Below are 115,343 nucleotides of genomic sequence, written 5' to 3'. Positions count from 1 at the left end.
CGGAGGAGAACACCGACAGGTCGAAACCGCCGCTGAACACCCGCCCGTTGCCCGCGATCACCACCGCCTTGGCGGAGTCCTTCTCGGCCCGGTCCAACGCCTCGTTGATCGCGGTCTGCATCGCCGGACCCAGCACGTTGACCTTGCCGTCGTCCAGCGTGATCGTCGCGACGGAATCGGTGAGTTCGTAGCCAACGGTCATCGCTTCTCCCTTGAATGCGGTGTCGAATCGGATCAATGTTACGAAACATCGCCAGGGCCGCTCCGGCCGGAGTGACATAGCCGACCACGCACGACGCGCCCGTCGGGGATTCCCAGCGTGGACAGTGGCCCGGCAGCGCGGGGGTGCCGGGGCCCCGAACCGCTCAGGCCAGCCGGTGGCGGGCGCCGCTGTTGATGATCTGGGTGTGGGCTTCCTCGAACTGCGCGTCGATGTCGCTGTAGGACGCGCCGTTCGGGATGCCATGGGCCGGCTGTTGCTGCTGCTGCGGGCGGGGTGCCTCGGCGGCCTCTCTGCGGTAGCGGTCGCGCAACTCGTCGGCGGCCGCCCGCACCTGGTTGATCTCCTTGCGCAGCACGTCCTCGCGGCTCTCGGCGGCGGCGTAGTGGTAGTAGGTCAGCAGGTGACGCAGCAGTTCGAGCTTCTGCTTCTCCTGGCGAGCCAGGTCGTGGGTGGTCAGCAGCTCCAGCCGCTCCACCGGGTGCAGCGTCGACCAGTCCAGCACCGCCGAGGTCTTGAACCGGCGACCGCCCCGCTTGTCCTTGTCGGCGCCGGGTTTGTCGTAGTAGGTGACCGCGCCGTCGAAGCGCGACGCGATCGTCTCGCCCAGTTCCCGGCGGTCCAGCGCCGAGTCCCACACGATGCGCCACTCCTGCCCGGGCGCCAGATAGGGGATCTCGGCGGGCAGGTTCAGCGGCACGATGTCGACGTAGCGGTCGTCGTAGACGTTCTCGTACTTGGCCACCGTGGGCGGGTTCGCGAAGTCGAAACGGATGCCGTAGGCCGGCGAGCGACCGAAATTCTTGACGACGAGCTCGACGAGATGCCAGTCGCTGGCGGCCGGTTCCATGAACATGGCCACGTTGGGCTGCATCAGCTCTTCGGTCTGCTGTTTGGCCCGCCGGTACTGCCGCCACGCGTAGATCAGCGCGATGATGCCGACGAGGACGGCGAGCCACGCCGCCAGGGCCGTCCACATGCCGGCCGATAATCCGAACAGGGTGCTGTCCGCGTCCACGCCCCGCTGTATATCACGCCGGGGCCGATCGCACATCATTTGCCCACGGCGGACGCATTGAGTTTGCTGAGGCGCGGCTGGTCACGGCTTGTCCGACCGTTAGCCTGCTGCAACTGGGCCAGAACCGATTGCCAAGGTCGGTTGCGACAGGTTGCTAGGCGATCGCGCGGTTCAGGTCGGGCACCGAAACGTCGGCGATCCTGTCCACCGCCGGCGCTGGTACCGGCCGCTCGTTTCGGCCCGCCCGGCCCAGGTCGTGCCAGCAGACCTCGTCGGGCAGCCGCTTCCAGTACTGCCGGTGCCGGCGCAGATACACCTCGACGCTCGAGTGCACCTTGGCGTCGGCGGGCAGCCTGCGCACCCCGACGGTGTGTGCGGTCTCGGCGAGCGCGTCGACCCGCCCGGGCGCAGAGGTGACGTCCCGTTCGGCGGACAACCCGGCCTCGAGAGCGCCGTCGAGGACCCAGTCGAACGTGATGTCGGCCAGTGGCCCGCACGCGGCAGGCCCGCCCGCGACGTCGCGGTGCGCGCCGCGGAACCAGACTTCCTCGATGCGGTCGGACGCCGACGACACCAGACGCTCGCCGAACGGCCCGTCGATCGCCACGGCGTGCCTGCCGTGTTCGACGTTGGGCATCGGATCGGGCATCGTGCGGCGGGTGAAGCCGGGGATCTTCAGCGTGTCCCACAGGCCCAGATACCAAACGGGAAGGCCGATTTGGCGTTGCTGCAGCAGCCGCGACGCGACATCGGTCACCCGGGCCCAGTCGTGCGCGTTGCGCTCGGTGCGCGGCAACGCATATGCCGACAGGACGTAGTCCATCAGGTCGGGCAGTACGCCGACGATCGCCAGCAGCCGGGTCAGGGTCTGCGCGCAGTACGCGCCGCGGCCGACACCGAACATGTAGATGCGGTCGCCGGGTTCCCACCGGTCGACCAGGAACTGGTAGGCCTCGGCGATGGTCGCCCGCGCGTCGTCGGCGGGCGTCTCGCGCCAGCACAACGGATTCCACCGGGTCCACGCATCGGCCATGCTGACACCCGGGTGATACCAGGCGACCTGTTCGTCACTGTCATCGAGGAGATCGAAAAGGCGGTGCGCGTTGGTCGCGCTGTGCGGCTCGGGATTTCGGCGAGCGCGGTCGAAACACAACACCAGCTTCTTCACACGCCCCCCTTCCCACCCATATTGACGCCTGCGTTACATACTGCCGGGCAGATTAGCCCGTGTCTATTCGAATCGGTGCGTATTGCTCCGAATTCAGTGATGTTTTCCTGTCTTCAAGACGCGGGTTTCTGCGGATTCAGCTACGTGAATTCCGCACGCGCGCGCGAACTCGACAGGCCTCAACCCATCCGCGGAGTTCATATCGCAATTTCCGAAGGGCGGTGCACCCTCCGGCAGGGCCCCGCCATACCCCGAACCGTCGGTGTACTGGTGCGCAAGTTTGCCAGGATATGGCGGGTTGTGGCCGTAGGCGGCGACCACGAGTCGCAGCCCCGGCGGCTTGCGCGGCCAGAGGTTGTCGAGGTCGCCGACATTGCCGTAGCCGATCACCCTGGCCGTGGACCCGACGAATTCGGCGACGGCGTGATACGCGGCGTTGACTCCTGTCGGCTGATCGCCGCGGATCTGCCCGCCCCAGGATTCGACGTCGAGCATCACCGTCATCTTCGGATGCGGTGTGCCCACTTGGTCTTTGAAGGTGTCGAGCGTTTGCTGCCAATTGGGCCGCCAAACGAAATACACGATAAAGAAGGTGAGCCGCCCGTTATCTACGTTGCGGAGACACCAGTCGTAATTGTCGGCCCACCGGTGGTCCCGATACGTTCCGTCATTCGAGCGGATGCACAGAACGGGATACGGATAGCTGTCGTCCACGGCGACCTGCCATTCGGACACGTCGGCGTACAGCGTGTCGGCCACCGGCGAGGCTCAGCCGCCCATCAGCATGCGCCACTGGTCGAGGGTGCTCGCCCGGTAGACGTAGTTGGTCCGGCGGACCTCGGACAGCGACGCGCTTGGCTCGGCCGAATACCAGTGCCCGGGAAACACTGTCGGATCGCCGGACAGTTTCCCGAGCGCCTGCAGGCTGCGGAACATGTCGTCGACGTTGCCGCCGGGGAAGTCGGTGCGCCCGCAGCCCTCCAAGAACAGCGTGTCGCCCGCGACGAGCCGGCCGTCGAGCAGGAAGCACTGGCTGCCCGGTGTGTGGCCGGGGGTGTGCAGCAACTCGACGTCGATGTCGCCGACCTTGACCACGTCGCCGTGCTGGTGTTCGGTGAGCTCGCTGCGCGCGATGCCGGTGACCCGCGAAACCCAGTCCGCCTCAAGGCTGTTCACGTGCACCGGCACGCTCGTCCGCTCGAGCAGCTCGGCCAGGCCCTTGAGTTCGAAACCCATCATCGAGCCGCCGACGTGGTCGGGGTGGTGGTGGGAGACCAGCACGCCCGACAGGCGCATGCCGTCGGCTTCCAGAGTGTCGACCAGATCGCCTGCGGCGTATGCCGGGTCGACGACGACGGTGTCGCCGGTCTGCCGGTCGCCGATCAGGTAGGCGAAGTTGCGCATCTGCGCCGCGATCATGTCGCCCGTCGCGAAGTCGCGGCCCGACAACAGCTGCCGGAAGTAGAGGCGGTCGGAGTCAGCCATGGCCGCCAGCGTATCGACGGCTCGGTCGGCCTGTTCTACGGCGCCTCGTCCAAGCGCAGCCGCACCATCCGGATGGTGCTGCTCTCGTCGAGTTCGACGAGGTCGGTGCGCGAGCGCAGGAAGTCGCTGAACGAGCGGAACCCCAGCGACTTCTCGGTGAACGACGGGTCCATCCGCTTCATCTGCGCCTTGACCGCCGAGTTGTGCAGCCAGTCGGAGTCGTCGTCCTTGCCCTGGCTGATCCGCAGCGCCCGCTCCAGCAGCGCGGTCGCGGCAGCCTGCGGGTCCGGTGCCGGCTCCTGGTCTTCGTCGACCTTGGTGCGGCGCCGCTTCGGGGCCTCCGATTTCACCTCGGGCACGCCGGGCAGCGCGTCGTAGGAGACGTACTCGTCGCACGCCGCGGTGAGCGAGCGGCTGATCGACCCGGTGATGCCGATCCCGACGACGTAGCGGCCGAGGCGCTTGCACCGCTGTGCGAGCGGGATGTAGTCGGAGTCGCCGGCCACGATCACCACGTGGGTGAGGTCGGGCAGCCGGAACATGTCCTCGACGGCGTCGACGGCCAGTCGGATGTCGGCGCCGTTCTTGCCGTAGGCGGCGGCGGGGAACAGCTGCACGAGGTCGACGGCGCGGCCGACCAACTGGTCGCGGTAGTCGGCGTTGACGTCGGCCGACCAGTCGGCGTACGCCTTCGTCAGCACCAACGTGCCGAACGACGAAGCGAAGTCGATGATCGCGCCGACGTCGACCGTCGCCTGCGTCAGCCGCCCCGGTTGCTTGTGGAAGCCGGCGGCCTTGTCGCGCTGGAACGAGTTGCGTCCGTGCACCTGGTCGTAGCGGGAGATCACGATGTTGTCGAAGTCGAGGTACACCGCGACACGGGTCGCGCCGGGTTCGGTCACCGTTACGTCCTATCACCTGCCGCCGAGCCTGGCCGCACTCTCGGCAAACGCGTCGGCGCGCAGTAATGTCAGCAGCCGTGACCTCGCCCGCGGGCTGGTACCCCGATCCTGACGGCTCCGGCGGTCAGCGCTACTTCAACGGCGAAGCCTGGACCGAGCATCGCCAGGCGCCCGCCGGCCCGGTCGAGCTCGGGGTCACCACGCCGCCGCCGCGGTCCGCGGGCCCGGACCCCAAGGTGATCGCCGGGCTGGTGGCCGCGGCGGTGGTCCTGGTCGCGGTGCTGGGGGTGAGCGTGTTCCTGACGCTGCGCACCGGCGGCACGGAATCGGCCGTCACGCGGGTCCCGGCGGACGCGGGCGAGACCTCGGCACCGCTGGGCGAGACCGCCGCCGCCGTCGACGAGCACACCCCGACCGTCGGGCAGGAGGTGCGCGACGGCGACTTCGCGTTCGTCATCAGCGGCGTGGAGCGGGTGGACGCGGTCGCCGACCCGGCGGCGCCCGAACTGCAGAAGGCCGCCGCGGGCGAGTACATCATCGTCAAGATGACGGTGACGAACGTCGGCACCGAACCGCAGACCTTCTTCGCGTCGTTCAACACGCTCTCCGACGGCACCACGACGTACGAGTCCGACGACGAGGCGTGGATCTATCTGGGCAACACCCTGGCCGACCTGAATCCCGGCGATTCGATCGACACCGCGGTGGTGTTCGACGTACCCGACGGCACCCAGCCGGTGTCGGTCGAACTGCACGACGGTCCGTACTCCGACGGGGTTACGGTGGAGTTGGAGTGACCTGCGGTTTGGCGCGTGAAACCGCGAGACTGTACCCTCTTTAAGGCTCGCGCCGTGGTGCGCGGGACTCGAAGAAGGCAGGCCCCCTTAGCTCAGTCGGCAGAGCGTTTCCATGGTAAGGAAAAGGTCAACGGTTCGATTCCGTTAGGGGGCTCGGTGGACGGGCGGCTTGAACTTCTGGCTTGCCGGCTCGTACCCATCGGGGCGGTGTAGCTCAGCTGGTTAGAGCGCACGACTCATAATCGTGAGGTCGGGGGATCGAGCCCCCCCACCGCTACAAGACGAACAGAACGCGCAGACGTAAGGACGACAGACGTGGCCTCCAGTACCGACGTACGGCCGAAGATCACTTTGGCCTGCGAGGTGTGCAAGCACCGCAACTACATCACGAAGAAGAACCGCCGCAACGACCCCGACCGGCTCGAGATCAAGAAGTTCTGCCCGAACTGCGGCAAGCACCAGGCGCACAAAGAGTCGCGCTGACGTGCCAACCCCTGGCGTGCGCCGCGGGGTTGAGTAGATAGGTTCATCAAAAGTGTCGTTGTCAGAACGGATCGTCGGGATGCATTACCGCTATCCCGACCACTACGTCGTGGGTCGCGAGAAGCTTCGCGAGTACGCCGTGGCCGTCAAGAACGACGACCCCGCGTTCAACGACGAGACGGCCGCCGCCGAGCTCGGCCACGAGGCGCTGCCCGCGCCGCTGACCTTCATCTCCGTCTTCGGCTATCAGGCGCAGACGGCGTTCTTCGCCCACGCCAACATCGGCCTCACCGACATGAAGATCGTCCAGGTCGACCAGGTGCTGAAGTTTCTCAAGCCGATCCACGCGGGCGACAAGCTCTACTGCGACGTGTACGTGGACTCCGTCAAGCAGGCCCACGGCACCGACATCATCGTGACCAAGAACATCGTCACCAACGAGGCCGGTGACGTTGTGCAGGAGTCCTACACGACCTTGGCGGGTCGGACGGGTGAGGGAGAAGAGGGTTTTTCAGATGCCACTGCGTGAGTTCGATTCGGTGAAGAAGGGCGACGTACTTCCCGAGAGGGTGATCACGTTGACGCGGGCGGACCTGGTCAACTACGCCGGGGTGTCCGGTGACCTCAACCCGATCCACTGGGACGACGACATCGCCAAGCAGGTCGGTCTGGACACCGCGATCGCGCACGGCATGCTGACCATGGGACTGGGTGGCGGCTATGTCACCGAATGGATTGGCGACCCCGCCGCGGTCACCGAGTACAACGTGCGCTTCACCGCCGTCGTGCCGGTGCCCAACGACGGTGTGGGCGCCGAGATCGTCTTCAACGGACGCGTGAAATCCGTTGAGCCGGAGACGAAATCGGTGACGATCGCGCTGACGGCCACCGCAGGCGGCAAGAAGATCTTCGGCCGCGCCGTCGCAGTCGCGAAGTTGGCGTGACCATGGCGCTCAAAATCGACATCCAGGGAATGGTCTGGAAGTATCCCGAGCCCTACGTGGTGGGTCACGAGCAGATCCGCCAGTACGCGAACGCCGTGAAGGCCCACGACGAGACGAGCCACAGCCTGGAGGCGGCCAAGGCCGCGGGCCACGAGGCGCTCATCGCCCCGCCGACGTTCATGTCGATCTTCGCGGTGATGATCCAGCGGCACTTCTTCCAGCACAACGACATCGGCTTCGAGACCATGCAGATCATCCAGGTGGACCAGAAGTTCAAGTTCCACCGGCCGATCAAGGCCGGGGATGCGCTGACGGGCACGCTGTACGTCCTGACTGTCGACGAACGCTTCGGCGCCGACATCGTGACCACCCGCAACACGCTGGTCGACCAGCACGGCGAGCTGGTCATGGAGTCGTTCACAACGCTGATGGGCCACGAGGGCGACAACTCGATCTCGGCCGGGTGGGACCCCGAGACCGGGCAGGTGACCCGCAAGCCCGTCGTGCACGATGAGGACGCCGACGGCGAGGCGCCGGTGCAGGTCAACGGGCACGAGAGCGTCCGGGCGGCGGATTAGTAACTACCACGGGTGGCGCGCTACACTCGGGCCTCGGGGTTTTCCCAGTCCAGCGCGCTTCCGTCGGGTCTCGATCGACCGATCGGGGAGCGCGCGAATTGTGTGAGCCCCGGATGAAGGGGCGTAGCTCAACTGGCAGAGCAGCGGTCTCCAAAACCGCAGGTTGCAGGTTCAAGTCCTGTCGCCCCTGCTGAAGGCGAATACTCGACAAGTGTGGACACTGGAAGGTGACCCCACAACGACCAGACGACGACCAGACAAAGAGGAGCATGCGGTGAGCGACGAGCGCGATGGTGCCGGCTCCGCAGGCGACACCGAGACCGACACGGGCCGCAGCGCGGTCGTGACCCGGCCGACGCGACCCTCCGGGAAGCGGTCCCGGCGCGCCGCGGACGGCGAGGACGGCAGCGGCGCGGTCGACCTGGCGACGGGCACCGAGGCCACCCCCACCAAGAACGGCGCGGGCACCGCGAAGAAGACCGCCAGGAAGCGTGGCGAAGGACCGTCTCGCAACCCGTTCCTCTTCGTCTGGAACTTCCTGCAGCAGGTCGTCGCCGAACTGCGCAAAGTCATCTGGCCGAACCGCAAGCAGATGGCGACCTACACCAGCGTGGTGCTGCTGTTCCTGGCGTTCATGCTGGCGCTGATCGGCGGGGTCGACTTCGGCCTGGCCAAGCTCGTGACGCTGATCTTCGGCTGACGAGCGCTCGCGCGAGGAACATGAGCACTGACGAGCGGGATTCGAGAGGACTGACACGTGACTAGCTTCGAGGGCGATACGCCTTCGGCCGAGAGCGTCGACCTGGTCGACAGCGAGACGACTGAGATGACTGAGATGACTGAGACGACTGAGGCGACGACCACCCCGGCGAACGAGGACACCGACGTCGCCGGTGACGCCGCGAGCGACGAGGCGGCCACCGTCGAGGACGCGGCCGGCGAGGCGCCTGCCGCCGACGCGGCTGCGGAGGCCGAGGACGAGGATCCGGCGGTCGCGCTGAAGAAGGAACTGCGCCTGCGGCCCGGCGACTGGTACGTCATCCACAGCTACGCCGGTTACGAGAACAAGGTGAAGGCCAACCTCGAGACCCGCGTGCAGAACCTCGACGTCGGCGACTACATCTTCCAGGTCGAGGTGCCCACCGAAGAGGTCACCGAGATCAAGAACGGACAGCGCAAGCAGGTCAACCGCAAGGTGCTGCCCGGCTACATCCTGGTGCGCATGGAACTCAACGACGAGTCGTGGGGTGCGGTGCGCAACACGCCCGGCGTGACGGGATTCGTCGGTGCGACGTCGCGGCCGTCGCCGCTGTCGCTCGACGACGTGGTGAAGTTCCTGCTGCCGCCGGCCGCCGCCAAGAAGCCCGGCAAGGCCACCGCGGCGTCGACGGCTGCCGCCGAGGTCGGCGCGACCGAGCGGGCGCCGATCGAGGTCGACTTCGAGGTCGGCGAGTCGGTCACCGTGATGGACGGGCCGTTCGCGACGCTGCCGGCGTCGATCAGCGAGGTCAATGCCGAACAGCAGAAGCTCAAGGTGCTGGTGTCCATCTTCGGCCGCGAGACACCCGTCGAACTGACCTTCAACCAGGTCGCCAAGATCTAATCGCGGGCGTATAGCCCACTACGAGAGAAGAAGGAACGGAACACACCCATGGCCCCGAAGAAGAAGGTCGTCGGGCTGATCAAGCTGCAGATCCAGGCCGGGCAGGCCAACCCCGCCCCGCCCGTGGGTCCGGCGCTCGGCCAGCACGGCGTCAACATCATGGAGTTCTGCAAGGCGTACAACGCCGCGACCGAGTCGCAGCGCGGCAACGTCATCCCCGTGGAGATCACCGTCTACGAGGACCGCAGCTTCACGTTCGCGCTCAAGACGCCGCCGGCAGCGAAGCTGCTGCTCAAGGCTGCCGGGGTGCAGAAGGGCTCGGGCGAGCCGCACAAGACCAAGGTCGCCAAGGTGAGCTGGGATCAGGTGCGCGAGATCGCCGAGACCAAGAAAGAGGACCTGAACGCCAACGACATCGATCAGGCCGCCAAGATCATCGCCGGCACCGCCCGGTCGATGGGGATCACGGTCGAGTAGTTTCCGTTGACTCTGCGGTGAGGGTGCAGAAGTTCGAGAGAGCGCCGACCTGAGCGCAGAGTCACCACAAGGAAAGCAGTGGGAGGGCCAGCTTCGGCCCGCACCGATCGAACGCTCTTCGCGCGAGCGCTCATCGCACCACAACTCAGCAACTAGGAGAAACCAATGAGCAAGACGAGCAAGGCATACCGCGAAGCCGCCGAGAAGGTGGACCGCTCCCGGCTCTATACGCCGCTGGAGGCGGCGAAGCTGGCCAAGGAGACGGCGTCGAAGAAGCAGGACGCGACCGTCGAGGTGGCGGTCCGGCTGGGCGTCGACCCGCGCAAGGCCGATCAGATGGTGCGCGGCACCGTGAACCTGCCCAACGGCACCGGTAAGACCGCCCGCGTCGTGGTGTTCGCGGTCGGCGACAAGGCCGAGGCGGCCGAGGCTGCGGGTGCGGACGCCGTCGGCAGCGACGACCTGATCGAGCGGATCCAGGGCGGCTGGCTGGACTTCGACGCCGCGATCGCGACGCCGGACCAGATGGCCAAAGTAGGCCGCATCGCGCGCATCCTGGGCCCGCGTGGTCTGATGCCGAACCCGAAGACCGGCACGGTGACGCCGGATGTGTCCAAGGCCGTGGCCGACATCAAGGGCGGCAAGATCAACTTCCGCGTCGACAAGCAGGCCAACCTGCACTTCGTGATCGGCAAGGCGTCGTTCGACGAGAAGAAGCTGGCCGAGAACTACGGCGCCGCGATCGACGAGATCCTGCGGGCCAAGCCGTCGTCGTCGAAGGGCCGCTACCTGAAGAAGATCGTCGTCTCGACGACCACCGGCCCGGGCATCCCGGTTGACCCCGGGGTGACGCGCAACTTCACCGAGGCTTAGGGGACCCGACAGATCGACAGAATCCCAGGTCTAAGCGGGCGGGGGGATGGTTGGTTTTGGCTGGGTGCTGTTCGGCACCGTGCACAGAGGCTCTTAGTTCGGCGAAGCATCGTCTCGTTGCTGCCACCGCAGGTCGGTGTCACGCACAGTGACTACCAGCGGAATACTGGATGAGGTCGACGGATGTGCGCGGCGAATCGACGACAGACTGTGGGCCGAGGAGTGCCGCCGCACGTCGGTTGATCGAGGGTCAACTCGCCGTCCAAACCGCTCAAGCCGAGGCCCGGTGCGCTTCGACCCCAAAGGGGTAGCCGTCGCCGGTGATCTGGCGACGGTCGGGCGGACAGGCGCGCGCCGGTAGCGCCGGCTCGTGGCCACTAGGTTGTCGACTTGAGAGTTGTCGGCCGATGCCGAACTTAGCAACGTGTCGAAACTTCCCTAACAACACAGTTGCGGGCGTCAATAGCTGCTATCTATCCGGTTCAGACCCAACAATCCCTCGAAACATAGGGAAACACCCTATTCCCCTCAGAGGTCTTCGGCTAATACGCTTTGGTCTGCGTGAGGCGTTCGGCGAGTCGCGTCGGAGCGGCTCGAGGGTGTAGCAGTCGTTCGCATTCGGGGGATTTGCGGCGACTCCCAGAGCGTCTCCGGGCGGCAAAGCCGCGCCAGGCAACCGGGGGGTTAGTGATGAAGATGGCGAGGCCCGTGCGCAGACGTGTCAAGGAATCAGGTCCGGTCGGCGCACTTCACATCGGCGGCATAGAGGTGCGCACCCATGCGGTGGGCATGAAGGCTTACTCGACACCGATCGCCGCGGGGGCGGCAACACAGGTTCGCTACCCTTCAAGTTTGCCAAGGCGCTGCGACGCAACAAATGTCCTCACCGCGGGCGTTCGGTCATGACTAAACCGAAAGTCGTCGAGACCGCCACTGCAGCCGCGTGGGAGTCGTTGCTCGACCTCCAGCCGGTCGCGAAGAACTCATTCGACAACGTTCGACTCTTGGACAACCATCGGCGCGGACTCACTTTGCCGTCCGCGGGCGGTCACGTCTCGCGGCACGAGTCTTTGGACGCGAGGGTGCCCACCGCGATCGCGCCGAACGTGACCGTGGACCTCGGTTTTCTCAGCCGTATCCGAGCATGGATGCTGGTGCCGCCGGTCGACTTCGCGCTTCTGCTGGCACCGGTCGTCTGGCGGCCGCACCAAGTGGTGGCCGTCTTGGCGATGGCCGTGGTGGGGACCGCGCTGCTCACTGGTGGCGCTCGTTATCAGGCTCGTCTGCATCTGAGTGTCTTAGACGAGTTGCCTGCCATCCTCACCCGGCTTCTCACGGCTGCGGCGATCGTTGCTTCGGTGATGATGTTGATTAGCCAGGAGCCCGGGGTGATCGCCTTCCTTGAATCTGCGTGCCAAGCGGCGGCGCTGGTGATTTTCGGCCGCCTCATCACCACCCGGCTCATCGCCTTTGCGCGGCGGCGAGGTATCACCTCGTATGACACTGTGCTGATCGGAGGCGGCTCGATTGCAGCCGAGCTGGCCAGGATTCTCCGGGACTATCCCGCTTATGGACTGCGTGTGAAGGGATTCGTCGACGATACCGACGACACTCCAACACGGGACATTGTGCCTCGCCTCGGCCGTCTAGCTGATCTCGACAGCATCGTGGCGACCACCGACGCGCACTTTCTCCTCATCGCCGATGGGGCTTTCGAGGAACGTGCGCTGACTAATGCGGTTCGAACCGAGCGATGCCAGGCGGTGAATCTACTTGTTGTTCCACGCCTGCCACACTTCCACACCCTCAGCGGAGAAGCTGACCACATCGGCTCGATACCGATCATGCGTATCCGCAATCCGAATCTTCACTGGCCTGCACGGCTCGTCAAGCGAGGGTTTGACATCGTTGTCGCCATCGGGTCGTTGACGGCGTTATCACCGTTGCTGCTGATCGCGGCACTGGCCGTCCGGTTTGAGGGCGGGCCCGGCGTCATCTTTCGGCAGATGAGGGTGGGCCGCGATGCGAAACATTTCGAGTTGCTCAAGTTCCGCACTATGCGGCCCGCGAACGAATTCGAAGCGCAGACGCTTTGGTGCGTGGCTTCAGACAACCGGGTCGGGCCGGTGGGGCGGCTCCTACGCTGCACGTCGATCGACGAGCTTCCCCAGCTGTGGAACATCCTTCGTGGCGACATGACCCTCGTGGGACCGCGACCCGAACGGCCACACTTCGTCGAGCAGTTCTCGACGCAATTCGACCGGTATGCCGATCGCCATCGCGTGCAAGCCGGACTTACCGGCTTCGCTCAGGTGAGTGGTCTTCGAGGGGACACTTCCATCGCGGACCGGGCGCGATTCGACAATTTCTACATCGAGAACTGGTCCCTCTGGCTGGACATCAAGATAATTTTGAGGACGTTCCGTGAGGTTCTTCTCCATCGCGGCTCCTGAATGGGAGCGCGACTCGTTCCGAGCGATCGCCCGAGTATTGGGTTGGCAGTAATGCGAGATCGTTCGTGCCGACCTGCAACGCCGACTCCGGAACGTTAGGGGCGGGAAAGTGGGCTGTCGTATTGCGGTTTTCGGAACTGGGTATCTTGGTGCAACCCATGCCGCGTGTATGGCGGAACTGGGGCACGATGTGCTCGGTGTCGACATTGACCCGGCGAAAATCTCGCGGCTCTCCGCCGGCCGGGCTCCGTTCTTCGAGCCTGGTCTAGATGAGGTACTCAAGGCCAATGTCGATGCCGGACGGCTCCAGTTCACCTCCTCCTACGCTGAGGCCGCGGATTTCGCGGATGTTCACTTCGTCGCCGCAGCGACGCCGCCGAAGCGGGGAGAGCTCGCTGCCGACGTGACATTTGTAGATTCAGTCATCACGACGTTGGCGCCACTGCTGACCACGCCGGCTGTGATCTTCGGGAAGTCGACCGTGCCTGTGGGCACGGCTGCGCGGTTGAGCGAATTGGCTCAACGTCTTTCGCCGATCGGCGATGCCGTAGAGATCGCGTGGAATCCCGAGTTCCTCCGGGAGGGGTACGCGGTGCGGGACACTTTGCATCCGGACCGGATCGTACTCGGTGTCGACCTTGACCGCGCCGGACGGGCCGAAGAAGTCGCGCGACAGGTATACAGCGACGCGATTGGAAAGGGTGTTCCGTTCCTGGTCACTGATCGGGAAACCTCAGAGCTGGTGAAAACGGCCGCGAATGCTTTCCTCGCCACCAAGATATCGTTCATCAATGCGATGGCAGAGTTGTGCGAAGCGGCCGGTGCCGATGTGACGGAATTGGCCGATGCCATCGGTTTCGACTCCCGAATCGGCCGCCGATTCCTAGATGCCGGAATCGGATTCGGCGGAGGTTGCTTACCGAAGGACATCCGCGGATTCATGGCGCGCGCCGGGGAGCTGGGCGCCAACCAAGCGTTGACGTTCTTACGCGAGGTCGACAGTATCAATATGAGACGCCGAACGAAGATGGTCGACGCGACGAGGGAAGTGGTGGGAGGCTCCCTCATAGGCGCGAGGGTCGCGGTCCTCGGTGCGGCGTTCAAACCCGATTCTGATGACATAAGGGACTCACCGGCTCTGAACATCGCCGGACAGATCCAACTACAAGGTGCTTCGGTGACGGTGTATGACCCACGGGCGATGGATAATTCGCGGGCTGTGTTTCCGACCTTGGACTACGCCGACGACGTGCGCGAAGCCTGCACTGGGGCGGACGTGACACTCGTGCTCACCGAGTGGGAGGAGTTCCGGCGGCTCGAACCGGCATCCCTCGATTCAATCGTCAGGTGCAGGCGAATAATCGATGGACGAAATTGCCTCGATCCGGCGAAGTGGCGCGGCTCGGGCTGGACGTACCGCGGCGTGGGTAGGCGTTGATCAGTATCTGCCATGGTCCCTCGGCCGACCGCACGCGTTGCCCTGGACCACGACGGGCGCCGACGGCCATCGCTCCCCTTAGCACGAAGGGCATGCCCTCCCAGTCCGCGGAATGCAGAAATACGAACTGTTTGGGTATTCACGCGAGTGACTCGGGTCGCCCGTAGAGGGGTAATCTAGCTGCGGGATTCCGAATTCTTGACCGACTCGTACGGGGAGCTTTACTCTGCACATTCTGTTCGTCTGCACTGGAAATGTTTGCCGTTCCCCGACAGCGGAACGTCTCGCGATGGAATATGTTGCGCGATCACATATTCAGAGCGTCCTCACAGCATCGAGCGCCGGCACCCGCGCCATGGTCGGCCACCCGATTCAGCCGTTCGCCGCTCGGGTCCTAACGAAGCTGGGTGGTGATCCATACAACTTTGCCGCACGACAGATCACGCCGCGGACGGCCGCTAGTGCCGACCTTGTCATCACCATGACGAGGTCACATCGTGATGACGTCCTGGAGCTTGTCCCTCGGAGACTAGATCGAGTTTTCTCACTGCTCGAGACCGCACGACTCGTATCGGATTGCAGCGCCCGGACTATCGAGGACCTCGCAGCGTTTCGGCCGCTGTTACCCACGCACACTCAGTTCGACATTCCTGACCCGATGGGTCGCGATGAGACGTATTTCGAGTTGGTGGGGTCGCAGATCGCCGACCACCTACCGCCGATACTCGAGCTCTGCGCGAGGGATCAATCCTCCTCAACTGCCTAGATTTTCGCCGGACGAACCTGGACAGCGGCAAAGTGGGCGCCAGCTGGGGGTAGGCCGCGTCGTTGTTGTGTAATGCCCCTCAGGGGACTCGAGCGGCCCACTGGTGGTTCGCGGAACTGGCGTAGAAAACCTTCAAGCGCCCTGATGCCTCGAATTCGCGAACAGCCTTACACACGCCGTGGTGACGGTTGCTCGGGTCGGGCTGCCAATCATCGCCGGCGATCACGCCGTTGCGCTTCACCTTCCGTACCAACAGTTCGAGTTCCTTGGTCGTGTGCTCGTATGCATGAGATGAGTCGAGGTACACCCAATCCAGAGCGCCGTCTGCGAGGCTGGCTAGAAAGCACAGGTCGTCATCTACCACCACGCGCGCCCGCCCAGTCTCGAGCGCCGGCCGTATCCGGCGGATGGTACGCGCAAGCGCATTCACAGTGGACTTGTCGCCCGCCGCCCAATCCCACTCTGGTCCAAGCAGATACCACGGATCAACGACATATAAAGTGTCAGGTTCGAGCCATTCGATGAGACCCGGGGTGAGATGGCCCTTGTGGACACCAAGCTCAGCGCCTACTCCGCCAGCCGGAATAAGCGATGTCAGAACGCCTCGGCGACGCACGTTCTTGTATCGCTCGTATATATCTTGGATCGTTTCGGAGCGGCGAGCGAGTTGGCGAATCGCCCGTCTGGGCTGCGACATATGTACCGTATCCCCTCTACCTCTTGATCATTTGGTCGGCACCCCGGCGGGACCCGCCGACTTGCCGTCCACGTATCGCCGCACTCATGCGAAAGTAGCTGGAGCGTGCACGTTTGACGGTCCGGAGTAACGATGGATGGCTGGTCACTGCTTGACGCGCCGTTGCCGAAGATGCACGCCTAATCGAATACAGTGCAGCACCAGGGGATCGCCGCGCCACCCGGCCCTGGGACAGAGTTAGCTCGCCGGTGCGGAACCATCGCTTGTACTCCTCTGGCCCAGCCCCCAGATCTACGTGCCCGATCCCGCTGCCGGCAGCCGCTTCTGCCACAAAGAGGTTGAGGATCAGTCCCGGCGAGTACGGCCCGTACCGCCGATCAAACGCGGGAAACCAATAGGCCATTACACGATCCGACCGCAACCCAAAGTGGCCTGCCACCGGCTCATCGCCGGCGTAGAGCATTGATAAGACGCCCGAGAAGCTTTCGGAAGTAGTCGCGAAGAGTTGGTCGAAGAGATCAACGAACCAACGTCGAGCGAATTTATCTGCTGTGCCCGTCCGGAGATATTGGGCCGACTTCCACGCCATCACCGTCCGCAATGCGGCATGATCTTGCGACTGATATACGAACCGCAGCGGCCCTACTTCCCGCTCGAGCTTTCGGTGTAGGCGAAGGACATCCTTGAATTTCGAGTTACTGTTCTTGCGCAGCGTCGCCAATAGTGGCTGGAATCCAGCGGACAGGTCCATGATCGGTGACGCAGCATTTGTGATCTTGTACGGCTCGAAGTGCGTCTGGCCTTCAACCAGGTGATTGAATTCCCACACGGCAAGGCCACATGCTCGCAATAGCTGTCGCGCGTCGAACTCCAGACCTGCCGAATGAACTATGCCCTGGCAATCCGAATACCAAGCACCTATCGGCACGCCGTATCCCAGGCTGCGTCGTTCGAACGGGAAGAAACCAACGACCTCCGCCCCGTCTCGAAGCACTGCGACTCTCGAGCGCGGCTGAATTGCGCCGACTGCAAGGGTGAACTCAGGCGATAGAAATGGGCTCCCGAGCATCGGCGCGTCACGCTGAATTTCGCGCCATCTTCTCAACTCGGATTCACTTAGTTCGGCAGGATGCACAACTGTGTACTCGATCAAAGCTGCCATCTCAAATTAGTAGGGCGTGTGCGGTTCTGCCGTACAGTTAACACGAGGCGTGTTTGCTTCGCGCAAGTCTAGCGAACGTTGTACGGCTGTCCACACTTGCGGTCTGGTCGTTGCTAGGTGTCTTCGGCGCAGCAAATGAAGCGATCAGCGGCGTGGGTGCGGCGTGCTGAAGGCGCGGCGTTGAGCATGTCGGATTGCGTAGAGGTGGTGGGGTGGACTGAAGCTGCGAACATACGGTGATGTCGCCCGCTCTGGTCGGCAGCACACCAGCGTGAGTGTGCGAGAATCGCACCACACTCAACAACGCCGGTTCGGCGGCAGGAGTAGTCTCAGACGCGACGGTTTCCGGGATCCAAGGGGGGTGCGTGATCGCTCACCGCAAAATCACTGAAGACGATAATTTGTTTCGGTACCGAAACCCGAGCGTCGTGAAGTATTACGCCGAAGCAACGCAACTAGAGCCGGTAGAACGTAAGCTTTTCGACAAGCACCTTAAACCAAACATTTCGGTTCTCGATATCGGCGTGGGCGGAGGTCGGACAACGGCTTACCTTGCCGAGTTGTCCCGGGACTACGTGGGCATCGACTACTCGGAGGAGATGGTTCGTGCCTGTCGCGCTAGGTATCCGAGTGAACGCTTCGAGCTGTGCGATGCATCCAAGCTGTCGGTGTTCGCCGACGGCTCCTTCGACGCGGTGATCTTCTCGTTCAACGGTGTCGACATGCTGGGTTCCGAGGGGCGGTCACGCTGCTTCTCGGAGGTCGCTCGGGTACTCGCCGATGAAGGCAAGTTCATCTTCTCGTCGCACAATGCACGCCGACTAGCCGTCCTGCCTATGCTTCGTGGCGTCAGTCCGCTTCGTGGCGTCCTGCGGTTGGGTCGTGCCGGGCTGCGGACGCTGCAAACTGCTACGAGAACAATTCGCACGGGCGCGTACGGGGCGGGCGAGGGCTACGTTCGGGACCCTGTTCACGGCGGTTTGTGGACATATACATCAACCCCGCGGACGCTGGAGCCGCAATTGTCGGCTGCGGGATTCAAAGTCGTGGACGTGCTCAGCGCTGGGACGCCGGATCCGAAACCGGTGTGGTTGACGCCTTGGTTCTATTACGCATGCGATCGGCTTGCCCGGCCTGCGCGTGTCTAGGACCCGATGCCCTAACGACCTGATGCCCAGCTCGGACCGCTCCGCAGACTTCGGTTTCCTGCGACCGCCGCCAAAGGTGTGGATTCCGACCGAATAGGTAGCCGGTCACGATCACAAGGATTGGGACGTGGCCGGCAAGGAACGAATCGGAAATCGTGAATATCGCCGAGAAAAGCGCTAATGCCGACCATCCTCGCAGTGACGGGTCAGTCACCCGCGGCCAAATTACTTGTACCAGAAGAATCGCGAGGAGCGCAGACCCGATCAGGCCGACTTGCAGAAAGACATCTACGAACCCGTTATGCGCGCTTGTGCCCTCGAAGCCACCCATATCGCGGGAGATATCCCCCGTAACTCCCCTCGAGTAGTTCCAGGTCCCCTGCCAGCCCCAGCCAAGCAATGGACGCTCGTAAGCGTAACTCAATGCGACATTCCACAGTTGGAATCGCCGGTCAATGCTGTTGCCTTTACCGAAGTCGACAGCCAAGCGATATACCCACTGGAACCCGACGTATATCAGGACAGCGGCCGAAACGGTTGCGATCACTTCGATAATCCGCTGGCGAACCGGGGGGAGGCGGCGCAGCCAAGCCCTAGCGCTGAGGACAACCAGCGTGATTGCTATCGCGAGATAGGCGCCCGTCGACTTTGCAAAGATCAAAATGAGGATTGCGGCAGCCATAATTGCCCAGCGAACAAGCGCGCGTCGCGCTGCTAGATACATCGCGGCCAAAAGCATGTAGCCCATCGCCAGGGCCAGCCAGTTCTTGTGGGTGAAGATACCCCGGAAGGCGCCGGGGTTGTCGATCTGGATCCGGACGAGATCGGGAGCTACGACGGCCGTCAGGATGCTGGCAAGCGCGGTCACCGCCGCCGCAGCAGCCAATAGGGCGAGTGCGCTCGAGGGCGTTTCCCACACCACAAGCCAGAGTGCAATCACCAGGAACGCGCAGAAGGTCAGAACCGCGCGGTACGAATAGCCCGGGTCGTCATTCCAGGCGAGGGAGACCGGCACGAGTAGGCAGAAAAGGGCCAGTGGCGTGGCGACATGAACGCTGCCAAGCCTGTGCCCGGCCATGACGAGACTAGGTACGAGTGCGGCGGCGAAGAACCACAACACCGGCTGGACTGCTGCCCATCGCTCGAGCAGCGCAGCTGTCAACGCAGCTAACGCAACGAGGCGGTTTAGGTTGAGCACCCGTGCAAATCTACCTCGATATTTGCCAATTCTCTGCCTGCTTATCGTCGCCTTGTTTCGCTAGCATCGGGGCTCATGGGGGGTAAGGTTCAACTGGCTGCGATCCTCTTGGCGATTTTGGCGTTGGCTGGTGTTGTCGCGTCGCGGCACAGTATCGCTGAGGCGTGGCGTGAGGGTCGACGGCTGCAGGCCGCGTCCGCGCAAGGACTCGTGACCGGTGGAATGCTCACCGAGGCCACATTCGTGGAGAATCGGGCACTGTTGCAGATGGGGGTCGTTGCGGCCTTCGTGGCTATTCTGCTGTTCGCAGAATTATCGGACGCGCGGTTACGTAGTAATCGCGCTCACGGTGTACGTGTGCCCATAACCCGCAACCGGACCCCAGCCGGTTTCATTCTCTTGTTGTGGGCCTGGTTGTATGCAGTCGATCTTTGGAACATGGCCGACGAGCCATCAAATCAAGCCCTGTATCGAGCTGCGTCGGGAGTGGCCCTGTTTCTTTTCCTGACTACTCAGCGTTACCGCCCAATCGCACCCCTGCAGTTCTATTCAGCAGCTCTTATCACGATAGCAGCGATTATCGTCGTGCTGCCATTCTCTCCGGATGGCTTTGTCGCATGTGGGAAGTTCAAGTGCAATGATATGGGCGCGCTGTTGCATGGTCCATTTCCATCGGAAAATTCGCTCGGCTTTGCAGCCGCAATGTGCGCAGTTCTTTACGTGATGAGGGTACCCTTCTCCGGACGCACAGCAATAATAATGGCCTTCTTGATAGCGACAATCTATGCGACATACTCCCGCACCTCATTCTTGGCGTTAGCAGCTGCCTTAGGCCTCGTCGCAGTCGAGTGGTTGGTGCGCCCGAGAAGCGTATCGAGATCCGTTGCCAATGTCGCTGCGGTCTGCTGCGCTGTGTTCCCGATGATCATCGGGATGCTGCTCGTTTTCCGCTCCGAAGACAGAGCTTTTAGCGACCGTGGACGAATTTGGGCGCTTGGCCGTGCGGCAGCGTCTGACTATCCGTTGACGGGCCGCGGCTTGGATTCATGGAATATCCTTGCACGTTCTGGATATTTCGGAAAGGATTTTACTCTCTATCCCCATAGCGAATACCTTTTACTATACTTTTCGGGCGGAGTGATCGGACTTGTATTGTTGGCGCTTGCCATTTACCGGATAACTCTTGTCGCAATCATCGAGCAGAACTCACTGGCGAGTGGGGCCGTGGTATCCGTCTGCTTCGCGACGGCTGCCATGACGGAGGCCGTATGGAACCCCCTGAGCATCGATGCCGGAACTTGGATCTTCTTTGCTTTGATTTCAGCTTGTGTATCGCTCGAACCCAAGGCCGTTGGTCCTACAACCTGCCACTCGTTGTCGTCACCTCCCCGCGTCAACCCGGTCGCCTCGCGTTCCGGGGTTTGCTGCTCGAGGAGATGGCGAACTCCCCGGAATATGGGCCGCTCGGCTTCAGAGTTGTAAGGTATGACGAGGCTGCAAAAGGTCTCTTCCAGCATCATCGAGGCGGATCGACGTTACGGTGGGTCCGCTGAGTGTCCCGGATATCAAGACGAAGCAGCTGAATCCGAGCTTGCTGAAACACTGGGGAGGAGCAGTCGGGTGTTTGGGGGAGAAGTGCCTGGCACAGATCCGGCGTGAGGTCCGTCGCCGGTAGGCTCGCTGGCTTCGGCCTCTCGACGGCTCTCTTAGCGGTTGCTTCGCTTGCGGCGACCCCGGCGATGGTTGCCGCGAGCGGTCCGGCCGCCTGGGGCGCAATCGCCTTAGGCCAGGCGGTTGGCTCGATCACCTGTGTCGTTGTCGGTTACGGCTGGCCGCTTTCTGGGCCGGCGATAATTGCGCGAGGCGACGTGAGTGTCCAGCGCAGGGAATATTCCGATTCCGTTCGGGTAAGGCTCGTCTTGTTGATTCCCGGCGCGACAAGTGCCGCAATCGCTGCGGCTGCGCTTGCTCGTCACCAAGCAGCTTTCGCTGTCGCGGGGGCGATTTCGGCTACGATAGTCGCGCTCACGAGTAGCTGGTACTTCGCCGGTTTGGCCAAACCCTATATGTGGTTGCTATTGGAAACGTTACCGAGGGTGGGCGCTACTGCGACCGGCATTGTCCTGATGCATTTGGGGTACAGCGCAATCGTCGGGCTCGCGTGCACCTCCTGCGGAATGGTACTGGCGTTCCTTCTCGCGACAGCGTGGGTGTACCACTCAACGGCTAGGGCAGGCGCCGAGCGATTGCGGGGCGGCAAGCTGCTCGAAGTTCTGAACTCACACCGACACGGTGTCGCATCGATGGTCGGAACTTTTGTCTTTCTAGGCACCCCCATGGCGATCGTTTCCGTCATCGCGCCGACGGCGCAACCTGTGTACGCGCTGGCGGATAAGGTCCGGCAATTGATTTGTGCCGGCCTCAACCCAGTGGTGCTTGTGTTGCAGGGCTGGGTGCCTCGGGGGGGCGAAGACAGAATCGCCAAACGTGGTCGCGCCGCACTCGGCGCTACTTGCTTATTCGGGATCTTCTTCTGCGCGCTGTTTCTGCCGGCAGCCCCTCATCTGATGCGCTGGCTGAGCGATGGCCAGATCGCTGTCCCTGAAGCCCTGGTGGTCCTCACAGCACTGGTGATTGCTTTAGATTTGTTTTGGGGGGTGCTAGAGAACGCGGTTATTGCGGCTTTCGGCCGACTTGACATCGTCACCAGGTCCACGGCTGCAAGCTTCGTATTGATGCTGCCCGGCGTCACGCTCGGGACGGTTTACTTTGGTGTGGTTGGGGCAATTGTGGGGACCGTTGTGGGTCAAATAGTCCGCATAACAGTTGACCTGGCGGGTGCGCATCGATTATCTCCAGGCCGCAGCTACACCAATACCTTTTAAATGAGGAGTGTCAGTCAATGGGGGCAGACGAGAAAGACGAGGCGGTTCGGGACGCGAACGTTTGCTGTCCGCGGATTCGCCTAAGCATTGTTGTGTCGAGACTCTGCCCGGTCACGGGTCTGGAGTCAGTCACTCTTTCGCTGATTGAAGAAGTCGCGTCAACGTACGATGTTAAGGTCATTGTTCTCGCCGATGAAACCTCCACCATTATTCAGAATCCCTCGGTGGTAGTCGAATCGTGGGGAAGCAAAGTCGTCAGGTGGAAACGAATACTTACAATATGGCGTGCGATCAGGCATCGGAATGACCTGTACGGCAGCGTTATCATACTGAGCGGCGCTTGGGCCGCAATACCTATGTTATTCGCTTTACCGAAGCGGTCACGGAAGAATACTATCGTGTGGGAGCATTCACTAGACAGGCATCAAGTCACAATCAATAAGCGCCTCGCACTTCTGCGTGCCATTGCTCGACCGCTCTACGGCCGTGCCCGCGCAACGGTCGCCGTGAGCGAGTCGCTACGCAGGGACATGTATGACGCTGGCTTCAGAGGTACGATCGAAGTGATACCGAACATCGTTCGGAAGTTCGAATCGGATCAATCTCTCGAAGTAATCCCTGGGACACTTTTGGCGGTGGGTTCGTTATCGAAAGTGAAAAATCAATCCCTCGCACTCCGAACACTTGCGCTTCTCCCCGAAAACTATTCGCTAGATATTGTCGGCGACGGCCCGGAACGCAACAACTTGATCCAGCTTGCGCTCGAACTCGGAATCGCCGATCGTGTGCGCTTCCACGGCTATGTCCAGAATCCTGCCGAACACTTTGCTCGAGCACAAATCCTGGTACATACGTCGCACAGCGAGACTTACGGGTTGGTGATGTATGAGGCCGCGGATTTCAAGAAGCCGGTCATCGCGGCAAACCAAGGGGTGATGGCGGAGGTGGTACCGCGACTTGTTCCTGGTGTGCTGGCCCGACCGGAGCCACACTCGTTCGCCAGCGCCATCCTGTCGCTCGAGGTCAACCCGATAACAGAGGAGGACTTCGTCGAAGCTGCCGGCCGACGGGAATTGTTGTCGCAGCACGTCGTTCGCGACTGGAAACGGCTGATAAGCAGTGCCGCTGGCGAGTAGCGGTTGAATGCTGGCTCGAACTCTATCGGACGCCTCCGGTTGTCACGATCACCTGTTCGATGGTGCGCCGAGGCAGGACCCCGGCAAGGCCGATGATGACTGGCCCGGCAGACGGCAGACATTTCGCGTTCCGCAACGCGGCGAGCACGGTTCTAACCCCAATCAACGAACGGGCTGCGAACGCGTAGCGCAATGACTGCGCCACAACGAAGTCGGCGTAGACCGCCGGATCGCTACGGAGCTCCCGATTTGCCCAATCCAGTGAGGTCTGCCAGTCGGCGTTTGCAGATATCGACGATGCCGAGCCAACATGAATCCGCACAATGGGTTCAGGTGTTTGGACGAAGGTCGTCCCACGCCGTCCCAATCGGACCAGCCAATCCCAATCCTGGTGTCGAGCAAGTGATTCATCCCATGGAACGGTGGTCGCCAGCTCACGCGGGCAGAGTATCGCAGACGTATAGATGCTCGGGCGTCCTCCGTTGGGGGGGCGGCGTCGGAACAGATAATTCTCCACGGACTCACCGTCGGCGATCAGTCGGTCAGGGCCGGGCCGGGAAACCGTGCCACGGGGACTGACATAAAGCTGTCGACCCGCGACCACAGTGCGTTCCGGGGCCGGCGATCGTTGAAGTAGCGCAAGTTGCGACTCGCACTTGTGCGGCAACCATTCGTCATCGTCGTCGAGGAGCGCTACCAGATCGCCGGATGCCGCCGAGATGCCGAGATTCCGCGCACGCGAGCCGCCGACGCGGCCTGCGGTACGAATGACACGATCTGCCAGGCCGGCGGCCACGGCAGGCAAGGCGGTTCGGAACTCACCGTCATTCACCACGATCAGTTCGACACGCGCTGCGGTGCGCTGAGCACGAACACTTCGCAATGCCCTGAGGAGCTCAGGACGGCCGATCGTGGGTACGACGACGCTGATCGAGGGTGCGGGCACCCCGGCGGCGCTGGGCTTCGCGTCCTCACTCAATCTCGTTCCTCACTTCCCGTACGCAGTGTATGAGCCATGAAAATCTGACGCTGGCAAACCGGACGCCGGTGCGTTCGGGGGCGGAATTTCTCCCGGTTCTCGAAAAAATATGAGCTCGGGGTACGTCGTCAGAGGGTACGATCCGTTCTGGACAACCCGGCGGCTATCGCAGACTCCGCCTTTCGACGTGAGCTGGTGATCGATTTGGAGGGCTGCCGCCGACCTGCTGGGCATGCACGAACGCCGGCCTCTGACGCCTTGCGATTCTCGAATGGCAAGTGTCGCGGCGTCCCGATGGTGTGGATGTATCACTCGATCGCGCCCTGCCGGGAGGATCCCTTCAAGGCGACGGTGAGCCCGCACCGGTTCGAGCGGCAGATGCGCTGGTTGCGCGGAAACAGACTGCGCGGTGTGTCTATGGGAGAGTTGTTGGACGCTCGGGTCGAGCGAAGAGGGCACGGGCTAGTCGGGCTGACATTCGACGACGGTTACCAAGACTTCGTCGGCTACGCGATGCCAGTGCTCCAGCGATACGGGTTCACCGCGACCGTCTTCGCGTTACCGGGCCGGTTGGGTGGCCACAATGAGTGGGACCCGTCCCGCCCCCGTAAAGAGCTCCTGACGGCCAACGAACTGCGCGAGATGACCCAAGTCGGAATGGAAATCGGATCTCACGGGCTGAGGCATGTGTCCCTACCCGAAGTCGACGACGCGGTGCTTAACGCAGAGGTCGTGCAGAGTCGGATGTTCCTGCAAGAACTGATAGGACAACACCAGATTCGTGGTTTCTGCTATCCCTATGGAAACTTGGACACTCGTGTGGTGGCGGCGGTGCAGGCGGCCGGTTACGACTACTCCTGTGCGATTGCGCCATCACCTGCCATCGGGCGGTACGCGATTCCGCGGACCCCCATCCACGACGGTGACAGCTCATGGCGGCTGTACGCCAAGTGGATTCGGTCTGGTCTGCGGGTCGGTAACCGCCTCGCCGTGCGTTGGCATGAACGTGGTACTTGACTCTGCGAGAAGGGGTCCGTGTCGGCAAGCCGGTCTAGGATAGAGCTCGACCGCTGCGGTAACCACCACGTGTGTGAACTGCCCGATGGCACGGCAGCCGGCGGCGGCGAGGCCGACAACCTCGAGTCCGGAAACCACAGCCTCATTGATGCCGAGCTTTCGCGTTCTGCCGGTTCGTCGGGTGCACAACGTCCGTGCTCAGGCGGTGTTGGCCTCTGGAGTACCCGACGCCGCAGTGCGATCGCCGTAGTAGCTGTAGCTGTACGAGTCATTTCCACGTGAGGGCGTCATAGTGAATATCGCCCCGAGTAGCGGAGCGCCCACATCTTCGAGATTTCTCACCGCGTGTGCAACTTGCTCACGTTTCGTCTGACCGAATCGTGCCACGAGGAGCACGCCGTCAGCATCGGCCGCCAGGATCGCGGCATCTGTGACTGCGAGCAGTGGGCACGAATCCACGACTACATAGTCGAACCGGGAACGCAGTTCGCCCATCACTTTCTGGGCTGCCATCGACCCGAGCAGCTCGCTCGGGTTCGGCGGGACTGCTCCCGAGGTGAGGACGGTGAGTCTCGGAAACCGGGTTGTCTGTAGCACGTCGTCAAGCGACGCCCGACCAGCCAGCACTGTGCTGAATCCAACTCTTCCTACCAAACCGAGGTAGTGGTCAAGCCTTGGTCGCCGCAAATCGCTATCAACCAGTACCACGTTGTGTTCGCCTTCAGCCAACGCCAGCGCAATGTTGATCGCAGTGGTGGATTTGCCTTCGCCCGGCACCGAACTGGTTACGACGATTACGCGTGGAGGATTATCGACCGCGAGGAACTGCAAGTTGGTCCGAAGCTTGCGAAATGCTTCAGAAATTGCCGAGTGGTCGCTGTCGAAGGATATCGCCGGTGATTTCCGGCGTTCCTTATCGAGCGGGATGCTGCCGACCAGACCGACACCTGTGATCTCGCAAAGTGTCTCGCGGTCTTTGACGGTGTTATCGAGCCGGTCACGGAGAAACGCAAGACCGAGTCCCACCACCACGCCGAAGGCAAGGCCTATGAGAAGGTTTCGAGTCGTGTTCGGAACTACCGGCCCATCGGGAATCGACGCGCGTTGCTCCACGACTACCCGAGCATTCGGAGCGGTGCCGTCCTCCGCGGTTTCCAACTCACGCACCATGACGACGAACTCGTCGGATAATGCGTCGGCAATGTCCCGCGCCCGGACAGGTGACTCGTCACGGACCGCGACATTTATCAGGACCGTATCGGTTTTCGCGCTCGCCTTGACGTTTTTCTGCAGATCTCCAATGCTCATATCGAGGCCGAGCTTATCGATGGTGCGTCGAGCCACAGTCTCGCCCATTAGTAGCTCGGTATATGAGGCCACGCGCTGCTGGGAGAAGAGATTGCCCTGATAAACGTCGGATACCGACGTGGTGGACATCGTGGATACGAACAGCCTTGTCGACGCCTCGTAGAGCGGAGTCGTGAGGAAGGAATAAACGGCGGCCCCTGCAACAGCGACGACTATCGTCGAGCAGACGATGATCCACCGCGTGCGCAGCATTCGCACGTACTCCTGAATAGTCAACGCCGATCCTTCATCGCTGATATCCCCCTGGTGACCGTCGTCGCACAACGTCGCGATTCTGCGAGAGTTTACCGTCGTGATTCCGGCACCGCTTCGGAACCGAGAGCCATCGCGAATGTACGATGCCGAAGGTCGGCCCGATCATTCCGCGCCGCCACTATGGGGTTGACATCCTCTGGTCTCGGTTGATTCAGAACGCGCCCTCCCAGCGGGCTCGGCTTCGGGAGTGTGTCGGTCGCGATCTCGGCTCCGCTCATTCTGTCGGCGTGAGAAATACTCGCGTGGCAGATTGCTTGCGCAGCGAGGCGGCTTGCTTATCGCGAACAAGAACGCAGTGTCATCATTGCTAGTCGTGTCCTCGCGGCGCAGACTCACTCTGTGCATTCAGGAACCGATAGCTCGGGAGCGGCGGCATCGACCAATGGCTGAACTGGAACGCGCGGTACGCCTGCGGAAGTTGGTTCGGACAGGTGAAAACTCACCTCGCCCGATTCGCCCGGCGGTACCGCAACCTGTATTTCAAAGCTTGGGTGACCGCGTTCTGTGCCGGGGAAGACTGGCACCCGTTGACCGTCGGCGAGTGCGCTCACCAACGTCGCACCTCTCGTCGCGAGAAGGCGAATTGAGGACACCATGGCGCCGTTCGGCACCGTGCTCTTGATCGCTGGGGGTAGGCCGCTTGGAGCCGCAACGTAATCCGGTAAAGACGCCGCATCCTTCAGTGTGTTGGTCAACCGGAGAGTGACGGTCGACATCCTCTTTTCACCATCGCAGCCGTCGGCTGCGTACTCGATTGCTGACTTGAGGTAATAATCGAGCTTGTTCCCGCCGAGATTGTTGATAACGACCGCTGCATACGGTGCAGCATCATCAGGAACCACATGGGCGAGCGGCGTCTCCTCAAGAACAATCTGGTCGCTCGGCGACGAACTCCAGATCGCGATTCGGCGTTCGCTGACCGCCTTGCCCAGGGCGTCGAGCAGCTTTCGTGGTGATTCCACCGGTCCGGTAATCTTTCTGACGACTTCCTTGGCGATGTCCTGTAGATAATTCTTGCGCGCGGTTTGGTCCGTCGGATACCGGACATAGGCCGTCGACTCAGTCAACTCCACTACGTTGTCCTGTGTAACGGCCTCACCATCGGGCATTGTCACGGATCCGACCGCACCGAGGATATAGCTGAGAGCGACCGGGTCGATGGCGATGACTCCGTCGACCTGCAGTCCCGTTCGCTGCGCCCACATCGACTTCCAGATTTGCGCCGCATACGGAAAGTGGGGACTCAAGTTGCTGTTACGAACGTCAGTGGTGGGGTTGGCCTGTCCGTACAGTTCATTGAATTCTGACCCGAGATCAATGGGACTGAAGTCTTGACCAAAGAATTCTGTGTTCGGCGCCAAGGTATCGACGGTCGGAGTTCCGTTGTCGAATTTTAGGATTCCAAATCCGCCGAGCAGTCCCCCGGTGCCCCGCGCTTCAGCGTTGGTTTGGAATCCCATGAAGTATGTGCGCGGGCCATCGGCACCCATCATCGTGGGGGCAAGACGTGCGGCAAGAGCCGAATTCTCCAGCACCTCTGCAATCTCGGAAGTCTGCTCCTGAAGTTGCGAGCGAGCTTCGCCGAGCAGGGAAACATACCGGGGATCCGAAATTGCCTCGGCATCGGCGTCAAGTCGGGCGGCATCGAGGGAAATCTTGCTCAGTTCAGGTTCCTCGCGGCGGAGCAGTTGCACGTCCACGCGGCCGTCGACGAGTAGCTGGTCCGGTGACATCGCCACGCTGACTTCCGCCGCCGGCTGCAAGACATCGGCTGTCAAGCCTAGAACGACGTCGGAGATCTGCTGACCGGTTTTGAAGGGGCTGCCCAGCCAAGGGAGAACCGCCGCGATGTTCCATGGCAGCGAGTGAGTCGCATCACGTGCCTTCTGCGCATGAGACTGCGCTTCGGCGGCCCACTTGGAGGCTTTCCCGGTATCTCCCTGCAGCAGTGCGTCTTTCGCCCGCAGAGCACTGCTGCGGGCCTGCTCGAGGCCTGACTTGGCTTCAAGGGCGCGAATGCCCAGCCAGCATCCGAGCCCTAGGACGAACAACAGCAAAAAGATGCCAACAAGCTTTCCCTCGCGCCGGCTCAGGAAATGCCGTAGCCGACGCAGCAAACCTCCGTCGTCATCGGCTGTTGCCGACTGGTCATCGCCTGGCGTCCTTCGGAACGGGCGTCGCGAAAAATTAGGCACTCAGTGGGTTTTCCGTCCTGGGGTCTGCACCAAGCGCGAGCCTGACGACAAGACGAGCTCGAGGATTACACCAGCCAACCGATCAGGGGTTGTCGCCTGAAACTAGCAGCCCGCGCCGAGACCAATGAATCCGCCGCTGTACGGCGAGAGATGAATCGCGCCGCCCAGAAGGCAAAGTTCGAAGTTGAGCCCGAAGATGTTGGGGAAGACGATGCCGATGAGCGGCTGGAAATTTGGGTTGGCTGGGCCGAACCAGAAGAAGGGACTCTGGAAAACGGTGGCGCTCGAGTCACCGACTCCGGCGGCGCAGACCTGAACGTTCGGGTCACATGGCGTGACATCGACCACGCCGAGAGCGGAACCAAACCCGGCCTCAGCCAGGGGTGCCGCCGGACTCGCGTGCGCGACCGCTGCAGGAGCAATGGTTGCCGCGGCGGCGATTGCAGAGGCGGCAGTGGCAATGCGGATCTTTGTGCCAACGGCGGAAGCAGTAGTCATTTTTCCCCCAGGAATGTGGACGTCAGGTAGTGAGCATCTCAAATGCACGGCGCCGAGGGAATCAGGTGTTTCCCTATGATTTGCAGTCTCCAGCGCCCGCGCGCTCGAAAGCTGCGTTCATGAGCCTGCCGCCATGCGCCGTGCAACTAGCCGTCCGGCAACTGAAGCGACTCGATGAAATTGGGTGTGAAGTGCTCAAATAACAATGTGCGTCTCAGTTTAGCAAAGTAGAAGGGCTACGCAGAATCTGTCCCGAGTTGGTACCTGCGGCTGTGCCAGTCCTGGCCCCGGCGTTCTTAGCTCCGCAACGTGCGTCGATCTGTCGAAGGGATTGGGCGCCGCGTCCTCGGCCACGGCGTCACAATTCAAAGGGTGATCTTCGCCTGACTGGCGATGACACCTGTCGCAACCGCAAGCGCTTGCACCTGATCCTGCGTTCCGGGGCTCTCGGCGTTGAGCTGCAGGACGTACAGGCCGTCCTGGCCGGGGATCACCGCGGTCATCTGACCGATGGCCCGCTTGACACCGTTCTTGGTGTAAGCGCCGCCGATCTGGGTCGCATCGAACCCACCCAGCTTGGTCGGGCCGCCGACCACCGGGCCTTCGTATCCGGGCAGCTTCTGGATCTCGGCCGGGGCGTACTCGAGGATCTTGGCTCCGTCGACGTTTCCGGACAGCTTGGAGACATACACGATGATCGTCGCTGAGTCGGCCTTCGTGGGTGGGTCCGCGTAATCCATTGCAGTGTAGGCGCCCTCAGGCGCGCGGTTGCTCGCGTCACGCCAGCCGGCCGGGACGGGTAAGTCGATCGCGGGTGAGCCGGGATCGCCGCGACGAACGGGTGTTTCAACGATGTTGTTGTCTTCGATATATTCGGCGATCGTCTTGTCGGGTGCGGCCTGGGTGGTCGTGGCGGTCGGTGCGATTGTGGTCTCCGGTGACGATGTCGCCGTCTCCGTCCCCGTCTCCGATCCGCAGCCGGCCAAGCCGATGCCGAGCGCAACGGCCGCGGTGGCTACTACGCCCGCCCTCAGTGACAATCCCATCAAGGCCCCCGTCGATTGAGAATTCCGGCCATATCCTACGGTCGGCCAACAACCGGTGCAGCCGAAATCGGTTCGGGGGTGGGCGCGCAGCAGGCAAGGACGTGGCGGTTGTGGTCATAAAGCCCCAGAGGACGCTGCTATGGGCGACAGGCAATCCGATGGATTCGGACAGCCGGCAGTGGTCGGTTGGGCCGCTTCAACCGGTGATGAGAGCGATGTGGACGTTGCGTAGTTACGAGCCCTCGGCCGGGGCGCTATGATGCCCTCCTGGAGGCGTGACCGATTAGTCGGCCGAGCTCCGCTCGAGACTTGATGCCGAGCTTTCGGTAGATGCGCGCGAAGTTGGTCTCGACGGTCTTCGGGCTGATGAATAATTCGTCCGCGATTTCGCGAGTCGTCAAACCGGAAGCCGCAAGCGATGCGACCCGATGTTCAGACGGCGTCAATCCCAGCTGTTTGTTGGGCGACGCATTGATGCGGTCTAGTTCAGCACGCCCTCGCTCCGCCCACAGCGAAGCACCTAACACGTCGAATACAGTGATTGCCTCGGTCAATGCCGCCCGCGCGGATTCCTTCTGACGGTTCCGACGCCGCAACCGGCCGAGCACCAGTAATGTGCGGGCTCGTTCGAACGGCATCGGCAGCCGGTCATGGTGAACCAGCGCCTGTTCGGCACTCTGTACGGCTGCTGTGACGTCGCCGCGGGCGGCCAACAGAAGGCTGCGGCACCGCGCTCCGACCGCCAACATCCACGGCCGATCCACCATCCGGCCGTTCGTTTCCAGCGCCTCGATCATCGGCTCGGCGTCGGCGGCACGGCCGAGCGCGATCATTGCCTCGACGGCATCGGGAATGTAACCGGCGGTCATGATTTCCGTACCCGGCACCAAGTCCGATCGCGCGATGAGCGGCTGCAAGATCTGCAAGGCCTGCTCGTGGCGACCGAGCGAAACCTCTAGGAAGCCGAGGCTGATCATCGCCCACTCCGCCAGGCGTGGTGATCCAGACCGATGCGAAACCCCAATTGCCGCGGCTGCACTGTCGCGGGTCTCGGCTTCCCGGCCCCGATAAGCGGCGACCGCCGACTGTACGGTCAGGGCCAGCACACGCATGTGGTCGCCCCCGAGTTGGTCTGCCCGCTCCATCGTTTCGTCAGCGACGCGTGCCGCCTCCTGGTAATTCCCCCGCCAGATTTCAATGAGCGCAGTGAGCACATCGACGAAGATGATGGCGATTTCCGAGCCACGCTCCACGCATCGGTGATGGACCTGCGCCATCTGCTCGGAGGCCTCGTCGACATGTCCTCCCCAAGCCAGCAGCATTGCTTTGATCGTGCTGGCGCGAAACGCTATCGGCGCGTAACTGTTCGGATCTTCCAACGCCAACGCGTGGCGCAGGCTCGCCTCGTCGATACCGTGGCCGCATATACATGCAACGGCCGCGCGAAAGGACAAGGCTTGGCTCTCGAGATCGGGATTGCCAACGTCCTCGGCATATACGACCGCACGCTCGGCCTCCTGTAATGCCGCTCCGAAGTCGCAGGTGTTCAGCCGTGCGTATGCCAGCTGAAGTAGTGTGCCGACGCGAACTTCGCGGTTCCCTTGTGCGTTCTCGAGCGCCTGCTCCAGCAATTTCACCGCTTGCCCAAAGTCGTTGTTGTGAATCCGGATGATCGCCAATAGGTTCTGCGCCATCGCGCATTCCAAACCCGGTGGTATACGTTGCGTCATACCGTCAAGCAGCGCGTGTGCATGTCCGAGGTCACCTGCGTGCAGATGGTGCCCCGCGGCGCGGAGCCGTCTTGCTGGAGTGTCACCGCCGAGGCCGATCGCCAGTTCGAGCAAGTCGGCGGCCGCAGCCGGCGCGCCGCGGTCACGCGCGGCTTGAGAGGCGCTATCCAGCGCCGCGAGTGTGGTCGGGTCGGAGCTCGACGCGGCCAACGCCATGTGCCTGGCTCGCGACTCCGGGAATTCCACCGCCTCTGCGAGTTTTCGGTGCATCGCCCGTCGCTCTCTCGGCGTTGCGTCGGCGTAGACGCTGCGCGCCAGAAGCGGGTGTGTGAACCGCACGTCGTCGCCGTCGATGGCAGCAATGCCCTTGCGCTTCGCTTCATCGAGTAGCTCGCAAATGCGCTCGGGACTGCTGCCGGTGACGCGGGCGAGCAGGTCGATGGTCGGCGCGGCCGCGCATGCCGCCGCGAGCAGCAGGACTCTTGTCTCTCTTTCCAGTCGGCCGATCCGCTGGCGCATCAACTCGGCAAGCGTGGCAGGTAGCATCGAATCCGAACCACCGGCCTCGATCGCGTGAGCGAGTTCGAGTGCGTAAAAGGGATTACCGCCGGAGATTTCGCCGATACGGACCAACGTCGGCCGAGGCAATGACCGGCTGAGTCGCGCGGAGATCAGCGCGTGTAGGGCTCCCAGGCTCAATGGGCCGAGGCCTATCCGCCCAACTTCCTCGGGCGAGGCAAGCTGCAACCGCTCCGCCGCACTGACTTTCTCGTGTTCGCGGCGTTCGGTGACCAATATCCCAACACGACCTGTGATTTGCCGAGCCGCGGACGCCACGACGGCATGACTCGACGGGTCCAGCCACTGCACGTCATCGATAGCGACCAGCACGGGTGACCGAGCCGCGAGCAGGTTGACGACCGAGCCGAGCGCCGCCGCCGCGACACCCTGATCCGTAGGGGGGCCATCGCCGTCGGCGCGTAGCAGTACCCGGTCGACGGCCAGGCGCTGCAACTCGGGAAGATCGGCCAGGACGGAGGGTTCTACATCGGAGAGAAGGTCGGCCACAGCGGCGTACGCGAACGCGGCTTCTGCCTGCGCTCCCCGCGCCGAGAGCACCCGGAATCCCTGTTTCAAAGCCTCCGCCACGCATGTGAGCCACAGCGTCGTCTTGCCGACACCGGCCTCGCCCTCGATGACGACCCCGGCCGGTCGCGAACTCGCGGACCGCAGGAAGTCGAAGATCGCCCGGAACTCGGTCGGACGTTCGATAACGCCGCGAGCCATGATCCCCCCTTGCATTCATAGCAAACTAACCATACATTGCTGCTCCGAGGATCGACAGACGCAAGCGGATCTAATCCAGCAGGGTGGGCAATCCTTGTCTCGAAAGCGGTTCCCGGCACGACTCCGCAGCAACGTTAGGGGCGCAACTCCCGTATTCGAGTGCCGATTAGGGCGGACAACCGTTGATGAGGTGCGCCCGCCGCCGAGCAGGTCGTGGAGACGATCTCCTGGGAGTCGGCGCCGAACACACCGTAGAGCACCTCGTCCGTCGGAATGGACAAGGTGGCCAACAGTCGAACGGGTGTGCCCGCCTCGGTGGCGATGGCCGCGGCAGCATCAACACGTGCGACGACGTCGTCGACGTGCTGCTCGGTGAGTTCCGGCAGGTACCACTCCGCGAGGTAGCAGGCCGGTCCGCCAACCGCCTCCATATCTGGAACGGTAGCGATTCGTGAAACGGTGCGAATCAGGTGTTTCCCTATGTATTCGGGACTGGGCCGCGCCCTCGACGACAAGCCCCGCGTCGACCCGAACCGCCAGGCGGCCGGTTGAGATCGCCTATGACTCGTGCGTACCCGAGACGGGTCGCACTGAAAGGATCGGCTCGTCAGCCGCCACATTCGGCGACGCGGCGCAGCAGGAATCGCCGGGCGGGTTCGGAGGCATTGCGCTGCAGGGCTATTCGATACCAGTCCGCAGCCTCGTCGAGACGGCCCGCCCGGCGCAGCAAGTCCGCCCGAATACTGGCGACCGTGTTCGACCGCGCCAACCGCGGGTCTGAGGCCACCCACTCCACCTCCGCTAGGCCGGCGTCGAAGCCGTCGCGAAACCCGACCGCCAGTGCGCGGTTCGCCCGTGCCACCGGTGAAGCCGTCAGCGCGATCAACCGGTCGTAGGCGAGACAGATCGTGGCCCAGTCGGTGTCCTCCCATCGGGGCGCCGACGCGTGCACCGCCGCGATGACCGCCTGCGGCAGATACGGCCCCGTCGCCCCGGCGGTCTGCCGCAATCGGTCCAGTCCGCGCGTGATTCGGACCCGGTCCCACCGGCTCCGGTCCTGCTCGTCGAGCGGCACCAGCGCACCCTCGTCGTCGACGCGGGTTCGCCGACGCGAATCGTGCAGCTGCACCAGCGCAGCCAACGCATGCGCGTCGCGCTCGTCGGGCATCAGCAAGCACAGTTCACCGGCCAGGCGTATGCCTTCGTCGCACAACTCGTCGCGGATCGCCGACGGCCCCGCCGTCGACCAGTAGCCCTCGGTGAACACCGAGTAGATGCAGGCCAGCACGTGCGGGGTGCGGTCGGGCAGTAGCTCGGTCGGCGGCACCCGCAGCGGGATGTTCGCGCGCCGAATCTTGTTCTTGGCGCGGGTGATCCGCTGGCCGACGGCGCTGTCGGACTGCAGCAGCGCGCGGGCGATCTCGGCGACGGTGAGCCCGGAGATCAATCGCAGTGTCAACGCGAGTTGCGACATTCGGTCCAGCGCGGGGTGGGCGCAGGTGAACATCATCCGCAGCTCGTCGTCGCGGACCGGGTGCGGTGGCTCGCCGTGTCCCGCGGGGTTGTTCAGCACGGCCGCCTCTTCCTTCCCGGTGCGCACCGACTCGCGGCGCATCCGGTCCAGGGCCCGGTTGCGCGCCACGGCGAGGATCCAGCCGCCCGCGTTGTCCGGCACGCCGTCGCGCGGCCAGGCACGCAGTGCCTCGGCGAAGGCCTCCTGAACGGCGTCCTCGGCGACGGTGAGATCACCGGACCACCGCGCGAGTGCGGCAACGGCGGGTCCCCACTCCCGCCGAAAGACGCCGTCCAGGTTGACCATTTGACGGCTCTACAGGCCCGATACGCCCGCCAGCCGGTGCACCTCGACCGTCGTCGCCGGGATCATGGAGGCGATCTTCACCACCTCGTCGCGGTCCTGGGCCCGCAGCAGATAGAAGCCGCTGGCCACCTCGGCACCCTCGGCGAACGGCCCGTCGGTCAGCATCGTCTCCCCGCCGCGCATCTGCACTGTGGTGGCGGTGCTCGGCGGGTACAGCGGCGCGCCGGCGAGGATGTGATCACCGGCGGTGCGGCCGAACTCCGCGTGGGCGCACTCACCGCTCTCCCATTCGGCGGTGTCGGGGGTGCACTCATGGCCGGGCGGTTCCAGCAGCAGCGCGAACCAGTCGCTGCCGACGGTCTGCGTCGGGGCCTCCCAGCCGACCATCGGCCACAGTTCGACGGCGCCGTCGCGGCAAGCGGGGATGGCCGCCGCGACGGTCAGCGCCGCGTCGAGGTCCTCGGCCTCGATCACGTAGTAGCCGCCGGCCACCTCGGCCGCCTCGGCGAACGGGCCGTCGGTGACGGAGGGCGCGTCGGGCCCGCCGGTGATCCGTGCCTCGGCGCCGGCCAGCGCGTCACCGGCGCGGATCGCCGAGCCGAACTTGGCGTGAAAGTCCATGTAGGCAGCCATGATCTCGGCCTGGGTTGCGGCATCGGGTTCATCGGTCGACGCCGGTCCGAGCAACAGCGCGAAGTAGTGCATGAGGTGACCTTTCCGGTAGTGAGCGGAACCCTACGTCCCACTCTCTAACCGATCGACGGACAGGGTCGCCGGAATCCGACAGTTCCACCGATTCGATCTTGCTTATATGTGAAGGTTGACGAATGCGTAAGGCCGCCCGCGTCGTCGTTCTGTTCGCCCTCAGCGCGCTGAGCACCGCCGTCCTCGCCGCGATCACCGCGATCTTCTCGGCCATCAGCCTGGCCGCGACCGCGTTGATCGTGCCGGGCACCGGAACCCCCGACGCGAACGTCGTGGTGGACTACCGGGAGAACTTCGTCGACCGCTACAGCTTCCCGTTCAATCCGTCGTGCACCTCGACTAACCTCTGCGATCTGGTGGGCATCGACTACCCGGCGTCCTTCTTCCCGCTGGTCATTTTCGAGGGATGGTGCGAGCCCGGCAGATGCGAGACGTGGAACACCTCAGTGGGCGAGGGCGTCGACGGACTCTACGACGCGGTGGACGGCGCGGTGGATCCCGACCTTCTCGTACTCGGCTACTCCCAGGGCGGCGCCGTAGTCTCCAACACGCTGCGCAGGATCGCCGACGAGAACCCGGCGCTGCTTGACAAGATCGACACGGTCGTCATGATCGGCAACGCCTACAACCCCGACGGCGGCATTTTCACCCGGTTGGGCTTCCTGCCGACGATCCCGTTCCTCGACATCACGTTCGGCCCCGCCACGCCCGTCGACCTCGGTGTCGACATGGTCGGCATCGGTTTCGAGTACGACCCCGTGATGTACGCGCCGCTTTATTGGGGCAACCCGCTGGCAATGCTCAACGCGTTCGCCGCGTTCGACAACGTGCACGGCTACTACCTGACGCCGAACGGCAACGGCCCGACCGACTCGATCGCCTACGGGTACACCGAGGAGGAGCTGGCCGAGATCCTCGCGACCGGCTGTCCCGGCGACTACTGCCGGCTCGGAAGCGAGGGCAACAAGTACTACATGATCCCGGCGAAGAGCCTGCCGATCATGAACCTGATCACCTCGCTGGTCCCAGAACCGCTCCGGCCCTTGGTCCAGCCGATCGTCGACCTGGTGTCACCGGTGCTCAGGGTGCTGATCGATCTTGGCTACGACTGGAGTGGTGATCCCGACCAGACCAGGTACCTGTCGATCCTGCCGTTCAACCCGTTCCAGAACTGGCTCCAGGTCGGCGTCGACCTGGTCGAAGCGGTCGTGGAAGGCATCGAGAACGCGTTCGGCGGCGGGACCATGATGATCGCGCCGGCGGACGAGAACGTGTCTACGCTGTCGGATTCCATGCCGGCCTCACAGCGGTCACTGAGCGGCGAAACCAGCGATTCATGGCAGCAGCCGGTGCTGACGCTCGTCCACGAGGACTCGACGCAGGACGTCCAGAAACCTGACGGACAAAACGAAGAAGGGGTGACCGGACATACCGGCGGTCAACTGACCGGCATCGTCACGACCGGAGGCGACGTCACCGGTGGGGTCAAGGCCGGAGACGACGGCACCGAGGGCGTCATGACGGGAGGCGGTGTCACGTCGGGAGGCGGTGTCACGACGGGCGTCGACGCCGAAGACGACGGCACGGAGGACGTCAATACCGTCACCAGCGGCGGCACCACGGTGTCGGTCGGCGGCAACAGCACGGTCACCAGCGGCGGTAACGGCAACACGGTGACGACGGGTGCCGGCGTAGCCAACGGCACCGAAACGACCGGCGGTAACAGCATCACCACGAGCGGCACCGGAACGGTGACGGACGAGGCTGAGGACCAGACCGGTGCCCCCAACGACCCCGACGCGGACAGCGGCGCCCCGGCCGCCGCCTGACCGAGACGGTATGGAGGCAGCCTGAGGCCTTCGGCCTCAAGTCGCCTCCATACCGTCTAGGCGGCGACGGCGGGCTTGAGGTACGTGACGAGGCTGACGTCGATGCCCTCGTCGATGAAGTACCACTGGCAGCCCTTGAGGTAGCGCATGTACCGGTCGTAGTTCTCTTCGCCGGCTGCCGCGATCGCGGTGTCCTTGTTGCGCTCGAGGCGGTCGGCCCAGATGCCGAGCGTCTTGATGTAGTGGTTGCGCAGCGACATGGCCTCGGGCACCTGGAAGCCGGCCTTCTCGCCGTGCTCGATCATCATCTGGGTCGTCGGCAGGCGTCCGCCCGGGAAGATCTCGGTGATCATGAACTTGATGAAGCGGGCCATCTCGAAGGTCAGCTTCTTGCCGCGGGCGGCCAGGTCGTACGGGTGGTACCCCACGCTGCTCTGGATCGTCATCCGGCCGTCCTCGGGCAGCACCTCGAAGCACATCTTGAAGAAGTCGTCGTAGCGCTCGAAACCGAAGTGCTCGAAGGCCTCGATCGACACGATGCGGTCGACGGGGGAGTGGAACTGCTCCCAGCCCTCCAGCCGGACGTCGAAGGTGCGCTCGCTGTCGACGTTGCTCAGCAGCTGATCGCAGTACGCCTTCTGGTTCTTCGACAGCGTCAGGCCGATGACGTTGACGTCGTACTTCTCCATCGCGCGCTGCAGGGTCAGACCCCAGCCGCAGCCGACCTCGAGCAGCGTCATGCCGGGCTTGAGGTCCAGCTTGTCGAGGTGCTGGTCGACGTTGGCGATCTGGGCCTCGGACAGGGTGACGTTGGGGCCCGTGAAGTACGCGCAGCTGTACTTGCGCGTCGGGTCCTGGAACACGCCGAAGAAGTCGTCCGACAGGTCGTAGTGCGCCTGGATGTCCTCGAAGTGAGGAGTCATATCCTTCGTGCCGGTGGAATTGTCAGACATGGTGTTCTGCTTGGCCTTTCTTCACACGCTGCGAGAGCACGTCGGGCAGCGCCTCGGGACGTGCGCAACTAGCCCTATACCCTAGCGTTTCCGGGGTATCGGACCCTAATCAGCCGGTGGTCAGCGTGAATTGGTTGACGTCGATGTAGCCGCGGCGGAACATGTCGGCGCAGCCGGTCAGGTACTTCATGTACCGGTCGTAGACCTCCTCGGACTGGACGGCGATCGCCTCGTCCCTGCGTCGTTGCAGGGCGTCGGCCCAGATGTCCAGCGTCTTCGCGTAGTGCAGCTGCAGCGACTGCGTTCGCTGCACGGTGAACCCGGCCGCGCCCGCCAGGGTGTGCACCGCCTCGATCGTCGGCAGCTGACCGCCAGGGAAGATCTCCTTGGCGATGAAGCTGGCGAAACGCGCGGCGTCCATCGACAGCGGGATGTTGCGTTCTTCGAGCTCCGCCAGCGGCAACCGGGTGATGGTGTGCAGGAGCATCACCCCGTCGTCGGGGAGGACGCGGTGGGCCATGGCGAAGAAGTCTTCGTAACGGTCGGCGCCGAAGTGCTCGAACGCGCCGATCGAGACGATGCGGTCGACGCGCTCGTCGAACTGCTCCCAGCCCTGCAGAAGCACCCGCTTGGACCGCGAGCCGTCCACCGCTGCGAAGGCCTTCTGCACGTGCTCGTGCTGGTTCTCGCTCAGGGTCAGGCCGACGACGTTGACGTCGTAGTTCTGCACCGCCCGGACCATCGTCGCGCCCCAGCCGCAGCCGATGTCGAGCAGCGTCATGCCGGGCTGCAGGCCCAGCTTGCCCAGTGACAGGTCGATCTTGGCGAGCTGGGCCTCCTCGAGCGTCATGTCGTGGCGCTCGAAATAGGCGCAGCTGTAGGTCTGGGTGGGGTCCAGGAACAGGCGGTAGAAGTCGTCCGAGAGGTCGTAATGCGACTGGACGTCGTCGAAATGCGGCGTCAGTTCGGTCATCGATTCGGCCTTTCTGGGCGGATCAGTAGCTTTGCGGGCAGTCGGCCCTGACAGCAGTCAAGCCCCGAAGCACTCGACAGCGGACTCTACGCGTCCGTTGCCACGGCGAACGAATCGAAAATGTGACTAAACCGTGGCGGCGAAGTTCGACTTGAGCTCGCCGACGATGTCGTCCCACAGCGGTTCGGGCAGCTCGTGGCCCATGCCGTCGAACAACACGAGCCGTGCATTCGGGATGGCCTTGGCGATCGCCTTGCCGCCGGACGGCCGCATCAGCTTGTCGGCCTTGCCGTGGATGACGACCGTCGGGGCGGTGGTCTGCCGGTTGTACTCGAGCAGGCTGCCGCTGCCGGTGATCGCGTTGAACTGCCGCGCGATGCCGTGGGGGTTGTACGCCCGCTCGTAATAGGCGATCGCGTCGGCGCGCAGCCGCTCCTCGGGCGCCGGATAGGCCGGGCTGCCGATGATCCTGCTGACGCGGACCGAGTTCTCGATGATCACGTCGCGCGGCGAGTTCGGCGACGGACCGGTGATGACGGCCAGCAGTTGCTGCGGGCCGGGCGGCGGCAGCAGGGGCCGGTTGTTGCTCGAGAAGATCACGGCCAGCGTCTGGGTGCGCTGCGCGTGGCGCGCGGCGAAGATCTGCGCGATCATGCCGCCCATCGAGCCTCCGACGACGTGCGCGCGGTCGATGTTCAGGTGATCGAGCAGGGCGGCGGCGTCGTCGGCCATGTCCTCGAGGGTGTACACCGCGGGGCTTCTGCGGCCGAGCAGCGAGCGAGCCATGTTGCCGACCCGCGAGCCCTGCGTGCGGTGGCCGTCGAAGTGACTGGACAGCCCGACGTCGCGGTTGTCGAACCGGATCACCCGCAGGCCCTGGTCGACGAGCCTGCGACAGAAGTCCTCGCGCCAGAACAGCAGTTGCGCGCCGAGTCCCATGATGAGCAGGACGGCCGGATGGTCCGCCTCGCCCATGTCCTCGAAGTGGATCTGCAGGTCTCCCGACGGCGCCTTGCCTTCCCGGACCTGCAAGTCAGACCTCCACTCCATTAGTCGGCTCCTCGCGCAAGCGCTCGTCGGCATCGCTGTGTTCCCGGCTGACCTCCACCATGAAGTTGGCGAAGTACCCGGTCAGCTGCGGGTCGGACATCATCTGCCACTTCGGTGCGAGCAGCTTCATGTAGCGCTCGACGTAGAGGAACTGCTTGCCGATCAGCACCAGCTCGCGCGGCAGCTTGACGTCGTAGGCCTCGGCCAGCGTCGAGAGCTGCTTGCCGATCTCGGCGTAGCTCATGTCGCCCAGCGTCGACATGGTCAACGGGGTGGCGAACTTCTCCAGGTCCTTGGCGGCCTCGGCCTCGGGCTTCATGGTGCCGACGGCGCCCATCAGCACGACGATCTTGCCCGCGGCGGCGTGGTCCTTCTTGACCAGCAGCGCGTACACCAGCTCCCTCAAGAGCCATCGCGTGCGGGGGTCGATGCGGCCCATGATCCCGAAGTCGAAGAACACGATCTTGCCGTCGTCGTCGACGTACAGGTTGCCCGCGTGCAGGTCGCCGTGGAACAGGCCGTGGCGCAGCCCGCCCTCGAACACGCTGAACAGCAACGCCTTGACGAGCTCGGTGCCGTCGAAGCCCTTCTTGCGGATCGCCTTCACGTCGTCGATGCGGGTGCCCTGGATGCGTTCCATCGTCAGGACGCGCTCGCTGGTGAGGTCCCAGTAGACCTGCGGCACCCGGATGTTGCGGCCCAGCGGCGAGGCGTGCATGTGCGCCACCCACGCGTCCATCGACTGCGCCTCGAGCCGGAAGTCGAGTTCCTCGGCGAGGTTGTCGGCGAAATCGGCGACGACGTCCTGGGCGGAGAGGCGCTGGCCCAGCTTGGCGAACTCGACGAGGCGGGCGCCGCGCTTGAGGATCTGCAGGTCGGCGGCGACGCGCCTTCTGATGCCGGGGCGTTGGATCTTGACGACGACCTCCTCGCCGGTGTGCAGCGTCGCGTAGTGCACCTGCGCGATCGAGGCCGATGCGAACGGCCTGTCGTCGAAGGACTTGAACAGGTTGGCCGGTTCGTCGCCGAGATCCTCGACGAACAGCTTGTGGACCTCTTTGGGGTCGGCCGGCGGCACCCGATCGAGCAGGCTTCGGAACTCCTTGGACAGCGGCTCACCGAACGCGCCGGGGCTCGACGCGATGATCTGGCCGAACTTGACGTACGTCGGCCCCAGGTCGGCGAAGGCCTGCGGGATCTGCCTGACGATCTTCTGCTGCAACGAGCCCTTGGACGTGAGCTTGCTGACGACCCGAGCGCCGGTGCGGGTGATCTGCCAACCCGTCGCTCCGACGCGGGCAGCCTCGATCGGCAGCGGAACCCGGTCCAACCTGGCCACCTCGCGGTGCTGTGTCTTTGACGTGGCACTCATAGCGGCCAGTGTCTCAAAACGACGCTCGGGCTGCTAAAACGTGTGGACCGGCTCACAGTGCGGCGAGGTCAGGCCTCGGCGAAACTGCGCTCGACCTCGGCGCGGCTGCGAACCGGGTCGTCGCCGAGACGGTACTTCGGCAGGGTGTGCGGCACGCTCGTGCCGGCCTTGACCCGCTGCTGGGCCTGGCGGAACTCGGGCGCCCGCCCGGCAGCGATATGCAGGCCGTTGATGATGCTCCACACCGCAGTGCGCCGGGCGATGCGCTCGACGGCGGAGGGGTCCCTGTGCTGGATGAGCTGCTTGGCCCAGCGCGGCATGGTGTCGCGGATGGCCCAGTCGATCGCGGCGTGCGGCATTCCCAGGTTGGGGCCGGTGGACATCGCGGTGCCGTGCGTGACGGCCAGCCGCGGCAGATACGACTCGAGGCACTCGAGCGTCTCGGCCTTGGTGGTGGGCAGGTCGGTGCCGCCCAGGGCGTGGCCGACCCGCACGAACTCACCGTAGTAGCGGTCGATCTTGTTGCCGCGCAACGGGTTCGGGTGGTACAGCTCGTGTGCGGTGGCCAGGCCCCACACCACCGTGGCGTAGTTCCAGCGCAGCCAGTCGGGGTCGTCGGCGTCGTAGCGGGCGCCGTCGGGGCGGGTGCCCTTGATCGTGTGGTGCATGGCGCGCACGGATTGCGCGAGTCGCTCGGCGGTTTCCGTCGACCCGTACGCCGTCCCGATGAAGAACGCCACCGAGTGCCCGAGGCGCACGGAGGCCCCCTTCGGGTCGATCACCGGGATCGCGGTCCCCGTTTTCGGGTCGCGCTTGACCAGTCGCGAGTGATGCATGCCCATCCAGTAGATCGACGGGTCGAGGCGCTCCATGTACGCCGCGCACTGCAGACCGAAGATCAGCGCGTGCATGTGCGAGTGCACGTGCCAGACGGCGCTGCCCGGCCCGAACCAGCCCGGGTCGCCCACCGGCGCCGCGAACTCCATGCCCTTGAAGAAGTGGCTGCGGACGTCCTGGTCGAAGCGCTGGTTGACGAACTGCCCGACGAACTGGTGCGGAAGGAACACGTCGACCCTTTCGGTTCTGGTTACGGCTGTGGCCAGAATACCGTTTGGTTACACCCGTGACCAGCTTTAGGCTGTGACGATGTCGAGCCCCACCCGCTGGGCCGGCGTCCCGCTGACGGACCGCCGCGCCGAACGTCGCTCGCAGTTGATCGACGCGGCGTTCGAGTTGTTCGGCGAGGGCGGCGAGGCGGCGGTGTCGGTGCGGTCGGTGTGCCGGTCGTGCGGGCTGAACACCCGCTACTTCTACGAGAGCTTCGGTGACACCGACGCGTTGTTGGGCGCGGTGTACGACCGGGTCAGCGCCGGGCTCGCGGAGGCGGTCGAGGCGGCGATGGCGTCGGCCGGGGAGTCGTTGCGGGCGCGGACACGGGCGGGCATCGCCGCGGTGCTGGGCTTCAGTTCCGCCGATCCGCGTCGCGGCCGCGTGCTGTTCACCGACGCGCGGTCCAATCCGGTGCTCGCGGCCCGGCGGGCGGCGACGCAGGACCTGCTGCGCGAGGGCGTGCTGACCGAGGGCTGGCGGCTGCATCCCGACTCGGATCCCGTTGCCGCGCAAGTGGGTGCGGCGATGTACACGGGCGCGATGGCCGAGCTCGCGCAGCAGTGGCTGGCCGGCCGGCTGGGGGAGGATCTCGACGCCGTCGTCGAGCACGCGGTGCGCCAGGTGTTGCGCTAGACCGCAGACGCTGCGAAGTTCTCCGTCAGCGTCTCGACGACCGGACGCCAGACCGGCTCGGGCAGGTCGTGGCCCATGCCGTCGACGACGACGAAGCGGGCGCCGTCGACCGCCCGCGCGACGGTGCGCCCGTTGCGGGGCCGCACCATCGGGTCCTCCGACCCGTGCACGACGACCGTCGGCGCGCAGATGCGGCGGGTGTAGGACAGCAGGCTCCCGGTGCCCAGGATCGCGTCGAACTGGCGCAGCATGCCCTGCGGATAGTCGCTGCGGGCCCGCAGCTCCCGCACCCGACGCCGCAACTGGTCAACGGGCGGAACGAAATTCGGCCCGTTGATGATCGCGATGTTGCGCACCTCGTGTGCCAGTCGCTCCTCGAGCGGGGCGTCCTTCGCGGGCGCCCCGAATGCGAGCCGGATCACCTTCAGCCGAGGCACCGACGCGAACGGGGTGCCCGCGCTCGTCATCACCAGGCCCAGCGACGCCACCCGGTCGGGATGGCGGCCCGCCAGCACCTGCGCGATCATTCCGCCCATCGACGCACCGACGACATGCGCGCGCTCCACACCGAGGTGGTCGAGCAGGCCGCGCGCGTCGTCGGCCATGTCGACCAGCGTGTACGGCACCGGGCTGCCGCGCCCCAGCAGGTAGCGCAACACCCGCGGATAGACCGAACCCCGCGCGCGCGTGCCGTCCATCTTCGTCGACAGCCCGGTGTCGCGGTGGTCGAAGCGGATCACGCGATAGCCGCGCTCGACCAACTGCGCGCAGAACCCGTCGGGCCACATCGGCAGCTGCGCACCGACGCCCATGATCAGCAGCACGGCCGGGGCTTCGGGGTCGCCGGGGTCGCCGAGGTCCTCGTAGAACAACTCGACGTCCCCGCAGGCCGCGGTGCCGCTGCGAACACGCATGACCGCGACGGTACCCCGCTATGAGGCCGCGGCCGGCTTCCAGCGCTTGATGAAATCCGTTTCGGGCCATTCCTCGTTGGTGGCCATCAGCTCGTACATCGTTGCGCCGTCGACAGATTCGCGGATGATGTCGGCATGCCCGGCGTGACGGGACAGCTCCTCGATGAGGTGCAGCACGACCCAGCGCACGTTCCAGTGGTCGAGGTCCTGCGGGAACCACGGCACGTCGCGCGGCACCGGCACCGGCGTGTCGAGGTCCTTGTCGGCGAACACCCGCAGGGCTTCGGCGTTCTGCTGCTCGAGTTGAGCGAGCAGTTGCTCCAGCGTCTCGTCGTCGCGCATCACGTACTGGTCGGCGTACTCGGCCATCACCTCCGCCATCGGGCGGTCGTCCGCCGGGGGGAAGTCCGGCGCACACGCCGCCCGCTGCACCCAACCCTTCTGCACTCCGGCGGCGTGTTTGACCAGCCCGCCGATCGACAGCGAACTGACCGAGGGCGTGGAACGGGCCTGCTCGTCGGTCAGGCCGTAGGCCGCCGCGAAGAACGCGTTCTGCTGGAAGGCCAGGAATTCCAGGAGGCTTTGGCGGTCGTCGGCGGCTGGCGGTGGCATTCCCGGCATTGCTACTTCCCCTTCGTATCGGTGGTGTGGGCGTAAAGGTCGCGGATGCAGGCGATTTCGGCGCCGTGGTGGATCATCTCGCGGTTGATGTGCAGAACGAGGGCGGCCATCGGGTAGTCAGCGTACGGCCCTTCGGCCGGCCCGCACGGCCGGTCGAGGTCCTCGTCGGACATTCCGCGCACGCCGTCGATCCAGGTGCGGTACTGCTCGTCGAGTTGGCCAAGCGCGGTCGCGGCGTCGGTGGCGTAGCGCCACGTCTCGTAGCCGGCTTCCGGTGCGCCGAAGTGGTGGTGGTTGCGCACGGCGAGCACGCCGACGATGACGTGCGCGAGCCGCCAGGCGATCGTCGTGAACGGCGGCGGGTCGGGTTCGGGATAGACGAAGTCGACGGCACCGTCGGGGTGCACCGTCCAGCAGTTCGGCACGGGTTGCCAGAAGTACTCGTCGTCGGTGAGCCCGTCGAGGCGTGGGCGCAGGAAGTTCGTCCAGTGGTAGTCCAGCTGTTCGGCCAGCAGATCCGTGGTGGTCATACCGCTACCCTGACAGCCATATAGGACAGTTTCGGTCCTATAAGTGCGACAGGGTGGAGGCATGGCCGAGACGACCAGCCGGGTGTTGCAGCTGCTCGGGTTGCTGCAGTCGCGCCGGGTGTGGACGGGTGAGGGGCTCGCCGACCGGCTCGGGGTGACCACCCGCAGCGTGCGCCGCGACGTCGAACGGCTGCGCGACCTCGGCTATCCCGTGCACGCCAGCAAGGGTCAGGGTGGGGGCTACCAGCTGGGCGCCGGGGCGGCGCTGCCGCCGCTGCTGCTCGATCCCGACGAGGCCGTGGCGATGGCCGTGTGCCTGCGACTGGCCGCCGGGGGATCGGTGGCCGGCGTCGGCGAGTCGGCACTGCGGGCGTTGAGCAAGCTCGACCAGGTGATGCCGTCGCGGCTGCGCTCGCAGGTGTCGGCGGTGCACGATTCGACCGTCACGCTGACCTCGCCCGCCGACGAGCCCGTCGCGCCCGATGTGCTGATGACGCTGGCGCGCGCCTGTCGTGACCGCGAGCACGTCTCGGCCGGCTACGTCGACATCCGCGGCAACGCCACGCAGCGGCGGCTCGAGCCCTACCAACTGGTCACCACCGGACGGCGCTGGTATCTGCTGGCCTATGACCGCGACAAGCAGGACTGGCGCAGCCTGCGACTGGACCGGATGTCCGACGTGCGCGCGATGGGCAGCACGTTCGTCGCCCGCGAAGCGCCCGACGCCGCGACGTACGTCCGGCGGTCGATCAGCAGCTCACCCTACCGCTACGTCGCACGCGTCCGCTTCCATGCGCCGGAAAGCGTTCTCGAGCAACACTTCTCGCCGGCATCGGTGAGCATCGAGCCGGACGGGCCCGACGCCTGCATCGTCACCGCGGGTGCCGACGACCCGGAACGCATGGTGGTCTACTTCGCCACCGTCGGCTGCGACTTCGAGGTGCTCTCGCCGCCGGAGATGGTTTCTGCCGTGGCGGTGGTGTCCGCGCGGTTGCGGCGCTCGGTCAAGACGTGAGCTCCAGACGGTCCGCGAGCACCAGGAACGCCGCCGCGTACGGATTGTCAGCGGTGTCCTCGCGGATTCGTTTCCAGTCAAATTGTTCGCGGGTTGCGCGAACGGCGGGCAGCAGACTGGCGAAGTCGCAGTGATGTTCGTTGAGCGAGTTCAGCTTTTCCCGCATCACCTCGGTGGGGGACAGCACGCGCATCCTGATCGCGAGCACGTCGTACTCCTCGGCGGACAGAATGGTCTCCTTGTCGACCGGGATGCCGTTGAGGCGGTGCAGCACGTCGATCACGAAATCGTCGCCGACACACGCCTTGAACAGCCAGTCCTCGGGGGTGCGCTCGACTACGAAGCCGGCTTCCTCCAAGGTGGCGGCGGCCTTCTCCGTATCGGGTTCGGCGACGACGAAGTCCACGTCGTGCACGGGCTCGGGGCCGCCGAACACCCACAGCGCGTAGCTGCCTGCCAGTGCGAAGTCCGGCCCCTGCGCACGCAGCGCCGACGCCGCGCGTTTGAGCGCGTCGCGCAGATCATCGTTCCTCGGGGGCACGTCACTCCTGATGGGCAGGCGGCGATTGTGGGTAGCTAGTACCCATGCGGATGGCTACTTTCAACATCTTGCACGGACGAAGTCTTCACGACGGCGTCGTTCATCCGGATCGACTCGTCGAATCGGTCAAGCAACTCGACGCCGACATCCTCGCCCTGCAGGAGGTCGACTGCGATCAACCGCGCTCCGGAATGGCCGATCTGACCGCCGTCGCGGCCGAGGCGATGGGCGCGGTGAGTCACCGGTTCGTGGCCGCGATCAACGGAACGCCGGGTGCGACGTGGATGGCCGCGACGGGTGGCGAGCAGCCGGGCACCGCCGCCTACGGCATCGCGCTGCTGTCGCGGTATCCCGCAGAGTCGTGGCAGGTGCTGCGGCTGCCGCGGATCCCGACGAGGTTCCCGATGTACCTGCCCGGGCCCAGCCGCGTGCAGATCGTCCACGAGGAGCCCCGGGCCGCGATGGTCGGCCGGCTGAACACGCCGCTGGGTCCGCTGACGGTCGCGAACACCCATCTGTCGTTCGTGCCGGGGTGGAATCGCGTGCAACTGCGGCGGCTGATCCGCGATATGCGGGGGTTCCCGTCGTCGCGGGTGCTGATGGGTGACCTGAACATGGTTCCGCCGACGGTCCTGCGCTGGTCGCGGCTGCGGCCGCTGGCGACGGCGCTGACCTTTCCGGCCCACGAACCCGACCGCCAGCTCGACCACATCGTCACCGACGACCCGGGACTGCGCGTCGAGCGCAGCTGCGCGCCGACCCTGTCGATCTCGGACCACCGCGCGCTGGTCGTCGACGTCTACCGGGCGTAGGGCCGTGGAGAACCGCCGCCGCAACGGTTCCCAACTTCGTGTGACGATCGGTCGGACGCCGTAGGGTTTCGGGCGTGCAGGTCATCTCGGCGGAGTCGACGGATCTGTTCGTCGGGCCCCCGGATGCGCCGCGTCAGATCGTCCGCGTCGCCTGCTCCGGCGCGGGCGAGGTGCGAATCGAGGGCGACGGACTGTCGGGGCACGCGCGGGCCGCTTCGGAGGGTGTCCTCGAGGTGCCCGTGACGGTGCGCGATCCGGTCGTCGGCGAGCAGCGCCGGGCCCGCGTCGCGGCGGGTGACGCCATCGTAGCGTTCGTGTTCACCGTCGCCGAGCCCGGCTGGACGATGTACATGATCAGCCACTTCCACTACGACCCGGTCTGGTGGAACACGCAGGGCGCCTATACGAGCGTGTGGACCGAGGACCCGCCGGGGCGGTGCAGGCAGAGCAACTCGTTCGACCTGGTGCGCGCCCACCTCGAAATGGCCCGCCGCGAACCCGAATACAAGTTCGTGCTCGCCGAGGTCGACTACCTCAAGCCGTTCTGGGACACCCATCCCGAGGAACGCGCCGACCTGCGTCGCCTCCTCGCCGAGGGGCGCGTCGAGGTGATGGGCGGCGCCTACAACGAGCCGAACACCAACCTCACCAGCCCCGAGACGACGATCCGGAACTTCGTGTACGGCAGTGGTTTTCAGCGCTCCGTTCTGGGCGCCTCACCGGCGACGGCGTGGCAGCTCGACGCGTTCGGCCACGACCCACAGTTTCCCGGTCTGGCCGCCGACGCCGGGTTGACGTCGAGCTCGTGGGCGCGCGGGCCGCACCACCAATGGGGCCCGATGGCCGGCGGCGGCGATCCGGAGCGGATGCAGTTCAGCAGCGAGTTCGAGTGGATCGCACCATCCGGTCGTGGACTCTTGACGCACTACATGCCCGCCCACTATGCGGCCGGCTGGTGGATGGACTCGGCGGCCACGCTTTCCGACGCCGAAGCCGAGACCTACCAGCTGTTCACGTCGCTGAAGAAGGTGGCGCTCACGCGCAACGTGCTGCTGCCCGTCGGGACGGACTACACGCCGCCGAACAAGTGGGTCACCGAGATCCACCGCTCCTGGAACTCGCGGTATACGTGGCCGCGGTTCGTGTGCGCACTGCCGAAGGAGTTCTTCGCGGCGGTGCGTGCGGAGCTCGCCGAGCGGGGTGTCGACGCGTCGCCGCAGACCCGCGACATGAACCCGATCTACACAGGCAAGGACGTCTCCTACATCGACACCAAGCAGGCGAACCGGGCCGCGGAAGCCGCGGTGCTCGATGCGGAGAAGTTCTCGGTGTTCGCCGGTCTGCTCTGCGGTGCGACGTATCCGCAAGCGGCACTGGCCAAAGCGTGGGTGCAGCTGGTCTACGGCGCGCACCACGACGCGATCACCGGCTCTGAATCCGACCAGGTGTACCTGGATCTGCTGACCGGGTGGCGCGAGGCGTGGGAACTGGGCACGGCGGCGCGGGACAACGCGTTGGCACTGCTGTCGGGGGCGGTCGACGATTCCGTCGTGGTGTGGAACACATTGGCGCACAATCGGTCTGACGTCGTCACGGTTCATCTTGACGAGCCGCTTGGCCCGGGGGTGCGCGTCCTGGACCCGGACGGTGACCCGCAGCCGGTTCACGTCAGCGACGGCGGACGCACGGTCACGTGGCTGGCGCGTGACGTGCCCTCGCTGGGGTGGAAGTCCTACCGGTTGCTTCCCGCCGACAGTGCCGAGAGCTGGGTCGCGGTCGACGGCGCCGAGATCTCCAACGAGTTCTACGCGGTGACGGTCGACGCCGCGCGTGGCGGCGCGGTGACATCGGTGCGTGAGGTGGACGGCGGCTGGTCCGGTGGCCTCGGCAACGAGCTGGCCGTCTACGACGAGTATGCGGTGCACCCGCAAGCCGGTGAGGGGCCGTGGCATCTGCTGCCGAAGGGGCCGGTGGTGTCGTCGGCGTCTGCAGAGGCGTCCGTGCAGGCGTACCGGGGGCCGCTGGGGGAGCGGCTGGTCGTCGACGGCCGCATCGACGGTGTGCTGCGGTACACGCAGACCCTGACGCTGTGGCGGGGGGTGGACCGCGTCGAATGCCGTACTGTCATCGACGAATTCGATGGCGCCGACCGGCTGGTGCGGCTGCGCTGGTCGTGTCCGGTGCCTGGCGCGTTGCCGGTAAGCGAGGTCGGTGACGCGGTGATCGGCCGCGGCTTCGGGCTGCTGCACTCGCGCGGATCCTCCGAGGCCGTCGACTCGGCGAAACAGCCGTGGACGCTGGACAACCCGGCGTTCGGATGGTTCGGGTTGTCGCAGACGGCGCGGGTGTGCGTCAACGGCAGGGACCGCGGTGTGTCGGTCGCCGAGGTGGTGGCACCGGCCGAAGCGCAGTCGCCGCTCGCGCGGCCGCTGATGGTCGCGCTGGTGCGCGCCGGCGTGACGGCGACGTGCAGCGGTGCGGACAGGCCCCGCTACGGCGACCTCGCCGTGGACTCGAACCTGCCCGACCTGCGGATCGCCTTGGGCGGGCCGGATGAGAACCCGTTCACCGCAGCGGTTCTCGCGGCCGCAAACCCGGTGTATGCCGACGAGCTCAAGCGGCAGTTGTACGCCACCGGGCGGGCCAGGGTGTGGGTGCCGCCGGCTGCGCCGCTGGCCGAGGCATGGGTGCCCGGTGCCGATCTGCGCGACGTGCGGACGCTGCCGGTGTTGATCGTGGCGGGTGACGTGGCGAGCCAGATGGCGGACGTGGTCGAGGACCTCGCCGACTTCCGCATCCTCGTCGACCAGGAGGCGCCGGCCGACCTGGCAGACAGTGACGGGCACACGGTCGCCCTGCTCAACCGCGGGATACCGGGGTTCGCCGTCGAAAGCGACGGCACACTGCACATGTCGCTGATGCGGTCGTGCACCGGATGGCCGTCGGGCACGTGGATCGACCCGCCGCGGCGCACCGCCCCCGACGGGTCGAACTTCCAGTTGCAGCACTGGACCCACGTGTTCGACTACGCGCTGGTCTCCGGTCGCGGTGACTGGCGCGACTCCCGTGTCCCGGCGCGCAGCGCGGAGTTCTCCCATCCCTTGCTCGCCGTGCCGAACGGGGATGCGCCCGTGGGCGGATTGCCTTCGTGGGGGTCGTTTCTCGAGATCGAGCCGGCCGGGTCGGTGGCGCTGGGTGCGCTGAAGGCCGCGGGCAACCCGCTGGCCCGCGGCAGCGGCCAGCCGGTCGATCCGGCCGACGGTGTGGCGATCCGTCTCGTCGAATGTGTCGGCGCGACAACGGATGTCGCGGTCACCTGCGGGTTGCGGCGAGTATCGGAAGCTGCTCGGGTCGACCTGCTCGAGCAGCCCCGTGTGCAGGAGCTGGCCCCGGGCGGGCTGTCGCTGCACGGCTACGAGGTCGCCACGGTGCTGACCCGGCTGAACCTGCCGCAGGTGCTGCAGGCCGACAATGCGGTGCTGGCGCCCGAAGCCGAGGCGGCGGGGCCGCTGTACGCGCGATACTGGCTGCACAACCGCGGCCCCGCTCCGCTCGGCGGGCTGCCTGCCGTCGCGCACCTGCACCCGCAGCACATCTCGCCGACACCGGATTCGCCTGTGCTCGTGCGGCTTACCGTGGCCAGTGACTGCAGCGACGCCGTGCTGCACGGCGGCGTGCGGCTGCTGTGTCCCGACGGGTGGACCGCCGACCCGGACGAGCTGTCGTTCATGCTGCCGCCCGGCGAGTATGTGGACACCGATGTGAGGCTCTCGATGCCGGATGGCGTCGCCCCGGGGCTGTATCCGGTGCGCGCCGAGCTGGCGTTGACCGGCAACCACGTGCCTGCGGCGTGGCGTCAGGTCGTCGAGGACGTCTGCGTCGTCGCCGTGGACGCATCTGCGGACGATCGCGTGCTGCGACTGGTCAGCGGACCAGACCCGGTCGAGGTCCAGGTCGGCGAGACGGCGCGGCTGGCGGTGACCGTGGGCACCGACGCGTGCGCCGACCTCGCCGTGGAGGCACACCTCATCAGCCCGTGGGGCACCTGGGAGTGGATGGGGCCCGCGGCGACGGGCGTGGAACTGAGTGCGCGCGGCACCGCTCAGATCGGCTTCGACGTGGCGCCGCCTCGGTGGGCGCAGCGCGGCGAATGGTGGGCCCTGATCCGGCTGGCCGCCGCAGGACATCTGGTGTATTCCCCCGCGGTGAAGGTGACGGTGCGATGAGCGTCGCGGCGTCGGTGGACGGCGTGCCGGTGACGGTCGAGGAGGTCGACGCCCGCGAGGCGGCGTTGCGCGCGTCGCGGATCGCGTCCTCGCTGCCGCGGCCCGGGACCAGCGAGGGGCGCCAGTTGCGCCGTTGGCTCACCCAGCTTCTCGTCGCCGAGCGGGTGGCGGCCGCGGAGGCATCGTTGCGGGGTCTGACCGCGGACGGCGCGCCCTCGGAGGCGTCACTGTTGCCGGACAACACAGTTCGGTTGGAGATCGGCAGCGTGGCGTCGTCGGTGCTGGCCGATCCGCTGGCTCGGGCGCTGTTCGCCGACGTGACCGCGGACATCGACGTGACGGAGGCCCAGGTCGCGTCGTACCGCGAGCGAAACCCGTTGCGCTACACGGCCGACGCGGACGTTGCGGTTCATCTGCGCGCGGCGGCGCGACGGCGGGCCTTCCGGCTGTGGCTGGACGCGCGGTGTGCCGCCGTCGTCCAGCTTGCGCCGGGGTACGAGCATCCCGGCGACCCCCGTCAACCCGACAACACGCACCGTCACTGATGGCTGACCCGACGCTCGCGATCGACATCGGCGGGACGAAGATCGCCGCGGGACTCGTCGACGACGACGGCACGCTGGTGCACCACGCCAAGCTGCCGACGCCCGACGGGGACGCCGAATCGGTTTGGGCGGTGGTCGATTCGTTGGTCACCGAGGCGCTGGCGACCGCCGGGGGTCGTGTGCGCGGCGTCGGTATTGCGTCGGCAGGGCCGATTGACCTGCCCGCCGGTACCGTCAGCCCGATCAACATCGCCGAGTGGCAGCACTTTCCGATCGTCGAACGCGTGTCGTTCGCCGTCGGTGCCCCGGTGCGGCTGGCCGGTGACGGGTTGTGCATGGCGCTGGGAGAGCGCTGGCGGGGTGCGGGCCGCGGCGCGCAGTTCCTGCTCGGCATGGTGGTGTCCACCGGGGTCGGCGGCGGGTTGGTGCTCGACGGCGCGCCGTACGACGGTCGGACCGGTAACGCCGGACACGTCGGCCACGTCGTCGTCGACCCGGACGGCTCGTTGTGCACCTGCGGCGGACATGGCTGCGTCGAGACCATCGCGTCCGGCCCGCGCATGACGCAGTGGGCACGCACTCAAGGGTGGTCCGGGGCGGATGCCAGGGAACTGGCCGACGCGGCCGCCGCCGGCGACGCGATCGCGCTGCGGGCGTTTGAGCGCGGCGCCACCGCGGTGGCGGCGATGATCGCCTCGGTGGCGGCGGTTTGCGATCTGGACCGCGTCGTCATCGGCGGAGGCGTGGCAAAGGCCGGCGCACTGCTGTTCGACCCGGTTCGCGAGAAGCTGGCGTCGTATGCCGGGCTCGACTTCATCCGCGGTGTGCAGGTGTTGCCTGCCGAACTCGGCGGCGATGCGGGACTCGTCGGCGCGGCAGCGTTGCTGCGCGAGCAGACGTAAGCCTGCTGTTGCGTCTGCTCGCGGAGAAGAGCTGGTGCGTTTTGGCTGATCGCGGGGCGGTCGGCTATTCTTGGCGGCGTTCCACCGAAGACCGTCGGTCACCGAGCAATCGGTTGAAGGTCCCGGACCACCCGGGCGGCCCACGCAGGAGGACGAGGCTAACGCTGAACTGTGCGCCCCGACCTGTCTGCGTCGGGGCGTTCGTCGTTTTCCGGGCACCCCATCCCTTTCTCGGTCCGATGGTCCCATCCACGAGGAGGCATGCATGGCCAAGGCTGACAAGGCCACCGCGGTTGCCGACATCGCCGAGCAGTTCAAGGAGGCTTCGGCGACGCTGGTCACCGAGTACCGCGGGCTGACGGTGGCCAACCTCAAGGACCTGCGCCGCTCGCTCGGTGATTCCGCCACCTACACAGTCGCCAAGAACACGCTGGTCAAGCGTGCCGCGGCGGAGGCGGGCATCGAGGGACTCGACGAGCTGTTCGTCGGCCCCACCGCGATCGCGTTCGTCCAGGGCGAGGCCGTCGACGCCGCCAAGGCGATCAAGAAGTTCGCCAAGGACAACAAGGCGCTCGTCATTAAGGGCGGCTACATGGACGGTCGCGCGCTGACCGTCTCTGAGGTCGAGCGCATCGCCGACCTGGAGTCGCGCGAGGTGCTGCTGGCCAAGCTGGCCGGCGCGATGAAGGGCAATCTGGCCAAGGCCGCGGGTCTGTTCAACGCTCCGGCGTCGCAGGTCGCGCGGCTGGCCGCCGCTCTGCAAGAGAAGAAGGCCGGCGAAGAAGCCGCTTGATCCCCCGATTTGTGCACCCGCACCGGCGCTGACCGCCGCTAGATGTGCACAAACCGCCTTACGAAGAAGAATCAGAAAGGACCAATCATGGCCAAGCTGTCCACCGACGAGCTGCTCGACGCGTTCAAGGAACTGACGCTGTTGGAGCTCTCAGAGTTCGTCAAGAAGTTCGAGGAGACCTTCGAGGTCACCGCCGCCGCGCCGGTCGCCGTCGCGGCCGCTCCGGGCGCCGCCGCCGGCGGTGCGCCTGCCGAGGCCGCCGAGGAGCAGTCGGAGTTCGACGTCATCCTCGAGGGTGCCGGCGACAAGAAGATCGGCGTCATCAAGGTCGTCCGCGAGATCGTCTCCGGCCTGGGCCTCAAGGAGGCCAAGGACCTCGTCGACAGCGCGCCCAAGCCGCTGCTGGAGAAGGTCGATAAGGCCGCCGCCGACGACGCCAAGGCCAAGCTCGAGGCCGCGGGCGCGTCGGTTTCCGTCAAGTAGCTCGCCAGACGGAAACGCACGTCGGCTGAGCCGACAAAACCGCACGTCGGCTGAGCCGACAAAACCGCACGTCGGCTGAGCCGACAAAACCGCACTGTGGGGCTGGTCCAGCAAACGGACCGGCCCCACAGTCGTCTGCCGGGTCGGTCACAATCTGACCGCACCCCGGTGCAGGGCCGGGGGCGTAGGCTACAGTGACTCAAGCCACAAGCGGGAGGGCGTGTGGCGAGATGAATTCTGGCGGAAGGATCTCGCGTGGGCATTGGTATTCAGGTTGAGGGACTGACCAAGTCCTTCGGCCCCCAGCGAATCTGGGAAGACGTCACCTTCGACCTGCCCCCCGGCGAGGTGAGCGTTCTGCTCGGCCCGTCCGGTACGGGCAAGTCCGTGTTCCTGAAGTCGCTGATCGGCCTGCTGCGCCCGGAGCGCGGCAAGATCATCGTCGACGGCACCGACGTCATCCAGTGTTCCTCTAAGGAGCTCTACGAGATCCGCACGCTGTTCGGGGTGATGTTCCAGGACGGCGCGCTGTTCGGCTCGATGAGCCTGTACGACAACACCGCTTTCCCCTTGCGTGAGCACACCAAGAAGAAGGAAAGCGAGATCCGCAACGTCGTCATGGAGAAGCTCGAGCTGGTCGGTCTGGCCGGCGACGAGAACAAGTTCCCCGGCGAGATCTCCGGCGGTATGCGCAAGCGCGCCGGTCTGGCCCGCTCGTTGGTGCTCGACCCGCAGATCATCCTCTGCGACGAGCCCGACTCCGGTCTGGACCCGGTCCGTACGGCCTACTTGAGCCAGTTGCTGATCGACATCAACGCGCAGATCGACTGCACGATTCTGATCGTGACGCACAACATCAACATCGCCCGCACCGTGCCGGACAACATGGGCATGTTGTTCCGCAAGCACCTGGTGATGTTCGGTCCGCGCGAGGTGCTGCTCACCAGCGACGAGCCGGTGGTCCGGCAGTTCCTCAACGGTCGCCGTATCGGCCCGATCGGCATGTCGGAGGAGAAGGACGAGTCGACGATGGCCGAAGAGCAGGCCATGTTCGACGCCGGCCACCACGACGGCGGTGTCGAGGAGATCGAAGGCGTGCCGCCGCAGATCCAGGCGACGCCCGGCATGCCGGAGCGCCAAGCCGTCCATCGTCGCCAGGCCCGCGTGCGCGAGATCATGCATACTCTGCCGCCGGCCGCGCAGGAAGCCATCCGCGACGACCTCGAGGGCACGCACAAGTACCAGGCGTCGCCGTTCGCCAGCGCCGACGACGCGACCGCTCGGCACCGCACCGTCGAGGATGACGCCCCGACCGGCGCCATTCCCCGCGCCCAGCAGTAGGCCGCCTGGATGAACGTCGATGAGCGCTTGCGCGAAGAGAGATGACGCAAGAGCACAAGCCGACGTTCTGCCGGATCTGCGAGCCGCTGTGCGGCATGATCGCGACCGTCGAGGACGGCCGGCTCACCGCACTGCGTCCTGACAAGGACCACCCGCTGTCGTCGGGGTTCGCCTGTCAGAAGGGCATCGCGTTCACCGAGGTCGTCAACGACCCCGACCGCATCACCACCCCGCTGCGCCGCCGCGTCGGTGCCGATGGTCTTCGCGCACGCGGCTCATCCGCCGCAGCATTCGAACCGGTCGGCTGGGACGAGGCGATGGCCGACATCGCCGGACGGGTCTCGGCGATTCACCGCATGCACGGGTCCGGCGCGCTGGGCTGGTACTACGGCAACCCGGGCGCGTTCAGCTACTCGCACACGCTGAGCCTGACCACGTTGATGCTCGGGTTCGGCCCGCGACTGCACGTGTTCACCGCCGGGTCGCAGGACGTCAACAACCGCTTCGTCGCCAGCCAGCTGCTCTACGGCACGCCGCTGGCGTTGCCGGTGCCCGACGTCTTGCGCACCGATCTGCTTGTCGTCATCGGCGCGAACCCGGTCGTCTCGCACGGCAGCGTGCTGACGGTGCCGCGGATCAAGGACCGCATGCACGACATCGTCAAGCGGGGCGGTCGCGTGCTGGTGGTCGATCCGCGCAGGACGGAGACCGCGGCCCAGTTCGAGTGGCTCGGCATCGTCCCCGACGGCGACGCCTTCCTGCTGCTGTCGCTTCTGCACGTGATGTTCGGTGAGAACCTCGTCGACCGCGGGCGCCTGGCGCGCCAAGCCGACGGCGCAGTCTGGTTGGAGCGGATCGCCCGGCGCTTCAGTCCGGAGTCGACGGCAGAGCACACCGGGATCGACCCGGGCACCGTGCGGTCGCTGGCCCGCGACCTGGTGCGCACCGAACGCGCCGCGGTGTATGGGCGCGTCGGCACCAGCATCGGCGAAAACGGAACGCTGACAACGTATCTGCTCGACGCGGTCAACCTGGTGGCCGGCAACCTGGACGTCCCCGGCGGCAGCATGTTCGGCCGCTTCGGACTGCCGGGGGAGCGGTGGCTGAACGCGGTGGGTGGCGCGTTGCTGCGCACCCTCTACACCCGCAGGCGCTCACGGATCGGCGGCTTCCCGTCGGTGCTGGCGAGTGAACCCGCGGGGGTGATGGCCAAGGAGATCACCACGCCGGGCCCGGGTCAGGTCAAGGCGCTGTTCGTCGGGGCGGGCAACCCGGTGCTGTCGGTGCCCAACGGCGATGAACTAGAGGCCGCCCTCGACAGCCTCGAGTTGATGGTCGGCATCGACATCTATCTCAACGAGACGCTCGCGCACTGTGACTACGTGCTGCCCGCGACGACGATGTACGAGCGCGACGACTTCCCGCTGCCGTTCCAGACCCTGCAGCCCACGCCGTTCCGGCAGGCCACCGAGGCGGTCATCGCGCCGGTCGGGCAGGCCCGCGCGGAGTGGGAGATCATCGACGACCTGACGCGCAGGCTGTGGCGCCGCTCGCCGGGCTTCGCGGGATTGACCGGGTTGCGCAAACTGTTGGGGGCGTTCGGTGTTCGGTTGAGCCCGCGGCTGCTCGTCGACGCGGTGATCCGGCTCGGCGAGGGTGGCGACCGGTTCGGCCTGCGCCGCGGGTTGAGCTTCGCGAAGCTGACCGCCGACCATCCGCACGGCGCGGTGCTGGCGCGCAACCTGCGCGACGGCGTGCTGCGCGACACCGTCGTGTACCGCGGCGGCCGGGTGCGGTTGCGGCATGACGAGATCGTCGCCGAGGTCGACAAGCTGGCGCGCAGACGGGCGCCGGACGGCTACCCGATGCGGTTGATCGGCATGCGCGAGGCGCGCTCGGAGAACTCGTGGCTGCACAACTCGCCGCTGCTGATGCGCGGGGAGCGGGTGCAGCAGGCCCGGATGCACGTCGACGACGCGGCGGCGGCCGACATCGTCGACGGCGACACCGTGCGGATCGCGTCGCCGCATGGCGAGATCGAGTTGCCGGTGGTCCTCACCAAGGACATCGTCGCCGGTGTGGTCGCCGTCCCGCACGGTTGGGGGCACAAGGGGACCGCTGGGTGGCGGGTGGCCAACAGCGCCGGCGGCGCCAACGTCAACCGGCTCATGTCGAGCGACCCGGCCGACATCGAGAGCCTCGCCGGAATGGCTCGGCTGACGGGGGTACCCGTGCGGGTCACGCGGGTTTCGCGGGCCGAATCTGTGACGGTTCAGTGACAAGCCGCTGATAATTGACGTCTGCGCAATAGGTTCTAAATCATGAGCGAGACCCTGAGGTGGCTGAGCGCCGGCGTCGTGACGGCCGGTCTGACGGCGGCGATGCTCGCCGGGGCGGGCGTCGCAGCGGCCGACGACGACTCCGCGTCGGGCCAGAGCGCGTCCTCGGCGGAGTCATCAACGGATTCCGGCGACGGCGAGACGCCGGCAGCCGATCCGTCGGCGGGTGAGCCCGACGCCGGCGAGGCCGGCGACGATCCGGCCGAGGGTCTCGAAGACACTCCGTCGACCGAGCCGCAGGAAGAGCCCGCCGAAGCCGAGGAGCCGACGGAACCGGCGGCCGAGATCACCGCCCCGCCGGCCGAGCCCAGCCGGTCGTCCGACCCGAGCGGGCCCGCCGACGACCAGACCCCGTTCAGCGCGCCGGAATCGCGGCTTGCGAACAGTCGCGTCGCGGTGTCCACCGACGCGCGGGCCGACGCGGAACCCCTCGCCGAGTCCGCGGCAACCGCACCCAGCGCACCACGCGACGAACCCGTGCTGGTCGACATCGAAGCGGCAGGCGCCGACGTCGTGGCCGACGCGTTGCCGGTCGCCGAGACGTCGTTCACGTCGACACCGGTGGTGGCGCGCGCGGCCCTTGCCCCGACCGCCGCCGTTTCGCCGCTGTCGTCGCTGATCAGCGCGGTCAGCACGCTGATCTTCAACGTGTACACCTTGGCGGCGCGGGTGCTGAGTGGGCCGCCGAAGCTCCCGCCGGGCAGCACGGTCACCGTGCGCAGCACGTCGCTGTACATCGACTGCGGCGACGGCTACACCGTGCCCGCGGACTGGTACATCCCGGCCGGTGCGGCCGAGGAGCCACCGGAGCGCCTGATCTACCTGCAGCACGGCTTCCTGGGCAGCGGCGCCTGGTACAGCTACACGGCCGCCAACCTCGCGGAGCGGACCAACAGCATCGTCGTCGCCACGTCGATCACGTCCAACCCGCTGCCCTGCGACGGGTGTGCGCTGAACGGGGACCCGATGCGCCGGGCCATCGCGGACCTGTTCCGTGACGACAACCCCGCGCTCGCGGCCAGTGCGCGCCGCGCCGGTTACCGGGGCGAGCTACCGCAGCGCGTCGTCTTGGTGGGTCATTCGGCCGGCGGCGGGCTGGCCGTCGAGACCGCGGGTTTCATGATCGACAACGGCACCGTGGGCAAGCTGGCCGGGGTGCTGATGCTCGACGGCGTGCCATCCGGTGACGAGATTCCCGACACGCTGAGTCGACTGCCTGCCGACATCCCCGTGTACAACCTTGCGGCGGAACCGTATTCGTGGAACCGCAACGGCTTCGCCAACGGCCAGCTGGTTGCGGCGCGGCCAGGCCAGTTCACCGGTGTGCAGGTCGTCCAGGGTTTGCACTCGGACTCGGTGCAGGGCGGCAACCCGTTGATCCAATTCGCGGTCTATGTGGCCACCGGCTTCTCGAAGGCGCGCAACGTCGAGGCGGTGCAGACGCTGGCCGCGGGCTGGGTCGACGACATGTTCACCGGGACGCAGAGCATGGGCCTCTACGGTGCGCCCGGGTCGACGATCACCATTCCGACGGGTTCGGGCGTCGCGTCGGCGATCGTGCTTCCCGCGATCAGCCCCGCCGTGTTGGCCGCCGCGGTGTGACGTTCGGCGGCCGAAACGCCTCGCATCGTTCACAACGCACGTAATCTTCGAGCGTCGCCGAACAGGAGGGGTCATGGTCGACCGGTTTCTGGTGTGGGTGAGTGCCGGGGTCATCACGGCGGGCATGTCGGCGGCGATGGTCGCTGGTGCGGCCGTGGCGATCGCCGACGACGCATCCGACGGCGGCGGCACGAGCACGAGTACCTCCGAGCCGTCGAACACCGGTGACGACGAGACGGGTTCGACCGTCGGAAGCGGCCCGAACGACAGCGACCCGAACCACGAGGACTCCGACGAGACGACTCCCGACGATCCCGGCGCGACCGATCCCGATGCCGACGAGGAGGAACCGGCCGAGCAGGAGCCGGCTGAGCAGGAACCAGCCGGGGAGGAGCCCGCCGACCCGGCCGGGGGCGACACCGAAGCCGAGGACGCCGTCAAGGACGAGGACGCCGCCAAGGACGACGCGGACAGCGACCGCACAGACCGGGCAACCACCGCACCGGCGACACCGAAGCCTGCCGTCGACCCCGACCGCGGCGGCGCCATCGAGGCCGAATCCGGGACCGAGGCCGTCGTCAGGGACAACGACGACCCGACGCGGGTGAGCCCCCCGGTCGAACAGGAACGCACGACGGTCGTGATCGCCGAACCCGTCGAGGACATCGCGGAGACGCCGACGGTGCAGGCGGTGGCGTTCGCGTCCGCCCCGACCGCAGCGGCCGTCAACGTGAATGCGACCGCGCCGCAGATCCCCGCCATCATCCGGGTGATCGGCACGATCGTGTTCAACCTCTACGCTCTCGCGACCCGGCTGATCGGCGGGCCCCCGATCCTGCCCGCGAACAGTGGCGTCACCGTGCGCAGTTCGACCCTGGTGTTGAACTGCGGCTGCGACGACGGCGACACCGTCGAGGTCCCCGCCGACTGGTATGTCCCAAACACCGAGGAAGGGCAGCCGCCGCCCGACCGGCTCATCTACCTACAGCACGGGTTCCTGGCCGCCGGGCCGTGGTACAGCCACACCGCGGCCGCGCTCGCCAAGCAGACGAACAGCATCGTGGTCGCCCCGTCGATCACCTCGAATTTCCTTGCCGCCGATGCGTGCTGGCTCGGCGCGCCGCCGATGCACGAAGCGATCGCCGGCCTCTTCGCCGACGGCAACACGGCGCTGGCGGACAGCGCGCTCGCGGCCGGATACGCGGGGCCGGTTCCGGACCGGGTCGTGCTGATGGGGCACTCGCTCGGGGGTGGGGCGGTTATCGGCGCGGCCGGCTACATGGCCGACAACGGCAGCATCGACCGGCTTGCCGGGGTCGTCATGCTCGACGGTGTGCCATTGGCCGACGGGGCCGTGGAATCACTGGCGAAAGTGCCCGACGAGATCCCGATCTACCAGCTTGCGGCGCCGAAGTACTTCTGGAACCAGTTCGGCGTCGGAAGCAGTGCGCTGCAGCAGGCCCGGCCCGGGGAATTCATCGGGGTCACATTGGTCGGCGGTTCGCACGTCGATGCGATGCGCGGCGGTAACCCGCTGATCCAGTTCTCGCAGCAACTGGTGTCGGGCTTCTCGACGCGTCAGAACGTCGCGGCCGCGCGGATGCTGATGGTCGGCTGGGTCAACGACATGTTCGCTGGAACCCAGGATCAGGGCGTCTACCTCGATATCGGTGAGAAGTTCTCGCTCGATACACCGGCCGGTACGGCGACCCTCGTGGCGCTGCCGAACTCGTTGACCAAGTGGTTCCCACTGAACTTCCTGCAGCCGTTCGTCGCGCTCAGCAACGGAATTTTCACCTTCGAGCCGACGTGCGTCACCGCGTCCATGGGCGCCGCGAGCAGCTGCCAGGAACCCATCGCGGCCTGACAGAGCCCCGGATGGAGTAATCCGCCCCCGCCGGTGAAAGTGCTCGCTACAGTTTGCTGCAACCGGGGGTTAGGGGATCACCGTGGCTGAGCGTTTCTTGGTGTGGCTGAGCGCGGGAGTGCTCACCGCCGGCCTGGCGGCGGCGATGCTGGTCGGCGCGACGGTCGCGGCGGCTGATCCCGAGTCGGGCGCGGACGGCGGCGTGACGTCATCGCAATCGGACACCGCTGACAACGCAGCCTCACCCGACGGACCGTCGCAGGATCCGGCCGGCGACGGAGTCGACGACACCGATGATCCTGCGGACCGTCACGACGAGACCCCCGCCGACGACGATGCCGACGAAGCCGAAGCCGCTGAGGATGAGCCGGCAGAACCTGAAGAAGAGACGTCGTCCGGCGGTGACGAGACGGTGGATCCGCCTGCCGACACCAGCGACGAGTCGGCCGCCGACGAGTCGGGTGACCCCGAGACCGTCGACACCGGCGACCCGGTGACCCAGTTCGACGGGGCGACCGAACCCGAGACCGTGATAGCCGACGACACCGCCGTCGTCGAGAAAGCGGAGAAGCCGGCCGCGGAACCGAGCGCAGCCGCGGACATCCCGCCCGTCGTGACCGCCGTCGAGAGCGAGGCGCCGACGCCGGTCGAGGCCGAACCGTCGACCGCGCGCTTCATGATGTCGGCGGTCGAGGCGGACGAACCCGCCCCGGCGCGGCCCAACCTCATCAACATCATCGGATCGCTCTTCTTCGGCGTCTTCGACTTCTTCGGCGCGCTGTTCGAGGGTCCGCCCGCGGTTCCGTCGGGCAGCACGGTCCGGGCCGGCCGCTCGACTCTCGAGATCGACTGCGGCGACGGATACCAGGCCTCCGCCGACTGGTATTTCCCGACCGAGGGTGAGCCGGACAAGGTCATCTACTTCCAGCACGGCGCCTTCGCCAGGGCCGGGATGTACAACTACACGGCGGCCGAGCTCGCCGAGCGCAACAACGCGATCGTCGTCGCCCCGTCGATCACCTCGAACTACTTCGCCTGCGACGGCTGCCAGATGGCCGGAGAGCAGATGCACGCGGCGGTCGCGAACCTCTTCGTCGACGAGGACCGGGCGGCATTGCTGGCCAGCGCCCAGGCGGCCGGCTTCACCGGGACCGCGCTGCCACAGCGGTTCGTCATCGCCGGGCACTCGGGCGGCGGCCAGACCGCCGGCGGCGCTGCGGGCTACTACGCGCAGTTCGCCCCGGCCGACCGCCTGCACGACATGGCCGGCGTGCTGCTCTTCGACAGCTCCCCGATCGGAGGGGCGATCGAGCGGGGCGTGAACAAGATCCCGCTGGACATCCCGGTCTATGCCATCTCGGCCGAACCGGGGCCCCTCAACGACTACGGCGGCGTGGCCGAGGTGCTGGCGCGCGTGCGGCCCGGCTTCGTGGGCGTGCAGGTGATCGGCGGGGCCCACGGCGACGCGTGGCAGTCGAGCAACGCGATCGCAAACCTGCTGGTCGGAATCGGGACCGGGTTCCCGCAGCCGCGCAACGTGGAGGCCGTCCAGCTGCTCGCCCAGGGCTGGATCGCCGACTGGTTCAACAACACCCACACCGACGAGCTCTACGGCGAGCGCGGCGAGGTGATCACGATCGAGACGAGCGCCGGGCCCGCGCGGGCCTACGTGATCCCCGGGCCCGCGCCGCAGCTGACGATCATCGACCAGATCATCAAGGCCCTCCTGCAGTCGACGACGCTGCTGAGCCAGTTCAGCGGAAACTGTGCCGCCGACCCGAGCGCCCCGACGGCCGTCGACCCGAAGCAAAACTCCACAGCGAACAGCGTGTTATCTCTTGACGGGAAGGCTTCCAGGGGCCAATCTGTTGGGCAGCAATGTATGGATGGGTGAGAGGGATCGAGTCGCCAGCCAGCGCCCGGTTCGCACCTGCGTGCGGATGTTGAGGAATATGCCGTCCTGCGGTACTGTTGGACGTTGCGCTGGCTGCATCCTGCCCACCTAAAACCCGCACCTGACACCGATGTCCTGGCCTGAGTCCGCTCAGTGACCTAGTCGCGTGCCGTGCGTTCGGGAAGATCGTGGTCGTGAGAGGCCAGCCGAACCGACGCAGATATCGCGGCCGACGGACCGGCGTTCCAGCCTTCCGGATAGTCGCATGAGGTGCTGGAAGGATGCATCTTGGCAGGGTCCCGCCCAAGCAAGACAGCAGAAGCTACTAAAAACTCCGTCCCAGGAGCACCGAACCGAATTTCCTTTGCAAAGCTCCGTGAGCCCCTCGAGGTTCCCGGGCTGCTCGATGTTCAAACCGAGTCCTTCGAATGGCTGGTCGGCGCCGACGGCTGGCGTGAGAAGGCCAAGCAGCGCGGCGAGGAATCGCCCGTCGGCGGCCTCGAAGAGGTGCTCGCCGAGCTCTCGCCGATCGAGGACTTCTCCGGCTCGATGTCACTGTCGTTCTCGGATCCGCGCTTCGACGAGGTGAAGGCGCCCGTCGACGAGTGCAAAGACAAGGACATGACGTACGCGGCCCCGCTGTTCGTCACGGCCGAGTTCATCAACAACAACACCGGTGAGATCAAGAGCCAGACGGTCTTCATGGGCGACTTCCCGATGATGACCGAGAAGGGCACCTTCATCATCAACGGCACCGAGCGCGTCGTGGTGTCCCAGCTGGTCCGCTCGCCGGGTGTGTACTTCGACGAGACGATCGACAAGTCCACCGAGAAGACGCTGCACAGCGTCAAGGTGATTCCCGGCCGCGGTGCGTGGCTGGAGTTCGACGTCGACAAGCGCGACACCGTCGGTGTGCGCATCGACCGCAAGCGTCGTCAGCCGGTCACCGTGCTGCTCAAGGCGCTGGGCTGGACCAACGAGCAGATCACCGAGCGGTTCGGCTTCAGCGAGATCATGATGAGCACGCTGGAGAAGGACAACACCGCAGGCACCGACGAGGCGCTGCTGGACATCTACCGCAAGCTGCGTCCGGGCGAGCCGCCGACCAAGGAGTCGGCGCAGACCCTGCTGGAGAACCTGTTCTTCAAGGAGAAGCGCTACGACCTGGCCCGCGTCGGCCGTTACAAGGTCAACAAGAAGCTGGGCCTGAACGTCGGTCAGCCGATCACCAGCTCGACGCTGACCGAAGAGGACGTCGTCGCGACCATCGAGTACCTGGTGCGCCTGCACGACGGTCAGAAGACGATGACCGTGCCGGGTGGCTCCGAGGTGCCCGTCGAGGTCGACGACATCGACCACTTCGGCAACCGTCGGCTGCGCACTGTCGGCGAGCTGATCCAGAACCAGATCCGGGTCGGCCTGTCGCGGATGGAGCGCGTCGTGCGCGAGCGCATGACGACCCAGGACGTCGAGGCGATCACGCCGCAGACCCTGATCAACATCCGTCCCGTCGTGGCGGCGATCAAGGAGTTCTTCGGCACCAGCCAGCTGTCGCAGTTCATGGACCAGAACAATCCGCTGTCGGGTCTGACCCACAAGCGTCGCCTGTCGGCGCTGGGCCCGGGTGGTCTGTCCCGTGAGCGCGCAGGCCTCGAGGTCCGCGACGTGCACTCGAGCCACTACGGCCGCATGTGCCCGATCGAGACCCCCGAGGGGCCGAACATCGGCTTGATCGGCTCGCTGTCGGTGTACGCGCGGGTGAACCCGTTCGGCTTCATCGAGACGCCGTACCGCAAGGTGGTCGACGGTGTGGTCTCCGACGACATCGAGTACCTGACGGCCGACGAGGAGGACCGCCACGTCGTGGCGCAGGCCAACTCGCCGATCGACGCGAACGGCCGCTTCGAAGAGGAGCGCGTCCTGGTCCGCCGCAAGGGCGGCGAGGTCGAGTTCGTGTCGGCGGCCGAGGTCGACTACATGGACGTCTCGCCGCGCCAGATGGTGTCGGTCGCGACGGCCATGATCCCGTTCCTCGAGCACGACGACGCCAACCGCGCCCTGATGGGTGCCAACATGCAGCGCCAGGCGGTTCCGCTGGTGCGCAGCGAGGCACCGCTGGTGGGCACCGGCATGGAGTTGCGCGCCGCGATCGACGCCGGCGACGTCGTCGTGTCCGACAAGGCCGGTGTGGTCGAGGAGGTCTCCGCCGACTACATCACCGTGATGGCCGACGACGGCACCCGGCACACCTACCGGATGCGCAAGTTCGCCAGGTCCAACCACGGCACCTGCGCCAACCAGCGCCCGATCGTCGACGCCGGCGATCGGGTCGAGGCCGGCCAGGTGATCGCGGACGGTCCGTGCACCCAGAACGGCGAGATGGCACTGGGCAAGAACCTGCTCGTGGCGATCATGCCGTGGGAGGGCCACAACTACGAGGACGCGATCATCCTCTCCAACCGCCTGGTCGAAGAGGACGTGCTCACCTCGATCCACATCGAGGAGCACGAGATCGACGCCCGCGACACCAAGCTGGGCGCCGAGGAGATCACCCGGGACATCCCGAACGTCTCCGATGAGGTGCTGGCCGATCTCGACGAACGCGGCATCGTCCGCATCGGCGCCGAGGTCCGCGACGGCGACATCCTGGTCGGCAAGGTCACCCCGAAGGGTGAGACCGAGCTGACCCCGGAGGAGCGGTTGCTCCGCGCGATCTTCGGGGAGAAGGCGCGCGAGGTCCGCGACACGTCGCTGAAGGTGCCGCACGGTGAGTCCGGCAAGGTCATCGGCATCCGCGTGTTCTCCCGTGAGGACGACGACGAGCTGCCCGCCGGCGTCAACGAGTTGGTGCGCGTCTACGTCGCGCAGAAGCGCAAGATCTCCGACGGCGACAAGCTGGCCGGACGCCACGGCAACAAGGGCGTCATCGGCAAGATCCTGCCCGTCGAGGACATGCCGTTCCTGCCCGACGGCACGCCGGTGGACATCATCCTCAACACCCACGGTGTGCCGCGCCGCATGAACATCGGCCAGATCCTCGAGACGCACCTGGGCTGGGTGGCCAAGGCCGGCTGGAAGATCAACGGTTCGCCGGACTGGGCGAGCGCGTTGCCGCAGGAGCTGCTGGAGGCCGAGCCGAACACCATCGTGTCGACGCCGGTGTTCGACGGCGCCCGCGAGAACGAGCTGCAGGGCCTGCTCGGGGCGACGCTGCCCAACCGCGACGGCGAGACGATGGTGGACGCCGACGGCAAGGCCGAGCTGTTCGACGGCCGCAGTGGCGAACCGTTCCCGTACCCGGTGACGGTCGGCTACATGTACATCCTCAAGCTGCACCACCTGGTGGACGACAAGATCCACGCGCGGTCCACCGGCCCGTACTCGATGATCACCCAGCAGCCGCTGGGCGGTAAGGCGCAGTTCGGTGGCCAGCGGTTCGGCGAGATGGAGTGCTGGGCCATGCAGGCCTACGGCGCGGCGTACACGCTGCAGGAGCTGTTGACCATCAAGTCCGACGACACCGTCGGCCGGGTCAAGGTGTACGAGGCGATCGTCAAGGGCGAGAACATCCCCGAGCCGGGCATCCCCGAGTCGTTCAAGGTGCTGCTCAAGGAACTTCAGTCGCTGTGCCTCAACGTCGAGGTGCTGTCGAGTGACGGCGCCGCGATCGAGATGCGCGACGGCGACGACGAGGACCTGGAGCGGGCCGCGGCGAACCTGGGAATCAACCTGTCGCGCAACGAATCTGCGTCCGTCGAGGACCTAGCCTGATTCACGGCTCAGCCGTGGTGCCCAATAGTTTTCTAATCCCGAAAGGGGAAAGGGAGTTACGTGCTAGACGTCAACTTCTTCGATGAACTCCGCATCGGCCTCGCCACCGCGGACGACATCCGTAACTGGTCCTACGGCGAGGTCAAGAAGCCGGAGACCATCAACTACCGCACGCTCAAGCCCGAGAAGGACGGCCTGTTCTGCGAGAAGATCTTCGGACCGACTCGCGACTGGGAGTGCTACTGCGGCAAGTACAAGCGCGTCCGCTTCAAGGGCATCATCTGCGAGCGCTGCGGCGTCGAGGTGACCCGCGCGAAGGTGCGTCGTGAGCGGATGGGCCACATCGAGCTGGCCGCGCCGGTCACGCACATCTGGTACTTCAAGGGTGTGCCGAGCCGGCTGGGCTACCTGCTCGACCTGGCACCCAAGGATCTCGAGAAGATCATCTACTTCGCCGCGTACGTCATCACCGACGTCGACGACGAGATGCGCCACAACGAGCTGTCCACGCTCGAGGCCGAGATGGTCGTCGAGCGCAAGGCCGTCGAGGACCAGCGTGACCTCGACCTGGCCGAGCGCAGCCAGAAGCTCGAGGCCGACCTGGCCGAGCTGGAGAAGGAAGGCGCCAAGAGCGACGTGCGCCGCAAGGTGCGCGACGGCGGCGAGCGTGAGATGCGCCAGATCCGCGACCGGGCCCAGCGTGAGCTGGACCGGCTGGAGGAGATCTGGAGTACCTTCACCAAGCTGGCGCCCAAGCAGCTCATCGTCGACGAGGTGCTCTACCGCGAGCTGCAGGACCGCTACGGCGAGTACTTCCAGGGCGCGATGGGCGCCGAGGCCATCAAGCGGCTGATCGAGAACTTCGACATCGACGCCGAGGCCGACGAACTGCGCGACGTCATCAAGAACGGCAAGGGGCAGAAAAAGCTTCGCGCCCTCAAGCGGCTCAAGGTGGTCGCGGCGTTCCAGACGAACAGCAACTCGCCGATGGGCATGGTGCTCGACGCGGTGCCGGTGATCCCGCCGGAGCTGCGCCCGATGGTCCAGCTCGACGGTGGCCGCTTCGCGACGTCGGACCTCAACGACCTTTACCGCCGGGTGATCAACCGCAACAACCGGCTCAAGAGGCTGATCGACCTCGGCGCGCCCGAGATCATCGTCAACAACGAGAAGCGCATGCTTCAGGAGTCGGTGGACGCGCTGTTCGACAACGGCCGCCGCGGCCGTCCGGTCACCGGACCGGGCAACCGTCCGCTGAAGTCGTTGAGCGACTTGCTGAAGGGCAAGCAGGGCCGGTTCCGGCAGAACCTGCTCGGTAAGCGCGTCGACTACTCGGGCCGTTCGGTCATCGTGGTGGGCCCGCAGCTCAAGCTGCACCAGTGCGGTCTGCCCAAGCTGATGGCGCTCGAGCTGTTCAAGCCGTTCGTGATGAAGCGTCTGGTCGACCTGAACCACGCGCAGAACATCAAGAGCGCCAAGCGGATGGTGGAGCGGCAGCGTCCGCAGGTGTGGGACGTCCTCGAAGAGGTCATCGGCGAGCACCCCGTGCTGCTGAACCGCGCACCCACGCTGCACCGCCTCGGCATCCAGGCTTTCGAGCCGCAGCTGGTGGAGGGCAAGGCCATTCAGCTGCACCCGCTCGTCTGCGAGGCGTTCAACGCGGACTTCGACGGTGACCAGATGGCCGTGCACCTGCCGCTGTCGGCGGAGGCGCAGGCCGAGGCGCGCATCCTGATGCTGTCGTCGAACAACATCCTGTCGCCCGCGTCGGGCCGTCCGCTGGCCATGCCGCGTCTGGACATGGTGACCGGGCTGTACTTCCTGACGACGATGATCGACGGCGACACCGGCGAATACACGCCTGCCGCCAAGGATCAGCCGGAGACCGGTGTGTACAGCTCACCCGCCGAGGCGATCATGGCGCTGGACCGCGGCGCGCTGAGTGTGCGGGCCAAGATCCGGGTGCGGCTCACGCAGCTGCGTCCGCCCGCCGACCTCGAGGCCGAGCTGTTCGGCTCCAGCGACTCTTCGGCGCCCAGCGCCGGTGGCTGGAAGCCGGGCGATGCCTGGACCGCGGAGACCACGCTGGGCCGGGTGCTCTTCAACGAGCTTCTGCCGCAGGCGTATCCGTTCGTCAACGAGCAGATGCACAAGAAGGTGCAGGCCCGCATCGTCAACGATCTGGCCGAGCGCTACCCGATGATCGTGGTCGCGCAGACCGTGGACAAGCTCAAGGACGCCGGTTTCTACTGGGCCACCCGTTCCGGTGTCACCGTGTCGATGGCCGACGTGTTGGTGCCGCCGCAGAAGCAGGAGATCCTGGACCGCTACGAGAAGGAAGCGGACCAGATCGAGAAGAAGTACCAGCGCGGTGCGCTCAACCACGACGAGCGCAACGAGGCCCTGGTCAAGATCTGGCAGGACGCCACCGAAGAGGTCGGTAAGGCGCTGCGGGACCACTACCCGAGCGACAACCCGATCATCACGATCGTGGACTCCGGTGCGACGGGTAACTTCACGCAGACCCGGACGCTGGCCGGCATGAAGGGTCTGGTGACCAACCCGAAGGGTGAGTTCATCCCGCGTCCGATCAAGTCCTCGTTCCGCGAGGGCCTGACGGTGCTGGAGTACTTCATCAACACCCACGGCGCCCGAAAGGGTCTGGCGGACACCGCTCTTCGTACCGCCGACTCGGGCTACCTGACCCGTCGTCTGGTCGACGTGAGCCAGGACGTCATCGTTCGCGAGACCGACTGCGAGACCGAGCGCGGCGTGTTGGTCAAGCTGGCCGAGCGCCAGGACTCGCCTGATGGTGGGCCCACCTTGGTGCGCGATCAGCACATCGAGACCTCGGCCTACGCGCGGACGCTGGCCACCGATGCCGTCGACGAGAAGGGCAACGTCGTCGTGGCCCGGGGCCACGACCTCGGCGACCCGGCGATCGAGGCGCTGCTGGCCGCCGGGATCACCGAGGTCAAGGTCCGCTCCGTGTTGACCTGCACGACCGGCACCGGGGTGTGCGCGATGTGCTACGGCCGCTCGATGGCGACGGGCAAGCTCGTCGACATCGGCGAGGCGGTCGGCATCGTCGCCGCGCAGTCGATCGGTGAGCCCGGCACGCAGCTGACCATGCGTACCTTCCACCAGGGCGGTGTGTCCGGTGGTAGCGACATCGTCGGTGGTCTGCCGCGCGTGCAGGAACTGTTCGAGGCCCGTATCCCGCGGGACAAGGCGCCGATCGCCGACGTCACCGGACGGGTGCGCCTCGAAGAGGGCGAGCGCTTCTACAAGATCACCGTCATCCCCGACGATGGCGGCGAGGAAGTGGTGTACGACAAGCTGTCTCGTCGTCAGCGCCTGAAGGTGTTCAAGCACGACGACGGCACCGAGCGGCTGCTGACCGACGGCGACCACGTCGAGGTGGGCCAGCAGCTGATGGAAGGCTCGGCCGACCCGCACGAGGTGCTGCGCGTCCAGGGCCCCCGCGAGGTGCAGATCCACCTCGTCAAGGAGGTCCAGGAGGTCTACCGCGCTCAGGGTGTGTCGATCCACGACAAGCACATCGAGGTGATCGTCCGGCAGATGCTGCGTCGCGTCACGATCATCGACTCGGGTTCGACGGAGTTCCTGCCCGGCTCGCTGACCGAGCGTGCGGAGTTCGAGGCCGAGAACCGTCGGGTGGTCGCCGAGGGCGGCGAGCCCGCGGCGGGCCGCCCGGTGCTGATGGGTATCACGAAGGCGTCGCTGGCCACCGACTCGTGGCTGTCGGCGGCGTCGTTCCAGGAGACCACTCGCGTGCTGACCGATGCGGCGATCAACTGCCGCAGCGACAGGCTGAACGGTCTGAAGGAGAACGTGATCATCGGCAAGCTGATCCCGGCCGGTACGGGCATCAGCCGGTACCGCAACATCCAGGTGCAGCCGACCGAGGAGGCCCGGGCCGCCGCGTACACGATCCCGTCCTACGAGGATCAGTACTACAGCCCGGACTTCGGCCAGGCCACCGGTGCCGCGGTGCCGCTGGACGACTACGGCTACAGCGACTATCGCTAGCGCAGTTCGACGGAGAAGCCCCCGCATTCGTGCGGGGGCTTTTTCGTGTCGGCGAGTGTGGGGTTATGGCACGTTCGCGCGAGTTTTGCGTGACATAAGTCCACACTCGGCCGGTGTTGGCCTGTCGTCGCCCGCGCCTAGACTCGGACGCGTGCTCATTGGTTCGCATGTACACGGAGACGACCCTCTGGCCGACGCCGCGGCGGACGGCGCCGATGTGGTGCAGTTCTTCCTCGGCAACCCGCAGAGCTGGAAGAAGCCGAAACCGCGGGAGGACGCCGAGGTGCTCAAGGCGTCCAGCATGCCGCTCTACGTCCACGCGCCCTATCTGATCAACGTCGCGTCGGCCAACAACCGGGTGCGCATCCCGTCGCGCAAGATCCTGCAGGACACCTGCGACGCGGCGGCCGAGATCGGCGCGACCGCTGTCATCGTGCACGGCGGTCATGCCGACGACAAGGACTGGGAGGCCGGCTTCGAGCGCTGGGTCAAGGCGCTGGACTACCTCGAGACCGACGTGCCGGTGTACCTGGAGAACACGGCGGGCGGCGACCACGCGATGGCGCGGCACTTCGACGTCATCGCGCGGCTGTGGGACCACATCGGCGACAAGGGCATCGGGTTCTGCCTGGACACCTGCCACGCGTGGGCGGCCGGTGAGGCGCTGATCGACGCCGTCGACCGCATCAAGGCGATCACCGGGCGCATCGACCTGGTGCACTGCAACGACTCCCGCGACGCCGCCGGGTCGGGCGCGGACCGGCACGCCAACTTCGGCACCGGCCAGATCGACCCACAGCTGCTGGTCGCGGTGGTTCAGGCCGCGGACGCGCCGGTCATCTGCGAGACCTCGGATGAGGGCCGCAAGGACGACATCGCGTTCCTTCGTGAACACCTCGACTAGGAGTTCTGGTCACGATCCGCTAACCGAACGGCCCTCTAACTGCCGGTGACCTCGACGTGAACTAGATTCATCTGAGTGGCCGTGGTCGACGAGTCGTCAATTGCGGTTCCGCGCGCCGACTTGCGAACCCGTTGGGTCACGGTCGTGCGACGCGTCGCCGTCGCGGTCTGGGCGGCGGTCATCATCTACCGGACCATCACCACGGGTTTCGCGTTCAACCGGGAACTGGTGCTGCTCTACATCGCGACCGGGCTGCTGGCTGCGAGCATCGGGCAGGGACGTCGCATGCTCTACGTCATCCGTGACTGGCTGCCGTTCGCGCTGATCTTGCTCGCCTACGACTTGAGCAGGGGCGCAGCGGACATGATCGGTCGCCCGACGTTGTGGCATTGGCCGGCCGAGGCCGATCGCTGGCTGTTCAGCGGGACCGTGCCGACGGTGTGGCTGCAAGCAGAGCTCAAGCAAGCGCAGCCCCCGTGGTGGGAAGTCGTCCTCAGCTGCGTGTACATGTCGTTCTTCGTTCTGCCGTACGTGGTGGCCGGCGTGCTGTGGCTGCGCGACCGCGAGGTGTGGAAAACGTTCGTGCGCTTGTTCGTCGGCTTGAATATTGCAGGTTTGGTCATATACGCCACGGTGCCCGCCGCGCCGCCGTGGGCAGCGGCCCGGTGCACCGCGGCCGACGTCGAAGGAGGACCGGCGAACGCGCGGTGCATGTTCCGATCGGCGCGCGGAGTGCCTGACGGCGGTGTCCTCGGGGCGATGCAATCCAGTCAGGACGGCGCGAACCCGTGGATCGAGCGGATCGTCGGCCGCGGCTGGGGCAACCTGAACATGCACACCGCCAGCGCGCTGCTCGATGCGGGCCAAGCCAGCGTCAACCTGGTGGCAGCGATCCCGTCCCTGCATGCGGGCATGACGGCGGCGGTCGCGGCCTTCCTGTGGCGTCGGGTGCACGGAGCGTGGCGTCCACTGCTGGTGGCCTATGTGCTCCTGATGGCCTTCACGCTGGTGTACACCGCCGAGCACTACGTCGTCGACATTCTGCTCGGCTGGGCGCTGGCCGCCGCGGTGATACTCGTCCTCAACCGCTACGAGAGGCGGCGGCGAACCGGGGCGTCGGGCAGCGCGGAACAGTCGCGGGACGTCGCACCGGAGTACGACTGGATGGGCGAGCAACCGCCTGTGGGACCCGATCGCGCCGATGCGCATCCCGTTCCGGTGTCCGAGCCCGGTCGCCGAGAGGTCGCCGAACTCGACAGCCGCTGACACGCGATGGAGCGTGCTCATTACGCCTATTGTGCAGCTGTCGGACAAAGTGTAATAGTGGCGGTATGTCAGACACGCACGTCGTCACCAATCAGGTACCTCCGCTGGAGGACTACAACCCGGCGACGTCGCCGGTGCTCACCGAGGCGCTGATCCGCGAGGGCGGGGAGTGGGGCCTCGAGGAGGTCGCCGACCTGGGCGCGCTCGCGGGCTCTCGGCAGGCGCAACGCTGGGGCGAGCTGGCCGACCGGAACCGCCCGGTGCTGCAGACGCATGACCGCTACGGCCACCGCGTCGACGAGGTCGAATACGACCCCGCCTACCACGAGCTGATGACCGTGGCGATCCGCCACGGCCTGCACGCCGCGCCGTGGGCGGACGACCGGCCCGGCGCCCACGTCGTCCGCGCGGCCAAGACCTCGGTGTGGACGCCCGAACCGGGCCACATCTGCCCGATCTCGATGACCTACGCCGTCGTCCCGGCCCTGCGCAACAGCCCGGAGTTGGCCGCGGTCTACGAGCCGCTGCTGGTCAGCCGCGACTACGACCCCGAGCTCAAGGTGCCCACCGCGAAGGCCGGCATCACCGCGGGCATGTCGATGACCGAGAAGCAGGGCGGCTCGGACGTGCGCGCGGGCGCCACCGAGGCGACGCCGAACGGCGACGGCAGCTACTCGCTGCGGGGCCACAAATGGTTCACCTCGGCGCCGATGTGCGACATCTTCCTCGTGCTGGCGCAGGCGCCCGGCGGCCTGAGTTGCTTCATGCTGCCGCGGATCCTGCCCGACGGCAGCCGCAACCGCATGTTCCTGCAGCGGCTGAAGGACAAGCTCGGCAACCACGCCAACGCCTCAAGCGAGGTGGAGTACGACGGGGCCACGGCCTGGCTGGTGGGCGAGGAAGGTCGCGGTGTGCCGACCATCATCGAGATGGTCAACCTGACGCGGCTGGACTGCACGCTCGGCAGCGCGACGAGCATGCGCAACGGCCTGGCCCGCGCAATCCACCACGCCCAACACCGAAAGGCGTTCGGCGAGTATCTGATCGACCAGCCGCTGATGCGCAACGTGCTGGCCGACCTCGCGGTCGAGGCGGAGGCCGCGACGATCGTCGCGATGCGGATGGCCGGCGCCACGGACGCCGCGGTGCGCGGCGACGAGCGCGAGACCCTGCTGCGTCGGATCGGCCTGGCCGCCGGCAAGTACTGGGTGTGCAAGCGGGCGACCCCGCACGCGGCCGAGGCCATGGAGTGCCTGGGCGGCAACGGTTATGTCGAGGACTCGGGCATGCCGAGGCTGTACCGCGAGGCGCCGCTGATGGGCATCTGGGAGGGTTCGGGCAACGTCAGCGCATTGGATACGTTGCGCGCCATGGCAACTCGGCCGGAATGCGTCGATGTGCTGTTCGACGAGCTGGCGGTGACGAACGGCTCGGATCCGCGACTCGACCAGTTCGTGGAGGGGCTGCGGCCGGCGCTGGGCGACCTGGAGACCATCCAGTACCGCGCCCGCAAGGTCGCCGAGGACATCGCGCTGGCGCTTCAGGGCTCGCTGCTGGTGCGCCACGGGCATCCCGCCGTCGCGGAGGCGTTCCTGGCCACCCGGATGGGCGGGGCCTGGGGCGGTGCGTTCGGAACGCTGCCCACCGGACTGGATCTCGCGCCGATTCTCGAGCGGGCGCTGGTCAAGGCTCCGGACGCGAGGAGGACAGACAAGGGATGACGCACGCCATCAGGCCCGTCGACTTCGACAACCTCAAGACGATGACCTACGAGGTCACCGACCGGGTTGCCCGCATCACCTTCAACCGCCCGGAGAAGGGCAACGCGATCGTCGCCGACACGCCGCTGGAGTTGTCGGCGTTGGTGGAGCGGGCGGATCTCGACCCGAACGTGCACGTGATCCTGGTTTCCGGTCGCGGCGAGGGGTTCTGCGCCGGCTTCGACCTGTCCGCCTACGCCGAGGGATCCTCGTCGGCGGGTGGGGGCAGCCCGTACCGCGACACCGTGCTGTCCGGGCGGACGCAGGCGATCAACCACCTGCCCGACCAGCCGTGGGACCCCATGATCGACTACCAGATGATGAGCCGCTTCGTCCGCGGCTTCTCGAGCCTGCTGCACTGCGACAAGCCCACGGTGGTCAAGATTCACGGCTACTGCGTGGCGGGCGGCACCGACATCGCGCTGCACGCCGACCAGGTGATCGCGGCCGCCGACGCCAAGATCGGCTACCCGCCCACCCGGGTCTGGGGGGTGCCTGCGGCGGGCATGTGGGCGCACCGTCTGGGTGACCAGCGGGCGAAACGGCTTCTGCTGACCGGTGATTCGATCACCGGCGCGCAGGCGGCCGAGTGGGGACTCGCGGTGGAGGCCCCGGATGCCGCCGACCTGGACGAGCGCACCGAGCGGCTGGTCTCGCGGATCGCCGCAGTGCCGATCAACCAGCTGATCATGGTGAAGCTGGCGATGAACTCCGCACTGCTCAACCAGGGGGTGGCCAACAGCGCGATGATCTCGACCGTGTTCGACGGCATCGCCCGACACACTCCCGAGGGACACGCGTTCGTCGCGCAGTCGCGCGAGCACGGATTCCGCGAGGCGGTGCGCCAGCGTGACGAACCGTTCGGCGACCACGGCCGTAAGACGTCCGGGGTGTAGCGCCGCAATGCCCAGGTCGCTGTCGCGGATGACGGCCCGCTCCGTCGTGTTGAGCGTCCTGCTCGGCGCGCACCCCGCGTGGGCCACCGCGAGCGAACTGATCAGGCTCACCGCGGATTTCGACATCAGGGAACCGACGGTGCGGGTCGCCCTGACGCGGATGGTCGGCGCGGGCGACCTGGTGCGATCCGAGGACGGCTACCGGTTGTCGGACCGGCTGCTGGCGCGGCAGCGTCGCCAGGACGACGCGATCAACCCCCCGCTGCGCGACTGGTCCGGTGACTGGACGACGTTGGTGATCACCAGCGTCGGCATCGACGCCCGCACCCGCGCGGCATTGCGGAACACCCTGCACGACAACCGGTTCGGCGAACTGCGCGAGGGCGTGTGGATGCGGCCGGACAACCTGGACGCGGCAGTGCCTGCCGAAGCGCGTCGCCGGGGGCGGGTGATGCAGTCGCGGGATGCCGACCCGGCGGGCCTGGCGGGGCGGCTCTGGGACCTTGCGGGATGGGCGCGTACCGGGCACAGGTTGTTGGCCGAGATAGGTTCGGCCACCGACGTTCCCGGCCGCTTCGTCGCCGCGGCCGCGATGGTGCGTCACCTGCTCACCGATCCGGTGCTGCCCGCCGAACTGCTGCCCGACGGCTGGCCCGGCGCCGAGCTGCGCCGGGCCTACAACGACTTCGCCGCGGAGTTGTCTGCGCGGCGCGACACCGACGAACTGATGGAGGCGACATGACGGATTCGGCGGACAGGAGCGTAGCGACCGGGGGTCTGGGTGGTGGAGTGCGCGTCGAGCGGAACGGCCCGGTGACGACGGTGGTCGTGAACCGTCCCGAGGCGCGCAACGCGGTCAACGGCCCGGCCGCCGCCGGCCTCTACGCCGCGTTCGACGAGTTCGACAAGGACGACTCGGCGTCGGTCGCTGTGCTCTGCGGTGACAACGAAACTTTCTGCGCCGGAGCGGATCTCAAGGCGTTCGGCACGCCCGACGCCAACCCCGTGCATCGATCCGGCCCGGGCCCGATGGGGCCGAGCCGGATGGCGCTGTCCAAGCCGGTGATCGCGGCGGTCAGCGGCTACGCCGTCGCCGGCGGCCTGGAGTTGGCGCTGTGGTGCGACATGCGGGTGGTCGAAGAGGACGCGATCATGGGCGTGTTCTGCCGTCGATGGGGGGTGCCGTTGATCGACGGGGGGACCGTCCGGCTGCCGCGACTGGTCGGACACAGCCGCGCCATGGACCTGATCCTGACCGGCCGCGCCGTCGACGCCGCCGAGGCGCTGTCGATCGGGCTGGCCAACCGCGTGGTGCCCAAAGGCCAAGCGCGGCAACGCGCCGAGGAACTCGCCGCCGAACTGGCGCGGCTGCCGCAGCAGTGCCTGCGCGCCGACCGGCTGTCCATGCTCAACCAGTGGGGCCGGTCCGAGGCCGAGGCCATGGACTTCGAGTTCGGCAGCATGTCGCGGGTTGCCGCCGAATCGCTCGAGGGCGCGGCGCGTTTCGCCGCGGGAGCGGGCCGTCACGGCGCCGGCGCCTGATCGGTTGCGCGCTCGCCGCGCGCCGAAAGTGAGGCTCAGCCCTTGGTGATCTTGTTGTTCGAGCCGGTGTCGTTGACCTTCGGCTCGCCGTCTCTGTAGGCGACGGTGTTGTTCAGGCCGACGACGCTGATCTCCTTGTCGATCCGGTCGAACGTGACCTTGTTGTCCGCGCCGCCGATGTTGACGTTGGCACAGGTGCCCTTGACGGTCAGTGTGTTGTTCGAGCCGCCGATGTTGAGCGATTTGCCGTCGGCGCAGTCGATGTCGGCCGTCGTACCGAACGAGCCGTAGTTGATGGTGTTGCCGACCTCCACCTGGGCGCCCGACGACCCGGCGGTCCCGGTCGGGGTGTTGGTGTCGGAACTCTCCGAACCGCAGCCGGCCAGGACGACGGCGGCCAGCGCCGCCGCGAAGACATAGTTGCGGATGCTCATGCGGGTACCCGGCTGATGCGGTTCGTCATGCCCAGTTCGCGGCCGCGGTCCCACACGAACGGCGCACCGTTCTTGTAGAGCACCGTCTGATCCCAGCCGTACACCGTCACGTCGTTGACGACGTTGTCGGCCACGACGACGTTGTTGTTGCCCTGCATCGTGACCGCCCAGCAACTGCCGAGTGCGGTGATCTGATTGTTCGCCCCGTTGACGAGCAGCGTGGAGTTCTTGCAGTCGATCGTGTCAACGACGCCGACGCCCGTGATGTGGGTGTCGGTGCCGCGATGGGCACCGACGACACCGGTGTCGGCGCAGTTGCGCGCCAACGGGTTGCAGACCACCGGTTGTGCATGCGCGCCGGGCGAGGCGAGGATCAGCGGAAACAGCACGGCGGATGCCGCTAGTGACCGGGCGACAACAGTCCACATCATGCACCGAAGCGTACGTGGCGGGTGGGGCGATCGACAGCGGTTCACCCGAGTCGCCATCGGCTACCGGGCTGGGTAGCGTGGGCGGCGATGCGTTGGCGGTTTTGTCCGATTGCTGTCGCGGCGGTCGTAGCGGTGGTGACGGTGGCTGGGTGTGCTGAAACCGTCGACGGAAGCGCGCAGCGGGCCCGATCCGCCGTCCCCGATCCCGACCGCAGCTACGGCTACGTCGACGACCGCTGCGGCCTGCTGGTCGACGAGACCGTCCAGGAAACCCTCGGCGCCGACAGCGTCATGCGCCCCTACAGCGGCGCGGTCTGCCAGTACGTGTTGTTCCGTGGCGACTCGACCGTCGACGCCACCTACTCGTGGTTTCAGACCGGCACGCTGGACCGCGAGCGCGCGCTGGCCGCACAACGCGGCGCGAAGGTCACCGATGCGGTGGTGGAACGGCATGAGGCGTTCACGGCGCGCCGCGACATCACCGGAGCGGCGTGCTCGGCGACCGCCGCCGCAGGTAGCGGCGTGCTTAGTTGGTGGGTGCAGTTCCGCGGGCCGGCGGCCGGCGATCCCTGCGCGGAGGCCGAGAAGCTGCTGTCCGCCACGCTGCGAGCGGACATGTGACCGTGCGGTCTTCGCGGTACTCGACGATCTGCGCGGCGGCGGTGTGCGCAGTGCTTCTTGCCGGCTGCGGATCGGCCGACGAGGCGCCGACGACACCGCCCTCGCCGACAGCTGCCGGCGGCGGGTTCAACAGTGTCGACTGCAACGGCATCACCGACGCCGACATCGCCGAGGCGGTCGGCTCCGCCGGGTTCGTCCAGACCGTGGTCAGCGACGCCGGCTGCTTCTGGCAGGAGAACTCCGTGTTCGGCACCGTTGGCGCGGGCATGGGGATCTCGACGTGGTGGTACCGCGGCAGCGACATGGACACCGAGCGCAAGCTCGAACAGCAGGCCGGCCGGACGCTGACCGAATTGTCGGTCGACGGAAACAAGGGATTCAAGGCCTCCGACGCCAACGCGTGCAGCTTCTACGTGGCCAAAGGCGGCGACGTCATCACCTGGTCGATCCAGACGATGAACCCCGCGACACTGCCGGACCTGTGCTCGATCACCGAGCAACTCGCCGAGCTCAGTCAAGAGCGCGTCAACTGAGTTGACCGAAACTAGAGGTGTTAGTTTTTTCGCGGGCCCATTCGGGGCGTATCGAGACGGCAGGGGGCGAGGCGCGCATGGCTCAGCCGTCCAGCACCCCGGCCCGGCGGCCGGCGCGGCTCAGCCGCGACTCGATCGTCAACGCCGCCCTGACGTTCCTCGACCGCGAGGGGTGGGACGCGCTGACCATCAACGCGCTGGCCACCCAGCTCGGCACCAAGGGACCGTCGCTGTACAACCACGTCGACAGCCTCGACGACCTGCGCCGAACGGTGCGAATGCGGGTGGTCGGCGACATCATCGACATGCTCAACACGGTGGGGCAGGGCCGCACCCGCGACGACGCGGTGATGGTCATGGCGAGCGCCTACCGCAGCTACGCACACCACCATCCGGGCCGCTATTCAGCGTTCACCCGGATGCCGCTCGGCGGCGACGACCCGGAGTTCACCGAGGCGACGCGCGCGGCCGCGGCGCCGGTCATCTCGGTGCTGGCGTCCTATGGGCTCGAGGGTGAGAACGCGTTCTATGCGGCGCTGGAGTTCTGGTCGGCCATGCACGGTTTCGTGCTGCTCGAGATGACCGGGGTGATGAACGGCATCGACACCGACGCGGTGTTCACCGACATGGTGCTGCGGTTGGCCTCCGGGATGGAACGGCGGTAGAACTGCCCTGACCTGCGGTTAGGGTGGATCTGACGGGTTTGGAGCGCTGCCCGTGTGCTGGTATTGTGGACGATCGTGCCTGGCAGATAAGGCGCATTGCGGGTCGGTCCGACGCGAAGACCCGTGAAGCGTGCCTGCACGCCAGGCCAATTCGCATGTCCATGACGCCTCGAAGATTTTGGGGCGGACGCGTGCGACACACCCGATCGCGGGGGACGCGGGCGGGTTGAAACAGCAGTACAGAGACTTGAAGAACGACTCAGAGACAGACGAGCAACACAGAAAGCCGGTAGATGCCAACCATTAACCAGCTGGTCCGCAAGGGTCGCCGCGACAAGATCGCGAAGGTGAAGACCGCGGCCCTCAAGGGCAGCCCGCAGCGCCGCGGTGTGTGCACCCGCGTGTACACCACCACCCCGAAGAAGCCGAACTCGGCGCTTCGCAAGGTCGCGCGCGTCAAGCTGACCAGCGCGGTCGAGGTCACCGCCTACATCCCGGGCGAAGGCCACAACCTGCAGGAGCACTCGATGGTGCTGGTGCGTGGTGGGCGTGTGAAGGACCTGCCGGGCGTGCGCTACAAGATCATCCGCGGCTCGCTGGACACGCAGGGTGTCAAGAACCGCAAGCAAGCCCGCAGCCGTTACGGCGCCAAGAAGGAGAAGAGCTGATGCCGCGCAAGGGACCCGCGCCCAAGCGTCCGTTGGTCAACGATCCGGTCTACGGATCGCAGCTGGTCACCCAGCTCGTCAACAAGGTTCTGCTGGACGGGAAGAAATCGCTGGCCGAACGCATTGTTTATGGTGCGCTCGAGCAGGCTCGTGAGAAGACCGGCACCGATCCGGTCGTCACCCTGAAGCGGGCCATGGACAACGTCAAGCCCGCTCTCGAGGTTCGGAGCCGCCGCGTCGGTGGCGCCACCTATCAGGTCCCGGTCGAGGTTCGGCCGGACCGTTCGGTGACGCTGGCGCTGCGCTGGCTGGTGAGCTTCTCCAAGCAGCGCCGCGAGAAGACCATGATCGAGCGCCTGGCGAACGAGATCCTCGACGCCAGCAACGGCCTGGGTGCCGCCGTCAAGCGGCGCGAGGACACCCACAAGATGGCCGAGGCGAACCGCGCCTTCGCGCATTACCGCTGGTGATCCGACGCCCCAGCGGTGTTGCCGGGGCGTTCTGAAGACAGCAACAGATACAAGCGAAAGAGAAGACTTCTGTGGCACAGAAGGACGTGCTGACTGACCTGACCAAGGTCCGCAACATCGGCATCATGGCCCACATCGATGCCGGCAAGACCACGACCACCGAGCGGATCCTCTACTACACCGGCATCAGCTACAAGATCGGTGAGGTCCACGACGGCGCCGCCACGATGGACTGGATGGAGCAGGAGCAGGAGCGAGGGATCACGATCACCTCGGCCGCGACCACCTGCTTCTGGAACGACAACCAGATCAACATCATCGACACTCCCGGGCACGTCGACTTCACCGTCGAGGTGGAGCGCAGCCTGCGGGTCCTCGACGGCGCGGTCGCGGTGTTCGACGGCAAGGAAGGCGTGGAGCCGCAGTCCGAGCAGGTCTGGCGCCAGGCCGACAAGTACAACGTGCCGCGCATCTGCTTCGTCAACAAGATGGACAAGGTCGGCGCGGACTTCTACTTCTCCGTGCGCACGATGGAAGAGCGCCTCGGCGCCAACGTCATCCCCATCCAGCTGCCCGTCGGCTCGGAAGGTGACTTCGAGGGCGTCGTCGACCTGGTCGAGATGAAGGCCAAGGTGTGGCGCGGCGAGACGAAGCTCGGCGAAACCTACGAAACCGTCGACATCCCGGCCGAGCTGGCCGAGAAGGCCGACGAGTACCGCACCAAGCTGCTCGAGGCGGTCGCCGAGACCGACGAGGCGCTGCTGGAGAAGTACTTCGGCGGCGAAGAGCTGTCGGTCGAGGAGGTCAAGGGTGCGCTGCGCAAGCTCACCATCAACTCCGAGGCGTACCTGGTGTTGTGCGGCAGCGCGTTCAAGAACAAGGGCGTGCAGCCCATGCTCGACGCGGTGATCGACTACCTGCCGTCGCCGCTGGACGTGCCGCCGGCCGTCGGCCATGTGCCCGGCAAGGAGGACGAGGAGATCACGCGCAACCCGTCCGTCGACGAGCCGTTCTCGGCGTTGGCGTTCAAGGTGGCGACGCACCCGTTCTTCGGCAAGCTGACCTATGTCCGCGTGTACTCGGGCACCGTCGAGTCGGGTTCGCAGGTGATCAACGCGACCAAGGGCAAGAAGGAGCGGCTGGGCAAGCTGTTCCAGATGCACTCCAACAAGGAGAACCCGGTCGAGCGGGCCTCCGCGGGGCACATTTACGCCGTCATCGGGCTCAAGGACACCACCACCGGCGACACCCTGAGCGACCCGAACGAGCAGGTCGTGCTCGAGTCGATGACCTTCCCCGATCCGGTGATCGAGGTGGCCATCGAGCCGAAGACCAAGAGCGACCAGGAGAAGCTCGGCACCGCGATCCAGAAGCTCGCCGAGGAGGATCCGACCTTCAAGGTGCACCTGGACCAGGAGACCGGCCAGACCGTGATCGGCGGCATGGGCGAGCTGCACCTCGACATCCTCGTCGACCGGATGAAGCGCGAGTTCAAGGTCGAGGCCAACGTCGGCAAGCCGCAGGTGGCCTACCGTGAGACCATCAAGCGCCTGGTCGAGAAGGTCGAGTACACCCACAAGAAGCAGACGGGCGGCTCCGGCCAGTTCGCGAAGGTGCTCATCAACCTCGAACCGTTCGCGGGCGAGGACGGCGCGACCTACGAGTTCGAGAACAAGGTCACCGGGGGCCGCATCCCGCGTGAGTACATCCCGTCGGTGGATGCCGGCGCCCAGGACGCCATGCAGTACGGCGTGCTGGCCGGCTACCCGCTGGTGAACCTGAAGGTCACTCTGCTCGACGGGGCCTACCACGAGGTGGACTCGTCGGAAATGGCGTTCAAAGTCGCAGGCTCGCAGGTGCTGAAGAAGGCCGCACAGGCCGCGCAGCCGGCGATCCTCGAGCCGATCATGGCGGTCGAAGTGACCACACCCGAGGACTACATGGGTGAAGTGATCGGCGACCTGAACTCCCGCCGTGGTCAGATCCAGGCCATGGAGGAGCGGGCCGGTGCGCGCGTCGTCAAGGCGCATGTGCCGTTGTCGGAGATGTTCGGCTACGTCGGCGACCTTCGGTCGAAGACCCAGGGCCGGGCCAACTACTCCATGGTGTTCGACTCGTACGCCGAAGTTCCGGCGGCCGTGGCGAAGGAAATCATCGCGAAGGCGACGGGGCAGTAGCCCGGTTGCCGAGCGGCGAACCACAACTGCAAAGATCAAACCTGCTTTACAAGAAGCACCAACACAGTCCAGGAGGACAACACAGTGGCGAAGGCGAAGTTCGAGCGGACGAAGCCGCACGTCAACATCGGGACCATCGGTCACGTTGACCACGGCAAGACCACGCTGACCGCAGCAATCACCAAGGTTCTGCACGACAAGTATCCCGATTTGAACGAGTCGCGCGCATTCGACCAGATCGACAATGCGCCTGAAGAGCGTCAGCGCGGCATCACGATCAACATCTCCCACGTGGAGTACCAGACCGAGAAGCGTCACTACGCGCACGTCGACGCCCCCGGTCACGCCGACTACATCAAGAACATGATCACCGGCGCCGCCCAGATGGACGGTGCGATCCTGGTGGTCGCGGCGACCGACGGCCCGATGCCGCAGACCCGCGAGCACGTGCTGCTGGCCCGCCAGGTCGGTGTGCCCTACATCCTGGTCGCGCTGAACAAGGCCGACGCCGTCGACGACGAGGAGCTCATCGAGCTCGTCGAGATGGAGGTCCGCGAACTGCTGGCCGCCCAGGAGTTCGACGAGGACGCCCCGGTCGTGCGCGTCTCGGCGCTCAAGGCGCTCGAGGGTGACGAGAAGTGGGTCGAGTCGATCGTCGAGCTGATGGCCGCCGTCGACGAGTCGATCCCGGACCCGGTCCGTGAGACCGACAAGCCGTTCCTGATGCCCGTCGAGGACGTCTTCACGATCACCGGCCGCGGCACCGTGGTCACCGGTCGCGTCGAGCGTGGCGTGGTCAACGTGAACGAGGAAGTCGAGATCGTCGGTATCCGCCCGGAGACCACCAAGACCACGGTCACCGGTGTCGAGATGTTCCGCAAGCTGCTCGACCAGGGCCAGGCCGGCGACAACGTCGGTCTGCTGCTGCGCGGCATCAAGCGTGAGGACGTCGAGCGCGGTCAGGTCGTCGTGAAGCCCGGCACCACCACGCCGCACACCGACTTCGAGGGTCAGGTCTACATCCTGTCCAAGGACGAGGGTGGCCGGCACACGCCGTTCTTCAACAACTACCGTCCGCAGTTCTACTTCCGCACCACGGACGTGACCGGCGTGGTGACGCTGCCGGAGGGCACCGAGATGGTGATGCCCGGTGACAACACCGACATCTCCGTCAAGCTGATCCAGCCCGTCGCCATGGACGAGGGCCTGCGCTTCGCGATCCGCGAGGGCGGCCGTACCGTCGGCGCCGGCCGGGTGACCAAGATCGTCAAGTGATCTGACTGAAGTACCGCGAAGCGGCGCTCACCTTCGGGTGGGCGCCGTTTTCGTGTGTGTTTCGCGAGGCGTACAAGAGGGCTGTGATTTCTCAACGATCACGACCCTGGTGTACGTCTCGCGGTGGTGTTGCGGTGTAACGGCTGGGACCGCTGAGCCGATGTACTTCCCGAATGCCCTGGTCGGGGCAGAGAAGGGTTGGGCTTGATGTTCCGTCGTTTCACCACAATCGCAAGCGCCGCAGCGGTCGCCGGTGCCGCTTTCGTCGGCGCCTCTGCCGGTATCGCCGGCGCTCAGGCCGACTGCCCCGACGTGCACTGGATGGGTGCGGCGGGGTCCGGGCAGCGCGACGGCGACCTGTCCGCCAACCTGGGCATGGGAGACGACGTCTACCAGTCGTACCGCGACCTGCAGCGGGTGCTGGCGGCCGATGGCCGCACGATGACGGCCGAGGCGGTCGAGTATCCCGCCGTCGCCGTGCCCGATGACGACGGCGGCGTCGGCGACTGGCTCGGCTTCATGGGCAGCGTGGACACCGGGGCGACGGCGCTCGGCGCCCAGTACGCGCAGTTCTCCGCGAAGTGCCCGACGTCGAAGGTGATCCTCGCGGGCTACTCACAGGGCGCCATGGTCGTGCACCGCAACCTGCACGCGCTCGGCGCGAACCCCAACGTCGCGGGTGCGCTGCTGCTCGCCGACGGTGACCGGCTGCCCGCCGACCCGACGATCAACATCGGCTCGGTGACGTCCGTGCCCGGCGCCGGTAAGGGCGTCGCGCAGGACTGGCCGATTCTGGCCCACGCTCCGCAGCCGCTTCCGCCGGTCATCGGCGCCCGCACGATCAGCGTGTGCGAACTCGGCGACGCGGTCTGCGACTACGACCCCGAAGCCGAGGAGACCTCGCCGATCGCGACGGTCATCCACACCGGCTACACCCGCAGCACCGGCGGGTACCGCTGGACTCAGCCGCTGTACGACCTCCTCGGACCGGCCGCCGCCGTCGAGGCTCCCATCGCCGAGCCGATCATGCCGATGGGCGCGACGACGGCGACTCCGTAGCCGCGCGTTTAGCGATCAAGAGCACCGCCACGCCGGCGGGTAGCAGCAGCGCCGAGAGCACCCCGAGGATGGTGTCGATCGCGCCGCCGGCTGACATGCCGCTGCGCTGCAACATCTCCAACACGGTCGCCGACACCGCGACGGCGACACCCGCCAGCGTCACGAGCACGGTCAGGGTCACCCCGGCTGCTCCGCCCGCGTGCTCCGCTCGCACCACCGCCTGCGTCGCCACGGTGGTGAACGCATAGACCAGACCCAGGGTGAGCCCGCAGGCCGTGAGCGCGATGAGGTAGAACGCCCATCCGCCGGACGCCGCCAGCGCCGCAAGGCTCACTGCCGCAAGGACACTCGTGATGCCCATGACGAGGACCGGTGGGCGGGAGGCACTCAGGCGGCCGGCGAGTACGCCGCCGATCGCCGCGGCCGCCGACGGTCCGAGGAACACCAGCCCCGCCGTGAACGGATCCAACCCGCGGACCTGCTGCAGGTACACCGTGGCGAGGAAGATCGTGACCGCGTAGGCGATGTTCGAGATCGTGCCCGCCACCACCAGCAGCATGAATCGTGGGTTGCGCGCAAGGGTCAGGTCCACCAGCGGACACCGGACCCTGTTCTCCACGACTACGAATGCCACCAGGACGATCAGTGATACGGCGAAGGCGGCGAGCGTCGACGTCGACCACCATCCCCAGTCGGGCGCGCGGTCGAAGGTCAACGTGATCAACCCGATGCCCGTGACGACCAACGCGAGCCCGGCGACATCCACCCGGCGGGGCGCGGTCTCGTCGACGGATTCGGTGATAACCCGTGCGCCGACGACGAGTGAGATGGCAGTGATCGGCACATTCAGCCAGAAGATCCACCGCCAGCCGAGCGAATCGGTGAGCAGACCCCCGACCAGCGGTCCGGCCGCGTTGCCTAAAGCCGCTATCCCGTAGGCCAGTCCGATCGCCCGGCCCGCCTTCGCGGTGTCGTAGGCGTTCGTCAGGACGCTGACCGACACCGGAAAGATCATCGCCGCGCCCACGCCCTGCGCCGCCCGGAAGGTGATGAGCATCGCCGGCGACGGCGCCAGCGCGCAGGCCACCGAGGCCAACCCGAAGAGCGCCACACCCGTCAGCAGTGCGCGACGGCGTCCGAAGATGTCGCCGATCCGGCCGGCGGGAACCATGAAGGCGCCCAGCGCGAGCATGTAGACGCTGATCACCCACTGCAGGTCGGTCGTACTGCTTCCGAACTCGGACGCGATCCGGGGCAGGGCGAGATTCATCGCGAAGTAGTCGATCTGCACGCAGAACAACGCCAGGGCGACGGCGGCCAGAATCCCGCGTGAGCGCACGCCCTCCGTCGAAGTCACTGACCGACGATACGGCTCACGACCGGTCGTTCGGCGTTAATCTGTCACGCGACAGGTTGGCGAGCGACAGGAGCAGGCCCGTGTCCACATTCTGGCGTTACGTCCGGATCCAGGCGTTCGTTCTGTTGTGCGGCATCGTCGGGCCGATCTTCTTGGCGATCTACTTCGCCGCGGGCCCGGATCCGATGCTGCGGTGGATGTTCTGGGCCGGCTTGCTGATCACCGCCGCCGACGTGCTCATCGCGCTGGCCATCACCGCCGCGGGCGCCAAGTCGGCGGCCAAGACCGCCGCTCTCGAGCAGACCGGTGTGCTCGCGCTGGCGCAGGTGACCGGCATCCAGGAGACCAACACCCGCATCAACGAGCAGCCGCTGGTCAAACTCGACCTCCAGATCTCGGGCCCGGGAATCGCGCCGTTCGCCTCGCAGGACCGGGTGATCGCCTCGATCTCGCGACTGCCGATGATCACCAACCGCAAGCTGGTGGCGCTGGTCGACCCGATGACCAACGAGTACCAGATCGACTGGGAGCGCAGCGGTTTGGTCAGCGGCCTGATGCCGGCGAACTTCACCATCGCCGAGGACAACAGAACCTACGACCTGACCGGGCAGGCCGGCCCGCTGATGGAGATCCTGCAGATCCTCAAGGCCAATAACATCGGCCTGAACAACATGATCGATCTGCGATCGAATCCCTCTGCGCGCCAACAGGTCCAGGAGGTCGTGCGCCGAGCCGCGGCTCAGCAGACGCCTGCCGCCCCGATGCCGGCGGCCCAGGCGCCGACGGCTCAGGCGCCGACGGCTCAGGCGCCGGCGGCCTCGTATCTGGCACCGCCGGAGCCCTCGACCGCACAACGGCTGCAGGAGCTCGAGACGCTGCGCGCCACCGGTGCCATCTCCGATGCGGAGTACACGGCCAAGCGCGAGCAGATCATCGCCGACCTGTAGACCGGCGACGGACCAGGCCAGGTCACTAGAACACGTTCCAGTTCGGCTGTTAGCGTGAAGGCAGCATCCCGGAAGGAGCAGCGGTGACGGCGACGAACCAACCCCTGGAAGGCCGCGTGGCTTTCATCACCGGCGCCGCGCGCGGGCAGGGCCGGGCGCACGCCGTCCGGCTGGCCAGCGAGGGCGCCGACATCATCGCGATCGACGTCTGCGCGCCGATCTCGGAGACCATCACTTACCCGTTGGGCACGTCCGAGGAACTCGCCGAGACGGTCCGGCAGGTCGAGGCGACGGGCCGCAAAGTGCTCGCCCGTGAGGTCGACATCCGCGACCTGGCGGCGCTGCAACAGGTCGTCGCCGACGGTGTCGAGCAGTTCGGCAGGCTGGACATCCTGGTGGCCAACGCCGGTGTGCTGAGCTGGGGCCGCATCTGGGAGATGTCGGAAGAGCAGTGGGACACCGTCATCGACGTCAACCTCAACGGCACGTGGCGCACGATCCGGGCGGCCCTGCCCGCGATGATCGAAGCGGGCAACGGCGGGTCGGTCATCATCGTCAGCTCGTCGGCCGGGCTGAAGGCGACGCCGGGCAACGCCCACTACGCGGCGTCCAAGCACGGCCTGACCGCGCTGACCAACTCGCTGGCGATGGAGGCCGGGGAGTTCGGGATCCGCGTCAACTCGATCCACCCGTACTCGATCGAGACGCCGATGGTGGAGAAGGACGCGATGATGGCGATCTTCGCCAAGTACCCGAGCTACCTGCACAGCTTCGCGCCCATGCCGTACAACCCGGTCGAGGAGCAGAACAAGGGCCTGCAGGGGTTCATGGAGCCCGAGGAGGTGGCCGATGTCGTCGCGTGGCTGGCCGGTGACGGCTCCAAGACGCTGTCGGGCAGCCAGATCGCCGTCGACCGCGGCGCGATGAAGCACTGAACTCAGGTCAGGACCGCGGCGAACTGGTCCACGGCCCAGTCGATCTCCTCGGCCGTGATCACCAGCGGCGGTGCGAACCGCAGCGTCGAACCGTGGGTGTCCTTCACCAACACCCCGCGTTGTGCGAGGCGCGTGCTGATCTGCTTTCCGCTGCCCAGGGCCGGGTGGACGTCCACACCGGCCCACAGGCCCTTGCCTCGGACCTCGACGACGCCGTGTCCGATCAGCCGGCCCAGCCGCCCGTGCAGGCGCTTACCGAGTTCGGTTGCCCGCGATTGGAATTCGCCGCGCTCAAGCATCGCGACCACCGTCGTACCGATCGCGGCGGCGAGCGGATTGCCGCCGAAGGTCGAGCCGTGCTCGCCGGGATGCAGCACGCCGAGGATCTCGCGGTTCGCCACCACCGCTGACAGCGGGATCACCCCGCCGCCAAGGGCCTTGCCGAGAAGGTAAACATCCGGTGTGACGCCCCAGTGGTCGCATGCGAAGGTGCGTCCGGTGCGCGCGAGCCCCGACTGGATCTCGTCGGCGATCATCAACACGTTGCGCCGGCTGCACAACTCTCGCAGCCGCGGCAGGAAATCATCCGGCGGCACGACGATCCCGGCCTCGCCCTGGATCGGTTCGACGAGCACCGCGACGGTGTGGTCGTCGATCACGTCGCCGAACGCGTCGGCGTCGCCGAAGGGGGCGGCGCGGAAGCCAGGGGTGTAGGGGCCGAAGCCGCGGAGGGCGGTCTCGTCGTCGGAGAAGCTGATGATGGTGGTGGTGCGGCCGTGGAAGTTGTTGTGCGCCACGACGATGTTCGATGCGTTCGCGGGTACGCCCTTGACGTCGGTACCCCACTTGCGGGCCACCTTCAGGCCGCTTTCGACGGCTTCGGCGCCGCTGTTCATCGGCAGCACCATGTCCTTGCCGCAGAGGCCGGCCAGCGCGGCGCAGAACGGGCCCAGGCGGTCGGCGTGGAAGGCGCGGCTCACCAGGGTCATGGTGTCCAGTTGGGCGTGCGCGACGGCGGTGATCTCCGGGTTGCGGTGGCCGAAGTTCACGGCCGAATAGGCCGCCAGGCAGTCGAGGTAGCGGCGGCCCTCGAGATCGGTGATCCATGCGCCCTCGGCGCCGGCGGCGACGATCGGCAACGGGGAGTAGTTGTGTGCGACGTAGCGGTCGTCCAGGGCGATCGCCGCCTCGGTCGCCGAGGTGAGGGTGTCGACCACGGTCACGGATGTACCTCCAGCGTGCAACATTTGACAGATCCGCCGCCCTTGAGAAGTTCGGAGAGGTCGACGCCGACGGGCCGGAACCCGGCGCGCCGCAGCTGGTCGGCGAAACCCGTGGCGGCGGCGGGTAGGACGACGTTGCGGCCATCGGAGACGACGTTGAGTCCGAGCACGTGGGCGTCGGCACCGCCCACCTCGATCACGTCGGCGAAGACCTCGAGCAATCGCCGCCGTGACCGCGCACTGAACGCGGGCGGGTAGTAGGCGACGGTGGTGTCATCGAGCACGGCCAGCGCGGTGTCGAGGTGATAGAAGCGCGGATCGACCAGCTCGAGGCTGACCACCGGCATCCCGACGAGCGCGGCTATCTCGTCGTGCGCACGCCGGTCTGTGCGAAAGCCGTGTCCCGCCGATATGATCGAGCCGACTGCCAACAGGTCGCCCTGCCCCTCGTTGACGTGGCGGGTCTCGGCGGGTTCGTAGCCGTGGCGAGTCATCCACTCCGCATAGGCCGACGCTTCGCCCGCGCGCTGCGGATAGGCGAAGCGCGCGACGACGGCGATGCCGTTGACGAGCAGGCCACCGTTGGCGGCGTACACCATGTCGGGCAGACCGGCGAGGGGTTCGATCAGTTCGACGATGTGGCCGAGTTCCTTGTATGTCCGGCGCAGTGTCTCCCACTGGGCCATCGCCAGATGCGTGTCGACGGATGTCGAGGTGTCCATCCACGGGTTGATGGCGTATTCGACGGCGAAGAACGTCGGCGCCGTCATGGCGTAACGACGGGTGGTGGAACGGCGTGGCGTCAGCGCGGCGACGTCGGACGCCGGCACCGAGGCGTCGACATGGGACATCGTCATGAATCAACGGTATGGCGCGCCGTTTGCGCAATCAATCGCCGATCGTTGCGTGTCTACAATCGAATCGTTGTGCTGCAACTCGGCTAGCGGCGATCTGTTGCGCGGAGGTGATCATGGACCGTCTCGACGAGACCGACGAGCGGATTCTCGCCGTACTGACCAACGACGCGCGGGCCACCTATGCCGAGATCGGCGAGCAGGTCAACCTGTCGGCTCCCGCGGTGAAGCGGCGGGTCGACCGGTTGCTCGACACCGGCGTCATCCGCGGCTTCACCACGGTCGTCGACCGCAGCGCGTTGGGCTGGGCCACCGAGGCCTACGTCCAGGTGTTCCGGCACGGCACGATCGCACCAGAACGGTTGCGCGCGTCGTGGATTGACATCCCGGAGGTGATCAGTGCCGCTACCGTCACCGGCACGGCGGACGCGATACTACACGTGGTGGCCCGCGACATGCGCCACCTCGAGGAGGCGCTCGAACGGATCAGGTCCGCGGCCGACGTCGAGCGCAGCGAGAGCATCGTGGTGCTGACCAACATCATCGATCGCGATCGCGGGTGAGGTGAAAGCCGGGCGAGCACGGGGTGCCGGACCAAACGCCGCGGCCATCGTGTAAGAACTGCCCATGACCACTACTGGGGGCATCGTCATCGTCGGCGGCGGCCTGGCGGCGGCCCGCACCGCTGAACAGCTGCGCCGCTCCGAGTACGCCGGTCCCGTCACGATCGTCAGCGACGAGGACCATCTGCCGTACGACCGGCCGCCGTTGTCCAAGGAGGTGCTGCGCGCCGAAACCGACGACGTCACGCTCAAGCCGGCGGAGTTCTACGCGGAGAACGACATCACCGTGCGGCTCGGCAACGGCGCCCGGTCGGTCGACACCGCCGCTCAGACGCTGACCCTGAACGACGGCAGCGAGCTCGGCTACGACGAGCTGATCATCGCCACGGGTCTGGTGCCCAAACGGATTCCGTCGTTCCCGGACCTCGAAGGCATTCACGTGCTGCGCAACTACGACGAGAGCGTCGCGCTGCGCAAAGAGGCCGGATCCGCGCGTTGTGCCGTCGTCGTCGGGGCCGGCTTCATCGGATGCGAGGTCGCCGCGAGCCTGCGCAAGCTCGGGGTCGAGGTTGCGTTGGTGGAGCCGCAGCCCTCGCCGCTGGCGTCCGTGCTCGGCCAGCAGATCGGCGACCTGGTGGCCCGTCTGCACCGCGCGGAGGGCGTCGACGTGCTCTGCGGCGTCGGCGTCGAGGAGGTCCGCGGCACCGACAGGGTCGAGAAGGTGGTGCTCAGCGACGGCACCGAACTCGACGCCGACCTGGTGATCGTGGGGATCGGCTCCCGGCCGGCCACGGAATGGCTGGACGGCAGCGGAATCGAGGTCGACAACGGCGTCGTCTGCGACGACCACGGCCGCAGCAGCGCACTGCATGTGTGGGCGATCGGCGACGTCGCGTCCTGGCGGCACAGCCTCGGTCATCAAGTGCGCGTTGAGCATTGGAGCAACGTCGCCGACCAGGCCCGGGTGCTCGTGCCGGCGATGATGGGCCAGGAGCCGCCGGCGACGGTCTCGGTGCCGTACTTCTGGAGCGACCAGTACGACGTCAAGATCCAGTGCCTCGGCGAGCCCGAGGCCGGCGACACGGTGCACGTCGTCGAGGACGACGGCCGCAAGTTCCTCGCGTTCTACGAGCGCGACGGCCTGGTGGCCGGCGTGGTCGGTGGCGGCATGCCCGGCAAGGTCATGAAGGCACGTAACAAGGTCGCCACCGGAGCACCCATCTCCGAGGTCCTTGGTTAGCGGACCGAAATCACTCAGAACTGGCCGAGGTAGAAGCGGGTGCCCTGGTCGTCGGTGCACAGTGCCGACAAACCGTAGGCCTGTTGCGACGGCTCCTCGATGACGGTGCCGCCGGCTTCGCGCACGCGCGCAACCGCGCCCACGACGTCGGCGACGGTCCACATCGGCACGATCACCGCTTGCTCGCTGCCACCGGCCGCGCCCGCCATCGGATGGGTGTCCCGCACCGCCCAGCCGTCCTCGACCCGGCCCGGCTCGAACGACCAGAACAGCACGCGACTGTAGAACGCCCTGAACGCCGCGGAGTCGGGCACCTGATAGGTGATGTACGAAAGCTCGCCCGGCCCTTCACCGTTCAATGCCGGCCGGGGTGTGCCGGGCGCCGGCCGGAAGACCGCGAACGCGGTGCCTGCCGGATCGGTGGCGTCCATCACGGTGCCGAACGGGTGGTCCTGTGCCTCGCCGACCGTGCCGCCGCCGGCGACGATGGACTGCCGGGCGCCGTCGAGGTCGGCGACCGCATAGCAGCACAGCATGCCCTGCCTGCCGGCGACGCTGTAGATCCCGATGCGCTGCCTGGTGTTCGTCACCTCGTGCGTGGCGAGGTCGTACGTCCACCCCAGCACATGGCCGTAGAACGCCGCCGCCCGCTCGGCGTCGGGCACCCACACCGAGACGTAGCCGACGTCACCGTGCTGGATCGGCACCGCGGCGCCGGTGACCGGCCCGCTGAGCATCCAGCGGTGGCCGAACGGGTCGACGATCGTGGCGTTGCGCGCACCGTAGTTCTCGTACGATTCGCGCACCACCGTCGCACCGCGTTGCCGGCACCGGTCCAGCGTCGCGTCGGTGTCGCGGACGTCGAGCATCAGGCTCACCGACGTAGCCTGCGGCACAGGCGCTTTCAGGCCGATCTCCGGGTACTCGTCGGCGAGGTACAGCACACCGTCGCCGATCATCAGCTCGGCATGGCCGATGCGGCCGTCGTCCATCTCGACGGGGTTGCCGCGCACGGATGCGCCGAATGCACCGACGTACCAGTCGATGGCCTCGCGCGCGTTGGCGACGGTCAGGTAGGGCAACGCGGCGGGGCGCGACGGCGCAGGCGACTCAGCCGCCGGGCCGGACAGTTCGGCGATCGCGGTATCGGTGCCGCTCATGACAACCTCCTGTGTTCGATTGGGTAAAGACACGGCCGACTCCAGCCAGGCGCGGAGCCGCGCGGCGAACACCGGGTCGGGCTGGACCGGAAGCTCGCCGCCATGCAGCACGGCCAGGGGATCGTGGTCGGTCACGGCTGCCCTCCTTCCGGCTGCGGGTAGTGCGCCCGAAACGCGCGGCGCGCTCGCACCAGCAGCGCCTCGGTGGCGTGCACGGTGCGGCCGATCAGATCGGCGCACTCGGGCACCGAACAGTCGTCCATGTAGCGCAGCGCCAGTACGGTGCGATGCTGCTCGGGCAGCTTGGCCAGCACGCTCTCGGCGACGATCCGGTCCAATTCGGCGTCCCAGTCGTCGGATGCGTCGAGCTGCTCGGGCAAGTCGGCGACCGGAACACTGAACCGGTCGTGGCGGCGCCGGTAGTGGTCGGCCAGCTTGTGGCGCGCCACCCCGAGCAGCCACGGCACCGTGATTTGGGGAGCCGCTGAACCTTTCCTGCGGGCGGTGTCCATCGCCGCCAGAAAGGTCTCCGACGTGAGGTCTTCGGCGGTTCCGCGGTCACCGCAGCGCCGGACGAAGTACCCGTAGACGACCGGCAACGCGTCGTCGTACAGCGTCAGCAATGCCCGCGGAGCGTCGGGGCCATCCGGTTCGGCGCTCACACCCTTATCGTCGCGGCCTGGCGCCGAACTCCGACGCCGTCTTCGCAAGAAAGTTCAGCGATCCAGCGCCCACAGCCCGTCGGCGACGGTGTCGAACGCCGCCCCGAGCGCCTGGGTCAGTGACACGGACTCGTCGGCCAGCCAGTGTTCGTAGGCGGACAACGCCACGCCGAGCATCGTCCACGCCACCGTCTGCGGCACCAGGTCACCTGCCGTCGGGCCGAGTCGTTTCGCGACGAACTCGGCGACCACCGCACGCCACCCGGCGTACATCGTCATCGAGTAGGCCTGCAGGGCCGCCGTCTCGAGGATGACGCGCATGCGCTGCCGGTGCCGCGCGGTTTCCGTGGCGTCGAATGTGTTGAACGCCAACAACGCTGTGCGCAGCGCATCCCCGATCGGCACCGCCGGGTCGACGTCGGCGAGAAGGTCGCGCATATGCGCCAGGTGCGCGTCGAAGTCACCCCACGGGAGCGCGTTCTTGGAGGGGTAGTAGCGAAACAGCGTGCGACGGGCGATTCCCGCCGCCTCGGCGACGTCGTCGACGCTGACGTCGTCGAAGCCGCGGGCGGTGAACAGGTCGATGGCCACGTTGCTGATGTGGTCCCACGTCGTCGAACGCCGTCGGCCCACGCGGTGCTCGGTCGGCCCCATGCGTACCCCTTCTCCGGCCCCGGCTTCCATTCTGGCACTGGATGCCATATTATTGCGATCTCGATCACAGTTCGAGAACCGGTATAGCGAAAGGCGGGGCCCGATGGAACCGAATCAGCAGGTGCAGACCGAAGAGCTCGTCACCGAGACCCTGGTCGAAGAGGTGTCGATCGACGGGATGTGCGGGGTCTACTGAGCGTGGCCCCGCCCGCCTCGTCTGGATCGGTGTCCCCGGACACCTCGTCTGGATCGGTGTCCCCGGACACCTCGTCTGGATCGGTGTCCCCGGACACCTCGTCTGGATCGGTGTCCCCGGACACCCCGTCTGGATCGGTGTCCCCGGACACCCCGTCTGGATCGGTGTCCCCGGACACCCCGTCTGGATCGGTGTCCCCGGACACCCCGTCTGGATCGGTGTCCCCGGACACCGTGTTCGACCCGGAAGTCGGCTGGCGGCTGCACCACCAGGTGGCGGTGCGGCCGGAGCCGTTCGGCGCGCTGCTCTACCACTTCGGGACGCGCAAGCTGTCGTTCCTGAAGAACCGGACGATCGTTGACCTGGTCAACACGCTGTCCGACCATCCCGACGTCAGGTCCGCCTGCCGTGCCGCCGGAATAGGCGACGCGCAGCAGGGGCCGTACCTGCAGGCACTCGATGTGCTTGCTCAATCGAAAATGCTGGTGCCGCAATGACATCCACTGATTCGGCGCTCGCGCCGGGCATTCAACCCGTGCCGCGCCTGATCGAACAGTTCGAGCACGGCCTCGACGCGCCGATCTGCCTGACCTGGGAGCTGACGTACGCATGCAACCTCGCGTGCGTGCACTGCCTGTCCTCGTCGGGGAAGCGCGATCCGCGCGAGCTCACCACGCAGCAGTGCAAGGACATCATCGACGAGCTCGAGCGCATGCAGGTGTTCTACGTCAACATCGGCGGCGGCGAACCGACTGTGCGGCCGGACTTCTGGGAGCTCGTCGACTACGCCACCGCTCACCACGTCGGCGTGAAGTTCTCCACCAACGGGGTGCGCATCACCGAAGAAGTCGCGGCGAAGCTGGCGGCCAGCGATTACGTCGACGTGCAGATCTCGCTGGACGGTGCGACAGCCGAGGTCAACGACGCCGTTCGGGGCGCGGGCTCGTTCGCGATGGCCACGCGCGCGCTGCAGAATCTGGCCGACGCGGGGTTCTCCGACGCCAAGATCTCCGTCGTGGTGACCCGGCACAACGTCGACCAGCTCGACGAGTTCGCAGCGCTGGCAGCGCAATACGGAGCCACCCTGCGAATCACCCGGCTGCGTCCGTCCGGACGCGGCGCGGACGTGTGGGACGACCTGCATCCGACCGCCGACCAGCAGGTCCAGCTCTACAACTGGCTCGTCGCCAAGGGGGACCGGGTGTTGACCGGCGACTCGTTCTTCCACCTCTCGGGACTGGGCGAACCCGGTGCCCTGGCCGGCCTCAACCTGTGCGGAGCGGGACGCGTGGTGTGCCTCATCGATCCGGTCGGCGACGTCTACGCCTGCCCGTTCGCCATCCATGACCGGTTCCTGGCCGGAAACATCCTGTCCGATGGCGGTTTTGACAACGTCTGGAAGAATGCGCCGCTGTTCGGAGAGTTGCGCGAGCCCCAATCGGCGGGCGCCTGCAGCAGCTGCGACCACTACGACAGCTGCCGCGGCGGTTGCATGGCGGCCAAGTTCTTCACGGGCCTGCCGATGGACGGGCCCGACCCCGAATGCGTCGAGGGTTACGGCGCGCCCGCGCTGGCCCGCGACCGGGTCAAGCCCAAGCCCAGCGTCGACCACTCGCGCAGTGGGCCGGTGGCCTTGAAGCTGCTGACCAAACCCCCCGCGCGAGTGTGCAACGAAAGTCCGGTGTAAGTCATGGCCCGTGATACCTGGTTCGAGACCGTCGCCTTCGCCCAGCAGAAGGCCAAGAAGCGGCTGCCCAAGTCGGTGTACGCCGCGCTGCTGGCCGCCAGCGAGAAGGGCGTGACGGTCGCCGACAACACCGAGGCGTTCGCCGAGCTGGGCTTCGCGCCGCACGTCGTCGGGGCGGCCGAAAAGCGCGATCTCGCGACAACCGTGATGGGGCAGGACATTTCGCTGCCGGTGGTGATCTCCCCGACCGGCGTGCAGGCAGTCCACCCGGACGGTGAGGTGGCAGTGGCCCGCGCTGCCGCCACCCGCGGCACGGCGATGGGACTGTCCTCGTTCGCCAGCAAGCCGATCGAGGAGGTCGTCGCCGCCAACCCGAAGACCTTCTTCCAGGTCTACTGGCTGGGTGGCCGCGACGCGATCGCGGCACGGGTCGAGCGCGCGCGAGAGGCCGGCGCGGCCGGGCTCATCGTCACGACGGACTGGAGCTTCTCGCACGGCCGCGACTGGGGCAGCCCGAAGATCCCCGAGCAGATGGACCTGCGGACCACCGTGCGGATGCTGCCCGAGGGGCTGACCCGGCCGGGCTGGTTCCTGCAATGGGCGAAGACCATGCGTCCGCCCAACCTGCGGGTACCCAACCAGGCGGCCCGCGGCGAACCGGGACCGCCGTTCTTCGCGGCGTACGGCGAGTGGATGGGCACACCGCCGCCCACCTGGGAAGACATCGCCTGGCTGCGCGAATTGTGGGGTGGTCCGTTCATGCTCAAGGGCGTGATGCGCGTCGATGACGCGAAACGCGCTGTGGATGCCGGTGTTTCGGCCATCTCGGTGTCCAACCACGGCGGCAACAACCTCGACGGCACGCCGGCGTCGATCCGGGCACTTCCCGCGATCGCCGACGCCGTCGGCAAAGACATAGAGGTTTTGCTGGACGGTGGTATCCGGCGCGGAAGCGACGTGGTGAAGGCGGTCGCCCTCGGGGCCCGCGCGGTCATGATCGGCCGCGCGTACCTGTGGGGCCTGGCCGCCAACGGTCAGGCCGGCGTCGAGAACGTGCTCGACGTCCTACGCGGGGGCATCGATTCTGCATTGATGGGCCTCGGCCGCGCCTCGGTGCACGACCTGGTTGCCGACGACGTGCTCGTGCCGCCGGGCTTCGCCAGGGCGCTGGGCGTGCCTGACGGCCCAAACTGACAGTAAGTCGCGCGAACCACAAAATGTGCTGGTACAGGCGTGGCGCAGGGGGCGGGCGTGAATGGGCAACTGTCGCTCGGGAAAATTATGTCGAATGAATTGCTGCGCATGCGCGAACAATTGGCGCACGCCAGGTGAATTCGGCCTACCATCGGCGGGTGCCATCAGTAAGCGAGCTCGCTAACGCCACGTCGAAGCAGCTGCAGGGCACGCCGAGCGCACTGATCGTCCCGGTCGGGTCCACCGAACAGCACGGACCGCATCTCCCCCTGGACACCGATACGCGGATTGCATCGGCCGTCGCGCAGGCCGTTGCTGATCAGCTGGCCGACCGCGAGGGATCGAACTGGATGGTGGCGCCGTCGATCGGATACGGCGCGAGCGGGGAGCACGAGGACTTCAGCGGCACGGTCTCGATCGGGACCTCTGCGTTGCGGCTTTTGCTGGTGGAGTTCGGCCGGTCCGCGATGCGGTGGGCATCTAGGCTGGTCTTCGTCAACGGTCACGGGGGGAATGTGGAGGCACTCGCCGCCGCAGTGGCTTTGCTTCGGTACGAGGGGCGGGACGTGGGCTGGTGCTCGTGCACCGTCGCGGGCGCCGACGCGCACGCCGGGCACACCGAAACGTCTGTATTGCTACATCTTTCGCCGCAGGACGTGCGCGTCGAGGAATGTGTTGCCGGCAACGGGGCGCCGCTCGGTGAGCTTCTGCCCGAACTGCGGCGCGGTGGCGTCGCCGCGGTAAGCGAGGTGGGGGTGCTGGGCGACCCCACCACCGCGACCGCAGAGGACGGCGCGGACGTCTTCTTGGCTATGGTCGAGGCATGTTTGCGGCGGATCGAGCACTGGGTTCCCGGCCGCGACGGGATGTTGACGTGACCGGGCCGCGGCTGCCCGACGGGTTCGCCGTCCAGGTCGACCGCCGGGTGAAAGTGCTCGGTGAGGGGTCCGCTCTGCTCGGCGGCTCACCGACGCGACTTCTTCGCTTGGCCCCCGCCGCGCAAACAATGTTGGCCGGCGGCAGGCTCGAGGTGCACGACGCCGTGAGCGCTCAGTTGGCCCGCACCCTGCTCGACGCGACGGTCGCGCACCCGCGTCCGGCCAGTGGTCCGTCACATCGCGACGTCACCGTGGTAATTCCGGTGCGCGACAACGATTCCGGTGTGCGGCGCCTGTTGACGGCGCTGCGCGGGATGCGGGTCATCGTCGTCGACGACGGGTCGGCCACCCCACTGCAGACCTCGGACTTCGCCGGCATGCACAACGACGTACAGGTGCTACGGCACGACAGGAGCAAGGGGCCCGCGGCGGCGCGCAACACCGGCATGGCCGCATGCAACACCGACTTCGTGGCGTTTCTCGACAGCGACGTGGTGCCCCGCCGGGGGTGGCTGGAGGCGCTGCTCGGCCATTTCTGCGATCCGGCGGTGGCACTGGTGGCGCCGCGCATCGTCGGTCTGCGCGAGCCCGACAACGTGGTGGCGCGCTACGAGGCGGTGCGCTCGTCGCTCGACCTCGGCCTTCGCGAGGCGCCGGTCGTGCCCTACGGCACCGTGTCCTACGTGCCCAGCGCCGCGATCATCTGCCGTCGCTCCATGCTCAAGGAAGTGGGCGGCTTCGACGAGACGCTGAGGTCGGGCGAGGACGTCGACCTGTGTTGGCGCCTCATCGAGGCCGGCGCCCGGTTGCGCTACGAGCCCATCGCGCTGGTGGCCCACGATCACCGCACGGAATTACGAGAGTGGTTCTTGCGCAGGTCTTTCTACGGGGGAGCGGCGGCGCCGCTGTCGGTGCGGCATCCCGGCAAGACCGCCCCGCTGGTGATCTCCGGTTGGACGCTGGTCGCGTGGATGCTGCTGGCGATGGGGTCCAGCATCGGCTATCTGGCCTCGATCGTCGTCGCGACGATCACCGGCCGCCGCATCGCCAGGTCGTTGGCGTCGGTGGAGACCGAACCCAAGGAAGTGGCCGTCGTGGCCGCGCACGGGCTGTGGTCGGCGGCGCTGCAACTCGCCGCGGCGCTCTGCAGGCACTACTGGCCGTTGGCGTTCGTCGCCGCGCTGCTGTCCCAGCGCTGCCGTCAAGTGGTGCTGGTGGCCGCGATCGTCGACGGTGTGGTCGACTGGCTCACCCGCAGCGGTAACGCCGACGACGGCGCCCAACGCATCGGGCTGGTCACCTACGTTCTGCTCAAGCGCCTGGATGACCTCGCCTACGGCGCGGGGCTGTGGACCGGCGTGGTCCGCGAGCGCCACCTCGGCGCACTCAAACCGCAGATCCGGACCTGACGCGCGGTTGCCCAGCCCTCATAGCGACGTCCTGATCGTCGGTGCCGGCAGCGCCGGATCGGTGATGGCCGAACGACTTTCCGCCGATCCCGCGTGTCACGTCAGGGTCGTCGAAGCGGGACCGGGCCCGTCGGACCCTCGGGTCCTGGCCCAGATCAGCGACGGTCTGCGGTTGCCGATCGGTGACGCCAGCTCGGTCGTGCGCCGGTATCCGACGACGCTGACCGTCGATCCGCCCCGTCACGCCCAGCTGATGCGCGGCGCGGTGGTCGGCGGCTCCGGAGCGGTCAACGGCGGCTACTTCTGCCGAGGCCTGCCCACCGACTTCGACGGGTGGGGTGTGCCGGGGTGGGCCTGGTCCGACGTGCTGCCGCACTTCCGCGCCATCGAGACCGATCTGGACTTCGACAATCCGCTGCATGGTTCCGACGGGCCGATTCTCGTCCGGCGGGTTTCCGAATTCGACGGTTGCACAGCGTCTTTCGTCCGAGCGGCGACCGGTGCAGGGCATCGGTGGATCGACGACCTGAACGGCTCCACCGCCGAGTCGCCGGTGGGCTCGGGAGTGGGCGCGGTGCCACTGAACATCAACGGCGGCACCCGCGTCGGTCCCGGGGGAGCATTCCTGCTGCCCGCGCTCGACCGGCCCAACCTCACATTGCGGACCAACACTCGCGTCACGCGTGTGCGGGTGGCCGCGGGCCGGGCGGTCGGCCTCGACTGCATCGGCCCCGACGGTTCCGTCGAACTCCATGCCGATCGAATCGTGTTGTGCGCCGGGGCGATCGGATCGGCTTGGTTGTTGATGCTGTCGGGCATCGGGCCGCGGCACGTGCTGGAGGCGGCCGGTGTGCAGGTGACCGCAGATCTGCCGGTGGGCCGCGCCTCGGCGGATCACCCGGAGTGGGTGTTGCCCGTGAACTGGACCGAGACGCACGGGCTGCCGCCGCTGGAGGCCGTGCTCACGACGCCGGATGCGGTGGAACTCAGGCCGTACACCGCGGGCTTCGGTGCGATGGTCAGCGGGCGCCGGGATGACCCGGCAGACCATCCGCACATCGGCGTGACGTTGATGCAGCCCAAGGCCCGCGGCCGCGTCACCATCGCCTCCGCCGACCCCGGCGTGCCTCCGGTGATCGAGCATCGCTACGACACTGAACCGGACGACATCGCGGCGTTGACCGCGGGCATGGAGTTGGCGCGCGAAATCATCGGCCCCGTCAGTGATCTCGGCCCGATGTCGTGGTCAACCTCCCAGCACCTCTCGGGTACGGCGCCGATGGGCGCCGACGACGACGACGTCGCGGTGGTGGATCCGCAGTGCCGTGTCCGCGGAATCGACGGGCTGTGGGTGGCCGACGGGTCGGTGCTACCCGTGATCACCCGGCGCGGACCGCACGCGACCATCGTCATGATCGGCCACCGGGTCGCCGGCTTCGTCGGCTGAGCCCGACCACCGGGCCGTGAGGCGGCGCACAAACCGCACCTGCCGACCGTCGCGGCCCGGCGCCCACACCGCGGTGAAGGCCGCCGCGACCGCCAGCACGATCGACAGGACCAACAGCGAGAGGCTCATCGAGTCCATGAACGTACCCGTCGCCGCGTCGGCCAACGCGGCGCCCTGCGGGCCGAGTTGGCCGGCGACCTCGAGCGCATTGGCCAGCGACTCCGACGCCGCCGTGCGCACCTGTTCGGGAAACGCCGCCAGGTCGGGCGCCAGTGCGCTGCCGTACTCCGCGGCCAGCACCGAACCCGCCACCGCGATGCCGACTGCGGCGCCGACCTCCCGGGTGGTGTCGTTGACAGCCGATGCGACGCCCTGCTTGTCCGTGGGGACGGCGTTCATGATCGCCGAAGTCGTCGGCGCGACGCATAACCCGATGCCTGCAGCGGCGACCAGCATGGGTGGCACCAGGTCGAGGTAGGCGGCGTCCGCCTCGAGATACCGCATCCAGAACAGGCCTGCGGCGAGAAGGAAGAGCCCGGCCGCCACCGCCGCCCGAAGGCCGACCTTGGGCAGGTACAGATGCATCGTCGCACCGAGCACCACGATCGGAACTGCCAGCGGCGCAAGGGCGAACGCGGTCTGCAGTGCGCTGTACCCGAGCAACAACTGCATGTACTGCATCACGACGAAGAAGAACCCGAAGTTGGCGAAGAACAGGAACGTGATGCCGATCGAACCGGTGGCGAAATCGGGTCTGGCGAACAGCCGGATGTCCAGAAGGGGGTGCTTTCGCACCAGTTCGACCACCGCGAACACCGCCGCCAGCACCACGCCCAGAGCCATGCAGCCCCAGACGATCGGGTGGCTCCAGCCGCGCATCGGCGCCTCGATCACACCGAAGACGAACACTGCGAGCGCAGCGCCGATCGACACCGCACCGACCCAGTCGAGCGGGGTCGCCTTCTCGTCGCGGGAGGACCGGATCGTCAGCGTGCAGACGAACAGCACCACGCAGGCCGCCGCGAACGCGTAGAAGATCGACCGCCACGAAAAGAAGTGCAGCAACACACCGGTGCCCATGAACGCGACGATGGCGCCCGAGCTCGCGACGCCGGCCCAGATCCCGACGGCCTTGTTGCGTTCATCCTTTGGGAACGCGGCGGTCAGCAGTGACAGCGTCGCAGGCATGATGAACGCCGCGCCGACACCGGCCACGGCGCGGGCGAGGATGATCTGCACGGGGCTGTCGAGGAACACCGGGGCAACGGAGGCCGCCCCGAAGATCGCGAGCCCGACCAGCAGGGCGCCGCGCCTGCCGTACCGGTCACCGAGCGCGCCAGCGGGTAACAGCAGGCAGGCGAGCACCAGGGTGTAGCCGTCGACCACCCAGGTCAGTTGCGTCTGTGTCGCGGCGGTCTCGAGGGCGATGTCGGGCAGCGCGGCGTTGAGCGCCACCATCGACGAAATGACCAGGAGCACATCGAGTGCGGCGATCGTGAGCAGTCAGATCCGGCCGAACTTGGTCAGAGTGGCCATGTTCGCGTCGATATCCTTATCGGGCCGGACGAGGGTGTTGACCATCGGTCGTCGCTCTCTTTCGGCAGGCGGCATTTTTGAGACTAACAGTCTCGTAGGTAGACCGATAGTCTTGTTCCCGCGTAGGAGGTGGTGTAAACGATGAGCGGCGCGAGTACCGACCCACGGCCGGCCCGATCGAAGGCCCGCCTGCTCGAGGCCGCGGCGACACTACTGCGCTCGGGTGGCCCCAACGCCGTCACCATCGACGCGGTGACCCGAACCGCCAACGTCGCGCGGGCCACTCTGTACCGCCACTTCTCCAGCGCCAACGAGCTGATGGCCGCCGCATTGATGAGCCTGCTCAGCCCGGCCCCGATGCCGCCCGCCGAGGGCAGCGTGCGCGATCGGTTGATCGCCGTCGTCGTCGGCTGGGCGGAATCGATCGCCGAAGTGCCCACCATGCTCACCGCGATGACCTGGATGGCGTCCGGTCCCGACGCCGGAGCCTATCCGGCTGCAGCGCAAGCGGATTCGGAAGTCGATTCGGGAGCCGTCGGCACCCTGAGGTCGCGGATCATCCAGCTGTACTCGGCTCCGTTTGACGCGATCCTCGACAGCCCGCAGGCGGCCGCGGAACTCGACGAGGTGGATCGCATGCAGACCATCGCCTTGCTCATCGGCCCGCTCATCCTGGGCAAGCTCTCGACCGTGGCCGATTTCGACTACCGGACCTGCGCAGAGGCCGCCGTCGACGGCTTCCTGGCCACGCATGCCGGCAAGCCGCGCGAGATCACCTCAGCGAGTAACGAATAGGCAAGTGCTTGAGGCCGCCGACGAACGTGGTGGCGGTCAGCTCGGGAGTGCCGGCCAGCTCGATCGATTCCAGTCGCGGGATCAGTTCGGTGAACAGGCTGGTCATCTCCATGCGCGCCAGCGCGGCGCCGAGGCAGTAGTGCACCCCGTAGCCGAACGCGACGTGCTTGTTCGGATCGCGGCCCACGTCGAACCGGAACGGCTCGTCGAAGACGTCTTCGTCGCGGTTGCCGGAAACATAGGCGAGGTAGACGGATTCACCCTTGGCGATCTTCACGCCCCTGACTTCGGTGTCCTCGGCGGCGGTACGCATGAACTCCTTGACCGGCGTCGTCCAGCGGATCATCTCCTCGATCGCGGTCGGCATCAGGCTCATGTCGTTGCGCAACCGGTCGAGCTCACCGGGGTTCTCGATGAGCGCGTGCAGACCGCCGGAGATGGCGTCCTTGGTGGTGTCGTGACCGGCGCTGGCCACGATCACGTAGTACGACAGGGTGTCCATGTCCGACATCAATTCGCCGTCGACGCGACCGTTGGCGATGGCCGAGGCCAGATCCTCGGTGGGGTTGGCCCGGCGCGACGCCGTCAATGCCGAGAAGTAGTTGAAGAAGTCGGCCAGCACGGCGAGCAGGTCCTCGGTCGAACCGCCGCGCTGGTGTTCCTCGTCGTCGCCGCCGAACATCTCCTGGGTGAGCTTGAGCATCCGGGGGAAGTCGTCCTCGGGCAGGCCGAGTAGCGAAAGGATCACGTACAGCGGGAAATTGACCGCGATATCGGTGACGAAGTCGCACTCGGGACCGATGTCGCGCATCGTGTCGACATAGCGCTTGGCGAGTTCGTCGACCCGCACCTTAAGCGCCCGCATCGCCTTCGGCCGGAACCAGTCGGCGCCGATCGCGCGCACCTTGCGGTGGTGGGGATCATCCATGTGGATGAGGGTTCGGATGCCCAGCCCCGCGGCCTGCTGTTCCTTGAGCACGTCGTCGGCCTCGGCCCGTGCGAGCAGCGGGCGCGGCTCGGACAGGAACAGGTCGTTGGCGCGCTCGATGTCCATGATGTCGGCGTGCTTGGTGATCGCCCAGAACGGCCGGTACGGCGGGTTGTCGACCCAGGTCACAGGGTTGTTCGCGCGCAGATGGGTCAGCGCCGCGTCCAGCCGTGCATCGTCGGCGTACGCCGACGGATCGGCCAGGACCTTTGCGGCATCGTCCATTGTCCGCGTGCTCATACGGGCTCCTTCGACTTCCGGGGCTGACGGAAACTTGACGGGTGTCAAGTAGGGAGTCTATGTGATGGGGGCCACGGCGCGGAAGACTACCGGCCAACTCGGTCTCGGTAGGCCTCTCATTAGGCTTGGGGACCATGCGATCCGCCACCGTCCGACGCAGCCGCGCGGTCGTCGCCGTGCTGGCGACGGTGGCGCTGCTGGCCGGATGCGGACGTGGCGGCGGAGCCGTGATCGACGACCCGCCCGCCAACCCCGCGGTGGTGCACTCCGTGGCCGGCGCCCTGCGTGGCACCGTCGCGGCCGATCACCGGTATTTCGCCGGAATCCCCTATGCCGCAGCGCCGGTGGGCCCGCTGCGCTGGCAGCCACCGGCACCGGTCGCGGCCTGGACGGGTCTGCGCGACGCGACCCGCCCCGGGGAGCGATGCGTCCAGGACGTGAGCACCGACGTCGACCGCCGGCGCACCAGCGAGGACTGCCTGTTCCTCAACGTGTGGACCCCGCCGCCCTCATCCGAGCCACGGCCGGTGCTGGTGTGGATCCACGGCGGCGGCTTCTTCAACGGCAGCGGCGACATCTACGACGCGCGCCGGTTGGCCGGTCGAGGCGGCATCGTCGTCGTCACCATCAACTACCGCCTCGGCGCGCTCGGCTTCCTTGCCCACCCCGCGCTGGGCCGCGACGGTGCGATCGGGAACTTCGGGCTGACGGACCAGCAGGCCGCGCTGCGCTGGGTGCGCGACAACATCGCCGCGTTCGGTGGCGATCCGGACCGGGTGACGATCGCAGGCGAGTCGGCCGGCGGCATGTCGGTCTGCGACCACCTCGTCGCGCCCGGCTCGGCCGGACTGTTCGGCGCCGCGATCATCCAGAGCGCCCCGTGCCAGGCGCAGTACGACCTGCCGACCGCCGAGCAGACGAGCACGGCGTATGCGGCCGAGGTCGGTTGTGCCGACCCCGCTGTCGCGGCGCAGTGTCTGCGGTCGCTTCCCGCCGAGAAGTTGCAACACCCGCTCCTGTACGCCCGGTTCGGCACCGAGCGGTTGAGCGGCCCGGTCATCGGAACCCCCACACTGCCGGTCAATCCGGTGGTCGGGATCGCCGACGGTAAGGCCGCCCAGGTGCCCGTGATGATCGGCACGAACACCGACGAGTTCACTTTGTTCACGGCGCTGCAGTACCTCCGTGGCCGCCCGATCGACGCGGTGCACTATCCCGACCTGCTCGCCGAGGCCTTCGGCCCGGCCGCAGGCGCCGTCGCGGCGCGCTACCCGCCCGAGCGGTTCGGTGGCAACGTGGCGCTGGCCTACTCGGCGGCGATGACGGCGGGCGACTTCGCATGTGTGGCGGATTTCATCGCCGATGCGCACGACGACGCCCCCGTGTACGCCTACGAGTTCAACGATCGCGCCGCGCCCGCGCCCGAGCCGTTGCGCGAGGCGCCCTTTCCCGTCGGCGCCGCCCACTCGCTGGAACTGCGCTATCTGTTCGACGTCGGCGGCGCACCCCCGCTGAACGCCGCGCAGCAGCGACTGTCCGACGAGATGATCGGGTTCTGGAGCCGTTTCGTGGCCACCGGGGAGCCGGGTCCCGGCTGGCCCCCGATGACCGACGAGCGGTCCGGTCAGCGGATGTCGCTGCAATCCGACGGCAACCGCGTGATCACCGACTACGAGCAGAGACACGAGTGCGCGTTCTGGGCCGGGCTGCGACGCTAGACCGGATCGGTGCTGGTCAGTCCGCCGAAACTGCGGGCAGATCGCGATCTCGCCGCCGAACCCGATCTGTGCGCGGTATCGAGCGCATTTCCCGTGGCCAGGGATTTGGAGCGGGCCCGTTTCTGAGGCATACTGTTCGGGTTGCCTTGAGCCGGGACGGTGCCTGTCAGGACCGCTTGGCCGGGGCATACGACCGGCACCCAACCGGGCGCATCCGGTCCAAATCTCGATCGTGACGATTTCGTCGCGGACGAGTGCGCGTGCGGGCGACACACCCGACCGCGGGGACCGGTGGACCACAGACAGAAGAACAGCGGCGGCATACCAGCGCGAGTGCGCCGGGAGACGCGGCCCAGACCCGGGCCCACTAGGAGTGAGGTAGGAGAAGCGTGGCGGGACAGAAGATCCGCATCAGGCTCAAGGCCTACGACCACGAGGCGATCGACGCCTCGGCGCGCAAGATCGTGGAAACGGTCACCAGAACCGGCGCCAGCGTGGTTGGCCCTGTGCCGCTGCCGACCGAGAAGAACGTTTACTGCGTCATCCGGTCCCCGCACAAGTACAAGGACTCGCGGGAGCACTTCGAGATGCGCACACACAAGCGGCTGATCGACATCCTCGACCCGACGCCGAAGACCGTTGACGCCCTCATGCGCATCGATCTGCCGGCCAGCGTCGACGTCAACATCCAGTAGGAGATCCGTCAAGACATGGCAAACAGTGCTAAATCTGGCGCTCCGCGCCGCGGCATTCTGGGCACGAAGCTGGGCATGACGCAGGTGTTCGACGAGAACAACCGGGTCGTGCCGGTGACGGTCGTCAAGGCCGGGCCAAATGTGGTGACGCGCATCCGCACGCCGGAGCGCGACGGGTACAGCGCGGTGCAGCTGGCCTACGGCGAGATCAGCCCGCGCAAGGTGAACAAGCCGGTGACGGGCCAGTATTCGGCCGCCGGGGTCAACCCGCGCCGTCATCTCGCCGAGCTGCGGCTCGACGACGAGGCCGCCGCCGCCGAGTACGAGGTGGGTCAGGAGCTGACCGCCGAGATCTTCGCCGACGGCACCTACGTCGACGTGACCGGCACCAGCAAGGGCAAGGGCTTCGCCGGCACCATGAAGCGCCACGGTTTCAGTGGTCAGGGCGCCAGCCACGGCGCCCAGGCGGTGCATCGCCGCCCGGGTTCGATCGGCGGCTGCGCCACCCCTGCCCGCGTGTTCAAGGGCACCCGGATGGCGGGCCGGATGGGCAACGACCGCGTCACGACCCAGAACCTGGTGGTGCACAAGGTCGATGCCGAGAACGGCGTGCTGTTGATCAAGGGCGCGATTCCCGGCCGCAACGGCGGGCTCGTGATGGTCCGCAGCGCAATCAAGCGAGGCGAGAAGTAGACATGGCTCTCAAAATTGATGTCCACACACCGGGCGGCGGCAAGGACGGCTCCGTCGAGTTGCCCGCCGAACTGTTCGACGTCGAGGCGAACATCGCCCTGATGCACCAGGTCGTCGAGGCCCAGCGGGCCGCGGCCCGGCAGGGCACGCACTCGACCAAGACGCGCGGCGAGGTGCGTGGCGGCGGCAAGAAGCCGTACCGGCAGAAGGGCACCGGCCGTGCCCGCCAGGGCTCGACGCGTGCGCCGCAGTTCACCGGCGGTGGCACCGTGCACGGCCCGAAGCCGCGCGACTACAGCCAGCGCACCCCGAAGAAGATGATCGCCGCCGCGCTGCGCGGGGCGTTGTCGGACCGGGCGCGCAACGGCCGCATCCACGCGGTCACCGAACTCGTCGAGGGGCAGACGCCGTCGACCAAGAGCGCCAAATCGTTCCTGGGCAAGCTGACCGACCGCCCGCAGGTGCTGGTCGTCACCGGGCGCAGCGACGAGACCGGGGTGAAGAGCGTGCGCAATCTGCCTGGCGTGCATGTGGTCTCGCCCGACCAGCTCAACACCTACGACGTGCTCAAGGCCGACGACGTGGTGTTCAGCGTTGAGGCGCTGAACAGCTACATCGCGGCCAACACAGCCAACACCCAGACCGCTGAGGAGGTTTCGGCCTGATGGCTACCGTGACTGACCCCCGCGACATCATCCTGTCCCCGGTCATCTCCGAGAAGTCCTACGGGCTGATCGAGGACAACGTGTACACGTTCGTGGTGCACCCCGACTCGAACAAGACGCAGATCAAGATCGCCATCGAGAAAATCTTCAAGGTCAAGGTCGCGTCGGTGAACACCGCGAATCGCCAAGGCAAGCGCAAGCGCACCCGCACCGGGTACGGACAGCGCAAGAGCACCAAGCGCGCGATCGTCACGCTGGCCGCGGGAAGCAAGCCCATCGACCTGTTCGGAGCGCCGGCCTAGCCGGCAGGGAGAACTAGACAATCATGGCAATTCGTAAGTACAAGCCGACGACCCCCGGTCGCCGCGGTTCGAGCGTCTCGGACTTCGCCGAGATCACCCGCGACCATCCGGAGAAGTCGCTGGTTCGTCCCCTGCACGGCAAGGGCGGGCGCAACGCGCACGGCCGGATCACCACCCGGCACAAGGGCGGTGGCCACAAGCGCGCGTACCGCGTCATCGACTTCCGTCGCAACGACAAGGACGGCGTCAACGCCAAGGTCGCGCACATCGAGTACGACCCGAACCGCACCGCGAACATCGCGCTGCTGCATTTCCTCGACGGCGAGAAGCGCTACATCATCGCGCCGCAGGGTCTCAAGCAGGGCGACATCGTGGAGTCCGGCGCCAACGCCGACATCAAGCCCGGCAACAACCTGCCGCTGCGCAACATCCCCGCCGGCACGCTGATCCACGCCGTGGAGTTGCGGCCCGGCGGTGGCGCCAAGCTCGCTCGCTCGGCAGGCTCGAGCATCCAGCTGCTGGGCAAGGAGGGCACCTACGCCTCGCTGCGTATGCCGTCCGGTGAGATCCGCCGCGTCGACGTGCGCTGCCGCGCCACTGTCGGTGAGGTGGGCAACGCCGAGCAGGCGAACATCAATTGGGGCAAGGCGGGCCGTATGCGGTGGAAGGGCAAGCGCCCCACCGTCCGTGGTGTCGTGATGAACCCGGTCGACCATCCGCACGGCGGTGGTGAGGGTAAGACCTCCGGCGGCCGTCACCCGGTCAGCCCGTGGGGCAAGCCCGAGGGCCGTACCCGTAAACCGAACAAGTCGAGCGACAAGCTCATCGTCCGACGCCGGCGCACCGGCAAGAAGCGCTAGGCCGGAAAGGATCACGCAGCGATGCCACGCAGCCTGAAGAAGGGTCCGTTCGTCGACGACCATCTGCTCAAGAAGGTCGACGTTCAGAACGAGAAGAACACCAAGCAGGTCATCAAGACCTGGTCGCGTCGGTCGACCATCATTCCGGACTTCATCGGACACACTTTCGCGGTGCACGACGGCCGCAAGCACGTCCCGGTGTTCGTCACCGAGGCGATGGTCGGGCACAAGCTGGGCGAGTTCGCCCCCACCCGCACGTTCAAGGGTCACATCAAGGATGACCGGAAGGCCAAGAGGCGCTAATGACTTCCGTTGAAACATATCCCTCCGCGACCGCCAAGGCGCGCTTCGTGCGCGTGTCGGCGACCAAGGCGCGCCGGGTGATCGACCTGGTGCGCGGCAAGCCCGTGGCCGAGGCGCTGGACATCCTGCGCTGGGCGCCGCAGGCGGCCAGCGAGCCCGTCGCCAAGGTGATCGCCAGCGCCGCGGCCAACGCGCAGAACAACGACGGCCTGGACCCGTCGACCCTCGTGGTCGCCACGGTCTACGCCGACGAGGGACCGACCGCCAAGCGCATCCGGCCGCGCGCGCAGGGCCGTGCGTTCCGGATCCGCAAGCGCACCAGCCACATCACGGTGGTCGTGGAGAGCCGGCCGAGCCGCAGCGAGCGTCAGGCAGCCTCGTCGTCGCGCGCCCGTCGTGCGCAGGGCAGCAAGGCCGCAGCGGCCAAGAAGGCGCCGGCGACCAAGGCCGCCGCCGAGACCAAGGCTACGGAGAAGGCGCCGGCCAAGAAGGCCGCCGCGAAGAAGGCTCCCGCCAAGAAGGCGGCCGCCAAGACTGAAGCTTCTGACGAGGCGAAGGAGGGCTCGGAGTAGTGGGCCAGAAAATCAATCCCCACGGCTTCCGGCTCGGTATCACCACCGACTGGAAGTCCCGGTGGTACGCCGACAAGCAGTACAAGGACTACGTCAAGGAAGACGTCGCCATCCGGCGGCTGCTGGCCACGGGTCTGGAGCGGGCGGGCATCGCCGACGTCGAGATCGAGCGCACCCGCGACCGGGTTCGCGTCGATATCCACACCGCGCGGCCGGGCATCGTGATCGGCCGCCGCGGCACCGAGGCCGACCGCATCCGCGCCGACCTGGAGAAGCTCACCGGCAAGCAGGTGCAGCTGAACATCCTCGAGGTCAAGAACCCGGAGTCGCAGGCGCAGTTGGTCGCCCAGGGTGTCGCCGAGCAGCTGTCCAACCGGGTGGCATTCCGCCGCGCGATGCGCAAGGCGATCCAGTCCGCGATGCGCCAGCCCAACGTCAAGGGCATCCGCGTGCAGTGCTCGGGCCGCCTTGGCGGCGCCGAGATGAGCCGCTCGGAGTTCTACCGCGAGGGTCGGGTGCCGCTGCACACGCTGCGCGCCGACATCGACTACGGACTCTACGAGGCCAAGACCACCTTCGGCCGGATCGGCGTGAAGGTGTGGATCTACAAGGGCGACATCGTCGGTGGCAAGCGCGAGCTGACCGCTGCGGTGCCCGCCGGTGCGGATCGTCCGCGTCGCGAGCGCCCGTCGGGCACCCGCCCGCGTCGCAGCGGCGCGTCGGGCACCACCGCGACGAGCACGGAGGCCGGTCGCGCCGCCTCCGGCGGCGGAGCCGGTGGCGCCGCCTCCGGCGGCGGAGCCGGTGGCGCCGCCTCCGGCGGCGGAGCCGGTCCGGCGCAGTCCGGCACCGAAGAAGCCCCGGCGGTGGCCGAGGCCGCGGCGGGCACCGAGGCTGCGGCCGGTGCGGCGGTCGAGACGCCCACAGGAAACACGGAGAGCTGAATCATGTTGATTCCCCGCAAGGTCAAGCACCGCAAGCAACACCACCCCAGGCAGCGTGGCGTCGCCAGCGGCGGCACCTCGGTCAGCTTCGGTGACTACGGCATCCAGGCGCTGGAGCACGCCTACATCACCAACCGGCAGATCGAGTCCGCGCGTATCGCGATCAACCGGCACATCAAGCGTGGCGGCAAGGTGTGGATCAACATCTTCCCGGACCGTCCGCTGACCAAGAAGCCCGCCGAGACCCGCATGGGTTCGGGTAAGGGTTCACCGGAATGGTGGGTGGCCAACGTAAAGCCCGGCCGCGTGCTTTTCGAGCTGAGCTACCCCGATGAGGCGACCGCCAGGGCCGCGCTCACCCGCGCGATCCACAAGCTGCCGATCAAGGCACGCATCGTTACCCGAGAGGAGCACTTCTGATGGCAGTGGGAGTGAGCCCGGGCGAACTGCGCGAAATGACCGACGACGAGCTGAAGGACCGGCTGCGCGAGTCCAAGGAAGAGCTGTTCAACCTGCGCTTCCAGATGGCGACCGGTCAGCTGTCGAACAACCGTCGGCTTCGCACGGTGCGCCAGGAGATCGCGCGCGTCTACACGGTGCTGCGTGAACGTGAATTGGGCCTGGCCTCCGGGCCCGCAGGTGAGGGATCGTAATGGCTGCAAATCAAGAACAGACAAAGGGACCGAAGCACACCCCGCGCACCGAGAAGCCGCGCGGCCGTCGTAAGACGGCGATCGGCTACGTGGTGTCGGACAAGATGCAGAAGACCATCGTGGTCGAACTGGAATCTCGCAAGAGCCACCCGCTCTACGGCAAGATCATCCGCACCACCACGAAGGTCAAGGCGCACGACGAGAACGGCGACGCCGGCATCGGCGACCGGGTCTCGCTGATGGAGACGCGCCCGCTGTCGGCCACCAAGCGCTGGCGGCTCGTCGAGATCCTGGAAAAGGCCAAGTAGTACTTCCGCAACAGCCCCCGAACGCGTCGGCGTATCGGGGGCTTTTGCATCGCTATTGCCGTAAAAGTAGGAGTCCCGCGCGCCGCTTTTGGTCAGCCTTCGGTGTCCGGCGTCGGAATGCTTGCTGCACAACCCGGTTCGGGCCGGCACCGCCGTCGGTGGCTCAACCGCTGAGCGGTGGGGCAGTCGCCGATGTTCTGTGGCGGCTGTATCGGGTCAACGAAATCGTGCCGGAAAGGCTGACCCCCCGCAAGCGAAAGACCGGGGTGCGCGGCGTGGTCACCCGCCGCGCACCCCGGTTGTGGGGGGGGTATCAGCCTGCGTCGCTCCCGGAACCAGCGGAGTTGCCGCCGCTGTTGGAGGCGGAGTTGCCGCCGCTGTTGGAGGCGGAGTTGCCGCCGCTGTTGGAGGCGGAGTTGCCGCCGCTGTTGGAGGCGGAGTTGCCGCCGCTGTTGGAGGCGGAGT

General features: G+C 66.6%; 108 protein-coding genes, 3 tRNA genes and 1 pseudogene (1 of these 112 running past the window's edge). 75 read left to right on the top strand and 37 right to left on the bottom strand.

Translation table 11 applies throughout. The features are described 5' to 3' along the window. From ABGB19_RS22210 to ABGB19_RS22185, 6 genes are all read right to left on the bottom strand, one after another. Nucleotides 1–202: the 5' portion of a crotonase/enoyl-CoA hydratase family protein gene (locus tag ABGB19_RS22210; protein ID WP_347688151.1), read on the bottom strand. The gene continues 494 nt to the left of window position 1, outside the view; the window shows 202 of its 696 coding nt (coding positions 1–202); the start codon lies at nucleotides 200–202; the stop codon falls past the left edge of the window. 163 nt (nucleotides 203–365) lie between these two features. Then, entirely contained in the window at nucleotides 366–1,199 is an 834-nt protein-coding gene (locus ABGB19_RS22205; protein ID WP_347688242.1) for a hypothetical protein, read from the bottom strand. A gap of 193 nt (nucleotides 1,200–1,392) precedes the next feature. Continuing rightward, on the bottom strand, nucleotides 1,393–2,406 hold the full coding sequence (locus tag ABGB19_RS22200) for a DUF2235 domain-containing protein (RefSeq protein ID WP_347688150.1): 1,014 nt from the start codon (nucleotides 2,404–2,406) through the stop codon (nucleotides 1,393–1,395). Nucleotides 2,407–2,499: 93 nt separating this feature from the next. Beyond that, nucleotides 2,500–3,165, bottom strand: coding sequence for a hypothetical protein (locus ABGB19_RS22195; RefSeq protein WP_347688149.1), 666 nt, complete (start codon nucleotides 3,163–3,165; stop codon nucleotides 2,500–2,502). A gap of 9 nt (nucleotides 3,166–3,174) precedes the next feature. Then, nucleotides 3,175–3,891: an MBL fold metallo-hydrolase gene (locus ABGB19_RS22190; protein WP_347688148.1), complete on the bottom strand. Its 717-nt coding sequence runs from the start codon at nucleotides 3,889–3,891 to the stop codon at nucleotides 3,175–3,177. A 35-nt stretch (nucleotides 3,892–3,926) separates the two neighbouring features. Beyond that, nucleotides 3,927–4,793: an NYN domain-containing protein gene (locus tag ABGB19_RS22185; RefSeq protein ID WP_347688147.1), complete on the bottom strand. Its 867-nt coding sequence runs from the start codon at nucleotides 4,791–4,793 to the stop codon at nucleotides 3,927–3,929. A gap of 77 nt (nucleotides 4,794–4,870) precedes the next feature. Between ABGB19_RS22185 and ABGB19_RS22180 the strand changes: the two genes are divergently transcribed. The 15 genes from ABGB19_RS22180 (at nucleotide 4,871) to ABGB19_RS22110 (ending at nucleotide 15,205) form a co-directional block, all read left to right on the top strand. Further along, on the top strand, nucleotides 4,871–5,590 hold the full coding sequence (locus tag ABGB19_RS22180; protein WP_347688146.1) for a DUF4352 domain-containing protein: 720 nt from the start codon (nucleotides 4,871–4,873) through the stop codon (nucleotides 5,588–5,590). Nucleotides 5,591–5,671: 81 nt separating this feature from the next. Next, nucleotides 5,672–5,744: transfer RNA gene (locus ABGB19_RS22175), tRNA-Thr, on the top strand. 49 nt (nucleotides 5,745–5,793) lie between these two features. After that, nucleotides 5,794–5,867, top strand: a tRNA-Met gene (locus ABGB19_RS22170). A 38-nt stretch (nucleotides 5,868–5,905) separates the two neighbouring features. Beyond that, entirely contained in the window at nucleotides 5,906–6,073 is a 168-nt protein-coding gene (rpmG, locus tag ABGB19_RS22165; protein WP_003929651.1) for a 50S ribosomal protein L33, read from the top strand. Between the two features lie 52 nt (nucleotides 6,074–6,125). Then, nucleotides 6,126–6,602, top strand: a complete 477-nt coding sequence (gene hadA / locus ABGB19_RS22160; protein ID WP_347688145.1) for a (3R)-hydroxyacyl-ACP dehydratase subunit HadA — start codon at nucleotides 6,126–6,128, stop codon at nucleotides 6,600–6,602. Then, the gene (gene hadB / locus ABGB19_RS22155; protein ID WP_347688144.1) at nucleotides 6,589–7,017 is read left to right on the top strand and encodes a (3R)-hydroxyacyl-ACP dehydratase subunit HadB; all 429 of its coding nucleotides are present in this window, start codon (nucleotides 6,589–6,591) and stop codon (nucleotides 7,015–7,017) included. Before hadA ends, hadB begins: the two co-directional genes overlap by 14 nt. A 2-nt stretch (nucleotides 7,018–7,019) precedes the next feature. Then, nucleotides 7,020–7,595 carry a (3R)-hydroxyacyl-ACP dehydratase subunit HadC gene (gene hadC, locus ABGB19_RS22150; protein ID WP_347688143.1) on the top strand — a complete coding sequence of 192 codons (576 nt, stop codon included), beginning with the start codon at nucleotides 7,020–7,022 and terminating at the stop codon, nucleotides 7,593–7,595. Nucleotides 7,596–7,712: 117 nt separating this feature from the next. Then, nucleotides 7,713–7,785 (top strand) — tRNA-Trp (locus ABGB19_RS22145). 84 nt (nucleotides 7,786–7,869) lie between these two features. After that, nucleotides 7,870–8,295, top strand: coding sequence for a preprotein translocase subunit SecE (gene secE / locus ABGB19_RS22140; RefSeq protein ID WP_347688142.1), 426 nt, complete (start codon nucleotides 7,870–7,872; stop codon nucleotides 8,293–8,295). Between the two features lie 135 nt (nucleotides 8,296–8,430). Continuing rightward, nucleotides 8,431–9,198 carry a transcription termination/antitermination protein NusG gene (nusG, locus tag ABGB19_RS22135; RefSeq protein ID WP_347688141.1) on the top strand — a complete coding sequence of 256 codons (768 nt, stop codon included), beginning with the start codon at nucleotides 8,431–8,433 and terminating at the stop codon, nucleotides 9,196–9,198. A gap of 48 nt (nucleotides 9,199–9,246) precedes the next feature. Then, entirely contained in the window at nucleotides 9,247–9,675 is a 429-nt protein-coding gene (rplK, locus tag ABGB19_RS22130) for a 50S ribosomal protein L11 (RefSeq protein ID WP_347688140.1), read from the top strand. 165 nt (nucleotides 9,676–9,840) lie between these two features. After that, nucleotides 9,841–10,548 (top strand): 50S ribosomal protein L1, encoded by a 708-nt coding sequence (gene rplA / locus ABGB19_RS22125; RefSeq protein WP_347688139.1) that lies wholly within the window; start codon nucleotides 9,841–9,843, stop codon nucleotides 10,546–10,548. Nucleotides 10,549–11,450: 902 nt separating this feature from the next. Next, nucleotides 11,451–13,001, top strand: a complete 1,551-nt coding sequence (locus ABGB19_RS22120; RefSeq protein ID WP_347688138.1) for a sugar transferase — start codon at nucleotides 11,451–11,453, stop codon at nucleotides 12,999–13,001. A 109-nt stretch (nucleotides 13,002–13,110) separates the two neighbouring features. After that, the gene (locus ABGB19_RS22115) at nucleotides 13,111–14,439 is read left to right on the top strand and encodes a UDP-glucose/GDP-mannose dehydrogenase family protein (protein WP_347688137.1); all 1,329 of its coding nucleotides are present in this window, start codon (nucleotides 13,111–13,113) and stop codon (nucleotides 14,437–14,439) included. 226 nt (nucleotides 14,440–14,665) lie between these two features. Continuing rightward, the gene (locus tag ABGB19_RS22110; RefSeq protein WP_347688241.1) at nucleotides 14,666–15,205 is read left to right on the top strand and encodes a low molecular weight phosphatase family protein; all 540 of its coding nucleotides are present in this window, start codon (nucleotides 14,666–14,668) and stop codon (nucleotides 15,203–15,205) included. 79 nt (nucleotides 15,206–15,284) lie between these two features. On the opposite strand, the gene ABGB19_RS22105 is transcribed toward ABGB19_RS22110, so the two are convergent. Both ABGB19_RS22105 and ABGB19_RS22100 read right to left on the bottom strand, forming a co-directional pair. Beyond that, complete coding sequence (locus tag ABGB19_RS22105) at nucleotides 15,285–15,902, bottom strand: class I SAM-dependent methyltransferase (RefSeq protein ID WP_347688136.1); 618 nt, start codon at nucleotides 15,900–15,902, stop codon at nucleotides 15,285–15,287. A gap of 16 nt (nucleotides 15,903–15,918) precedes the next feature. Then, the gene (locus ABGB19_RS22100; RefSeq protein ID WP_347688135.1) at nucleotides 15,919–17,064 is read right to left on the bottom strand and encodes a GNAT family N-acetyltransferase; all 1,146 of its coding nucleotides are present in this window, start codon (nucleotides 17,062–17,064) and stop codon (nucleotides 15,919–15,921) included. Nucleotides 17,065–17,429: 365 nt separating this feature from the next. Here ABGB19_RS22100 and ABGB19_RS22095 point away from each other — a divergent pair, with 365 nt between their 5' ends. Then, nucleotides 17,430–18,212: a class I SAM-dependent methyltransferase gene (locus tag ABGB19_RS22095; RefSeq protein ID WP_347688134.1), complete on the top strand. Its 783-nt coding sequence runs from the start codon at nucleotides 17,430–17,432 to the stop codon at nucleotides 18,210–18,212. Here ABGB19_RS22095 and ABGB19_RS22090 read toward each other — a convergent pair. Beyond that, nucleotides 18,121–19,410, bottom strand: coding sequence for an O-antigen ligase family protein (locus tag ABGB19_RS22090; RefSeq protein ID WP_347688133.1), 1,290 nt, complete (start codon nucleotides 19,408–19,410; stop codon nucleotides 18,121–18,123). The genes ABGB19_RS22095 and ABGB19_RS22090 overlap by 92 nt on opposite strands. 75 nt (nucleotides 19,411–19,485) lie before the next feature. On the opposite strand from ABGB19_RS22090, the gene ABGB19_RS22085 reads away from it, so the two are divergent. The 3 genes from ABGB19_RS22085 to ABGB19_RS22075 all read left to right on the top strand — a co-directional run bounded on the left by ABGB19_RS22085 (nucleotide 19,486) and on the right by ABGB19_RS22075 (nucleotide 23,431). After that, nucleotides 19,486–20,892, top strand: coding sequence for an O-antigen ligase family protein (locus ABGB19_RS22085; protein WP_347688132.1), 1,407 nt, complete (start codon nucleotides 19,486–19,488; stop codon nucleotides 20,890–20,892). Between the two features lie 854 nt (nucleotides 20,893–21,746). Further along, nucleotides 21,747–22,295 carry a hypothetical protein gene (locus tag ABGB19_RS22080; protein WP_347688131.1) on the top strand — a complete coding sequence of 183 codons (549 nt, stop codon included), beginning with the start codon at nucleotides 21,747–21,749 and terminating at the stop codon, nucleotides 22,293–22,295. Nucleotides 22,296–22,312: 17 nt separating this feature from the next. Further along, nucleotides 22,313–23,431: a glycosyltransferase gene (locus ABGB19_RS22075; RefSeq protein WP_347688130.1), complete on the top strand. Its 1,119-nt coding sequence runs from the start codon at nucleotides 22,313–22,315 to the stop codon at nucleotides 23,429–23,431. 22 nt (nucleotides 23,432–23,453) lie between these two features. Here the strand turns inward: ABGB19_RS22075 and ABGB19_RS22070 are convergent, their stop codons facing one another. After that, nucleotides 23,454–24,410 (bottom strand): glycosyltransferase, encoded by a 957-nt coding sequence (locus ABGB19_RS22070; protein ID WP_347688129.1) that lies wholly within the window; start codon nucleotides 24,408–24,410, stop codon nucleotides 23,454–23,456. 303 nt (nucleotides 24,411–24,713) lie between these two features. Between ABGB19_RS22070 and ABGB19_RS22065 the strand changes: the two genes are divergently transcribed. Beyond that, entirely contained in the window at nucleotides 24,714–25,427 is a 714-nt protein-coding gene (locus tag ABGB19_RS22065) for a polysaccharide deacetylase family protein (RefSeq protein WP_347688128.1), read from the top strand. A 198-nt stretch (nucleotides 25,428–25,625) separates the two neighbouring features. On the opposite strand, the gene ABGB19_RS22060 is transcribed toward ABGB19_RS22065, so the two are convergent. From ABGB19_RS22060 to ABGB19_RS22025, 8 genes are all read right to left on the bottom strand, one after another. Next, nucleotides 25,626–27,011 carry a polysaccharide biosynthesis tyrosine autokinase gene (locus tag ABGB19_RS22060; RefSeq protein ID WP_347688240.1) on the bottom strand — a complete coding sequence of 462 codons (1,386 nt, stop codon included), beginning with the start codon at nucleotides 27,009–27,011 and terminating at the stop codon, nucleotides 25,626–25,628. A 371-nt stretch (nucleotides 27,012–27,382) separates the two neighbouring features. Beyond that, a complete protein-coding gene (locus ABGB19_RS22055; RefSeq protein WP_347688127.1) occupies nucleotides 27,383–29,167 on the bottom strand; it encodes a DUF4012 domain-containing protein in 1,785 nt (594 codons plus the stop codon). 180 nt (nucleotides 29,168–29,347) lie between these two features. Next, nucleotides 29,348–29,743, bottom strand: coding sequence for a hypothetical protein (locus ABGB19_RS22050; protein ID WP_347688126.1), 396 nt, complete (start codon nucleotides 29,741–29,743; stop codon nucleotides 29,348–29,350). Between the two features lie 365 nt (nucleotides 29,744–30,108). Further along, nucleotides 30,109–30,789: an LpqN/LpqT family lipoprotein gene (locus ABGB19_RS22045; RefSeq protein WP_347688125.1), complete on the bottom strand. Its 681-nt coding sequence runs from the start codon at nucleotides 30,787–30,789 to the stop codon at nucleotides 30,109–30,111. A 254-nt stretch (nucleotides 30,790–31,043) separates the two neighbouring features. Then, nucleotides 31,044–33,806 carry an AAA family ATPase gene (locus ABGB19_RS22040; RefSeq protein ID WP_347688124.1) on the bottom strand — a complete coding sequence of 921 codons (2,763 nt, stop codon included), beginning with the start codon at nucleotides 33,804–33,806 and terminating at the stop codon, nucleotides 31,044–31,046. 134 nt (nucleotides 33,807–33,940) lie between these two features. Next, nucleotides 33,941–34,237, bottom strand: coding sequence for a hypothetical protein (locus ABGB19_RS22035; protein ID WP_347688123.1), 297 nt, complete (start codon nucleotides 34,235–34,237; stop codon nucleotides 33,941–33,943). Between the two features lie 176 nt (nucleotides 34,238–34,413). After that, entirely contained in the window at nucleotides 34,414–35,625 is a 1,212-nt protein-coding gene (locus ABGB19_RS22030) for a sigma-70 family RNA polymerase sigma factor (RefSeq protein WP_347688122.1), read from the bottom strand. Nucleotides 35,626–35,634: 9 nt separating this feature from the next. After that, entirely contained in the window at nucleotides 35,635–36,330 is a 696-nt protein-coding gene (locus ABGB19_RS22025) for a YciI family protein (protein ID WP_347688121.1), read from the bottom strand. Between the two features lie 122 nt (nucleotides 36,331–36,452). Between ABGB19_RS22025 and ABGB19_RS22020 the strand changes: the two genes are divergently transcribed. Continuing rightward, on the top strand, nucleotides 36,453–38,159 hold the full coding sequence (locus ABGB19_RS22020) for a PE-PPE domain-containing protein (RefSeq protein ID WP_347688120.1): 1,707 nt from the start codon (nucleotides 36,453–36,455) through the stop codon (nucleotides 38,157–38,159). Between the two features lie 56 nt (nucleotides 38,160–38,215). Here ABGB19_RS22020 and ABGB19_RS22015 read toward each other — a convergent pair whose 3' ends face one another. The 5 genes from ABGB19_RS22015 to ABGB19_RS21995 all read right to left on the bottom strand — a co-directional run bounded on the left by ABGB19_RS22015 (nucleotide 38,216) and on the right by ABGB19_RS21995 (nucleotide 43,574). Next, nucleotides 38,216–39,112 carry a cyclopropane mycolic acid synthase family methyltransferase gene (locus tag ABGB19_RS22015; protein WP_347688119.1) on the bottom strand — a complete coding sequence of 299 codons (897 nt, stop codon included), beginning with the start codon at nucleotides 39,110–39,112 and terminating at the stop codon, nucleotides 38,216–38,218. Between the two features lie 109 nt (nucleotides 39,113–39,221). Beyond that, nucleotides 39,222–40,085, bottom strand: coding sequence for a cyclopropane mycolic acid synthase family methyltransferase (locus tag ABGB19_RS22010; RefSeq protein ID WP_347688118.1), 864 nt, complete (start codon nucleotides 40,083–40,085; stop codon nucleotides 39,222–39,224). A 126-nt stretch (nucleotides 40,086–40,211) separates the two neighbouring features. Continuing rightward, nucleotides 40,212–41,117 (bottom strand): alpha/beta hydrolase, encoded by a 906-nt coding sequence (locus ABGB19_RS22005; RefSeq protein WP_347688239.1) that lies wholly within the window; start codon nucleotides 41,115–41,117, stop codon nucleotides 40,212–40,214. Nucleotide 41,118: 1 nt separating this feature from the next. After that, the gene (locus ABGB19_RS22000) at nucleotides 41,119–42,507 is read right to left on the bottom strand and encodes an AarF/ABC1/UbiB kinase family protein (protein ID WP_347688117.1); all 1,389 of its coding nucleotides are present in this window, start codon (nucleotides 42,505–42,507) and stop codon (nucleotides 41,119–41,121) included. A gap of 68 nt (nucleotides 42,508–42,575) precedes the next feature. Next, the gene (locus tag ABGB19_RS21995; protein ID WP_347688116.1) at nucleotides 42,576–43,574 is read right to left on the bottom strand and encodes an oxygenase MpaB family protein; all 999 of its coding nucleotides are present in this window, start codon (nucleotides 43,572–43,574) and stop codon (nucleotides 42,576–42,578) included. Nucleotides 43,575–43,653: 79 nt separating this feature from the next. On the opposite strand from ABGB19_RS21995, the gene ABGB19_RS21990 reads away from it, so the two are divergent. Beyond that, on the top strand, nucleotides 43,654–44,250 hold the full coding sequence (locus ABGB19_RS21990) for a TetR/AcrR family transcriptional regulator (protein ID WP_347688115.1): 597 nt from the start codon (nucleotides 43,654–43,656) through the stop codon (nucleotides 44,248–44,250). Here ABGB19_RS21990 and ABGB19_RS21985 read toward each other — a convergent pair. Genes ABGB19_RS21985 through ABGB19_RS21975 form a run of 3 tightly spaced genes read right to left on the bottom strand, consistent with a single transcriptional unit; the run spans nucleotide 44,247 to nucleotide 46,315 of the window. Further along, entirely contained in the window at nucleotides 44,247–45,164 is a 918-nt protein-coding gene (locus tag ABGB19_RS21985; protein ID WP_347688114.1) for an alpha/beta fold hydrolase, read from the bottom strand. The two genes, ABGB19_RS21990 and ABGB19_RS21985, sit on opposite strands and share 4 nt — an antisense overlap. An 18-nt stretch (nucleotides 45,165–45,182) precedes the next feature. Continuing rightward, a complete protein-coding gene (locus ABGB19_RS21980) occupies nucleotides 45,183–45,785 on the bottom strand; it encodes a DinB family protein (protein ID WP_347688113.1) in 603 nt (200 codons plus the stop codon). A 2-nt stretch (nucleotides 45,786–45,787) separates the two neighbouring features. Then, on the bottom strand, nucleotides 45,788–46,315 hold the full coding sequence (locus tag ABGB19_RS21975) for a DinB family protein (protein WP_347688112.1): 528 nt from the start codon (nucleotides 46,313–46,315) through the stop codon (nucleotides 45,788–45,790). A 61-nt stretch (nucleotides 46,316–46,376) separates the two neighbouring features. On the opposite strand from ABGB19_RS21975, the gene ABGB19_RS21970 reads away from it, so the two are divergent. Next, complete coding sequence (locus ABGB19_RS21970) at nucleotides 46,377–47,330, top strand: YafY family protein (protein ID WP_347688111.1); 954 nt, start codon at nucleotides 46,377–46,379, stop codon at nucleotides 47,328–47,330. On the opposite strand, the gene ABGB19_RS21965 is transcribed toward ABGB19_RS21970, so the two are convergent. Then, nucleotides 47,320–47,871 (bottom strand): nucleotidyltransferase, encoded by a 552-nt coding sequence (locus ABGB19_RS21965; protein WP_347688110.1) that lies wholly within the window; start codon nucleotides 47,869–47,871, stop codon nucleotides 47,320–47,322. The two genes, ABGB19_RS21970 and ABGB19_RS21965, sit on opposite strands and share 11 nt — an antisense overlap. 44 nt (nucleotides 47,872–47,915) lie before the next feature. Between ABGB19_RS21965 and ABGB19_RS21960 the strand changes: the two genes are divergently transcribed. The 19 genes from ABGB19_RS21960 to ABGB19_RS21870 all read left to right on the top strand — a co-directional run bounded on the left by ABGB19_RS21960 (nucleotide 47,916) and on the right by ABGB19_RS21870 (nucleotide 78,867). Next, on the top strand, nucleotides 47,916–48,683 hold the full coding sequence (locus ABGB19_RS21960) for an endonuclease/exonuclease/phosphatase family protein (RefSeq protein WP_347688109.1): 768 nt from the start codon (nucleotides 47,916–47,918) through the stop codon (nucleotides 48,681–48,683). 74 nt (nucleotides 48,684–48,757) lie between these two features. Continuing rightward, entirely contained in the window at nucleotides 48,758–52,909 is a 4,152-nt protein-coding gene (locus tag ABGB19_RS21955; RefSeq protein WP_347688108.1) for an NEW3 domain-containing protein, read from the top strand. After that, nucleotides 52,906–53,454: a malonyl CoA-ACP transacylase gene (locus tag ABGB19_RS21950; protein WP_347688107.1), complete on the top strand. Its 549-nt coding sequence runs from the start codon at nucleotides 52,906–52,908 to the stop codon at nucleotides 53,452–53,454. The genes ABGB19_RS21955 and ABGB19_RS21950 overlap by 4 nt, the downstream gene beginning before the upstream one ends. After that, complete coding sequence (locus ABGB19_RS21945) at nucleotides 53,454–54,356, top strand: ROK family protein (RefSeq protein ID WP_347688106.1); 903 nt, start codon at nucleotides 53,454–53,456, stop codon at nucleotides 54,354–54,356. Before ABGB19_RS21950 ends, ABGB19_RS21945 begins: the two co-directional genes overlap by 1 nt. 265 nt (nucleotides 54,357–54,621) lie before the next feature. Beyond that, nucleotides 54,622–55,149: a 50S ribosomal protein L10 gene (gene rplJ / locus ABGB19_RS21940; RefSeq protein WP_347688105.1), complete on the top strand. Its 528-nt coding sequence runs from the start codon at nucleotides 54,622–54,624 to the stop codon at nucleotides 55,147–55,149. A gap of 87 nt (nucleotides 55,150–55,236) precedes the next feature. Next, entirely contained in the window at nucleotides 55,237–55,632 is a 396-nt protein-coding gene (gene rplL, locus ABGB19_RS21935) for a 50S ribosomal protein L7/L12 (RefSeq protein ID WP_238889256.1), read from the top strand. A gap of 255 nt (nucleotides 55,633–55,887) precedes the next feature. Further along, nucleotides 55,888–56,973 (top strand): ATP-binding cassette domain-containing protein, encoded by a 1,086-nt coding sequence (locus ABGB19_RS21930; RefSeq protein ID WP_347688104.1) that lies wholly within the window; start codon nucleotides 55,888–55,890, stop codon nucleotides 56,971–56,973. Nucleotides 56,974–57,014: 41 nt separating this feature from the next. Then, nucleotides 57,015–59,252 (top strand): molybdopterin-dependent oxidoreductase, encoded by a 2,238-nt coding sequence (locus ABGB19_RS21925; protein WP_347688103.1) that lies wholly within the window; start codon nucleotides 57,015–57,017, stop codon nucleotides 59,250–59,252. A gap of 42 nt (nucleotides 59,253–59,294) precedes the next feature. Next, nucleotides 59,295–60,914, top strand: a complete 1,620-nt coding sequence (locus tag ABGB19_RS21920; RefSeq protein WP_347688102.1) for an alpha/beta hydrolase — start codon at nucleotides 59,295–59,297, stop codon at nucleotides 60,912–60,914. Between the two features lie 73 nt (nucleotides 60,915–60,987). Next, a complete protein-coding gene (locus ABGB19_RS21915; RefSeq protein WP_347688101.1) occupies nucleotides 60,988–62,781 on the top strand; it encodes an alpha/beta hydrolase in 1,794 nt (597 codons plus the stop codon). Nucleotides 62,782–62,863: 82 nt separating this feature from the next. Continuing rightward, nucleotides 62,864–64,675, top strand: coding sequence for a hypothetical protein (locus ABGB19_RS21910; protein WP_347688100.1), 1,812 nt, complete (start codon nucleotides 62,864–62,866; stop codon nucleotides 64,673–64,675). 270 nt (nucleotides 64,676–64,945) lie between these two features. Beyond that, nucleotides 64,946–68,446 carry a DNA-directed RNA polymerase subunit beta gene (locus ABGB19_RS21905; RefSeq protein WP_347688099.1) on the top strand — a complete coding sequence of 1,167 codons (3,501 nt, stop codon included), beginning with the start codon at nucleotides 64,946–64,948 and terminating at the stop codon, nucleotides 68,444–68,446. A gap of 60 nt (nucleotides 68,447–68,506) precedes the next feature. Continuing rightward, complete coding sequence (locus ABGB19_RS21900) at nucleotides 68,507–72,499, top strand: DNA-directed RNA polymerase subunit beta' (protein WP_347688098.1); 3,993 nt, start codon at nucleotides 68,507–68,509, stop codon at nucleotides 72,497–72,499. A gap of 151 nt (nucleotides 72,500–72,650) precedes the next feature. Then, nucleotides 72,651–73,403, top strand: a complete 753-nt coding sequence (locus ABGB19_RS21895; RefSeq protein WP_347688097.1) for a deoxyribonuclease IV — start codon at nucleotides 72,651–72,653, stop codon at nucleotides 73,401–73,403. A 75-nt stretch (nucleotides 73,404–73,478) separates the two neighbouring features. Beyond that, nucleotides 73,479–74,669: a phosphatase PAP2 family protein gene (locus ABGB19_RS21890; RefSeq protein WP_347688096.1), complete on the top strand. Its 1,191-nt coding sequence runs from the start codon at nucleotides 73,479–73,481 to the stop codon at nucleotides 74,667–74,669. Nucleotides 74,670–74,734: 65 nt separating this feature from the next. Continuing rightward, complete coding sequence (locus tag ABGB19_RS21885) at nucleotides 74,735–76,390, top strand: acyl-CoA dehydrogenase family protein (RefSeq protein WP_347688095.1); 1,656 nt, start codon at nucleotides 74,735–74,737, stop codon at nucleotides 76,388–76,390. Further along, nucleotides 76,387–77,325, top strand: a complete 939-nt coding sequence (locus tag ABGB19_RS21880) for a crotonase/enoyl-CoA hydratase family protein (RefSeq protein ID WP_347688094.1) — start codon at nucleotides 76,387–76,389, stop codon at nucleotides 77,323–77,325. Before ABGB19_RS21885 ends, ABGB19_RS21880 begins: the two co-directional genes overlap by 4 nt. Nucleotides 77,326–77,332: 7 nt before the next feature. Further along, on the top strand, nucleotides 77,333–78,067 hold the full coding sequence (locus ABGB19_RS21875; RefSeq protein WP_347688093.1) for a PaaX family transcriptional regulator C-terminal domain-containing protein: 735 nt from the start codon (nucleotides 77,333–77,335) through the stop codon (nucleotides 78,065–78,067). A gap of 35 nt (nucleotides 78,068–78,102) precedes the next feature. Continuing rightward, nucleotides 78,103–78,867, top strand: a complete 765-nt coding sequence (locus ABGB19_RS21870) for a crotonase/enoyl-CoA hydratase family protein (protein ID WP_347688238.1) — start codon at nucleotides 78,103–78,105, stop codon at nucleotides 78,865–78,867. 35 nt (nucleotides 78,868–78,902) lie between these two features. On the opposite strand, the gene ABGB19_RS21865 is transcribed toward ABGB19_RS21870, so the two are convergent. Next, complete coding sequence (locus ABGB19_RS21865; protein WP_347688092.1) at nucleotides 78,903–79,301, bottom strand: DUF3060 domain-containing protein; 399 nt, start codon at nucleotides 79,299–79,301, stop codon at nucleotides 78,903–78,905. Continuing rightward, nucleotides 79,298–79,732, bottom strand: a complete 435-nt coding sequence (locus tag ABGB19_RS21860) for a DUF3060 domain-containing protein (RefSeq protein ID WP_347688091.1) — start codon at nucleotides 79,730–79,732, stop codon at nucleotides 79,298–79,300. Before ABGB19_RS21860 ends, ABGB19_RS21865 begins: the two co-directional genes overlap by 4 nt. Nucleotides 79,733–79,819: 87 nt before the next feature. Here ABGB19_RS21860 and ABGB19_RS21855 point away from each other — a divergent pair, with 87 nt between their 5' ends. From ABGB19_RS21855 to ABGB19_RS21820, 8 genes are all read left to right on the top strand, one after another. Further along, complete coding sequence (locus ABGB19_RS21855) at nucleotides 79,820–80,353, top strand: DUF3558 domain-containing protein (protein WP_347688090.1); 534 nt, start codon at nucleotides 79,820–79,822, stop codon at nucleotides 80,351–80,353. Next, nucleotides 80,350–80,886, top strand: coding sequence for a DUF3558 domain-containing protein (locus ABGB19_RS21850; RefSeq protein ID WP_347688089.1), 537 nt, complete (start codon nucleotides 80,350–80,352; stop codon nucleotides 80,884–80,886). Before ABGB19_RS21855 ends, ABGB19_RS21850 begins: the two co-directional genes overlap by 4 nt. Before the next feature lie 77 nt (nucleotides 80,887–80,963). Beyond that, nucleotides 80,964–81,551, top strand: a complete 588-nt coding sequence (locus ABGB19_RS21845; protein ID WP_347688088.1) for a WHG domain-containing protein — start codon at nucleotides 80,964–80,966, stop codon at nucleotides 81,549–81,551. A gap of 293 nt (nucleotides 81,552–81,844) precedes the next feature. After that, nucleotides 81,845–82,219, top strand: a complete 375-nt coding sequence (rpsL, locus tag ABGB19_RS21840) for a 30S ribosomal protein S12 (protein WP_135126427.1) — start codon at nucleotides 81,845–81,847, stop codon at nucleotides 82,217–82,219. Continuing rightward, nucleotides 82,219–82,689 carry a 30S ribosomal protein S7 gene (gene rpsG, locus ABGB19_RS21835; protein ID WP_068145307.1) on the top strand — a complete coding sequence of 157 codons (471 nt, stop codon included), beginning with the start codon at nucleotides 82,219–82,221 and terminating at the stop codon, nucleotides 82,687–82,689. The genes rpsL and rpsG overlap by 1 nt, the downstream gene beginning before the upstream one ends. A 71-nt stretch (nucleotides 82,690–82,760) precedes the next feature. Then, nucleotides 82,761–84,866 carry an elongation factor G gene (gene fusA / locus ABGB19_RS21830; protein ID WP_347688087.1) on the top strand — a complete coding sequence of 702 codons (2,106 nt, stop codon included), beginning with the start codon at nucleotides 82,761–82,763 and terminating at the stop codon, nucleotides 84,864–84,866. Between the two features lie 84 nt (nucleotides 84,867–84,950). After that, nucleotides 84,951–86,141 (top strand): elongation factor Tu, encoded by a 1,191-nt coding sequence (tuf, locus tag ABGB19_RS21825; RefSeq protein WP_347688086.1) that lies wholly within the window; start codon nucleotides 84,951–84,953, stop codon nucleotides 86,139–86,141. A 207-nt stretch (nucleotides 86,142–86,348) separates the two neighbouring features. After that, nucleotides 86,349–87,200, top strand: coding sequence for a cutinase family protein (locus tag ABGB19_RS21820; RefSeq protein WP_347688085.1), 852 nt, complete (start codon nucleotides 86,349–86,351; stop codon nucleotides 87,198–87,200). Here ABGB19_RS21820 and ABGB19_RS21815 read toward each other — a convergent pair. Beyond that, a complete protein-coding gene (locus ABGB19_RS21815; protein WP_347688084.1) occupies nucleotides 87,166–88,557 on the bottom strand; it encodes an MFS transporter in 1,392 nt (463 codons plus the stop codon). The two genes, ABGB19_RS21820 and ABGB19_RS21815, sit on opposite strands and share 35 nt — an antisense overlap. An 80-nt stretch (nucleotides 88,558–88,637) precedes the next feature. On the opposite strand from ABGB19_RS21815, the gene ABGB19_RS21810 reads away from it, so the two are divergent. Both ABGB19_RS21810 and ABGB19_RS21805 read left to right on the top strand, forming a co-directional pair. Next, nucleotides 88,638–89,504, top strand: coding sequence for an SHOCT domain-containing protein (locus ABGB19_RS21810; protein WP_347688083.1), 867 nt, complete (start codon nucleotides 88,638–88,640; stop codon nucleotides 89,502–89,504). 83 nt (nucleotides 89,505–89,587) lie between these two features. Next, a complete protein-coding gene (locus tag ABGB19_RS21805; protein WP_347688082.1) occupies nucleotides 89,588–90,439 on the top strand; it encodes a mycofactocin-coupled SDR family oxidoreductase in 852 nt (283 codons plus the stop codon). A 2-nt stretch (nucleotides 90,440–90,441) separates the two neighbouring features. On the opposite strand, the gene rocD is transcribed toward ABGB19_RS21805, so the two are convergent. Together rocD and ddaH are read right to left on the bottom strand one after the other, a co-directional pair. Beyond that, the gene (gene rocD / locus ABGB19_RS21800) at nucleotides 90,442–91,662 is read right to left on the bottom strand and encodes an ornithine--oxo-acid transaminase (protein ID WP_347688081.1); all 1,221 of its coding nucleotides are present in this window, start codon (nucleotides 91,660–91,662) and stop codon (nucleotides 90,442–90,444) included. After that, a complete protein-coding gene (gene ddaH / locus ABGB19_RS21795) occupies nucleotides 91,659–92,519 on the bottom strand; it encodes a dimethylargininase (protein ID WP_347688080.1) in 861 nt (286 codons plus the stop codon). Before ddaH ends, rocD begins: the two co-directional genes overlap by 4 nt. A 113-nt stretch (nucleotides 92,520–92,632) precedes the next feature. Between ddaH and ABGB19_RS21790 the strand changes: the two genes are divergently transcribed. Then, a complete protein-coding gene (locus tag ABGB19_RS21790; RefSeq protein WP_347688079.1) occupies nucleotides 92,633–93,079 on the top strand; it encodes an Lrp/AsnC family transcriptional regulator in 447 nt (148 codons plus the stop codon). A gap of 64 nt (nucleotides 93,080–93,143) precedes the next feature. Next, entirely contained in the window at nucleotides 93,144–94,319 is a 1,176-nt protein-coding gene (locus tag ABGB19_RS21785) for an FAD/NAD(P)-binding oxidoreductase (RefSeq protein ID WP_347688078.1), read from the top strand. A gap of 14 nt (nucleotides 94,320–94,333) precedes the next feature. Here ABGB19_RS21785 and ABGB19_RS21780 read toward each other — a convergent pair whose 3' ends face one another. From ABGB19_RS21780 to mftR, 3 genes are read right to left on the bottom strand one after another with little or no spacing between them, the layout of a single operon-like run. Further along, nucleotides 94,334–95,614 (bottom strand): VOC family protein, encoded by a 1,281-nt coding sequence (locus ABGB19_RS21780; protein ID WP_347688077.1) that lies wholly within the window; start codon nucleotides 95,612–95,614, stop codon nucleotides 94,334–94,336. Further along, nucleotides 95,611–96,141: a sigma-70 family RNA polymerase sigma factor gene (locus ABGB19_RS21775; protein WP_347688076.1), complete on the bottom strand. Its 531-nt coding sequence runs from the start codon at nucleotides 96,139–96,141 to the stop codon at nucleotides 95,611–95,613. The genes ABGB19_RS21780 and ABGB19_RS21775 overlap by 4 nt, the downstream gene beginning before the upstream one ends. Before the next feature lie 54 nt (nucleotides 96,142–96,195). Beyond that, nucleotides 96,196–96,795: a mycofactocin system transcriptional regulator gene (gene mftR / locus ABGB19_RS21770; RefSeq protein WP_347688075.1), complete on the bottom strand. Its 600-nt coding sequence runs from the start codon at nucleotides 96,793–96,795 to the stop codon at nucleotides 96,196–96,198. 103 nt (nucleotides 96,796–96,898) lie between these two features. Between mftR and mftA the strand changes: the two genes are divergently transcribed. The 7 genes from mftA (at nucleotide 96,899) to mftG (ending at nucleotide 103,606) form a co-directional block, all read left to right on the top strand. After that, nucleotides 96,899–96,991: a mycofactocin precursor MftA gene (mftA, locus tag ABGB19_RS21765; RefSeq protein ID WP_347688074.1), complete on the top strand. Its 93-nt coding sequence runs from the start codon at nucleotides 96,899–96,901 to the stop codon at nucleotides 96,989–96,991. A 218-nt stretch (nucleotides 96,992–97,209) separates the two neighbouring features. Continuing rightward, nucleotides 97,210–97,488 (top strand): mycofactocin biosynthesis chaperone MftB, encoded by a 279-nt coding sequence (gene mftB / locus ABGB19_RS21760; RefSeq protein WP_347688073.1) that lies wholly within the window; start codon nucleotides 97,210–97,212, stop codon nucleotides 97,486–97,488. Continuing rightward, entirely contained in the window at nucleotides 97,485–98,678 is a 1,194-nt protein-coding gene (mftC, locus tag ABGB19_RS21755) for a mycofactocin radical SAM maturase (RefSeq protein WP_347688072.1), read from the top strand. Before mftB ends, mftC begins: the two co-directional genes overlap by 4 nt. A 3-nt stretch (nucleotides 98,679–98,681) precedes the next feature. Next, a complete protein-coding gene (gene mftD / locus ABGB19_RS21750) occupies nucleotides 98,682–99,872 on the top strand; it encodes a pre-mycofactocin synthase MftD (protein WP_347688071.1) in 1,191 nt (396 codons plus the stop codon). Nucleotides 99,873–100,006: 134 nt separating this feature from the next. Next, nucleotides 100,007–100,750 carry a mycofactocin biosynthesis peptidyl-dipeptidase MftE gene (mftE, locus tag ABGB19_RS21745; RefSeq protein ID WP_347688070.1) on the top strand — a complete coding sequence of 248 codons (744 nt, stop codon included), beginning with the start codon at nucleotides 100,007–100,009 and terminating at the stop codon, nucleotides 100,748–100,750. Continuing rightward, nucleotides 100,747–102,159: a mycofactocin biosynthesis glycosyltransferase MftF gene (gene mftF / locus ABGB19_RS21740; protein WP_347688069.1), complete on the top strand. Its 1,413-nt coding sequence runs from the start codon at nucleotides 100,747–100,749 to the stop codon at nucleotides 102,157–102,159. Before mftE ends, mftF begins: the two co-directional genes overlap by 4 nt. Nucleotides 102,160–102,166: 7 nt before the next feature. Next, the gene (gene mftG, locus ABGB19_RS21735) at nucleotides 102,167–103,606 is read left to right on the top strand and encodes a mycofactocin system GMC family oxidoreductase MftG (RefSeq protein ID WP_347688068.1); all 1,440 of its coding nucleotides are present in this window, start codon (nucleotides 102,167–102,169) and stop codon (nucleotides 103,604–103,606) included. Here mftG and ABGB19_RS21730 read toward each other — a convergent pair. After that, nucleotides 103,529–105,187 (bottom strand): annotated as a pseudogene (locus tag ABGB19_RS21730) (MFS transporter). The gene mftG and the pseudogene ABGB19_RS21730 sit on opposite strands and share 78 nt — an antisense overlap. Before the next feature lie 96 nt (nucleotides 105,188–105,283). Here ABGB19_RS21730 and ABGB19_RS21725 point away from each other — a divergent pair. Next, a complete protein-coding gene (locus ABGB19_RS21725; protein ID WP_347688067.1) occupies nucleotides 105,284–105,937 on the top strand; it encodes a TetR/AcrR family transcriptional regulator in 654 nt (217 codons plus the stop codon). Here ABGB19_RS21725 and ABGB19_RS21720 read toward each other — a convergent pair. Continuing rightward, a complete protein-coding gene (locus ABGB19_RS21720; protein ID WP_347688066.1) occupies nucleotides 105,915–107,165 on the bottom strand; it encodes a cytochrome P450 in 1,251 nt (416 codons plus the stop codon). The genes ABGB19_RS21725 and ABGB19_RS21720 overlap by 23 nt on opposite strands. 134 nt (nucleotides 107,166–107,299) lie before the next feature. Between ABGB19_RS21720 and ABGB19_RS21715 the strand changes: the two genes are divergently transcribed. The 13 genes from ABGB19_RS21715 to ABGB19_RS21655 form a co-directional block, all read left to right on the top strand. Further along, nucleotides 107,300–108,883 (top strand): carboxylesterase family protein, encoded by a 1,584-nt coding sequence (locus ABGB19_RS21715; RefSeq protein ID WP_347688065.1) that lies wholly within the window; start codon nucleotides 107,300–107,302, stop codon nucleotides 108,881–108,883. A 389-nt stretch (nucleotides 108,884–109,272) separates the two neighbouring features. Next, nucleotides 109,273–109,578, top strand: coding sequence for a 30S ribosomal protein S10 (rpsJ, locus tag ABGB19_RS21710; protein ID WP_003883485.1), 306 nt, complete (start codon nucleotides 109,273–109,275; stop codon nucleotides 109,576–109,578). 15 nt (nucleotides 109,579–109,593) lie between these two features. Continuing rightward, nucleotides 109,594–110,271 carry a 50S ribosomal protein L3 gene (gene rplC, locus ABGB19_RS21705; RefSeq protein ID WP_347688064.1) on the top strand — a complete coding sequence of 226 codons (678 nt, stop codon included), beginning with the start codon at nucleotides 109,594–109,596 and terminating at the stop codon, nucleotides 110,269–110,271. Nucleotides 110,272–110,273: 2 nt separating this feature from the next. Next, entirely contained in the window at nucleotides 110,274–110,936 is a 663-nt protein-coding gene (rplD, locus tag ABGB19_RS21700) for a 50S ribosomal protein L4 (RefSeq protein WP_347688063.1), read from the top strand. Further along, nucleotides 110,936–111,238, top strand: coding sequence for a 50S ribosomal protein L23 (gene rplW, locus ABGB19_RS21695; protein ID WP_347688062.1), 303 nt, complete (start codon nucleotides 110,936–110,938; stop codon nucleotides 111,236–111,238). Before rplD ends, rplW begins: the two co-directional genes overlap by 1 nt. A 23-nt stretch (nucleotides 111,239–111,261) precedes the next feature. After that, entirely contained in the window at nucleotides 111,262–112,098 is an 837-nt protein-coding gene (gene rplB, locus ABGB19_RS21690; protein ID WP_347688061.1) for a 50S ribosomal protein L2, read from the top strand. A 21-nt stretch (nucleotides 112,099–112,119) separates the two neighbouring features. Beyond that, on the top strand, nucleotides 112,120–112,401 hold the full coding sequence (gene rpsS, locus ABGB19_RS21685; RefSeq protein WP_010908582.1) for a 30S ribosomal protein S19: 282 nt from the start codon (nucleotides 112,120–112,122) through the stop codon (nucleotides 112,399–112,401). Further along, nucleotides 112,401–112,973 (top strand): 50S ribosomal protein L22, encoded by a 573-nt coding sequence (rplV, locus tag ABGB19_RS21680; RefSeq protein WP_347688060.1) that lies wholly within the window; start codon nucleotides 112,401–112,403, stop codon nucleotides 112,971–112,973. The genes rpsS and rplV overlap by 1 nt, the downstream gene beginning before the upstream one ends. Further along, nucleotides 112,973–113,917 (top strand): 30S ribosomal protein S3, encoded by a 945-nt coding sequence (gene rpsC, locus ABGB19_RS21675; RefSeq protein ID WP_347688059.1) that lies wholly within the window; start codon nucleotides 112,973–112,975, stop codon nucleotides 113,915–113,917. The genes rplV and rpsC overlap by 1 nt, the downstream gene beginning before the upstream one ends. Before the next feature lie 3 nt (nucleotides 113,918–113,920). Then, nucleotides 113,921–114,337 (top strand): 50S ribosomal protein L16, encoded by a 417-nt coding sequence (gene rplP, locus ABGB19_RS21670; protein ID WP_347688058.1) that lies wholly within the window; start codon nucleotides 113,921–113,923, stop codon nucleotides 114,335–114,337. Then, nucleotides 114,337–114,570, top strand: coding sequence for a 50S ribosomal protein L29 (gene rpmC, locus ABGB19_RS21665; RefSeq protein WP_347688057.1), 234 nt, complete (start codon nucleotides 114,337–114,339; stop codon nucleotides 114,568–114,570). Before rplP ends, rpmC begins: the two co-directional genes overlap by 1 nt. Further along, nucleotides 114,570–114,878 (top strand): 30S ribosomal protein S17, encoded by a 309-nt coding sequence (gene rpsQ, locus ABGB19_RS21660; protein ID WP_347688056.1) that lies wholly within the window; start codon nucleotides 114,570–114,572, stop codon nucleotides 114,876–114,878. The genes rpmC and rpsQ overlap by 1 nt, the downstream gene beginning before the upstream one ends. Nucleotides 114,879–115,036: 158 nt before the next feature. Next, nucleotides 115,037–115,343 (top strand): hypothetical protein (locus ABGB19_RS21655; protein WP_347688055.1); only part of this gene is annotated, 307 nt, incomplete at its 3' end.

Source organism: Mycobacterium sp. B14F4, from assembly GCF_039871645.1.
GTDB lineage: Bacteria > Actinomycetota > Actinomycetes > Mycobacteriales > Mycobacteriaceae > Mycobacterium.
Note: the sequence above shows the minus strand (reverse complement) of the source record. Positions and strands in the feature narration are given on the sequence as shown.

Coding starts and splice junctions, on each gene's coding strand:
- ABGB19_RS21975 (WP_347688112.1), bottom strand. CDS start 46,315: ATGACCACCACGGATCTGCTGGCCGAACAGCTGGACTACCACTGGACG.
- ABGB19_RS22025 (WP_347688121.1), bottom strand. CDS start 36,330: ATGCACTACTTCGCGCTGTTGCTCGGACCGGCGTCGACCGATGAACCC.
- rplB (WP_347688061.1), top strand. CDS start 111,262: ATGGCAATTCGTAAGTACAAGCCGACGACCCCCGGTCGCCGCGGTTCG.
- ABGB19_RS22100 (WP_347688135.1), bottom strand. CDS start 17,064: ATGGCAGCTTTGATCGAGTACACAGTTGTGCATCCTGCCGAACTAAGT.
- mftA (WP_347688074.1), top strand. CDS start 96,899: ATGGAACCGAATCAGCAGGTGCAGACCGAAGAGCTCGTCACCGAGACC.
- ddaH (WP_347688080.1), bottom strand. CDS start 92,519: ATGACGATGTCCCATGTCGACGCCTCGGTGCCGGCGTCCGACGTCGCC.
- ABGB19_RS21980 (WP_347688113.1), bottom strand. CDS start 45,785: ATGCCGGGAATGCCACCGCCAGCCGCCGACGACCGCCAAAGCCTCCTG.
- ABGB19_RS21715 (WP_347688065.1), top strand. CDS start 107,300: ATGCGATCCGCCACCGTCCGACGCAGCCGCGCGGTCGTCGCCGTGCTG.
- ABGB19_RS21950 (WP_347688107.1), top strand. CDS start 52,906: ATGAGCGTCGCGGCGTCGGTGGACGGCGTGCCGGTGACGGTCGAGGAG.
- ABGB19_RS21945 (WP_347688106.1), top strand. CDS start 53,454: ATGGCTGACCCGACGCTCGCGATCGACATCGGCGGGACGAAGATCGCC.
- rplK (WP_347688140.1), top strand. CDS start 9,247: ATGGCCCCGAAGAAGAAGGTCGTCGGGCTGATCAAGCTGCAGATCCAG.
- rpsL (WP_135126427.1), top strand. CDS start 81,845: ATGCCAACCATTAACCAGCTGGTCCGCAAGGGTCGCCGCGACAAGATC.
- ABGB19_RS22015 (WP_347688119.1), bottom strand. CDS start 39,112: ATGTCTGACAATTCCACCGGCACGAAGGATATGACTCCTCACTTCGAG.
- rpmC (WP_347688057.1), top strand. CDS start 114,337: ATGGCAGTGGGAGTGAGCCCGGGCGAACTGCGCGAAATGACCGACGAC.
- rplV (WP_347688060.1), top strand. CDS start 112,401: ATGACTTCCGTTGAAACATATCCCTCCGCGACCGCCAAGGCGCGCTTC.
- ABGB19_RS22205 (WP_347688242.1), bottom strand. CDS start 1,199: ATGTGGACGGCCCTGGCGGCGTGGCTCGCCGTCCTCGTCGGCATCATC.
- ABGB19_RS21725 (WP_347688067.1), top strand. CDS start 105,284: ATGAGCGGCGCGAGTACCGACCCACGGCCGGCCCGATCGAAGGCCCGC.
- ABGB19_RS21920 (WP_347688102.1), top strand. CDS start 59,295: ATGAGCGAGACCCTGAGGTGGCTGAGCGCCGGCGTCGTGACGGCCGGT.
- ABGB19_RS22065 (WP_347688128.1), top strand. CDS start 24,714: ATGTATCACTCGATCGCGCCCTGCCGGGAGGATCCCTTCAAGGCGACG.
- mftC (WP_347688072.1), top strand. CDS start 97,485: ATGACATCCACTGATTCGGCGCTCGCGCCGGGCATTCAACCCGTGCCG.
- ABGB19_RS21855 (WP_347688090.1), top strand. CDS start 79,820: ATGCGTTGGCGGTTTTGTCCGATTGCTGTCGCGGCGGTCGTAGCGGTG.
- nusG (WP_347688141.1), top strand. CDS start 8,431: ATGACTGAGACGACTGAGGCGACGACCACCCCGGCGAACGAGGACACC.
- ABGB19_RS22040 (WP_347688124.1), bottom strand. CDS start 33,806: ATGGCTCGCGGCGTTATCGAACGTCCGACCGAGTTCCGGGCGATCTTC.
- rpsS (WP_010908582.1), top strand. CDS start 112,120: ATGCCACGCAGCCTGAAGAAGGGTCCGTTCGTCGACGACCATCTGCTC.
- ABGB19_RS22010 (WP_347688118.1), bottom strand. CDS start 40,085: ATGACCGAACTGACGCCGCATTTCGACGACGTCCAGTCGCATTACGAC.
- hadC (WP_347688143.1), top strand. CDS start 7,020: ATGGCGCTCAAAATCGACATCCAGGGAATGGTCTGGAAGTATCCCGAG.
- ABGB19_RS22075 (WP_347688130.1), top strand. CDS start 22,313: ATGGGGGCAGACGAGAAAGACGAGGCGGTTCGGGACGCGAACGTTTGC.
- ABGB19_RS21985 (WP_347688114.1), bottom strand. CDS start 45,164: ATGCGTGTTCGCAGCGGCACCGCGGCCTGCGGGGACGTCGAGTTGTTC.
- hadB (WP_347688144.1), top strand. CDS start 6,589: ATGCCACTGCGTGAGTTCGATTCGGTGAAGAAGGGCGACGTACTTCCC.
- ABGB19_RS22120 (WP_347688138.1), top strand. CDS start 11,451: ATGACTAAACCGAAAGTCGTCGAGACCGCCACTGCAGCCGCGTGGGAG.
- ABGB19_RS21915 (WP_347688101.1), top strand. CDS start 60,988: ATGGTCGACCGGTTTCTGGTGTGGGTGAGTGCCGGGGTCATCACGGCG.
- ABGB19_RS21845 (WP_347688088.1), top strand. CDS start 80,964: ATGGCTCAGCCGTCCAGCACCCCGGCCCGGCGGCCGGCGCGGCTCAGC.
- ABGB19_RS21885 (WP_347688095.1), top strand. CDS start 74,735: ATGTCAGACACGCACGTCGTCACCAATCAGGTACCTCCGCTGGAGGAC.
- rplP (WP_347688058.1), top strand. CDS start 113,921: ATGTTGATTCCCCGCAAGGTCAAGCACCGCAAGCAACACCACCCCAGG.
- ABGB19_RS21790 (WP_347688079.1), top strand. CDS start 92,633: ATGGACCGTCTCGACGAGACCGACGAGCGGATTCTCGCCGTACTGACC.
- ABGB19_RS21875 (WP_347688093.1), top strand. CDS start 77,333: ATGCCCAGGTCGCTGTCGCGGATGACGGCCCGCTCCGTCGTGTTGAGC.
- rpsQ (WP_347688056.1), top strand. CDS start 114,570: ATGGCTGCAAATCAAGAACAGACAAAGGGACCGAAGCACACCCCGCGC.
- ABGB19_RS22190 (WP_347688148.1), bottom strand. CDS start 3,891: ATGGCTGACTCCGACCGCCTCTACTTCCGGCAGCTGTTGTCGGGCCGC.
- ABGB19_RS21860 (WP_347688091.1), bottom strand. CDS start 79,732: ATGATGTGGACTGTTGTCGCCCGGTCACTAGCGGCATCCGCCGTGCTG.
- ABGB19_RS22045 (WP_347688125.1), bottom strand. CDS start 30,789: ATGGGATTGTCACTGAGGGCGGGCGTAGTAGCCACCGCGGCCGTTGCG.
- ABGB19_RS21960 (WP_347688109.1), top strand. CDS start 47,916: ATGCGGATGGCTACTTTCAACATCTTGCACGGACGAAGTCTTCACGAC.
- ABGB19_RS22050 (WP_347688126.1), bottom strand. CDS start 29,743: ATGACTACTGCTTCCGCCGTTGGCACAAAGATCCGCATTGCCACTGCC.
- ABGB19_RS21880 (WP_347688094.1), top strand. CDS start 76,387: ATGACGCACGCCATCAGGCCCGTCGACTTCGACAACCTCAAGACGATG.
- mftR (WP_347688075.1), bottom strand. CDS start 96,795: ATGGGGCCGACCGAGCACCGCGTGGGCCGACGGCGTTCGACGACGTGG.
- rpsG (WP_068145307.1), top strand. CDS start 82,219: ATGCCGCGCAAGGGACCCGCGCCCAAGCGTCCGTTGGTCAACGATCCG.
- rplD (WP_347688063.1), top strand. CDS start 110,274: ATGGCTCTCAAAATTGATGTCCACACACCGGGCGGCGGCAAGGACGGC.
- rplC (WP_347688064.1), top strand. CDS start 109,594: ATGGCAAACAGTGCTAAATCTGGCGCTCCGCGCCGCGGCATTCTGGGC.
- ABGB19_RS21720 (WP_347688066.1), bottom strand. CDS start 107,165: ATGAGCACGCGGACAATGGACGATGCCGCAAAGGTCCTGGCCGATCCG.
- ABGB19_RS21925 (WP_347688103.1), top strand. CDS start 57,015: ATGACGCAAGAGCACAAGCCGACGTTCTGCCGGATCTGCGAGCCGCTG.
- ABGB19_RS22000 (WP_347688117.1), bottom strand. CDS start 42,507: ATGAGTGCCACGTCAAAGACACAGCACCGCGAGGTGGCCAGGTTGGAC.
- rplJ (WP_347688105.1), top strand. CDS start 54,622: ATGGCCAAGGCTGACAAGGCCACCGCGGTTGCCGACATCGCCGAGCAG.
- rplL (WP_238889256.1), top strand. CDS start 55,237: ATGGCCAAGCTGTCCACCGACGAGCTGCTCGACGCGTTCAAGGAACTG.
- ABGB19_RS22020 (WP_347688120.1), top strand. CDS start 36,453: ATGCGTAAGGCCGCCCGCGTCGTCGTTCTGTTCGCCCTCAGCGCGCTG.
- ABGB19_RS21820 (WP_347688085.1), top strand. CDS start 86,349: ATGTTCCGTCGTTTCACCACAATCGCAAGCGCCGCAGCGGTCGCCGGT.
- mftD (WP_347688071.1), top strand. CDS start 98,682: ATGGCCCGTGATACCTGGTTCGAGACCGTCGCCTTCGCCCAGCAGAAG.
- ABGB19_RS21865 (WP_347688092.1), bottom strand. CDS start 79,301: ATGAGCATCCGCAACTATGTCTTCGCGGCGGCGCTGGCCGCCGTCGTC.
- ABGB19_RS22030 (WP_347688122.1), bottom strand. CDS start 35,625: ATGGTCAACCTGGACGGCGTCTTTCGGCGGGAGTGGGGACCCGCCGTT.
- ABGB19_RS21785 (WP_347688078.1), top strand. CDS start 93,144: ATGACCACTACTGGGGGCATCGTCATCGTCGGCGGCGGCCTGGCGGCG.
- ABGB19_RS21970 (WP_347688111.1), top strand. CDS start 46,377: ATGGCCGAGACGACCAGCCGGGTGTTGCAGCTGCTCGGGTTGCTGCAG.
- ABGB19_RS22105 (WP_347688136.1), bottom strand. CDS start 15,902: ATGTCGCAGCCCAGACGGGCGATTCGCCAACTCGCTCGCCGCTCCGAA.
- ABGB19_RS22080 (WP_347688131.1), top strand. CDS start 21,747: ATGGCGATCGTTTCCGTCATCGCGCCGACGGCGCAACCTGTGTACGCG.
- ABGB19_RS21990 (WP_347688115.1), top strand. CDS start 43,654: ATGTCGAGCCCCACCCGCTGGGCCGGCGTCCCGCTGACGGACCGCCGC.
- rplW (WP_347688062.1), top strand. CDS start 110,936: ATGGCTACCGTGACTGACCCCCGCGACATCATCCTGTCCCCGGTCATC.
- ABGB19_RS22085 (WP_347688132.1), top strand. CDS start 19,486: ATGGGGGGTAAGGTTCAACTGGCTGCGATCCTCTTGGCGATTTTGGCG.
- rplA (WP_347688139.1), top strand. CDS start 9,841: ATGAGCAAGACGAGCAAGGCATACCGCGAAGCCGCCGAGAAGGTGGAC.
- ABGB19_RS22035 (WP_347688123.1), bottom strand. CDS start 34,237: ATGGAGGCGGTTGGCGGACCGGCCTGCTACCTCGCGGAGTGGTACCTG.